The following is a 115,343-nucleotide window of genomic DNA, read 5'->3' as shown; positions in this document are numbered from 1 at the left end:
CGCGACGGCCAGCGGCGTGACCTTGAGCGTGCCCAGTGTCTGGCGCAGCAGGTCCAGCACTTCCTCGGCGCGCTTGGCATTCGAGGCGTTGACGGCGATCAGGCCGCGCCGGCTGTCCCACCACAGGTCGGTGCGCGAGGAGCGCGTGAAGGCGCGCGGCAGCAGCTCCTCGTAGATCTGCTCCTTGAGGGTCAGCTTCTCGCGGCGACGCAGCGGGCGGCCTTCGGCGGTCTCGCGCTCGGCCACGCGCTCCTCGAGTTCTTCCTTGACCACGGCGGAGGGCAGTACGCGCTCCTGGCGCAGGGCGCTGATCAGGAAATGGCCCTGAATCTCGTGCACCAGCAGGTCGCTGTTGCGACCGCCAGGTGCGACCCAGCCGATGCGCTTGGCTTCGACGCCGGTGACCGGGCGGAAGACATGCTCCGGCAGGGCGTCGGCGAGACGACCCTCTTCCAGCGGTGCGCTATCGTGTAGGCGATACAGTTGCAGGTTCTTGAACCACATGCGACCAGTCCTTGAGTCCGGTGAACGGGGGCTGCCCGTCTGAATGGCGCATATTATGGCGAAACTCATGCGGCGGGTCATCCGCCGTGGACGTGACCCTGCGTCACACTGCGGTTGCCGACCATCTCGCGCGAGCACAAAGACATACTGTGTGCACGCTGTGGCGCTAGTCTTGAGTCGACCTGGCGGTGCGCGGTCTGGCGGTTTGCGGTATCGACCGACAGATATCGATCAGCAGGCATCGACCAGTAGATATCGAACAGCAGGCATCGACCTATAGGCATAGACCATCAGACTTGAGACGCGGAGGGCGGCAGAGTGATCGACGACGTTGTTGTGGAGACTGCTGTGGGGACTGCTGAGGAGACGGTTGTGGAGGCTTTTGTGAAGAGCAGAGCTTCGGGCGCGAGCGCGCTGAAACGGACACGACCACTGACGCTGGCGGCGCTGACCCTGCTGCTGTTCGGCTGCAGTGGGGAGCATGACGCCCACGACAAGACGGCCAGCGCGGCCGAGACCAGTGCAACGGTCACGAAAGAGGCAGCCGCTGACGGCGAATCCGGGCCGGCGGCGCTCGGGCTGGATCCTGAGATGTTTGCAGAGGGCGCGATCGTCGGTGAGGTCGAGACCGTCGACTGCACCCTGAGCGGCGGCACGCAGACGACCTGCTATCAGTTCCGCGTGGCCGGTGCGCCTGCGGACCCGCAAACCTCGCCGGAGGGGCCTTTCTGCCCGCCCAATATCCATTCCGGTGAGGAGGAAGGTGGTACCTGGATGGATGGTGAGGGCACCCTGTATCAAGTGGACGGCGAGTTCATCAAGAATCTGGCCACTCTCTACAAGGACAAGGCGTGGCAGATGTACGACGTCAACACGGGCGAGATCACCGTGATCGATGGCGCGCGTGGCTGCGAGGTGGCGGGGAACCCGAACCCCATCGAAGGCTTCGACAACTTCTGTCTCGAGTGTCCGCTGGATGAGCTGGGCGGTGGCATCGAGAAGACTGTCGTGATTCCCAAGGTACCGGTGCCGGCCGCCGAGCCGACCTCGCTTGCCGGCCGCTCCAACACCGGCGTGGCGCTCAATGGCGTGCTGTTCGGCCCGCCGGCGCCGCTGGAGCTGATCCTGAGCTCTCACACCCTGGGGGTGCTCGATGATTGTGGCGCGCATGCCAATCCGCATGAGGGCTATCACTATCACACCGCCACTGGCTGCTCCGAGATCGGCATTCAGGAAGATGGTCATTCGCCGATGATCGGCTATGCGCTGGATGGCTATGCCATCTATGCCAGAGAGGACAAGGACGGCAATGTTCCCGCTGACCTGGATGAGTGTGGCGGCGAGACGGACCCGGTGCGTGGCTATCACTATCACGCCTCCGCGCCGGGGGTTAACCAGATCTTCGGCTGCTTCATGGGCGAGAAGGGGCACTTCCTCGACGAGGAGGGCGGCGAGAGGCCACCGCAGGGTCCGCCCGGCGAGTAGCCGCCTTGTAGGGATGGCGAGCAGGGCCGGTGCCATCATTCAGCCAAGCGTTTGTTTTTCTGTCCGTCACCGGCATAAGATCAGCTGACGATGGCCATACGGCGCGATCGTTTCACGGACGGGAGGCAGGGATGCAACACGACAGCAATCCACCGCAGGCAGCGGACGGCACTTACACAGATGTCGGCACTCGCACAGACGTCGGCACTCTCACAGACGTCGGCAATCACGCAGGCGTCGTCAGTCGCACGACTCTGACGGTGCGTGGCTACCATCTGGATGGCTATGGGCACGTCAACAATGCCCGCTATCTGGAGTTCTATGAGGAAGGGCGCTGGGAGTTCATGCTCGCGCATCTCGATCTGGCCGCGCTCAAGCGAGAAGGCATCGCGATGGTGGCGGTCAACCTCAACCTGGATTGGCACTATCCCGCTACCGTGCATGATGAGCTGGTCATCACCACGCGGCTGGCCGAGCTCGGGCGCCGCAAGATGATCATGCGCCAGGAGATCCACCTGGGCGAGCGGCGCATGGGCGAGGTGCATCCGCGTTCCGGGGCGCTGGTCTCCAGGGCGGATTTCACCTTCGTGCTGATGAATACCGACACCGGTCGCGCCATGCCGCTGGACGGCGAGATCGGCGCGCTGCTGGGCGCGTTGGTCAGTGAAGAAACGGCCTGATCGCCGTCAGCGGCGAGGCATGAGCCAGCAGGCCGCGCACATTGACGGCCGTACTACCGTACTGAGGTGTCCTTGCGGCGTCGTGTGAGCTGCTAGGCGCGCTCGCAAGTGATATAATGCCGCCACTTCGGTGCCGCGGAGCTGGCACCCCGTGTCTGCTTCACGCCACTGCCGCGCTGCAGTACCGACGGAGCATGCGTCGTTGCTGCAGTGGCGCCAACAGTTGAGTTCAAGGATTTGACGAATCATGGGTGAGATCGCCAGAGAGATACTGCCAGTCAACATCGAGGACGAGCTCAAGCAGTCGTATCTCGATTACGCGATGAGCGTCATCATCGGGCGTGCCTTGCCGGATGTTCGCGATGGCCTCAAACCGGTTCACCGTCGCGTACTGTTCGCGATGCACGAGCTGAACAATGACTGGAACAAGGCCTACAAGAAATCTGCCCGTGTCGTCGGCGATGTGATCGGTAAATACCACCCGCACGGTGACAGTGCGGTCTACGACACCATCGTCCGCATGGCCCAGCACTTCTCTATGCGTTATGTGCTGGTGGATGGTCAGGGCAACTTCGGTTCCATCGATGGCGACAGCGCCGCGGCGATGCGTTACACCGAGGTGCGCATGGCGCGCCTGGCGCACGAGCTGCTGGCTGACCTCGAGAAGGACACCGTCGATTGGGTCGACAACTATGACGGCACCGAGCGCATTCCTGCCGTGTTGCCGACCAAGACCCCGAACCTGCTGGTCAATGGCTCTTCCGGTATCGCCGTGGGCATGGCCACCAACATCCCGCCCCACAACATGGGCGAGGTCATCGACGGCTGTCTGGCGCTGATCGACAATGGCGATCTGACCATCGATGAGCTGATGGAATTCATTCCGGGGCCGGACTTCCCGACCGCCGGTATCATCAACGGCCGTGCCGGCATCCTCGATGCCTACCGCACCGGTCGTGGTCGTATCTACGTGCGTGCCGTGCATACCATCGAGCACAACGACAAGAACGGCCGTGATCACATCATCATCACCGAGCTTCCCTACCAGGTGAACAAGGCGCGTCTGATCGAGAAGATCGCCGAACTGGTCAAGGACAAGAAGATCGAGGGTATCGCCGAGCTGCGTGACGAGTCCGACAAGGACGGTCTGCGCGTGGTCATCGAGACCAAGCGTGGCGAGTCCGGTGAAGTGGTCGTCAACAACCTCTTCTCCCAGACCCAGCTCGAGACCGTGTTCGGCATCAACATGGTCGCGCTGCACGAAGGTCAGCCGAAGATCCTGAATCTCAAGCAGATTCTGGAATCCTTCGTGCGTCACCGTCGTGAAGTCGTCACCCGTCGTACCCTGTTCGAACTCAAGAAGGCGCGTGAACGTGGCCACATTCTTGAAGGTCTGGCGGTGGCGATCTCGAACATCGATGAGGTGATCGAGCTGATCAAGGGCTCGCCGAGCGCGGCGGAAGCCAAGGAAAAGCTGATCGATCGTGAATGGCAGCCGGGTCAGGTGGTCGAGATGCTCGAGCGCGCCGGTGCCACTTCCTGCCGTCCGGAAGATCTGCCGGAAGGTCTGGGACTGTCTGAAGACGCCAGGCACTACCGTCTGTCGCCGGCCCAGGCTCAGGCCATCCTCGAGCTGCGCCTGCATCGCCTGACCGGTCTCGAGACCGAGAAGCTGCTGGCCGAGTACTCCTCCATCCTCGAGCGCATCGCCGAGCTGATGGAGATCCTGTCCTCTGCCGACCGCCTGATGGAAGTCATCCGCGAAGAGCTGCGCGAAGTGCGCGCCCAGTACGCCGATGAACGCCGCACCGAGATCATGACCAGCCGTCGTGACCTGACCATCGAAGACCTCATCAACGAGGAAGACATGGTGGTGACGGTCTCGCGCAGTGGTTATGCCAAGACCCAGCCGCTGTCTGACTACCAGGCCCAGAAGCGTGGTGGCCGCGGCAAGTCCGCCACCTCGATGAAGGACGAGGATGTCATCGAGCACCTGCTGGTCGCCTCGACCCACGACACCGTGCTGCTGTTCTCCAACAAGGGCAAGGTGTACTGGCTCAAGGTCTACGAGATGCCGCAGGCATCACGTGGCTCGCGCGGCAAGCCGCTGGTCAACCTGATTCCGCTGGACGACGGCGAGTGGGTCACCACCATCCTGCCGGTGCGCGATTACGCCGCCGACAGCTACATCTTCTTCGCCACCGCCAACGGCACGGTCAAGCGCACCGCGCTGAGCCAGTTCTCGCGTCCGCGCAGTGTCGGTCTGATCGCGCTGGACATCGAGGAAGGTGACCGCCTGATCGGTGCCGACATCACGTCCGGTTCCGACCACGTCATGCTGGTGTCCTCCAACGGCAAGGCGATCCGCTTCGAAGAGCAGAACGTGCGCGTGATGGGCCGTACCGCCCGTGGTGTGCGCGGCATGCGTCTGCTCGACGATGCACAGGTCATCAGCCTGATCATTCCGCGCACCACCGCGATCGATGACAACGAGATCGAGGTCGATGACGCCGCGGACGCGACGGCGGAAGGCGTCGAGAGCGCTGATGTGGCAACCACCGATAGCGCGACGGAAGACAGCGTCGCCAGCGGTGAGGTGCCGCAGTGCTACATCCTGACCGCGTCCGCCAATGGCTTCGGCAAGCGCACGCGCCTGGAAGAGTTCCCGCTGCGTGGCCGTGGTGGCCAGGGCGTGATCGCGATGCAGACCAGCGAGCGCAACGGCGACCTGGTCAGCGCGGTGCAGGTCAGCGACAACGACGAACTGATGCTGATCACCGACCGCGGCACCCTGGTACGTACCCGCGTCGCCGAGGTGTCCACCACCTCGCGCAACACCCAGGGCGTGACCTTGATCCGCACCGCGGAAGAGGAGCGTCTGGTGACGACGGTGCGTGTCGACGAGCCGGAAGAGGTCGTCGTGGTGCAGGATGAGCTGGACGAAGAGGCGCTGAGCACCGACGAACAGGTGCAGGCGGGAGATGACGCCGAGTCGACGGATACCCCGCCGACAGGCGCGGAATAAGACGCTGGATTGCGACCGCCTTCGGGGCGGTCGCTTCACTTTCGGGAAATAAGACGACATGACACGCAAGTTCAACTTCTGCGCCGGTCCTGCTGCACTGCCGACCGCTGTCCTGGAGCGCGCCCGCGCCGAGATGCTGGATTATCAGGGCCGCGGACTGTCCGTCATGGAGATGAGTCATCGCTCCGACGAATTCGTGGCCATCGCCGAGAAGGCCGAGGCGGACCTGCGCGAACTGCTCGAGATTCCGTCCAACTATCGCGTGTTGTTCATGCAGGGTGGCGCCTCGACCCAGTTTGCGGGTGTGCCGCTGAACCTGCTGGGTGCGGGTGGCAGTGCCAACTATCTGTATACCGGTATCTGGGGCAAGAAGGCGATCAAGGAAGCCGAGCATCTGGCGGTGGGCAGCCACGTGGCGGCCTCCAGCGAGAGCAATGGCCTGATCGCCGTGCCGCGCCAGAACGCGATCCAGCTCTCCGGTGATGTGGGCTATCTGCACTACACCGCCAACGAGACCATCGGCGGCCTCGAGTTCGACTATATCCCCGAGGTGGCAGCGGATGGCGTGCCGCTGGTGTGTGACATGTCGTCTTCCATCCTGTCTGGCCCGCTGGATGTCAGCCGTTTCGGCGTCATCTATGCCGGCGCCCAGAAGAACATCGGTCCGGCGGGTCTGACGCTGGTCATCGTGCGCGAAGACCTGCTCGATCGTGCCCGCAAGGACTGCCCAACCATGCTGAACTGGAAGACGGCCGCCGAGGCCAATTCCATGTTCAACACGCCGCCGACCTACGCCTGGTATCTCTCCGGGCTGGTGTTCGAGTGGCTCAAGGACGAGGTCGGTGGCCTCGCCGCCATGAACGCGATCAATGATCGCAAGGCCCAGGCACTCTACGCGGCCATCGATGGCAGCGACTTCTATTCCAACCCGATCGTCACCGAGAACCGCTCACGCATGAACGTGCCGTTCGTGCTGGCCGATGACCGTCTCGACAAGACCTTCCTCGCCGAGTCCGAAGCGGCGGGTCTCTTGAATCTGGCCGGTCACCGCAGCGTCGGTGGCATGCGTGCCAGCCTCTACAACGCCGTGCCGGAAGCTGCCGTCACTGCGCTGGTGGACTTCATGGGCGACTTCGCGCGCCGTCACGGCTAAGGGGGGAGGTGAGATGTCGGATTCCAAGGAAAGCCCTGCGCCGCAGGCGGCGGGCAAGGCGGTGACACTGGACGACCTGCGTCAGCGCATCGACGCCATCGACAACGAGCTGCTGAACCTGATCAGCGAGCGTGCGGGCTGCGCGCAGCAGGTCGCCGAGGTCAAGCTGGCGGCCGGTGACGTGGGCGAGGACGGCCAGGTGCAGTTCTACCGCCCGGAGCGCGAAGCCCAGGTGTTGCGCCGCATCATGGCCAACAACCCCGGCCCGCTGAAAGGCGAGGAGATGGCGCGTCTGTTCCGCGAGATCATGTCCGCCTGTCTGGCGCTGGAACAGCCGATCCGCCTGGCCTATCTCGGCCCGGAAGGCACCTTCACCCAGCAGGCCGCGCTCAAGCACTTCGGTGACAGCGCCGTGACCAAGCCGATGGCCGCCATCGACGAGGTGTTTCGCGAGGTGGAAGCGGGTGCGGTGCAGTACGGTGTGGTGCCGGTGGAGAACTCCACCGAGGGCGTCATCAACCACACGCTGGATTCGTTCATGGGCTCGCAGCTCAAGATCTCCGGCGAAGTGGTGCTGCGCATTCACCACCACCTGCTGGTGGGCCCGAATACGCGTCGCGAGAAGATCTCGCGCATCTATTCCCACGCCCAGTCGCTGGCCCAGTGCCGCAAGTGGCTGGATGCCCACTTCCCGCACGCCGAGCGCATCGCGGTGTCCTCGAATGCCGAGGCCGCGCGTCAGGTGCGCACCGAGTGGCACAGCGCGGCGATTGCCGGTGACATGGCGGCCAAACTCTATGAGCTGGAGAAGGTCGAGGAGAAGATCGAGGACAGCCCCGACAACTCCACGCGCTTCCTGATCATCGGTGACAGCTCGGTGCCGGCGTCCGGCGATGACAAGACCTCCATCGTGGTGGCGATGCGCAACCAGCCGGGGGCACTGCACGACCTGCTGGCGCCGTTCCACCGCCACCAGATCGACCTGACCCGCGTCGAGACGCGCCCGTCACGCTCCGGTGCCTGGAACTACGTCTTCTTCATCGACTTCCGTGGCCACCGCGATGACCCGCTCATCACGGCGACGCTGGAAGAGCTGCGTCAGTGCGCAGCGGACGTCAAGGTACTCGGGTCCTACCCGGTCGGTGTGCTGTGAGCGAGGTTGACCACACGCGCCATGCTGCGCCGTCAGACCTGCTGTCCTCGCTGCCGTCAGCGGAGCGCCTGGCCGGTGAGCGGCGTATCCTGCTGGTCGGGCTGGGCTTGATCGGTGGCTCGCTGGCCGCGGCATTGCGCGCGGCGGGCCATCGTGGCGAGATTCTCGCCTGTGATCGTGACTCCAACGAGATCTGCCTCGGTCAGCGCATGGGGCTGATCGACGGTGGCAGCACGCAACTGGCGGCGCTGGTGCCGGGTGCCTCGCTGATCGTGCTGTGCGTGCCGGTGATGGCGATGCAGAGCGTGATGGCCGACCTGGCGCCGTTGCTGGATGATGACGCCGTCATCACCGATGTCGGCAGCACCAAGGGCGCGATCCGCGATGCGGCGCTCAGCGTCTTCGGTCGCATGCCGCCGAATCTGGTGCTCGGTCACCCGATCGCCGGGTCCGAGAAGAGCGGCGTCGCGGCGTCCAATCCCGAGCTCTATCGCGATCACAAGGTGATCCTGACGCCGGAGCCGGACAGCGATGCCGAGGCCGTGGCACGCGTGGCGGCCATGTGGTCGGTATGTGGCGCTCAGCTTCTGAGCATGAGCGTGGCGCGCCACGACGAAGTGCTGGCGCGCACCAGCCACCTGCCGCACCTGCTGGCGTTCTCGCTGGTCGACAGCCTGGCGCGCCAGGATGAGCGGTTGGAGATCTTCCGCTACGCGGCGGGCGGTTTCCGTGATTTTACGCGCATCGCGGGCAGTGACCCGGTGATGTGGCGCGACGTCTATCTGGCCAACCGCGATGCGGTGCTGGAGGCGTTGGATGAATTCGAGGCCGGGGTAGCGCGGGTGCGCGCTGCCGTGACCGCGGGCGATGGTGAGGCGATGCTGGGGATATTCACCCGCGCAAGCCACGCCCGACACTACTTCAATACCCTCTTGAAACAGACGAGTTATCAGACCATGGAACAGCAGAACGTGCGGTACCGTGCACTGCCGGGTGGGCAGGTTCAGGGGCGCATTCGTGTGCCGGGCGACAAGTCCATGTCGCATCGCTCCATCATGCTGGGCGCATTGGCGACCGGCGTGACCGAAGTCGAAGGCTTCCTGGAAGGGGAAGACAGCCTGGCCACGCTGCAGGCCTTCCGCGACATGGGTGTGGTCATCGAAGGCCCGCATCAGGGGCGTGTCACCATTCACGGTGTGGGTCTCAACGGCCTGAAGCAGCCGCCGGGCCCGCTGTATGTCGGCAACTCCGGCACCGCGATGCGCCTGTTCGCCGGTCTGCTGGCCGGTCAGGCCTTCGACACCGAGCTGACTGGTGATGCCTCGCTGACCAAGCGTCCGATGGACCGCGTCGCCAATCCGCTGCGCGAGATGGGCGCGGTGATCGATACCGCAGACAACGGCCGTCCGCCGCTGCGTATCCACGGTGGTCAGCCGCTCAAGGGCATCCGTTACGAGATGCCGATGGCGTCCGCTCAGGTCAAGTCGTGCCTGCTGCTGGCCGGTCTCTACGCCGAAGGCGAGACGCGTGCCATCGAGCCGGCGCCGACGCGTGACCACACCGAACGCATGCTCAATGGCTTCGGCTACAAGGTCGAGCGTCAGGGCGCCGAGGCGTGGCTGAACGGTGGTGGCAGCCTCGAAGCCTGCCCGATCGACGTGCCGGCCGACATCTCCTCCGCGACCTTCTTCCTGGTCGCCGCGGCCATCACGCCGGGCTCCGACCTGGTGCTGGAGCACGTCGGCATCAACCCGACGCGCATCGGCGTGATCAACATCCTCAAGGCCATGGGTGCCGACCTGAGCGTCTCCAATGAGCGCGAAGTCGGCGGCGAGCCGGTGGCAGACCTGCACATCCGTTATGCGCCGCTCAAGGGCATCGACATCCCGGAAGACCAGGTGCCGCTGGCCATCGACGAATTCCCGGCACTGTTCATCGCCGCCGCCAACGCCGAGGGCATGACCCGTCTGCGTGGCGCCGAGGAACTGCGCGTCAAGGAATCCGACCGCATCCAGGTGATGGCGGATGGTCTGGCGCAGATCGGCGTCGAGCACGAAGTGGTCGCGGACGGCATCGATATCCGTGGTGGCGCCTACGGTGGCGGTCTGGTCGACAGCCACGGCGATCACCGCATCGCGATGGCCTTCAGTGTCGCGGCGCTGCGCGCCCAGGGCGAGATCCTGATCGACGACTGCGCCAATGTCGCGACCTCCTTCCCGAACTTCGTGGCGCTGGCCGCTGAAGTCGGCATGCAGGTCGAGAATCTCGGTGCCGTGGCACCGGGACAGGAGGCTTCATGAGCGGGGAAGCGACACCTCATCACAGCCAGATCTGTGACGCGCCGGTACTGACCCTTGATGGCCCCGGCGGGGCCGGCAAGGGCACCATCAGTCGTCTGGTCGCGGCGAGCCTGGGCTGGCATCTGCTGGATTCCGGTGCGCTGTATCGCCTGACGGCACTGGCCGCCGAGCGTCATGGCGTGGCGCTGGAAGACGAGGATGCCGTGGCGACCATCGCCGAGCACCTCGATGTGCAGTTCGATGCCGAAGGCGACGCCACCAGCGTGATTCTGGAAGGCGAGGACGTCACCCGTGACATCCGTCTCGAGTCGGTCGGCAACAATGCCTCCATCATCGCGGCCCAGCCGCGCGTGCGGACTGCACTGCTGGCGCGCCAGCGTGCCTTTGCGCGTGCGCCGGGCCTGGTGGCCGATGGTCGCGACATGGGCACGGTGGTCTTCACCGGTGCGCCGCTCAAGATCTTCCTGACGGCGAGCGCCGAGGAACGTGCGCGTCGTCGTCATGCCCAGTTGCAGGAAGCGGGTGTCGATGCTAATATTTCGAGCCTTTTGACAGAAATACAGGCGCGCGATGCGCGTGACATGGGCCGGGCAGTTGCCCCGCTCAAGCCTGCAGACGACGGCGTGATCCTCGATACGACGGATCTCGACATCGACCAGGTGATCGAACGCATACAGCAGCTGCTGGTCGAATACGGCCTGGTAGCAGCGCGCTGAGACTCAAGTCTCAGCCTGTAAGTCGTCAGAACAACGGATTGATCGCCTGCTGTTGCAATACGGCCTCCGGGTCGGGCAGCAGCGGGTTTCGCTCGCTTCGCGAGTGATGATGCAGAACCCAGATGACACCGAGGTGTCATCAACCCCCCGGCAAGGTGTCATGGGGTGCATCGGCGGCAAGCGGAAAGCCGGTGTATCTCGAACCAGCGTCAACGCCCCCGGGGATATGTAGATATGGCCCGTGCTTGCTGGTGGTACGGAGACTGCGGTGCAAGCCGCCCCAAACGTTGATCATGTAGGAATACCATGAGCGAGAGCTTTGCTGATTTATTTGAACAGTCACTCCAGGACATCAACATGGAGCCGGGCGCAATCGTGTCCGCTACCATCGTGGATATCGATGGCGACTGGATCACTGTCAATGCCGGTCTGAAGTCTGAAGGTCAGATTCCGTCTGAACAGTTCCGTGACGAAAGTGGCCAGCTGTCCATCAGCATCGGCGACGAAGTCATGGTTGCACTGGAAGCCGTGGAAGATGGCTTCGGTGAGACCCGCCTGTCCCGCGAGAAGGCCAAGCGTGCCGAAGCGTGGAAAGAGCTGGAAGCCGCCTTCGAGAAAGACGAGATCGTCAAGGGCGTGATCAACGGCAAGGTCAAAGGTGGCTTTACCGTCGACATCAACACCATCCGTGCCTTCCTGCCGGGTTCTCTGGTCGATGTCCGCCCTGTGCGCGACACCGCCCACCTCGAGAACAAGGAACTGGACTTCAAGGTCATCAAGCTCGACGCCAAGCGCAACAACGTTGTCGTGTCCCGTCGTGCCGTCCTCGAAGCCGAGAACAGCGCTGAGCGTGAAGCCCTCCTGGCCACTCTGCAGGAAGGTCAGCAGATTCAGGGTATCGTCAAGAACCTGACCGACTACGGCGCCTTCGTCGACCTCGGCGGCGTTGACGGCCTGCTGCACATCACCGACATGGCATGGAAGCGCATCAAGCATCCGTCCGAGATCGTTGCTGTCGGCGACGAGATCAATGTCAAGGTGCTGAAGTTCGACCGCGAGCGCAACCGTGTGTCTCTGGGTCTCAAGCAGCTGGGCGAAGATCCGTGGGTCAACATCAAGGCTCGCTACCCGGAAGGCGCCAAGATCAACGCACGCGTCACCAACCTCACCGACTACGGCTGCTTCGCCGAGCTGGAAGAGGGCGTCGAAGGTCTGGTCCACGTGTCCGAAATGGATTGGACCAACAAGAACATCCACCCGTCCAAGGTCGTCAATGTCGGCGATGACGTGGAAGTGATGATTCTGGACATCGACGAAGAGCGTCGTCGTATCTCCCTGGGTATCAAGCAGTGCACCACCAACCCGTGGGAAGACTTCAGCGGCAAGCACAACAAGGGCGACCGTGTCTCCGGTACCATCAAGTCAATCACTGACTTCGGTATCTTCATCGGTCTGGAAGGCGGCATCGACGGCCTGGTTCACCTCTCCGACATTTCCTGGAACGAAGCTGGCGAAGAAGCCGTGCGTCGTTACAAGAAGGGCGAAGAAGCTGAAGCGGTCATCCTGTCCATCGATCCGGAACGTGAGCGCATCTCTCTGGGCGTCAAGCAGCTCGAGAGCGATCCGGTCTCCGAGTACCTGGCCGTCAACGACAAGGGCGCTATCGTGTCCGGTCGTGTTGTCGACATCGATGCCAAGGAAGTTCAGGTAGAGCTGGCGACTGACGTCATCGCTATCCTGAAGGCGTCTGAAATCAGCGCTGACCGTGTCGAAGACGCACGCAACGTCCTGAGCGTCGGCGATGCTGTCGAAGCCAAGATCGTCGGTGTGGATCGCAAGAGCCGCCTGATCAACCTGTCCGTCAAGTCCAAGGACCAGGTTGAAGCACCGCGTCGCGATGCTGCCAAGCCGCGTACCCAGGAAGTCGAGAGCAACGGCCCGACTACCATCGGTGATCTGATCAAGCAGCAGCTGGGTCAGGAGTGATCCCGAGACACTCCGCCTCCTCGTGAGGTGGGGTGTCCGGATCCACGCTGAGGTGACATGCCTCTGGTTGTCACCTCGGCGTCTCCGAATCGGTATCCTGCATGAGACGCATGTCATATGCGGGAACGAAAAAAACCGCCACCCTTCGGGGTGGCGGTTTTTTCATGCCTGGTCGTTACGGGTGGCTGCTGGTCATTGTTGGTCGTTGCTGGTCATTACCAGTCGCCACCTGCGCACCACCTCATCTGGCGTCGTTCAGTGCGCCTGCGAGGCCGCGGGCTGACTGACCTTGGCCAACAGTTGCATCTGACGTAGCGAGATCGTGCAGTACAGGCTGCGGTAGAGCGTCGGTTCTTGCGTCGGGTCGGTCTTGAGCAGGCGAGCTTCCAGCTGGTGGATGTCGCTGGCCAGCTGTTCCGCGTCCGGTGTCTGAGTCTGTCGTGCGGCTGTCTGAGTCATGTAAAGGCGCTCCGTGAGTCCATGGTCGTGGATGGGATCAGGGTCGGCTCTTCTTGTGGGTGTCTCGAGGTGCGTCGCCACGCTGGCCTGTCATGGCCCTTCGTGTGTTGGCGTGGCGGCGTCTCTGCCTGCTCTTGCGGCAGTTCTCGACCTGCGTGGCAGGTCTCAAGGTCGCAAAGGAGCCTTTGCCTGACACTGCAGCCTTCGCGCGTGACTTCCTTGCTGGGCTGCAGCTACTGCATGGGTCTGTGCCGTATCTCTATACCGGTATTTTTATACCCGTATTTCTATACCTAGGCTGTGTGACGGGTTCTGCGGTGCCTGACGTCTTGCCTATCAAGCATAGCGGAAGGTCTACAGTGCACCTTGATCCATGTCAGAAGGATGACGTTGCGCTGACAGGCTGTTGCGAAGTGGCGAGAGCCAAGTAGCAACAGTCCGAGCCTCAGTAGATGACGGGGCGGCCGTGCGCGACTCAGGACGCCTCGTGATCGCTCTGCTCGCTGTCTGCGCCAGCGTTCGCCGCTGCCGTCTGGCGCTCAAGATTGGACAGCATGCCACGCAGGATGGAGAGTTCGCGGCGTGTCGGCTCGGCACGCGCGAACAGGGCACGCAGCCGCTCTTCGGTCTGGGAGTGGGGCTGGTTGAGGAAGCCGGAGCCCTGCAGGGCGCGACCGAGATGCTCATGAAAGTAGCCGAGCTGTTCGCGGGTCGGCAGCTGATCATCCTCACGGCGCGCGACAGGCGCCTCCTGAGGCTTGTCTAGCGTCAGGCGCCATGCACTGCGGCACTCGTGCGCCAGCACCTGGACGGCCTGTGAGACGTTGAGGATGCCGTAGTCCGGGTTGGTGGGGATCGACACCTGATGCGTGCAGCAGGCGATTTCCTCGTTGGTCAGCCCGAAGCGCTCGCGGCCGAATACCAGCGCCACCTTGCCATCGCGCGCGATATCCATGGCGTGCGCCGCCATCTCGCGTGGCTCATCGAAGTGGGGCAGCGGGACGCTGCGCAGGCGAGCGCTGGCCCCGATGACCAGCTGGCAGTCATTGACGGCGTCTTCCAGGCGCTCGACCACGTGCGCATTTTCCAGCAGCTCCGCGGCACCGCTGGCCATGCGCGTCGCTTCCTCATCGGGGAAGCAGCGCGGATTGACCAGCACCAAGTCCTTGATGCCCATGGTCAGAATGGCGCGAGCGGTGGCGCCGATGTTGCCGGGATGGAAGGTCTGCACCAGTACGACACGCACATTGTCGAGGGCGCTAGTGGTCGGGGAAGCGGCGGGGGTATCAGTCATGAGAAGGTCCTGGGCAAGCGAGGCGCGCGGCCTGAGCGGTTGGCGTCATCGGTCGTGACCGTAGGCATTTCAGCCTCAATACATCGTCAGCCTTGATGCACTGTCATCACCAGGCGCCATGTCTCGGGTCGCGGCAAAAAGTGGCGCCTAGTGTAGCGTGGTGAGCGGGAGGCGTCAGGTGCCGAGAGCCGCGGCGCTTACCGTATGAGAGCTGCAGCGCCTTGAATGTCAGGCATGAAAAAACCGCCCCTGCTTGCGCAGGAGCGGTTCGGGTCACGACGGGTGAGTCGTGGGGTGAGGCTGGCTTACATCATGCCGCCCATGCCACCCATGCCGCCCATTCCACCCATGTCGCCGCCGCCGGCAGCGGCCTTGTCTTCCGGATCTTCAGCGATCATGCATTCGGTGGTGATCATCAGACCGCCGATGGAGGCCGCGGACTGCAGTGCAGAACGGGTCACCTTGGCCGGGTCCAGCACGCCCATCTCGAACATGTCGCCGTAGACGCCGGTAGAGGCGTTGTAACCGTAGTTGCCTTCGCCAGCCTTGACGTTGTTGAGCACGACAGAGGCTTCTTCACCGGCGTTGGTGACGATCTGACGCAGCGGCGCTTCCATGGCACGCAGTGCGATGGCGATACCGTGAGTCTGATCTTCGTTGTCGCCTTTCAGGTCGACCAGCTGACCCAGCACGCGAACCAGGGCAGTACCACCGCCAGGCACGACGCCTTCTTCGACGGCTGCACGAGTGGAGTGCAGGGCGTCTTCGACGCGAGCCTTCTTCTCTTTCATCTCGACTTCGGTGGCAGCACCGACGCGGATGACGGCAACGCCGCCGGCCAGCTTGGCGACACGTTCCTGCAGCTTCTCGCGGTCGTAATCAGAGGAGGTTTCCTCGATCTGAGCGCGGATCTGGGCAACGCGTGCTTCGATATCGCCTTCGTTGCCGGCGCCATCGATGATGGTGGTGTTTTCCTTGGACATGGTCACGCGCTTGGCGGTGCCCAGGTGGTCCAGGTTGGCCTGTTCGAGGTTGAGGCCGACTTCTTCGGAAATCACGGTGCCACCGGTCAGGACAGCGATGTCCTGCAGCATGGCCTTGCGACGGTCACCGAAGCCCGGTGCCTTGACGGCAGCGACCTTGACGATACCGCGCATGGTGTTGACGACCAGAGTCGCCAGCGCTTCGCCTTCGATGTCTTCGGCGATGATCGCCAGCGGCTTGCCGGACTTGGCAACGCCTTCCAGCACCGGCAGCAGTTCGCGGATGTTGGAGATCTTCTTGTCGACCAGCAGGATGTACGGGTCTTCGAGCTCGACCGCCATGGTGTCCTGGTTGGTGACGAAGTACGGAGACAGGTAACCGCGATCGAACTGCATGCCTTCGACCACTTCCAGCTCGTCTTCGAAGCCGCGACCTTCATCGACGGTAATGACGCCTTCCTTGCCGACCTTCTCCATCGCTTCCGCGATGATCTCGCCGATGCGAGAGTCGCCATTGGCGGAGATGGTGCCGACCTGGGCGATGGCCTTGGTGTCGGTGCACGGCACGGACAGCTCACGCACGGCCTTGACGGCTTCGATGACGGCCTTGTCGATGCCGCGCTTCAGGTCCATCGGGTTCATGCCCGCGGTCACGCCTTTCAGGCCTTCGTTGACGATGGACTGAGCCAGCACGGTGGCGGTGGTGGTGCCGTCGCCAGCCACGTCAGAAGTCTTGGAAGCGACTTCCTTGACCATCTGGGCGCCCATGTTCTCGAAGCGATCCTTCAGCTCGATTTCCTTGGCGACGGAAACGCCGTCCTTGGTGACGGTCGGAGCGCCGAAGGATTTTTCCAGTACCACGTTACGGCCTTTCGGACCGAGGGTAGTCTTGACCGCGTCGGCCAGGACATTGACACCACGCGCCATGCGCTTGCGTGCATCATCGGAGAAACGAACGTCTTTTGCAGCCATGTTTATCTCTACCTTTAATCAGTAAGTCGAAGCGTTGGAACCCGAAAAAGCTGAAACTCAGCCTTCCACCACGGCGAGGATGTCGCTCTCGCTCATGATCAGCACCTCTTCGCCGTCGATTTTCTGCTTCTCGACGCCGTAGCCATCCTTGAAGATCACGGTATCGCCGACTTTCACGTCCAGCGGGCGAACTTCACCGTTTTCGAGGATGCGACCGTTACCGGCAGCGAGAATCTCGCCACGGGTCGGCTTTTCCTGGGCGCTGCCGGGCAGAACGATGCCACCTGCAGTTTTCTGTTCTTCTTCCACGCGACGAACCACGACGCGATCGTGCAAGGGACGAATGTTCATTGCTCACGTTCTCCTGATGGTAAATCCCGCCAGCTCCCGTTCTTTGTCGGTGAGTCTGGCGTTCAATGGGGTTGCCTACCGAGTGTTGGGCCCCGCCGCTGGGGGCGTGGCCGTTATCCATTGCACCGCTTTTATGGTGGCGGGGGGACAGCTTTCAAGTAGGCGATCATAAAAAAATTTCAAATCGGCGCATCTTGTGCGTCGTATGAAAGCTACGCACTCTGGCTGCAGCCTGTCTTCCGCAAGGTTCCGCTAGATGAATCAACGGCTTGAGTGTATCCGAGCCGTTCACCGTTGGCATATAGCTGGCAGCCTCCAGACGGTGTCCATTGGTACAAGACGCCAGAGGATGGTCAGCGGCCAGGGTGAGTCTTGTTGCAAGGCGCAAGGGTTAGGTCGGGCAGCTCACAGAGCGCGAACTCTGCCAGTGACAGGTGGGCGGGTAGGGAAGGGGGGGGGCAGGCCAAGGCTGGACAGGGCAGCGTGATGGGGCCTGTGAGGCGAGATATCGCGAATGAAAAAGGCCCGGGACTGGTGTTCCAGTGCCGGGCCCATCGCTCTTGAGCATGCCTCTCAAGCATGACTTTCAAGCATGATTCTCAAGCAGACGATTGCGCGTGGTGCTTGTGCGTGAGAAGGCGCTAGAGGCGCGGCTCGTCACGGCTGATGTAATCGCCTTCCAGCGGCTCGCCGGTCTGCTGGCTGCTGCCTTGCTGTCCTGCGTGGTTATCGCTTGCGTGCTGCTGATCGCCACTGTTGCGTGATGCGCTGTCAGCACGGGCGTCGGCTTGCCAGTCACCCGTGCGGGTGCTGCGCGAGGTTCCCGCAGCCGAGAAGCGGCCCTTGAAGAAGCGCGCGATCGCGCCATTGCCACTCAGGCCGCGCGTCAACAGTCCCCGTGAGGCGGGGAGCAGGCACAGCAGGCCGAAGGCGTCAGACAGAAAGCCCGGCGCCATCAACAGGGCGCCACCGAAGATGAGTGCTGCGCCTTCCATCAGCTCGCCGGAAGGCATCTCGCCACGTTGCAGGCGTTCCTGGGCGCGCATCAGTGTCGCGCGACCTTCGCGGCGAATCAGATGCAGGCCGACGGCGCCGGTGATCAGCACCAGCGCCAGGGTCGGCAGCAGGCCGATCTGGCTGCCGAGGCTGAACAGCACCACGAAATCCAATAACCCGAACAGGGTAATCACTAACAGTATGGGCATCGTCTCTCCCGAAGCAGGTAAATGGCAGGTTGCGCCAATGCGTCAAGGGTAAACCAGCCGCCGGATGGGGAACAGTCGAATCGGGCTCATGAACGGGCCATGATCTGCTGATGAGCTGCTGATGAGCCGCTGATGGTCGGCGGCGTGGATGGCTGGCGCTGTAGGAGTAGCGGTGCCATGCTGAACGATGTTGCATGTTGCAGTGCACAATAGAGGGGCTGGACAGGGAGAGTTGGATAGAGAGAGCCGGCCAGAGAGAGTGGACAGGCAGAGCCCAGGCGTCCGCAGGGGCCGGGCCGAGGCTCACTCATCAGCATTCCCTGCTTTCGCGCCCGCTGTTGACGGCGTGCGTTGACGCCGTCAGTGCGTTGCGTTGGCGGATCTCGCCTGCGTTGAGGCAGGACACGCCGTGATCTGTTGCACTGCATCATGAGAATTCACCGCGAGCTGGCAGCGGGCGTCATCGCGAGGCATTCTCTGTCACGATGACGCTCAACACTGAAGGACGCGGTGCGGGACACTCGACACATAGATCGTGACGCTCGTACGGCATGCGGGCCTCGCATCCGGCAGACGTTCCTCACTGCCGGCAGACAACCTGGGAGACGGGACATGAAGCTTGACGACAAGGTCATCGCGATTACGGGCGGCGCTCGTGGGCTGGGGTTGGCCATGGCGCGCCATCTGGGCGAGAAGGGAGCGGTGCTGGCGCTGCTGGACATCGAACAGGACGGCCTGGATGACGCCGTCGCGAGTCTGGAGGCTGCAGGCATCAAGGCGCAGGGTTTCGTGACCAATGTCGCGGAAGAGGATTCCGTCACGGCGGCCTTCTCGGCCATCAAGGGCGCATTGGGGCCGGTGAGCGGTCTGGTCAACAATGCCGGCATCACCCGCGATGGGCTGCTGATCAAGGCGCGTGATGGCGTGGTGGAGAAGACCATGTCGCTGTCCAGCTGGCAGCAGGTCATCGATGTCAATCTGACCGGTGTCTTCCTGTGCACCCGTGAAGCGGCCAGCCAGATGATCGAAGCCGGCCAGCCGGGAGTGATCGTCAATATCTCCAGCATCTCGCGCGCCGGCAACATGGGGCAGAGCAACTACACCGCCGCCAAGTCCGGTGTCGCGGCGCTGAGCGTGACCTGGGCCAAGGAGCTGGCACGCTACAGGATTCGCGTCGGTGCCGTGGCGCCGGGCTTCATCGCCACCGAGATGACCGCCGGCATGAAGCCGGAGATGCTCGACAAGATCAAGAGTGGCATCCCGATGCGCGACCTGGGCCGCCCGGAAGATATCGCCAGCAGCGTGGCTTTCATCTTCGACAATGACTACTTCACCGGGCGGGTGATCGAATGTGATGGTGGTCTGCGTATCTGACCCGATGACTGACGTCAGCCGATGACACTGAAGCCCCCGCGATGGCAGCATCGTGGGGGCTTTCTCTTGAGGCGATGCATCCAGCACAGGCCGCTGCGCGTAGAAGTCAGTATTGCCGTTCAATGCTACAAGGAGACACGTCATGCAACGTCGCCAATTCATGGGGCTGGTGCTGGGGGCGGGAGCGATGCTGGCGCTGCCCAGGCTGTCTGCCGCGCGTCCGGAGCTTGAGCTCGAGCGTGGCGCGGACATCACGCCGCTGACCCTCGAGGAAGACGAATGGCGTGCCCGCCTGAGCCCGGAGCAGTATCGCGTGCTGCGCGAGGAGGGCACCGAGCGTGCGGGCTCCAGCGAGCTCAACAAGGAGCATCGCGACGGCGAGTATCGCTGTGCCGGTTGTGATCTGGCGCTGTTCTCTTCTGCCACCAAGTTCGAGTCCGGCACCGGCTGGCCCAGCTTCTTCGATCATATCGAAGGACGCCTTCTGACCAAGACCGACTACGGGCTCATCTGGCCGCGTACCGAATATCACTGCGCGCGCTGCGGCGGGCATCAGGGGCATGTCTTCGAGGATGGCCCCGAACCCACCGGCCTGCGCTGGTGCAACAACGGTGTCGCGCTGCGCTTCGTGCCCGCGTGAGGCGCTTGGGGGGCATCTCGGCTGGCGCAGTGAGCGGCTAAAGCAATCTTGCCGCTTTGTGGTAACGTGACGACATCGTGATACAGACGGCCCGGTCGATTCCACGACCGGGCCGTCTGTATATTGCCGCATGAATTCTGCTGTAAGGGACTGACGTTTCATGGACGCTACTGCAACTGACGCTACCACCTCCCGTCCTGCACCGACGCTGTCGCCCGCTGCCACCACTCGCCGCATCCAACAGGCGCTGGCCGGTGAGCTTGGGGTGCGCGAAGAACAGATCACCGCCACCGTCGAGCTGCTGGATGGCGGCGCGACCGTACCGTTCATCTCGCGCTACCGCAAGGAAGCCACCGGCGGGCTCGATGATACCCAGATGCGTCAGCTCGAAGAGCGCCTGCGCTATCTGCGTGAGCTGGAGGAGCGGCGTCAGGTCGTGCTCGAGTCGATCGCCGAGCAGAACAAGCTGAGCGCCACGCTTGAGCGGGATGTGCTGGCCGCCGACAGCAAGCAGCGTCTGGAAGATCTCTACCTGCCGTATCGCAAGAAGCGCCGTACCAAGGCCCAGATCGCGCGTGAAGCGGGGCTTGAGCCTCTGGCCGTTGCGCTGCTCGCGGACCCGACGCTGGAGCCGGAGGCTCAGGCGGCCGGCTTCGTCTCTGCCGACAAGGACGTGGCCGATACCAAGGCGGCGCTGGATGGCGCCAAGCAGATTCTGATGGAGCGCTTCGCGGAGGACGCCGCGCTGGTCGGTCGCCTGCGTCAACGTCTGTGGGACGACGGCATCCTCAGCGCGCGCGTCATGAAGGGCAAGGAGCAGGAGGGCGCCAAGTTCTCCGATTACTTCGAGCATGACGAGCCGCTGCACAAGGCGCCCTCGCACCGTGCGCTGGCCATGCTGCGTGGCCGCAACGAAGGCGTGCTGAGCCTCGCGCTCAAGCTCGAAGGCGAAGATGACCTGCCGCGTCACCCGATGGAAGGCGCCATCGCGGCGCATTTCTCCATCGAGGATCAGGGGCGCGCCGCGGACCGCTGGTTGAAGGAAGTGGTGCGCTGGACCTGGCGCGTCAAGCTCTATACCCATCTGGAAAGCGAGCTGATCGGCCGCCTGCGCGAGCGCGCCGAGCAGGAGGCCATCCAGGTCTTCGCCGACAACCTGAAGGACTTGCTGCTGGCGGCGCCGGCGGGCCCCAAGGCCACGCTGGGACTGGACCCGGGCCTGCGTACCGGCGTCAAGGTCGCGGTGGTGGATGCCACCGGCAAGTATGTCGATCAGGCCACCATCTATCCGCATGCGCCACACAATCGCTGGGACGCCTCGGTGGCCGAGCTGGTCAAGCTGGTCGAGCGGCATGACGTCGAGCTGATCGCCATCGGCAACGGCACCGCCTCGCGCGAGACCGACAAGCTGGCCGCCGACGTGCTGACGCGCCTGTCCGGCCGTCGCCTGCAGAAGGTGATGGTCAACGAGGCCGGGGCGTCCATCTACTCGGCTTCGGAATATGCGGCGCGCGAATTCCCGGACCTGGACGTGACCATCCGGGGCGCGGTCTCCATCGCCCGCCGTCTGCAGGACCCGCTGGGCGAGCTGGTCAAGATCGAGCCCAAGTCCATCGGCGTCGGCCAGTATCAGCACGATGTCAGTCAGGTGCAGCTGGGGCGCAGTCTGGAAGCCGTCGTCGAGGATTGCGTCAACGGTGTCGGCGTCGACCTCAACATGGCCTCAAGCGCGCTGCTGTCACGTGTCGCGGGTCTCAACACCACGCTTGCCGAGAATATCGTCGCGCACCGGGATGCCAATGGCCGTTTCGCCTCGCGCCAGGAATTGCTCAAGGTCAGCCGCCTGGGTCCGCGCACCTTCGAGCAGTGTGCCGGCTTTTTGCGCATCGCCTCCGGCAAGAATCCGCTGGATGCCAGTGCCGTCCACCCGGAGGCCTATCCGCTGGTCGAGCGTATCGCCAGGGCGCACGGGCGTGATCTGCCGAGTCTGCTGGGTGACAGCGCCTTCCTGCGCACCGTGAAGCCGACGGAATTCACCGATGAGCACTTCGGCCTGCCGACGGTGACCGACATCCTGCGCGAGCTGGACAAGCCGGGACGCGACCCGCGCCCCGAATTCCGCTTCGCCGAATTCAAGGAAGGCGTCGAGACCCTCAAGGACCTCGAGCCGGGCATGAAGCTTGAGGGCGTCGTCACCAACGTGACTCATTTCGGAGCCTTCGTGGACATCGGCGTGCATCAGGACGGCCTGGTACACATCTCTGCCCTGTCGCAAAAGTATGTTGCCGACCCGCGCGAGGTGGTCAAGGCGGGCGACATCGTCAGCGTCAAGGTGATGGAAGTCGACATCCCGCGCGCGCGCATCGCGCTGAGCATGCGCATGAGCGATACTCCCGCCGAGAAAGGTGCGGCAGGCGAGGCGCGACGCGGCGCAGAGGGCGGTCGCGGTGGGCGCTCGCAAGGCGGCGGTGGCCGTCAGGAGCGCGGTGGTCGCGGCAGCAATTCTGGCGCGAGCGGCGGCGCGGCACCGGCCAACAATGCGATGGCAGCAGCACTGCTCAATGCGCGCAAGTCGAAATCATAAGCCTTGAAAGCATTTTTTACGCGCCCATAATGTGGGCATACTGACCTGACGCGAACGGTAGCTGCCGTTCGCGTCTTGCATGGCATCCGGTGCAGCACGCGGGCCATGGTCATCCAATTCGACCGGAGAGGCTGGGCTTCTCCCCATGCGAAAGGGTTCATACCTTGTCCGAGCAACTCGCGTTCGCCATTGCGCGACTCACGCCCCAGGCCCGTCAGGGTCTCTTCGGGCGCCTGCGCCGTGGTATCGAGAAGGAAGGCCTGCGGGTTACCGCTGGCGGTGACATCAGCCAGACGCCGCATCCGCGTTCTCTGGGGTCGAAGCTGACCCACCCGTACATCACCACGGACTATTCCGAGTCTCTGCTCGAGTACATCACCCCGGTGTTCACTCGTCCCAAGGAGTCACTGGAGTTTCTGGCTGACCTGCATCGTTTCAGCTATCGCAACCTGGGCGATGAGCTGATCTGGCCGGCCAGCATGCCGTCGCGTCTGCACGGCAACGACAGCGTGCCGATCGCCGATTACGGCACCTCCAACAGCGGCACCATGAAGCATATCTATCGCAAGGGGCTGGACGTCCGCTACGGACGCATCATGCAGTCGATTGCCGGTATCCATTACAACTTCTCGCTGCCGGATGACTTCTGGAGCCTGCTGCAGGGGCTGGAAGGGGCAGAGGCGGAAGATGCGCGCGACTTCCGCTCGCGTCGCTATTTCGAGCTGATCCGCAACTTCCGTCGTCACAGCTGGATCCTGCTCTATCTGTTCGGCGCCTCGCCGGGCATCGATGAGAGCTTCCTTGACGGCGGCAATGATGATCGCCTCAAGCGTCAGGCGGACCGCAGCCTGGTCTCGGCCTACGCCACCAGCCTGCGCATGTCGGACCTGGGCTATCAGAACAAGGTGCAGGCGCAGCTCAAGATCTGTTTCAACTCGCTGGACAACTTCGTCGGCACCCTGCGTCACGCCATCGTCACGCCGTGGAAGGACTACGAGAAGCTGGGCGTCAAGCAGGCCGATGGCAGCTGGTCGCAGCTCTCCAGCAACATCCTGCAGATCGAGAACGAGTACTACTCCGACATCCGTCCCAAGCGTGTCACCCGGCAGAACGAGACGCCCAGCCAGGCACTGGAAGGGCGTGGTGTCGAGTACATCGAAGTGCGTTGTCTGGACCTCAACCCCTTCCTGCCGGTCGGGATCGACGAGACGCAGATCCGCTTCCTCGATACCTTCCTGATCTGGTGTCTGCTGACCGAGAGCCCGTGGATCGACGACGAGGAATGCGCCACGCTCGACAACAGCAAGCGTCGCGTGGTCGAGGCCGGGCGTGATCCGGAACTGACCCTGAGTGTCAATGGTGAAGAGCGTCGCCTGCGCGATCTGGCGGCCAACATCATGGATGAGCTGGGGGAAGTCGCGGGCCTGCTCGACAGTGGTGACAAGACGGGCAGCGCGCACCGTGATGCGCTGGCGGCGCTCGCGCCGCGCTTCGACGATGCCCAGACCACACCGTCGGGCCGTCTGCTGACCAGCATGCTCGACAACGGCAGCAACTTCGTCGACGAAGTGCTGGCACTGGCCAAGGGTCAGGCCGAGCAGTTCAAGTCAGAGCCGACGGAGCGTGCGCGCGGCTATCTGCTCGATCAGCTGGTCGAGACCTCGCAGCAGCAGCAGGGCGATATCGAGAAGGGTGATCATCAGGATTTCGACACCTTCATGGCCGAGTACTTCGCGTCCGCCCATGGTACGCAACCGGCGTGATCTCGTGACGCAACGCCAATTCATGTTCAGGTCATCGCGACACGGCATGATAGGCATCAGTCGCTGATAGTGACGGATTCGGCTATCGCTTCATCATCGGCGCCTCAGGCTTGAGGCGCCGATGATGTATGTGGCCTGTGCAGCCAGACTGAGCGCGGCTGCGGGGCACGACGCGGTGCAAGCCTCAATGCAGTCGCAGGGTCTTGATGGTCTTGCGGCTGCGTCATTTCTCACCCATGACTCCACTGGAGTTCCACCGGCAAGGACGGCAAATGACACAAGCGGACAAACAATCGGGGCAGCAGCCGGTAGCGCGCAAGGGCGGGCTTGCCCGCCTGGCGAGCTGGAGCGGGCGTCAATGGTGTCTGTTGGGAGCGCTGGGGTGCGCCTTTTTGCTGGGCGTGGCCTTCGTGCTGCAGTTCGCCTTCGATCTGGCGCCGTGTTCGCTGTGCATCTTCCAGCGCGTGGCGGTGGCCGTGGCCGGCGTCTTCTTCCTGCTGGGAGCCTTGCATGGCCCCGGACGCATCGGCACGCGTATCTACGCGCTGGGCGCACTGGCCGGCAGCATTGGCGCGGTCGTGCTGGCGGGTCGCCATATCTGGCTGCAGTCACTGCCGCCGGATCAGGTGCCGGCCTGTGGCCCGGGCCTCAACTACATGCTGGAAGTGCTGCCGGTTTGGGACGTGATCACCCAGGTGCTCAACGCCTCCGGTGAGTGCGCCCAGATCAGCGCACAATGGCTGGGTCTCTCGATCCCGCAGTGGTCGTTGATCGGCTTCTGTGGGCTGGCGCTGGTACCGCTGGCGATGCTGTGGAGCAGCTTCCGCCGTTGAGGCAATATGCCCTGCCACCATGGTGGGGGGTTGGCAGCGTGCACGGCATGGAGGATAGTGGGTTGGCAGCGGGGCGAGCACCGGATGTCAGCCCCTATCGTTCGGGTCATGCCAGAGGAGGCGCCCATGCTGGAGGAATGCACCACTGCGGCGGAACGCTTTCGTGGCGTTCATCAGTTGGTTGATCGCTGGCTGGACCAGCGACGCGAGATGCTGGTCTGCTTCATGGATCTGCACGAGGCCTGCGTCAATGACCTCGAGCAGCTCGAGATGACACGCGTCAATCGCTTCATCGAGCTTTTGATGGACTACATCTCGGCGGGGCATTTCGAGGTCTATCCTCAGCTCAAGGAAGAAGGCCGTGTCTTCGAGGACACCGCGGCGCTGGCGGTCTGCGAGCAGCTGATGCAGCGTCTGGAGCCCTCCACCGAGCTGGTGCTGTCCTTCGATGAGGATTTCTCCAGTCCTACCCGCTGCCAGCACTATCGCGCACGACTGCCGGAATGGCTGGCCCGCCTGCAGCAGGGGCTGACCGAGCGTTTCGCGCTGGAGGATCAGCTGATCCAGCGTCTGCATGCGGTGCACGAGCCCATGGCCCAGTCGGCCCAGTCGGCCCCGTCGGGCCAGTCGGTGTCCTGAGGCCGCCTCCCGCCAGGCACCCATCAACAGGCGCCCATCAAAAAGCCCCGCCAGCATTCGCTGGCGGGGCTTTTTGATGCTCATCCCGATGCGTGTCTCGAAAGAGGCTTACATCAGTGAGGAGGCTTCCGGACGCTCGATCTCGGTCAGTTCGATCTCGCCGGTCAGCAGATCACGCTCGAAGGTTTCCTTGTCGATGTTGAAGCCAAGGAATTCCTGGGCGAGATACATGTCCTTCTCGGCGTTGCCCAGACAGCTGGTGCCACCCGGTGACGGCGTCATGTTGAAGACGATGCCGGTGCCCGGATTGATCTTGGCTTCGCCCATCACGAGCTTCTGCTTGCTCTTGTCGATCAACTGCGGACGAACGCCACCGAAGCCCTTGGCGAAGCTGACGTCCTTGACGTCCAGGCTCGGGACGATCTTCTTGATGTCGCCGTGGAACAGGCGCTCACGCAGCACCGGTACCTCGAACATGAAGTTCTTGAAGATGTAGTTGCGGATGTCGCGCACCTTCATCAGGTCCCACAGGGCCTTGACGACGTTGCGGTCCATGCGCAGTACCTTCAGGAACTCCCAGAAGGTCTTGCCGTTGTAGCGCTCCAGCAGCGGCAGCATCAGGGCGGTCGGGCCGAAGCGAGTCTTGCCTTCCACCAGTACGTCCGGATCACCGTGGACGGCAGCGAACGGCAGGTTCTCGTTCTGGATGGTGTAGACCTTGCCGTTGAGCACCTTCGGGGTGAAGTAGAAGGAGCCGGCCATCGGCAGGCAGGACTTGTCCAGGCCGTAACCCATCTTGTGGGCGAACAGCAGCGAGTGACCGCCGGCGCTGACCACGACATAGCGTGCGCTGAGCTCGCCCTTGTCGGTCTTGACCTTGTAGACGTCACCTTCCTTGCGGATGTCTTCCACGGCGGTCGAGAGGCGAACGTCGAAGTTCATGCCTTTCTCGGCCGCTGCCTTCTCGCCTTCGCTGACGAAGGCTTCCGACAGGGTGGTGTAGTTGACGGCGGTATATTCGTCGGTGGAACCTAACGCGACGATTTCCTCGTCAGGACGACGACCTTCCACCACCTTCGGCTCCAGTTCGGCGATGTCATCACGCTCGAGCAGCTTCAGGTTGGGGAACAGCTGCTTGAAGGTGTCGAAACGCTTGCGCAGGAACTGGCATTCCTTGGCACCGACCGCCAGCACCATCTTCGGATACTTGTAGACGATGTGATCGCGCTCACTCTCGCTGAGCTTGGTGGCGAAGTTGACCACCATGCCCGCGGTGCGCTTGGTCACACGCGCCTTCTCGACCGTGTAGTTGGTCTCGATGTCGCCGCAGTGAATGGTCTGGGAGTTGTTGCGACCGTGCGAGTTGACGATCGCGACGTGGTCGTACTTTTCCACCAGGCCGACCGACTTGAGGTCGGTGTAGCGGGCGAGTTCATAGAGAAGGGCGGTGCCGGACACGCCGCCACCCACAATCAGGACATCGTATGTCGTTGAGGACATGGCTGCTCACGCTCAAGGTTGGTGAGGGACATCCCCCGGACCCGACCGGGATTCCGGAGGCCGTCCTGCCGTGACGGGGCAAAAGTTGCCGCACCAGGCTCGACGGTTCGATGGACACACATTATAGACACATCTTGTGCGAAATGATTCAGCAAATAAGGTCGACTTTATGGTGAATGCTTGTAGCCACATGAAAACCTTATGGCTGAGGCTGCTCGACCTTATGGATCGATAAAATCCATGTAAATCAGTCTTTTATCAGTCGCGAAGCGAAATGATCCGCCAATCGCGCGCGTCAGCGGCGGCGCGCAGTTGCTCATCCGGGTCCACTGCGATGGCAGTATCGACACGCTCCAGCAGCGGCAGGTCATTGATGGAGTCGCTGTAGAAGGTGCTGCCATCCAGGGTGTGGTCACGTTCGGCCAGCCAGGCCTCGAGGCGAGTCACCTTGCCGGCCTGGAAGCTTGGGACGCCGCTGACGCGTCCGGTGTAGCGGCCGTTGACGATCTCGGGCTCGATGGCGATCAGCTCATCGACGCCCAGGCGGTCCGCGATGGGAGCAGTGATGAAGCGATTGGTGGCGGTGATGATCAGCAGGGTGTCGCCGCGTGCCCGGTGACGTGCCAGCAGCTCTTCCGCCCGCGGCAGGATGATGGGCTCGATCTTGGCGGCCATGAACTGCTGGTGCCAGGCCGCCAGCTGCTCCGGACTGTTCTCGGACAACGGCTTGAGTGAGAAGGCCAGGTATTCGTGAATGTCCAGCTCGCCACTCTGGTAGAGCTGGTAGTAGCGCTCGTTGGCTTCACGGTAGACGTTGGCGTCGACAGCGCCCTGTTCGACCAGAAATTCGCCCCAGGCGTGATCACTGTCCCCGGCGATCAGGGTATTGTCGAGATCAAAGATGGCCAGACTCACGGAAAACTCCTTGCTCTGCCCAGCCACACTCGGCTGGGCGACAGACACGGACAACAGAGCACGATAGGGTGCCGGCCCAGTGTTTGCGCGGGTGTACGGTGGCCGACGAGCAGTCTCGCACGGCCGTGTTGCACTGCAATAGCGTGAAGGCAGCGATTATTGCAGAGGTGCTCGGGCTTTCACACCGCCAAACCGCGTATTGAAGCGCTTTCAGCCTTTGTGGAAGAATGGTTTCAATTAACGAATCAAAGGTGACATCCGTGATCGACGCTGACGGCTTTCGCCCCAACGTTGGCATCATCATTGCCAACTGTGAGGGCCAGCTGCTCTGGGCGCGCCGGGTAGGACAGAATGCGTGGCAGTTTCCGCAAGGGGGCATCAAGCCAAACGAGACACCGCAACAGGCGCTGTTTCGTGAACTCGAAGAAGAGATCGGCCTGAAAGCTGAGGACGTCGAGATACTGGCCTGCACCCGTGGATGGCTGCGCTACCGGTTACCCAGACGCATGGTAAGAACGCACTCCCGACCGATCTGCATCGGTCAGAAGCAGAAGTGGTTCCTGTTGCAGATTCGCTGTCAGGACAACCGCGTAAGTGTGGATACCACGCCCAACCCTGAATTCGATGGCTGGCGTTGGGTAAGCTACTGGTATCCGCTGGGGCAGGTCGTGGCCTTCAAGCGTGAGGTCTATCGGCGCGCCCTGCGTGAGTTGGCGCCGCGTCTGCAGCGTCTGGTGGACACCGAGCGGCTCAAGGCGCTCGCCGAGGGGCCATCGCTGCATGAGGCGCGGGGCGCCTGCGGGACGCCTGGCGCCAGTGGCTCACCGGTCGGTACTGCCAACGCGGCGGCCAAGGGGCTCGATGGTGCCGGTGCCGCTGATTCCGGAGCCGGTGACGCCAGCTCCGAGGGTCACGGGCGTCATTCGTCCGGCTGATGGCGTTGATGGGCGCGGGTGGCTGAGCGTGGGTCACGCCGCCTTGGCTGAGCAATCACCTTCTCGACGTCTTCGATGCGCGAGATACACCATGCTTGAGGTACTCCATGCTTGAGGTGCTACGTCGTATCGTTCAGGAGGTCAATGGCGCACGTTCTCTGGACGCGGCACTGGCGACCATGGTGTTGCGCATACGCAAGGCCATGAAGACGGACGTCTGCTCCGTCTATCTGCTGGCACCGGAAAGCGATCGCTTCGTGCTAAAGGACACCATCGGTCTGCGCTCGTCGTCGGTGGGGCAGGTCAGTCTGGCACGTGGCGAGGGCCTGGTCGGGATGGTGGCGCTCAGAGAAGAGCCGCTCAACCTCGAGGATGCGCCCGCACACCCCCAATTCCGTTATTTCGAGGAGACCGGAGAGGAACGTTTCTCCAGCTTCCTCGGTGTCCCCATCATCCATCAGCGTCGCGTGCTCGGGGTACTGGTCATCCAGCAGCACGAGAAGCGCCGTTTCGATGAAGGGGAGGAAGCCTTCCTTGTCACCCTCGGCGCGCAGCTGGCGGGAGTGCTGGCTCACGCCCTGGCCACCGGGGCGCTGGGCAAGCTGGCCGGCACCAGCGGCCAGGCGACCTTCTCCGGCGTGGCCGGCTCGCCCGGTATCGCCATCGGCAAGGCCTTCGTGCTGTCTCCGCCTGCCGACCTGGACGCCGTCCCCGACCTGATCCCCACCGATATCGAATTCGAGATCGCACGCCTCAAGGAGGCGATCAACGCCGTGCGCGAAGAGATTCGCGTCGCGGCGGAGCGTCTCGCCAGTCGTATCTCCACCCAGGAACATGCGCTGTTCGAGGTCTATCAGCAGATGCTGGGTGACGCAGCGCTGGGCCAGGAAGTCGAGAAGCGCATCCGTGAAGGACAGTGGGCGCCGGCGGCGCTGGCGGATATCGTGCGCCGCCATGTGCAGTATCTCGAGCGTGTCGATGATGACTATCTGCGCGAAAGAGCCGCCGACATACGGGATCTTGGGCGCCGCGTGTTGTCACACTTGCAGGAAGAGGGTGACAGCGGTCCGATCGAATACCCGGAAAACACCATCCTCATCGGTCACGAGATCAGTCCCGCCACGCTGGGGGAAGTCCCGCGTGAACGCCTCAAGGGGCTGGTCGCGGTCAGTGGCTCGAGTACCTCGCATGTCGCCATCCTGGCGCGTGCGATGGGGATTCCCACCGTGCTGGGCATGGTGGATCTTCCGTTGTCGCGACTGGGCGGTGCACCGGTCATTCTCGATGGTCACCGTGGTCGACTGGTAGTGCGTCCCGAGCTTGAGCTTGGCGCCTACTATTCACGGTTGATCGAGGAGGAGCAGGCGTTGAGTGCGCTGCTGGAACAGGAGCAGGATCTGCCAAGCGTGACCCCGGATGGTCATGTTCTGCCGCTGATGGTGAATACCGGCCTGGCGCTGGATTCCGTCGCGTCGCTCAAGTCGCGGGTCGGCGGGGTCGGGCTCTACCGCACCGAAGTGCCGTTCATGATGAGTGACCGCTTCCCCAGCGAGCAGGAGCAGGCGCGTCTGTATCGTGAACAGCTGCTGGGCTTTGCGCCGCTGCCGGTCACCATGCGCACGCTGGATATCGGCGGCGACAAGGACCTGCCCTATTTCCCGATCAACGAGGCCAATCCTTTCCTGGGCTGGCGGGGCATCCGGGTGACGCTCGATCACCCCGAGGTGCTGATGGTGCAGCTGCGGGCCATGCTGCGTGCCGCGGAAGGGCTGGACAATCTGCGCATCATGCTGCCGATGATCTCGGGAATCGAGGAAGTCGATGCGGCGCTGGCGCTGGTCAATCGGGCGCTGGTCGAGCTGGCCGAAGAGGGCATCAACGTCTCGCGACCGAGTGTCGGCGTGATGATCGAGGTGCCGGCGGCGCTCTACCAGCTGGAAGCGCTCGCCACCCGAGTCGACTTCTTCTCGGTGGGCTCCAATGATCTCACCCAGTATCTGCTGGCGGTGGACCGCAACAACCCGCGCGTGGCGAGTCTCTACGATGCCTGCCATCCGGCGGTGTTGCGCGCCCTGGCGCGTCTGGCGGAAGAGTCGCGTGCGCTCAAGATGCCGGTGAGCGTCTGCGGTGAGCTGGCGGGCGACCCCGCCGGGGCCTTGCTGCTGCTGGGCATGGGCTTTGACAGCCTGTCTATGAATGCCCCGAGCCTGCCGCGCGTGCGTGCGGCCATTCGGCGGGTGTCACTGAGTGCGGCGCAGGGGCTGGTGGACGAGGTGCTGTGTCAGCCCACCGCCGATGAGGTTCATGACCTGTTGCTCCACCGCCTGCAGGCCTGGGATCTGGCCCATCTGCTGCCGCCGCGCGACAACGCGCCTGTGGCACACAAGGCCGGCGAGACGACTAGCTGAGTCGCCAGCTGCCGATATCTCCTTCCTCGTCGCTCCCCGTGGCGAGCAAGCGGGTCATGGCCCTGCGGCTGGCGATGGTATGGCCCTCAGGGCTGAAACGGCGCTCCAGCAGGGTCAGGGTCTGCACCACACCAGACGGATCAGCCGTATCCCTTGTCGGGTGGCGTTGCCAGCGCACCAGGGTCGAGGCCCGCGTGCCATATTCGGCGCTGACGATGAACGGGCTGGACAGCAGGGCTTCGCGTTCGGGCGAGAGTCCGGTGGCCGGTAGCTGAGTCGGCGCGGGCCGCCAGTCATCCTTGAGCAGGTCGAGCAGCGCGTCGTCGCTCAATGGCCGTGCGGTTGTCTGACCAGCACGGGCTGACGGGTCGAGGAGGGCTGCCAGGCGGCCACTCAGGCGTCGTTGCTTGGGCCAGCCGGTCTCGGGATGGCCATTGCTCAGGCTATGGATGCCCGCGCCGAGGCGGCTCACCTCGGCCCCTTGCGGGCCATGATGCAGGCGCCACAACGCCTTGCCATCGCAGACCAGCAGGTTGCACCAGTCCACGGCCTCAAGCGTCAGCGCAGACAGCTTCTGTGCGTCCGCTCCCTCCAGTGCTGCGGGCACGCTCTCACCCGCGACCAGTGCGCGCAACCAGTCTTCAAGGCGCCAGCGCGAGCATCGGCCCAGCGCCTGACGCGCCGCGGCCGCGACCAGCTGGCCACGGCTGATGCTGGCCGTCGGGGCAGGGTGGTCCAGCTGGCGCACATTGGTCAGCGTGGCGAGGCTGCCGGCGGGGTGCATGACCAGCCAGCCGCCGCCGGCCACCAGGTCGCGTCCGCCGCACAGGACACCATCCGGCCACACGCAGAGCCCGGCGGTGGCGCGTGCGTGAAACTCATCCCGGTTGCCGATCAGTAGCAGGCATTCGCCCTGCGGCGAGTCCGGTTGCCAGTCAAATGCCATCAGGCACATGTCGCCACTCCATCAGGGGGTCGGGAGAAAATAGCGCCTCTGTCACGCTGGCACTGCATGACGCCTGACGGCGGCTTGCGTATGCTGCTGCTTTGTCTCGACAGCTTGCGCTGGTCAGCGGTCGGGCTTGCCGACGCCTCACCTACAGGATGCTTTCAGATCATGTTCTCGCGCCGTGCTTCCTCTGTCGAGTCACCGCCTTCGGCGGCGATGGCTTCGAATGCCCAGAATTCCGCCAGTGGCCTGGAGAAGGTCTGGGCGCGCATGATTCGGCTGACGGCTGGCCCGCTGCTGCTGGCGGAGCTGGCGGTGGCGTTGAGCTTTCTGGTCGGGGCCGCCGTGGTTTGGGACAGCACGCAGCATGCCGCCGTCGATAGCGCGCTGGGGGAGCTCAGGCAGGAGCATGCGCTGGCCACGGCGCTGGTCAGCGAGCGTCTGGAAACCCAACAGCGTCGCCTGCAGATTCTGGCGCGCTATGCACGGCGCCATCTCGACTTCGGCGCCAACGGGAGCAGCGCCTATGACGCTGGCCTGGACCAGTTCTCGCTCACCGAGCAGGGCCAGCTGTTCAGACCGGTATCGCGTGGGGGAGCCGCACTCTACGGCGAATTCGCAGGACCGTTGAGCGATGAGGATCGCGACGCCGGGCGGCGACTGATGCATATGCAGTGGCTGCTGTCGGACCTCTACTCGTCGGACCCCCTGATCTCACGCCTGTTCGTGAGTCTCGATAACAGCATGGTCATGCTCTATCCCTGGTTCAACGTGCTGGATGCCTTCGCGCCGGGCAGCGATTTCATGCCCTATACCGGGGTGCTGCCGGACACCGTGCGTCAGCTTGCCGAGAACACCGACAATGGTGCGGCGCGCGTGGTCTGGCTGCCGCCGCATCCGGGGCCTGCCGGTCTGCCGCAGATCACGGCGCTGGCGGAGGTCTCACTCAGCAATGGCCAGAAGGCGCGTGTCGGACTGGATCTCGCGCTGCCGCAGATGGAGGCGCGCCTGCTGCTGCCGGGGCATGCCCCCTCGGACGCCTTCTGGCTGGTCGATGACCACCTGAACGTCTGGGCGGCCAGCAGCAATGTCGGCGACGGCCATTCCCAGAAGCTGCCCGCGGATATCGCCCGCGCGATGGATACCAGCCTGCGTGGCGCCACGCTGGACGACCCGTACGGGACTCAGGTGGTGGTGTGGGACAGCTTGCCGGTCACTGGTTGGCGCCTGGTGTCCAGCACGCGACTCGAGTTGCCCGGCCAGGTGCCGCTGCTGACCCTATTGCTGGGCAGTGGTGGCGCGCTGCTGCTGGTGTTTGCCGTCGTCATGCTCATCTTGCAATGGCGGCTCAGGCGCATGGACCAGCGCCTGGGGCAGCCCTTGGAGTGGTTGGCGCGCCAGAGCGAGCGTATCGAGAACGGTGAGGTGATGGAGGAGTACCCGCCGGTGGGGCGGCAGGCCTATCCGGCGGATGACATCCTGCGGCGCCATCGTGGGGCCGTGGCCTTGCTGCGTCGTGGTCGCGGCCATGAGCTGGATGCCTTGCCGCTGCCGGCCTTCGTGATGCGCCATGGACTGTTGGCGATGGCCAACCCGGCCTTCGAGAAGCTGTTCGGGCTGGTATTGCATGAGGCGCTGGGGCGGTCGGTGGGCAGCTTGCTGATGCTGGAGCCCAACCCCAGCGTGCCCAGCAGTCGTGAACTCCGGGTGCATGACGCCGAGGGCCGCATGCGGCGCATGCGCCTGGAGCTGTGTCGCTTCAACAATGACCCGGCGCAGGTGCTCGGCGTGATGATCGATGAGTCAGAGCACGATCAGGCCAGCCAGCAGTTGCTGGTCGCGCGTGACCGTGCCCGCGAAGAGGCGCGTCTGAAGAGTGATTATCTGGACATGCTGCACGCTGAGCTGACGCCGCCGCTGCAAGGCCTGGTGCGCAAGCTTGGTCAGCTCAGGCGTGAGCGTCATATCGAGGATGCCGAGCTCAGCCTGCTGCAGGGCCGTCTCGACAGCGTGGCGCAACTGCTGGATGCCCTGACCGAGCGCGAGGAAGTGGTCCGGACGCCGCTGGAAGAGAATGACTTCTCGCCGTCCGAGACGCTGGGGGCGCTGCTCGAGGACATGCAGCAGCGCCATCATGATGTCGGTTGCCCCTTCGAGTGGCAGCTGGGGCCGATGCCGGAGGCATTGCGCGGTGATGTGCGCCGCCTTGCGCAGCTGTTCGAGCATCTGGCGGAAGGCTGCATGCGCCACGAAAGCGCCAGTCATCAATCTCTGCTGCTTGAGCTGCAGCAAGCCTGTGAGCTGCCGGCCTGTCGCGATGCAGCGTTCTCTGCAGAGGGCTCAGAGGACGAGGGCGCTGGCTGTTGCTGTCTGCGACTCGAGCTGCGTGGGCATATCGGGCTCGATATCGGTCATCAATCGCCCTCGAGTCTTGTCATGGCGCGGCGCTTGATCGACGAGCTGGGCGGCAGCTATCGACAGGTCAACCTGGACGACGAGCAGGCGCTGGAAATCCTGCTGCCGATGACATGGCCGGGCAAGCCGACCGAAACCCGCATTCTGGTGGTGGATGACGGGCCGGTGAATGCGATGCTGGCACGCACGGTGCTCGGGCGTCAGGGGTTGTTGGTCGATACCGCCAGCAGCGGCGAAGAGGCACTGGCCGCTCGTGGCCAGCATTTCTACGCGCTGGTGTTCATGGATATCTTCATGCCCGGCATGGATGGCGTCAGTGTCAGCCAGCGCTGGCGCGAGCAGGAAGCCGCCGCCGGCAGTGAGCGGCGCAGTGTCATCATCGCGCTGACCGCCAATGCCAGTGAAGCCGATCGCGAGCGCTTCTTCGCCGCCGGGCTGGATGATTATCTGGGCAAGCCCTACCGCCCTCAGGCGCTGATCGACAAGGTCAGCATGTGGCTGCCTGACGTGACGCTGACGCCACGCGCGTCCGGCAGCGGCGAGGGTCCGCTATCAACAGACGGCTGACGGTCATGGCGCTGAGAGGCCCGGGCCATTCTCGGCGGACAGTCACCACAATGCAGCATGAAAGGAGTCGGGTATGTGGTGGTGGTATCCCTTGTTGGGCGCAGTCGCCGGCATGATTGCGGGGTTGTTCGGGATCGGCGGAGGGCTTGTCATCGTGCCGGTGCTGGCCGCGGCCTTCGTGCTGCAAGGTGTCGCGCCGGAGGTATTGATGCACCTGGCGATCGGCACCTCGCTGGCAACCATCGTGGTGACCTCGCTGTCGTCGGCGCGGGCACATCATGAGCGCGGTGCGGTGCGCCTCGATTGGCTCAAGCGCCTGTTGCCGGGGCTGGTGGTCGGCACCGGGCTGGGCGTGGTGCTGGCCAGTGAGTTGAGCGGCGAGACGCTCAAGCTGGCGTTCGGCGTCTTCGTGCTGCTGGTGGCGGCCAAGCTCGGGCTGGATCTCAAGGTGGGCCAGATGGCCCAGGCGCCCGGACGGGTCGGCCAGTTCGTGGGCGGCAGTACCGTCGGCGTGATTTCCTCGTTGTTCGGCATCGGTGGCGGCACGGTGATGGTGCCGATGCTTTCCAGCTGGCAGGCGCGCATGACCGAAGCGGTGGGGACCGCCGCCGCGGCAGGCTTTCCCATCGCGCTGACCGCCGCACTGACCAACATCGTGGTCGGCTGGCATGCCCCCAATCTGCCGGAGCACGCCATCGGCTATGTCCATTGGGTGGCGTGGCTGGGCATCGTGTTGGTGTCCGTGCCGTTTGCGCGCCTCGGGGCGCGGCTGGCGCATGCCTTGCCGGCTCTGCTGCTCAAGCGCCTGTTCGCGCTGATTCTGGTCATCGTCGGACTGCGGTTTCTGCTGGCGTGAGCGGGAATACGCTGCCTCAGGCAGGTCGTGTTCATGCTTTGACTGTTATGCTCTGCCCGCCTGAGAGGCGATGACTGCATCGCCCAGTACGTTGGTAGAGCCCGACTTCCTCATTCAAGGTTTTCACATGTTGCAATATCCTGAGATCGACCCCGTGGCGCTGGCGCTGGGGCCCTTCAAGATTCATTGGTACGGGTTGATGTACGTGATCGGTTTCGCGGCGGCCTGGGGGCTGGCGCGAGCACGTCGCACACGTGTCGGCCTGAGTCAGGACGCGGTAGGCGACCTGATCTTCTTCGGCGCCCTGGGTGTGGTGCTGGGTGGCCGCCTGGGGTATGCGCTCTTCTATGGCTTCGACAAGCTGCTGGCGGACCCGGTGTGGATCTTCAAGGTCTGGGATGGCGGCATGAGCTTCCATGGCGGCCTGCTGGGCGTGTTGATCGCGATGCTGATGTTCGCGCGTCGCCATCAGCTGGCCTTCTTCCAGCTGACCGATTTCATCGCGCCGATGGTGCCGATCGGCCTCGGCGCAGGGCGGCTGGGCAACTTCATCAATCAGGAGCTGCCGGGGCGCATCACCGATGTCTCCTGGGGCATGGTCTACCCGCTCTACGGGCCGGAGCCGCGTCATCCCTCGCAGCTCTATCAGTTTGCACTGGAGGGCGTCGCGCTGTTCACCATCCTGTGGTTCGTCTCGCGTGAACCGCGCCAGAAAGGCTTGATCTCCGGCCTGTTCCTGCTCTGCTACGGCTGCTTCCGGTTCATCACCGAATTCTTCCGTCAGCCGGACTCCCAGCTCGGCTTCATCGCCTTCGACTGGCTGACCATGGGCCAGTTGCTGTCGCTGCCGATGGTGCTGTTCGGGCTGCTGTTGATGGCCTGGTCGCGCGGTCAGGAAGTGGCGAAGCCGCCGGTGCATCGCGCCTCCTGAGGGGCAATGCAGGCGTGAATACAGGGGGCATTCGGTGTAAACTGGCCCCCTGCCAGATACGCAAGAACGCGGCCATCGGGCCGCGTTCTTGCGTATCTGGCAGCGTCAAATATCGTCAAGTGAACGATTCGAATTCATGAAGAGGCTGGCGCAGGGCGATCCACGGCTCCGCTCGCCGCGCCAGCCTCTGACACGCCGTACGGACTCGCCACCATGCAACCCTATCTAGATCTGATGCGCCATGTGCTGGAAAACGGCACACAAAAGGGCGATCGCACCGGCACCGGCACCCTGAGTGTCTTCGGCCACCAGATGCGCTTTGATCTGGCCGAAGGCTTTCCGCTGGTCACGACCAAGAAGCTGCACCTGCGCTCGATCATCCACGAGCTGCTGTGGTTCCTGAAGGGCGATACCAACATCGCCTACCTGAAGGAAAACGGCGTGCGTATCTGGGACGAGTGGGCCGATGAGAATGGCGACCTCGGGCCGGTATACGGTTACCAGTGGCGCAGCTGGCCGAACCCGCAAGGCGGTTCCGTCGACCAGATCAGCCAGCTGATCGAGCAGATCAAGACCAACCCGGATTCGCGCCGCCTGATGGTCTCGGCCTGGAACCCGGCGCTGGTGGACGAGATGGCGCTGCCGCCTTGTCATGCGCTGTTCCAGTTCTACGTCGCCGATGGTCGCCTGTCCTGCCAGCTCTATCAGCGCAGCGCGGACATCTTCCTCGGCGTGCCGTTCAACATCGCAAGCTATGCGCTGCTGACCCAGATGGTCGCGCAGGTGTGTGGCCTCAAGCCGGGCGAGTTCATCCACACCCTCGGCGATGCCCACCTTTACAGCAATCATCTCGAGCAGGCGCGTGAGCAGTTGACGCGTGAGCCGCTGGCGCTGCCGCAGCTGGTGTTGAATCCGGAAGTCACGGATCTGTTCGACTTCACCTTCGATGACATTGCCATCGAAGGCTATGAATCCCATCCGCATATCAAGGCGCAGGTGGCTGTATGAGCGATAATGAATTCTCTCCGCTGACGGCGGCGGCTGATACCGTCGTGCCCGTCGCGATGATTGCCGCCATGTCGGTCAACCGCGTGATCGGCGTCGACAACCAGTTGCCGTGGTATCTGCCGGAAGACCTGAAGTTCTTCAAGCATGTCACCCAGGGCAAGCCGGTGATCATGGGACGCAAGACCTTCGCCTCCATCGGCAGGCCGTTGCCCAACCGCCTCAACATCGTGGTCACGCGTGACAGCGAGTTCAGCCACGATGGTGTGCGGGTCTGCAGTGACCTGGCCGCCGCGCTGAGCATGGCGGACCACCACGCGATGATCGACGGCGTGGATGAGATCATGGTGATCGGTGGCGGTCAGATCTACGCCCAGGCACTGCCGGTGGCGACGCGCCTCTACCTCACCGAGGTTGCGGTCGAGATCGAGGGCGATGCCCATTTCCCGGCGCTGGATGCGAGCTGGCAGGAAGCGCAGCGCGTCCCGGGGGAGAGTGGTGAGGGCCTGCCGGCCTATGACTTCGTGCGCTTCGAGCGCCGCGACGTCTGAGCCACTGGCTGGTCGGCGTGACCTTTACAGTCAGCAGGTACTGACACAGACTGGTGCCAAACGGAACTGCCCATAGCGTGCAAGGGAGGCTCAGGCCTTGACGATGGATCGCCTCGAAGCGCTGTATTCTGCGCTTGAACATGAAGCCGACACACAGCGACAGCAGCGTGACACAGAGCGCCAGGCCCGTGCGGCCCTGGAGTCGGAAAATGCCCGCCTGCGCGATGCGCTGGAGCAGCAGACAGCGTCTGCAGCCACGGCAGATGCCGATGCGCATCAGCGTGCGCTGGCAGAAGCCGAGCGTGCACTGGTCGCAGAGCGTCATGAGCGTGAGCAGCTCGCTGAGCAACTCGCGGCGGCGCGCCAGACACTGCAGGAGCAGCAGGCGCAGTTAAGCGCGGTGAATGAGGCGTTGCTGGCGCGAGATGCGCAATTGCGCGAACTGGCTGAGCAGACTTCTGCGCCGCAATCCTCCCCGAATGCGGAGTCGGGTCTGGCAGCGCAGCAGGAGGCGCAGGCAGAACGCCTGGCCTCAGAGCGCCTGAACGTGAGCCAGCCGGCAGCTGCCGCGCAGTCAGCGACGGCTGCTGATTCGTCCGAGGCTCAGGTGTCGCAAGATCAAGCGCTGCAAGCCCAGATGTCGCGAGCTCAGGTACCGCAGGAGCAGGAAGCGCAGCAGCAGAACGAGGTCGAGCAGGGCGAGGCGCAGCAGGCTTCTCAGCCTGAGACGGCGCCTTCTCCCCATGCGCTGCTCAAGCAGTGGTACAAGCGCTATCCGGATACCTTCTTCAAGGGCCACACTCGGCCGCTGAAGATCGGCATCCATATCGAGCTGCTGGACAACGAGCCCTGGGATGACAAACTGGTGCGGCGCGCGCTGGCGGGTTATGTCCATCTGCCGCGGTATCTGAAGGCGGTACGGGCGGGCACGCAGCGCGTGGACCTCTCGGGTCAGTCGGTGGGTGCCGTGACGGAAGATGAAGCACGCCATGCCCGTCAACAGCTCGATGAGCTGACGCGCCAGCAGAAGGCGCGGGAAGAGCAGGCGACCGATCAGCGTATCAGCCACAAGCTCAGCGAGCTGATGACCAAGCACCGTCCCTGAACACAGTCCTTGAACACAGTCCCTGAGAACCGTTCCTGAGAGTGTGTTGGCAGGTGATGTGACAGCTGGTGAAGACGCTCGGTCGACAATGATCGGTGGTAACAGACAAGGCCCCTGTGCGGATTCCCGCACAGGGGCCTTGTCGTTGGTGGGCGGAAATCCGCACAACTCCTCACAGATCGCCAGCGGCCCGCGGAATTCGGCTCACTTGTGCGCGAGTTATGTGCGAACTGTGTGTCTTCAACTCATTGAATTGTCTGGATTGTCTCGTCTATCTGGCGGCTGTGGCGCAATGCTCGCAGTGTCTCGGCTATCCCTGCTCGCGCCGCACCTCTGCGCGGCTTCGTGCCGGAGCCGCGCAGACGGGATATCGAATGCCCTACAAGACCAACAATATCCGCAATTCAAGAGGATTCGCCATGCGCCTTATCAAGCCAGCCCTGACCGCCCTGAGTGCTGCCATCCTGTTTGCCTCAGCGACGGCCATGGCCGACCCGATCACCATCAAGTTCTCCCATGTGGTGGCGGAAAATACCCCCAAGGGCCAGATGGGCAAGAAATTCCAGCAACTGGTAGAGGAGCGTCTGGGCGACAAGGTGGAAGTCGAGCTCTACCCCAGTTCGCAGCTGTACGGGGACGACAAGGTACTGGAAGCCATGCTGCTGGGCGATGTGCAGCTGGCGGCACCGTCACTGTCCAAGTTCCAGAAATATACCGATCAGCTGCAGGTCTTCGATCTGCCCTTCCTGTTCAAGGACATGGGCGCTGTCGAGCGCTTCCAGAGCAGCGAGACGGGCCAGTCATTGCTGACGTCGCTGGAATCCAAGGGGCTGGTGGGGCTCGGTTATCTGCATAACGGCATGAAGCAGCTGTCCGCGTCATCGCCGCTCAAGACACCGGAGGATGCCGACGGCAAGAAATTCCGCATCATGACCTCCGATGTGCTCGAGGCCCAGTTTGACGCGGTGGACGCCGTCTCGCTGAAGAAGCCGTTCTCCGAGGTCTTCATCCTGCTGCAGACCAAGGCCATCGACGGCCAGGAGAATACCTACTCCAATATCTACTCCCAGAAGTTCTTCGAGGTGCAGCCGTACATCACCGAATCCAACCACGGCGTGCTGGATTACATGGTGGTGTCCTCGGCGCGCTTCTGGAATGGCCTGCCGGATGATGTGCGTGGTGAGGTCAAGTCGGCGCTCGATGAGGCCATCGTCTACGGCAACCAGCTCTCCGAAGCCAAGAACATGGAGGCCAAGCAGGCCATCCTCGATTCAGGCCAGAGCGAGATCATCACGCTCGACGATGCCCAGCGTCAGCAGTGGGTCGACGCCATGAAGCCGGTATGGGGCGAGTTTGCCGACGACATCGGTCAGGACATCGTCGACGCCGCGGAAGCTGCCAACCAGTAAGCCATCAGGCCATCCATCACTTGCCCCATCTTGAGCGCCAGGACATCGGCGATCTCGCATGGGGCAAGTGTCCTTGAGCGACATGAGGATTTTTGCCATGGCACTACGATGGCTTCACAAGGCGGAAGAGACGCTGTTCTCGCTGCTGCTGGTAGCGATGGTGCTGCTGGTCTTCGTCGAGGTGGTGTTGCGCTTCGTCTTCAATACCGGCATCAGCTGGTCACAGGAAGCCACGCTGTATCTGGCGGGCTGGTTCGTGCTGGTCGGCGTGTCCTGGGGCGTCAAGCAGGGCGCGCACATCGGCGTGGATGTCGTGGTCAAGATGCTGCCGATGCTCTGGCAGCGCGTGGCGACCTTGCTGGCGCTGGCGATCTGCATGGCGTACTGCGTGATGCTGCTGGTCGGCAGCTATGAATATCTCTCGCTGATGAAGATGATCGGCATCGAGCTTGAGGACATCGCGATTCCCAAGTGGTACGCCCTCACCATTCTGCCCATTGCCATGTTGCTGCTGATGCTGCGCTTTGCAGTACTGGGCTGGAAGGTGATTCGTGGCGATGCCAGTGGCTTCGGCTTTCATGACGAAGGCGAGGACAGCATGCATCTGGTGCAGTCGGATGAGCCGGATGGCCAAGACAACGGCGATGCTGGCCGTGACAGTGATCAGGGAACACCACGATGACCATAGCCACTCTGTTTGCGCTGTTGTTCGGCGGCATCTTTCTCGGCATGCCGATCGCCTTTGCGCTGGGCTTCTCGAGCGTCACCACGATCCTGCTGTTTTCCAGTGACTCACTGGGGTCGGTGGCGATCAAGCTGTTCGAAGCCCTGTCGCATCACTACACCCTGCTGGCGATCCCGTTCTTCATTCTCTCCAGCACCTTTCTCTCGACCGGTGGCGTGGCACGTCGCCTGATTACCTTCGCCACCGATGCCATCGGCCACGTGCGCGGTGGGCTGGCGATGGCCTCCGTATTGGCATGCATGCTGTTTGCCGCCGTGTCCGGCTCCTCTCCGGCCACGGTGGCGGCGATCGGCTCCATCGTGATCGCGGGCATGGTGCGCCAGGGCTATACCGAGTCCTTCGCGGCGGGCGTGATCACCAATGCCGGGACACTGGGCATCCTGATCCCGCCGTCCATCGTGATGCTGGTGTATTCCGCCGCCACGGAAGTCTCGGCGGCCAAGATGTTCATGGCCGGCCTGATTCCGGGGCTTTTGATGGGCGGTATCCTGATGGTCGCCATCTATATCGCGGCGCGGATCAAGAAGTTGCCAGCACAGCCTTTCCCCGGCGTACGGGTGCTTGCGCGCTCCGGCCTGATCGCCATGGGCGGTCTGATGTTGATCTTCATCGTGCTGGGGTCGATCTATGGCGGCGTGGCCAGCCCCACCGAAGCCGCGGCCGTGGCCACGGTGTATGCCTGGTTCATCGCCGTGGTGGGCTATCGCGACATGGGGCCGTTGAAGAACGTGCCGTGGCGCAAGGGCAACGAAGCCTGGGGGAGTGCGGGGTTGCGCGCGCTATGGCAGGTACCTGCCGGGCTTCTGGGGTCCTTCACCGATCAGGAGGTCAAGAAGGTGGTACTGGATGGCGCGCGCGTCTCGATGATGCTGCTGTTCATCATCGCCAACGCGATGCTGTTCGCGCATGTACTGACCACGGAGCGCATTCCACACACCATCGCCGAAACCATCATCGGCTGGGGACTGCCGGCGTGGGGCTTCCTGATCGTGATGAATCTGCTGCTGCTGGCGGCGGGCAACTTCATGGAGCCCTCGGCCATCCTGCTGATCATGGCGCCGATCCTGTTCCCCATCGCGACGCAGCTGGGGATCGACCCGATCCATCTCGGCATCATCATGGTGGTCAACATGGAGATCGGCATGCTGACACCCCCCGTGGGGCTGAATCTCTTCGTGACGGCGGGGATCACCGGCAAGCCGATGACCTGGGTCATTCGGGCAGCATTGCCGTGGCTGTCGCTGTTGCTGCTGTTCCTGGTGTTGATCACCTATGTGCCGGCTATCTCGCTGTTCCTGCCCAACTGGTTGAGCAGTTGAGGATCACTGCCTGCTGACAAGGTGCAATGGAAAGATTGATTGATGACAGAGTTTGTGACGGAGCTTGATGACAGGGAGGGCGACTGGGCTTGTTGACTGGGTTTTATGACCCAGCTTGATGATCGATATTGATAGCAGACTCATGAATGAATCATTGGCACAGGGACGGTGCCTTTCATGAAGATAAAGCTGAGAGGAAACCACAACTTGGCATCAGACAAGCACAGCAGTTGACGGGTATTTGTTCTGCGACTTTTGTCGCAAACGAGGTTTTTCCACAATGAATCCGAGATTAACGCTCAGCGATGCGCTCGGTGATGCAGGAATCCGCGTCAAGACGCATGGTTGTCATGAATCCTTCATTCTTGAGCCCTAGAGTATGCTCACGCCAGACAACCGACCGATGGATAGGTTCAGGAGTGGTGATCGAAAACAGTGTTTTTTTCTGTTGCACATCCTGAAAGCCCGGTATATGGTTTCCCTGCGAGCATTGGATAATAACTAGGCCACAGAGTTTTAGAGGCGTCATCAAGCGCCCGGAACCTTGGTCACTGCCACCGGCAGACACGATCGAACAGTTAACGCTAGTTAAGGAACTATCGCGATGAAAAAGACACTTCTGGCTACTGCCATCGCCGGCGCTGCTGCCCTGGCTGCTACTTCTGCTTCCGCTGCTACTGTCTACAACCAGGACGGTACCAAGCTGGACATCTACGGTAACGTTCAGCTGGCATACTCTTATGTCGACCAGCTCGGCGGCGACGCTGAAAGCGACCTGGGTGACAACGGCTCTACCTTCGGCGCCAAGGGCGAGCACAAGATCACTGACGACATCGTCGGTTACTTCAAGGCCGAGTGGGAATTTGACGCTGACGAATCCAAGGGTGGCGGCAATGGCCTGAACGACGGCGACCAAACTTATGTCGGTGCCAAGGGCTCCTTCGGTGACGCGCGCATCGGTTCCTGGGATCAGCTGATGGATGACTGGATCCAGGATCCGATCTCCAACAACGAATACTTCGACCTGACTGACTCCAGCAGCAATATCACTGGTGACGTTTCTGGCACCAGCTCCGTCAAGGAAGGCAACAAGCTGCAGTACATGTCTCCGATCATGGGCGGCATGCAGTTCGCAGTCGGTTCCAACTTTGAAGGCGACGGCGAAGACGAGAACGTCACCGATTCCAACCAGGCGTCCTTCTACGCCGGTGGTAAGTACACCGTCGGTGGTTTCTCCATCGCTGCCGTGTATGACGACTTGGGTCAGTTCGATGGTGTTTCCAGCACTGTCACAAATACTGTAGGTGGTGTTTCCACGACTACAAATACTGGCAATGCACAGGGTGATATCGGCGAGCAGTATGGTTTGACCGCTCAGTACACTGTCGATGCCCTGCGCGTTGCCCTGAAGGCCGAGCGCTTCGCTGCCGACGCTGACAATGCTGATGTCGATTACTATGGTGTCGGTGCGCGTTACGGCTACGGCATGGGTGACGTCTACGGTGGTTACCAGTATGTCGACGCTGAAGATGGTTCCTCTCTGGCTGCCGACAATGGCGGCGACGACAGCTTCAACGAATTCAACCTGGGTGTGACTTACAACATCTCTTCCGCGATGTACACCTACATTGAATACGCCCAGTACGACCGTTCTGGCGATGATGGTGACGGCGCTGCAGTCGGCATCTACTACGGCTTCTAAGACGTCTTCAATCGTCTAGCAAGCTAACGAAAGCCGGTCCCTCGGGGCCGGCTTTTTTACGTCTGTCACTTCCGTGATGACTGACTCCCTGTCCGATGAAGGGAGGGTAGCCAATGCGCAAGCATGAGCGTCATGGTCACGAAAAAAGCCCCTTTGGTCTGATGATCAAAGGGGCTTTTATCATGCGCCTCTCAGGGAAATGATGGCGCTGGCCGATAACCGGTCAGCGCAATTATCCGGCCATCATTTCATAGCGTCGAGGTCTTCACGCTTGGGCAGTGCGGCATAGGCTCCCGGGCGAGTCACGGCGAAGGCGCCGCAGGCCGCTGCACGCTCCAGTGCGGCGTTGAGATGGCTCTCGTCTTCGCACCAGTCGCTCAGGTTGTCGGCATTGATGCCGGCTTCGCTGAGGGCTGACAGGAAGCCTCCGATGAAGGCATCACCACCGGCGGTGGTATCGACCGCCTTGACGGTGGGCGGCGTGATGCTGACGGTCTCGATGTCGCCGCTCTGCTTGCGCACCAGGGCACGGATCACGCCCGGGCCATCGGTGAGCACGATCAGGCGCACACCGGCCTTCAGGCGCGCTTCGAGCCAGTCGGTCTGCGGCTGACTGCCGGTCAGGGCCTCGACCTCTTCCTGGGACAGCTTGAGGATGTCGGCGTTGTCCAGCAGGCGCGTGACCAGGGTCACATCGACCTGCTGGTTCGGCCACAGGTTGTGACGCAGATTGGCATCCACGCTGACCAGAGAGCCTGCAGCACGCGCGCGTGATGCGAGCACGAAGCTGGTGTCCGCGATGCCGGCGTCAGTCAGGCTGTTGCTGCACAGGTGGAAGATGGCGGGAGTCGCGAACAGCTCAGGTCCGGCGTGCTCCGGACGGAACAGCAGGTCAGCGGCCGGCGGACGATAGAAGTCGAAGCGGCGTTCACCCTCTTCATCGCGAGACACGAAGGCGAGCGCGGTGCGCGCATGGCTGGTGCGCTTGACGTGATCCATCTGCACGCCATGAGCACTCAGTTCGTCGTGCAGGAAGTCACCGAAGCTGTCCTGACCCAGCATGCCGACGAAGTGGCTCGGCAGGCCGAGGCGGGCACAGGCAACCGCGACGTTGGCCGGTGCGCCGCCCGCGTAGGGCGTGAAGGTTTCCTGCTCGACGGCCTGGCCGCCGAGCTTGTTGGAGAGCATGTCGACGAGCGCTTCGCCGAACGCGATTACCGGAGTCATCAGGAGGAGGTTTCCTTGCGAGTGGTCGTCGTGGAGCCTTTGGCTTTCTTGCCCGGCTTGTCGTTGCTGTCATCCGTCTGGGTGGCGCCACCGGCAGGGAAGTGCTCGCGGACCAGCGCCAGCAGGCCCTGGGTGGACGGATCGAAGGCCTTCACGTCGGTATCGATACGCGCGCTGATTTCCCCGGCGATGCGCTTGCCGAGCTGCACGCCCCACTGGTCGAAGGAGTTGATGTTCCAGATCACGCCTTGCACGAAGACCTTGTGCTCGTAGAGGGCGATCAGTGCGCCGAGATTGCGCGGGGTCATCTCATCCAGCAGCAGGGTGCTCGACGGGCGGTTGCCCGGGCAATTGTAGTGCGGATCGAGGTTGCTGCCATCCTGGCTGCCTTCCATGAAGGCGTTGGCCTGCGCCAGCATGTTGGTGATCAGCGCGAAGTGGTGCTCTTCGGTGCCCGGCTCCGGCTTCAGCGAGGCGATGAAGTCGATGGGTACGTAGCGCGTGCCCTGGTGCAGCAGCTGGAAGAAGGCATGCTGGCCGTTGGAGCCGGTCTCGCCCCACACGATCGGGCCGGTCTTGTAGTCCACCGGACGGCCGAAGATGTCGACTGACTTGCCGTTGGATTCCATGTCCAGCTGTTGCAGGAAGGCGGGCAGCTGATGCAGGGCCTGGTCGTAAGGCACGATGGCCTGGGTCTCGGCGCCCATGAAGTTGATGTACCAGATGCCGATCAGCGCCATCAGGACCGGCATGTTCTCGGCCATCGGCGCATTGATGAAGTGCTGGTCCATCTCGTGGGCGCCTTCCAGCAGCTCCATGAAACCTTGATAGCCGATGGACAGGGCGATGGGCAGGCCGATGGAAGACCACATGGAGTAGCGACCGCCAACCCAGGCCCAGAATTCGAAGACGTTCTCTTCGCGAATGCCGAATTCCTTGGCCGCCTTGCGGTTGGTGGAAGCCGCGACGAAGTGGGCACCGACGTCGGCATCCTGACCGGCGTGCTCCAGGAACCAGCGGCGCGCCGTCTTGGCGTTGAGCAGGGTTTCCTGGGTGGAGAAGGTCTTGGTGGAGACGATGAACAGCGTGGTGGCCGGATCCAGGCGCTTGAGCACCTTCTGGATGTGGTTGCCATCGACGTTGGAGACGAAGTGGAAGTTGATTTCCGGGTGGCGATGCTTGAGCAGCGCACGGCAGGCCATGTTGGGGCCCAGATCGGAGCCGCCGATGCCGATGTTGACCACGTCGCGAATCCGCTGGCCGTCGAAGCCTTTCCACTCACCGCTGCGCACGGCTTCCGAGAAGGCGCGGATCTGCTCGCGCGTCTTGTGGATTTCCGGCATCACGTCCTTGCCATCGACGATGACCGGCGTGTTGGTCTGGCTGCGCAGTGCGGTGTGCAGCACCGGGCGATTCTCGGTGACGTTGATGATGTCGCCGGAGAACATCTGCGCGCGACGTTGAACGAGTGCAGAGTGCTCAGCCAGCTCGACCAGCGCCTCCATCACCTCATCGGAGATGTGGTGCTTGGAGTAGTCGAGAAACAGGCCGCCGACGCGCAGGCTCATCTTCTCGAAGCGCTTGGGATCCGCCGCGAAGTAATCGCGGATGCGGTCGTTGCGGGTCACCTCGCCCAGCCGGGTCAGCGCCTGCCAGGAAACACTACGGGTCAATTGCAGCATGGAAGTGTCCATCGTATGGGTTGTTGAAGTTCATCGGGGCGGGTCGCATTCTGTGGCGGCCCGACGCACGCTTGCAGGCGAGACGAGAGTCACTGTCAGCCGGGAGTCGTGTCGATGACACGATTCAGGCGCTTGGTGCTCTCGGTTGGTCGACAAGGTGCGCAAGGTGCCGGCCACGCCGTGAGCCGCGTGGCCGGCTGTCATTCATTCGCCGCTTGCCTCATCACCGCTCAGCGGTGAGATGTGCTGAGCCAGCAGATGCTGAGCGCCCGGCGGCAGCCAGACCGGGTCGAGGCGCGTGCAGGCGGTCTCGACACACAGGAAGCTGCGCGCATTCTCGACGCTGGTGTCGGCCGGCGGCGCGTCACCGGGATGCCAAACCACCGTGGAGTCAGAGCCCTGCTTGGCGATGCGCAGCTGACGCTTGCCGTCCTCGAGCACCTGAACCTGGCTGGTCTGGTAGATGCGGTCCAGCGGGCCGCGCACGCCCAGTTCGCCCTGTTGGTCGAAGCGCGAGAAGTCCTGGCGCTTGTCCAGGTAGCTGGCGCCGGCCAGGCCGGTGACGCGACACTCGAAGGCATTTGGCACTGCGAAGTAGGTATGCAGTGCGCCGGTCATCTTGATCGGGGCCTCGCCACGGTTTTCCGTGATCAGCTCGACCTTGAGGAAGCGGCGGCTGGCAAAGATCACCACGCGCGGAGAGAGGGCGGCATGCAGCGCTGAGACCGGTGAGGCATGGATCTCGACGCCTTCCTCTTCCTCGTCCACCGCATCGATGCGCCAGTCGGCCTTGCGAGCGGGGCCGTGCAGTTCGCTTTCGCCCTCGGGGAATTCATCCGCGAACCAGGGCCAGCACAGCGGAATGCCGCCGCGAATGCTGCCCGGCAGGGCGGCGGGCGTTTCCGTCACCCACAGCCAGGGAGAATCGCCCGTCGGCTGATAGTGCAGCACCTGAGCCCCCTGGTGGCAGACCACCAGCTCGCCCCACTCCTGGTTGAGGATCAACAGCGAGCGGCCCTGCCATTCGACAGTGCGTTGGCCAGCGGTGTCGGCGATCAGTGCGCGCAGACTTTCGGGGATCATCTCGAGCTACCTCGATGGTTCAGGAGGTGGCGGTGCATCATGCCACCTCTTCATTGTGCAGAGCCTCGGCGGCGCCCAGCAGGCCGGTCCACGGCGCGGTCACCACCCAGGTGGGTATCGCGGCATTGTAACGGCTCAGACGATTCTTGTCGGTGAAGGCGTGACGGAAATCGCTGCGCATCAGCAGATCCAGGTTGCGCGGCAGCACGCCACCACACAGATAGACCCCGCCACGCGCCCCCAGCGTGAGTGCTGCATCGCCGGCGACCGCGCCAAGAATCTTCATGAAGCGCATCACGGCATCAAAGGCGAGAGCATTCTGCGGTTCATCGTGATCCAGGTGCTCATGTGCTGCCTGGCTGACGTCAGCGGCGCTTGCCAGCGGTGATTCCTGCTGACGCAGCTCGCCCAGGGCCTGATAGATCTCGAGCATGCCCTGGCCACACAGCAGGCGCTCCACCGAGACGCGACCATGGTGACGGCGGAAGATGCCAAGCAGGCCATCCTCGATCTCGTCGGTGGGGGCGAAGCTTGCATGCCCCCCTTCGGTCGCGAGAGGAATCCAGTTGTGCGTGCCGCGCACCAGACCCGCGACACCCAGGCCGGTGCCGGGGCCGATCACCAGGCGTGGCGAGGCCGCGTCACCACTACCTTCGGTGAGCTCCTCACCGATGGCCAGGCGTTCGCTGGCCTCGATGTGTGGCACGCCCAGCGCCATGGCGGTGAAATCATTGAGGCACTTGAAGCGCTCAAGCCTCAATGATTCGCGCACCTCGCGCTTGAGAAACGTCCAGTGATTGTTGGTCATGCTGACGCGTTCATCATGCACGGGGCAGGCGAAGGCCAGGCAGGCCTCGACGGGTTGCTCGGCCTCTGACAGGCCCAGCATTCGATAGTAGGCCTGGATGGCCTCCTCGAGTCCGGCATGCTCGGCGCAGGCGAGCGTCTGGATGTGCTGCAGGGTGTGGCTGCCCGGCTGGACAAGTGCCAGCCGGGCATTGGTGCCACCGATATCGCCTACCAGAGCAAGGCGATGGGAGGTGTCGCGGGTCATCGTCCGGCATCCTTCCTTTGCGTCAGTGCCTCAGGAGAGTGACAGGGTGCGCCCATCACATCAGGTCGTGGCCACTGCCCGGCAGGTCGCCGTAGCCTGCAAAGCTGGAAGCGCCTTCCTCGGCACCGCCGACCAGTGAGCGCATGCCGGAGAACAGCTCGCGGCCCAGGCCGTGATGATAGCTGTCGCGAGTGATGGTCTCGGCCTCGCGCTCGGCCCATTCGGCTTCATCGACCAGCGCCGTGAGGGTGCCGGCATTGGCGTCCAGGCGGACTACGTCACCTTCGCGCAGGCGTGCCAGCGGGCCGCCGTCGAGCGCTTCCGGCGTCATGTGAATGGCGGCCGGGACCTTGCCCGAGGCGCCAGACATGCGGCCATCCGTCACCAGTGCGACCTTGAAGCCGCGGTCCTGCAGGATGCCGAGGTAGGGCGTCAGCTTGTGCAGTTCCGGCATGCCGTTGGCACGCGGGCCCTGGTAGCGCACCACGGCGACCATGTCCTGCTCCAACTCACCGGCTTCGAAGGCGGCCTTCATCTCATCCTGGTCGCTGAACAGCTTCACCGGCGCTTCGACGAGACGATGCTCTTCCTTGACGGCGGAGACCTTGATCACGCCGCGACCGAGGTTGCCGTCCAGTACGGTCAGGCCGCCTGTCGGGGCGAACGGGTTGGCCACCGGGCGCAGCACATCTTCGTCGAGGCTGTCGGTGGGGCCGTCCTTCCAGACCAGCTTGCCGTTCTCGAGGAAGGGCTCGCGGACATAGCCGGCCAGGGTGCCACCGTCCTGGGTGGGGATGTCGTGGAGCAGACCCGCCTTGAGCAGTTCACGGATCAGGAAGCTCATGCCGCCGGCCGCCTGGAAGTGATTGATGTCGGCCTGGCCGTTCGGGTAGATGCGCGTCAGGCTCGGCACCACCGCGGAAAGCTCGGTGAAGTCATCCCAGGTGATGGTCACGCCCGCAGCGCCGGCCATCGCGACCAGGTGCAGGGTGTGGTTGGTGGAGCCGCCGGAAGCCAGCAGGCCGACCATGGCATTGACGATGGCGCGGGCATCGATCTGGCGATAGAAGGGACGGTAGTCGCCGCCGACTTCACTGTTGCGGATGGTCTGCTCGGCGGCGTGACGCGTCAGGGCTTCGCGCAGCGGGGTACCCGGATTGACGAAGGACGCGCCCGGCAGGTGCAGGCCCATCAGCTCGACCATCAGCTGGTTGGAGTTGGCGGTGCCATAGAAGGTGCAGGTGCCCGGGCTGTGGTAGGACGCGGACTCGGCTTCCAGCAGCGCATCGCGGCCGACCTTGCCTTCGGCGAACAGCTGACGGACACGCGCCTTCTCGTTGTTGGGCAGGCCGGAGGGCATCGGGCCGGCCGGCACGAACAGCGTCGGCAGGTGGCCGAAGCGTGCGGCGGCGATGAACAGGCCCGGGACGATCTTGTCGCACACGCCGAGGAACAGGGCGCCATCGAACATGTTGTGCGACAGGCCGACAGCGGCGGCCATGGCGATCAGGTCGCGCGAGAACAGCGACAGCTCCATGCCGGGCTGACCCTGGGTCACGCCATCGCACATCGCGGGCACGCCGCCGGCGAACTGGGCGGTGGAGCCCATTGCCTGGACGGCTTCCTTGATGATGCGCGGATAGTCCTCGAACGGCTGGTGGGCGGACAACATGTCGTTATATGACGAAATAATGCCCAGGTTGGCCGAGTTCATCAGCTTGAGACGATTCTTGTCGGTCTCGCCACAGGCGGCAAAGCCGTGCGCCAGGTTGCCACAGGAGAGCTCGGAGCGGTGTACACCGCGGCGCTGCTGGCTTTCCATCAACTGCTCATAGGCGGCGCGGCGTTCGCGGGAGCGGTCGATGATGCGCTGGGTCACGTGCTCTACGGTCTGGTTGACTGACATGCTCTTACCTCATGTATCAGGCGGCGCAGGGCGCCGAGGCTGGCGAAAGAAAGCGTTTCCCGCTGTGTGGGCGTGCTGCTATCCGGCGACGCTATCCAGTGGTGATGGCGGTGTAAAGCCTCTGGCCTCACTCGTGTCGCGTCGTTCGGTTACCGGGGTAGCCTACAGTAGCGCGTCATGGCGCTCGAGAAACGGTTTTGTTCGGAATATTCGGTAAATTTAACAAAAAAACTGCTTGAAGACTGGACGACTTTCGGCCAAATTATGGGAAAAGCGTGTAGGATAATTTCACGGAACGCATTGCAGGCTTTCGTTCCTGGATCAGGTCTGGTCCTGCACCCGCCATACGCCACAGGAGTTGAGTCATGACATTACGCGTCGCCATCAATGGTTTTGGTCGCATCGGTCGCAACGTGCTGCGTGCGCTGTATGAAGGTCAGTACAACGATCGTATCCAGGTCGTCGCCATCAATGATCTGGGTGATCCGAAGCTCAACGCTCACCTGCTGAGCCGCGATACCGTCCACGGCCGTTTCGCCGAGACCGTCTCGCACGACGAAGAGAACCTGTTCGTCGGTGACGACAAGATCCGCATTCTGGCCGAGCGTGACCCGGCCCAGCTGCCGTGGTCCAGCCTGGACATCGACCTGGTGATGGAATGCACCGGTCTGTTCACCAAGCGTGCTGCCGCTGCCAAGCACATCGAAGCCGGCGCCAAGCGTGTGCTGATCTCCGCGCCGAGCGGCGATGCCGATGCGACCGTCGTATTCGGCGTCAATGAAGATGTGCTGAAGGCCGAGCACCAGGTCGTCTCCAACGCGTCCTGCACCACCAACTGCCTGGCGCCGGTCGCCAAGGCGCTGAATGATGAAGTCGGCATCGAGAACGGTCTGATGACGACCATTCACGCCTACACCAACGATCAGAACCTGTCGGATGTCTACCACTCCGACCCGTACCGTGCCCGCAGCGCGACCCATTCCATGATCCCGACCAAGACCGGTGCTGCCGCGGCGGTGGGTCTGGTGCTGCCGGAACTGAACGGCAAGCTGGATGGTCTGGCGATCCGCGTGCCGGTCATCAACGTGTCGCTGGTCGATCTGACCTTCACCGCGTCACGTGATACCTCCATCGAAGAGATCAACGCCATCGTGGCCAAGGCTGCCGAAGGCTCCAGCGTGCTGGCTGTCAACGAGCTGCCGCTGGTGTCCATCGATTTCAATCACGATGCACACTCTTCTACCTTCGACAGCAATCACACTCGCGTCAGCGAAGATCGCCTGGTCAAGGTCATGGCGTGGTACGACAACGAGTGGGGCTTCTCCAACCGTATGCTCGACACTGCGCTGGCAATGCAAGCCGCCAAGTAAGCACTTGGTGAGTCCCGCGCGGCCTTTGATCCCTCATTGATCAACCGACAAGGCCGCGCGGGACAGCAAGAATTCGGGAGTCTGTCAGTCTGTCGGCAAGACAGGAGGGCAGGCTCCCAACAGGTGAGGACGAGTGGCCCGAGGATTCTCGCGTCGCGCTCAGGCTCCACGGACAAGGCAATGCCATTCGTCCCCTTTGAATCGGTGGTCGGTCAGGGTTGGCGCCAAGACCGGCTTCGATGCTGCTCGGAATGACATCGCGTCATCCATTTTTGAACCTCTCCCAATGGGAGAGGTTTTTTTTGCGCACCACGAAAGTGCGGGAGGTGCTCCAGGGCGCAAAGTGTCGTTGTCTTGCGTCAATGGCGTGACCTTATGGCAACTTTTCTGAGCACGATCGCGACAGAGTTGGGTCAGGTGGTGTGAAACGTGCACTGATACGTCGAGAAAGGTGGTCAACATGTCGTCATCGTAATTCACGGTCGAGTGAAATTAGCGAAACTGTGGCGGTGTGTTACACTTCGCATCTGTTGGCCTTGCGTCTATCGGTGAGCCAGGTCATGACAACGTCAAATCATGCAGGCGGCCATATGGCCTGCGAGTGATCCATTGTTGTGCGCAATTCAGGGAAGGTATTGCCACACTGCCGCACACTTTCCGGCAGTTATCTCGACTTCCACAGCAGGCTGTCTCAGATGCACGATGCCATCCGCGAAGCTCATGAATTGATCGGTGCTACCTTGCGCGACCCGCGTACCCAGCGCGAGGGCAAGGTCGTGGGTATGGACCTGGGGCGTGAGCAGCCGGCGATCTATGTGCTATGGCAGGAAAGTGCCGCAGCGGAGCGCATCGGCATGGAGCCGGATGATTTTCGCGCGTTGCTCGAGCACCTGCGGGCGCGCCTGCCGGTCAAGGCGCCTTCCGTCCAGCAGGACAAGGACAGCAGGCAGGCGCGGCGTCACAAGCGCAATGCCCCGCGCACTAGTGCCCAGCCGGCTGGCGAGAGCAACGACGGCCGCAGCGGCGCACCTGACGCCCCGTCCTCCGCGCTCATCGACGATGCCATGCCGCGTTCCGCTCAAGGCTAGATCTTTCCAGGCCAGCTCTGATCAAGGCCAGCTCTGTTCAAGGTGAGCTCTCAAAAAAGCCCGAAGCTTATGCTTCGGGCTTTTTGCATCCATGAGGTTTTCCCTTCGGCGCCGCTTGCGTGATATTCGCCCACAACATTGCGCGTCCGCTGCCGATAAGGGAGATAGTCAGACGCAAAGGCAAAGGTCGCAATCGTTCATATGCCGTCATCTGCCCGGATCTTCGCGCAACCAAGCGTTGGGGGTACTGCTGGCTGCCAGCGCCATGGATAGGGCATTCTTGAGCAAACCGCATGACAGAGAAGGGGTTTCACGTTGCCTGAATCATTCGCGGATAGTCGTTTGCTGCAGCATCATTATGCTGTCGTGGCAGATGTGTTGTTCACGCTCAGTGCTGATGGTCAGCGCCTGATTGCCATGAATGCAGCGGCGGAACGCCTGCTGGGATATACGGTGCGGGATTTTCTCAAGCAGCCGGAGCTCTGGCTTTCGCTGGTGATCACCGCCGACCGGCAGCGGTTGAGTGACTTTCGCGCCTCGCTGGGGCGGGTAGAGCGCACGACGTATCGCATGCGCGACCGCAGCGGGCAGCTGTTGTTGCTCGAGGAATGTCTGTGGAGTTCCGGTGTGGGGCATCCGCTGTGTGGACGAGTGACGGATATCACGCAGCGTGACAAGGCCAATGAACAGGAGCAGCAGCTGGCGCGTGCCTATCGTCTGATGATGGTGCGCAGCCGTGACCCGATGGCGATCCTGCTGCTCAAGGATGAAAGCCTGGTGATCAGTCATGCCAACCCGGCCTGGCACCTCTATCACGATGCGGCCTGTGCGCATTCCCGCCTCACGCTTGAGCACCTCTACCTCCCTCATGTCCTGCGTAGCCTGGAGAGAGCCGAGCCCTGGCAATGCGATATCAGCCTGTCGCTGCCGCGGGGGGAATCCAGATTGTCCGTACAGATGGTCAGTCTGGGGCGCTCGCTCGCCGACGAGGGGCGTCAGGTGGCCGTGATGGCGCGCGACATCACCCAGGTACATCAACGCCTCGAGCATGTGATCGATCAACAGCAGCGTCTGGCGCGGCGGGTGGATGAGACACCCGGCGCGCACTACGCGACCGCTGGTGAATGGCCGCCAGAGGAATTGGAGTATCTGTCGGCAGGCAGCGAGGCGCTCACCGGGCTTTCACATGACCTGCTGATGGCAAGCCCGGGTCTCTGGCAGGCCCGATTGGCGCCGGATGAGCTGACCATCTGTCAGCAGCGCTTTGATGAGGCCGTGCGGGAGCGCCATAGCCGTCTGAGCCTGTGTTACGCCTTCGTGCATGTGGATGGGCGCAAGCGCTATCTCCAGGATGACATGCAGCTGAGTTACTCCCCTGAGGGAGAGGTCACCGCCGTGCTCGGCAAGCTCAGTGACGTCACCCAACGCGAGGCGCATCGGCGCCAATTGGACAACCTTGTCCAGCAGATGCGTGGCGTCGTCTTCCAGTGTCGCCTGAGCCAGGAGGGTGAGCTGCGTTATACCTACCTCTCGCCGGTCGCCTCGCAAGTACTGGGGCTCGACCCGCAGGCCGTCATCGACGACCCCATGCTGCTGCTGGCACGCATTGCGGGTCGCGAGCGTGAGCAGCTGCTCATGTCACTGCAGACCAGTGCCCGGCAGCAATCGCCCTGGGAGGCGGAGATACGCTATCAGCATCCGGATGGTCAGGAGCGCAGGCTGGCGTGTGTCGGCTTGCCGCAGGTGATCGACTCCCCCGAGGGCGGCGTGATCTGGAATGGCTATTGTGATGATGCCACCGCCCGATACCGTATCGAGGATGAACTGCGCCAGAGCGAAGAGCGCTATCGCTTCATCCTCAACTCCGTCAGCGATCTGGTCAGCATCGAGGACTCCCACGGCATCTGTCAGTACATCAGCCCCTCGGTGGAAAAGCTCTGCGGTTATCGCCCGCAGGAGATCATCGGCCAGGAGATCAAGCAGCTGATCCATCCCGATGACATGCTGCGCATCGCGCAGGAGGTGCATCGTGCCGCCTGTCTCGGCGAGGTGTTTCGAGTCGACTTCAGGATTCAACACAAGGCCGGGCATACGCTGTGGTTCGAGTCGATCTCGACGCCCTCGATGGACCCCGTCACCGGGCGTTATCAGCGCGTGCTGTCGGTGTCGCGCAACATTCATGAGCGCAAGCTGGTCGAACAGCGTCGCGAGCATGAAGCGATGACGGACGCCATGACCGGCGCCATGACCCGGGCCAGCTTCCTCGACACGCTCGACACCCTGCTGAGCTCGTCATCGCGGGAGCAGATGGCGTTGATCCTGTTTGATATCGACCACTTCAAGCGCGTCAATGACACTCACGGCCATGCGGCGGGCGATCAGGTGCTGATCAGTCTTGGCGAGGCGTGTCGTGCCCAGCTGCGGCGCGATGACTGCTTTGCGCGTCTTGGCGGCGAGGAGTTTGCCGTCCTGCTCACCGATGCCGGTACCGCCACCGGTGTCGGCATGGCCGAGCGCCTGCGACAGCAGATCGCGGCGCTGGAGGTGCGCTTCAAGTCGCTGACCCTGCGCTGCACCATCAGCATGGGAGTGGCGACACCGCTGCCGGGGGAGACCCGGGATGGCTACCTGCACCGTGCCGATATGGCGCTCTACAGTGCCAAGCGCAGCGGTCGCGATCGGGTGGTGCTGGCATCGCAGTCCTTGAGCGAGGACAATTGAGCCAATACCGGTGATCAATCGGGCACACCTGCAGCCGGTGTCTCGGGTTGTGGATCGCGTCATGCAAGTGGATCACGTCATACAAGGAGTAGGCGATGCGAATGTTACGTGGCTGGTGCGCTGGCACCCTGTTGTTTGCACAGTCGGTATTTTCCGCCGGACAGGCCATGGCCGCCGAGGATGCACCGCTGGTCAATCGTCTCGAGGGGCCGCAGGTGGTGACGGAGACGGTGACCTATCGGGCCAATGGTGAGGAGCACGTAGGCCTGATCGCACGCGATGCCAAGGCGCAGGGGCGCCGCCCCGGTATCCTGCTGGTACATGAGTGGTGGGGCTTGAACAGCTACGCCCGCAAGCGCGCCGAACAATTGGCGGGACTTGGCTACGTGGTCATGGCCGTCGACATGTATGGCGGTGGGCGCACGGCCGAGCACCCCAAGGAGGCCGGTGCCTTCTCCTCTGCGGTGATGAGTGACTGGCCGAAGGCCGAATCCAGCTTCAATTCGGCGCTGGCGGTGCTGCGCTCACGCCCGGAAGTCGATGGCGAGCGCATGGCGGCGATCGGCTACTGCTTCGGCGGTGCCGTGGTGCTCAACATGGCGCTGACCGGAGCACCGCTCAAGGCGGTCGTCAGCTTCCATGGCAGCCCGTCGATTGCCGTGACGGAGCCCGAGCCGTTTGCCGGCCGGGTCGTGATCCAGAATGGCGCGGCCGATACGCTGGTGCCGCAGGAGGATCTCGACAAGCTGGTCGCGACCTTCCAGTCACTCGAGACGCGCACCACGCTGATCCAGTATCCGGGCGCCAAGCATGCCTTCACCAATCCGGAATCGGATGCCAAGGCGGCCAAGTACGATCTGCCGCTGGGCTATGACGCGGCCGCGGATTCGGCTTCCTGGCAGGTCATGCTCAACCTGTTCAATGAGGTCTTCAAGACACCGAAGAAGTCCGTCAAGACCTGAGTCGTCAAGATCTGAGCTGCAAGACCTGAGACGTCGAGACCTGGTCCGTCGGCACCGGTGCTGAAGGTGATCGACATGAAAAAGCCCGCCCGGGAAGTTTCCGGGCGGGCTTTTTCATGGGGCTTTTTCTAGCAGCTATTTCATGAGCCTGTTTCAAGGTCTCTGGCAGGAGGCCATGGCAAGGCGTTCAGCGATCGCTGTGTGCGCTTCAATCCAGCTCCTTGAGCGACAGCACCTGGTGCGCCAGACGAATCATGTCGGGGTCGCCGGTGTGTTTGCTCGAGACGTCCGACAGCTTGATCACCGGCACCCATTCCTGACCCTCGGGGCGGGCTTCGGTCATCTTGATCACCATGTTCATCGGCTGCGGGCCGACATCATTGGTGAAGTTGGTGCCGATGCCGAATGACATGCCGATACGCCCGGCGCAGTAGCGCACGATGCGATCGACCTTGTCGGTGTCCAGACCATCGGAGAACACGATGGTCTTGGTCTTGGGGTCGATGCCCAGCGACTCATAGTGACGGATGGTGGTCTCGGCGAAGTCGATGGGGTCACCACTGTCGTGGCGCACGCCGTCAAACAGCTTGGCGAACTTCTTGTCGAAGCTCTTGAAGAAGGCCTGGCTGGTGAAGGTGTCAGACAGGGCGATCCCCAGGTCGCCGCGATAGACCTTGACCCAGTTCTCCAGCGCCAGAATGTTGGCCATCTTGAAGCCGAAGCGCGCGGCATGAAACATGAACCACTCATGGGCGTGCGTGCCGATCGGCTTGATGCCGTGGCGCTGCGCCATGTGCACGTTGCTGGTGCCGATGAAACAGCCGCGGCCGTGGTCCTTGAGTCCCGCGACCACCTTGTCGTGCACATCGTAGGAGTGCCGACGACGAGTGCCGAATTCCGCCACGCGGATGCCGAGACGCTTGTAGTGCTCGATCTTGGCCAGGGTGCTGTCGCGCAGGGCCTGATCGCTGTCGCGTTGATCTCCGCCCAGCTGATACCAGAGCTCGCTGATCATCGCCATCAGCGGGACTTCCCACAGGATGGTGCGATACCAGTAGCCTTCGATATGCACTTCCAGCTCATCACCGGTCTGGGTGATGGTGATTTCGGAGGGATCGAAGCGGAAGCCCGCCAGGAAGTCGCGGTAGGTCGGGTCCAGGAAGGGGCAGTGAAGCTCGAGGAAGGATTTCTCTTCCACGCTCAATGCCAGTTCGGCCATGTTGTCTACCGCGATGCGCAAGGCCTCGCCGAACCCCGGCGGGAACGAATGCTCGCCACGGTTGATGAAGGCATAGCGAGCGCGCGCATACGGAAACAGTTTCACCACGGCGTTCTGCATGGTGAACTTGTAGAAATCATTATCGAGAATCGAGTACAACATCGAGGCTCGCTCAGTATCAAGGCGGCTCGGGGGAACCGGAATCGCTGGCAGGGCAGGCGCTGCGAGAGGCAGGCATGCCCCGCTGGCACGGGGAAGCAATGTCGACGCATTATCCGTGCAGGCGCGCTGCACGTTCAAGCCGGAGTGCCCAGGCGCTGGTCAGGTGCTGAAGGCCATGATGCCGAACATGGTCAACATCATGCCGCCGAACATCAGCAGGCCGGCCAGCGACAGGGCGATCAGCAGGTAGCCGAGAATCAGTCCGGCCAGGGCCCAGCTGTCACCGGCTTCGCCACTGCGGCGGATCTGGCTGCGCGCAATGTGGCCACACACGACGCCGCCGAGTGCCGCAGGCGCGAGCAGGCAGCCGAGCACGCTCAGGGCAAAGGCGGCCACTGCCATGAGATTCGTGCTGGCATGGGTGTCCTGCGCGGGCGGGGTCGGCGCATAAGGCCCTTGAGAGGGTCCTTGCGAGGACTCTTGAGCGCGCCCCTGGGGCTGTGAGCCGCTCGTGGACGTGTCGTCCGGCGGCGTGGGAGTCTCTGTCATGTGGGTCTCGTTGTCCTGCATCATGACGACACACTAGCATGTCCTGGGATGTGCGGCATGTCTGCACCAGCGGTGGGCATGGCAAGACTATGAGGAGAGTACGGTGACAGGGCAATGGCAGGCAGAGGATGAGGCTGCGACAGGGTCGGCGGCTCAGGCGGCGACAGGGTCGGTAACAGGCCAGCAGCAGGCTGTGAGCGTCGCGGATGCCGCAGAGAAGCAGGGCTGGCGCCTGGAGGTGCTGGATTCCCTCGACGCCCTCACCGCCAGTGAATGGAATGCGCTGGCAGGCGATGACTATCCCTTCCTGCAACATGCCTATCTGAGCGCGCTGGAAAGCTGCGGTGCGGCCAGCGCCGCCAGTGGTTGGCATCCTGCCCATCTGGTAGTGCGAGACGCCGACGGCCGCTTGCTGGCGGGGCTGCTGCGCTATCTCAAGCTGCACTCGCGTGGCGAATATGTCTTCGACCAGCAGTGGGCGGAGGCCCTGGAGCAGGCCGGTGGGCGCTATTATCCCAAGCAGTTGACTGCCGTGCCGTTCACTCCCAGCGATGGCCCACGCCTTGTCACCTCGTCGCAGTTGACGTCGCCCGCAGCCCGGCGTGCCTTGCTTGAGTGGTTGTGGCCGCATCTCAAGGCCGGCATCGCGCCCGCGGCTGAGCCGGGTAGCGCGCTGCGTCGTTATGAGCACAGCGGGTTTCATCTGCTGTTTGTCTCGGCACAGGAGCGGCAGGACTGGCAGGCGGCGATTCCGGAGCTGATTTCGCGTCCCGGGATGCAATATCACTGGCAGTCACGCGGTGAGCCGGACTTTGCCACCTGGCTTGAGAGTCTGCGCTCCAAACGGCGCAAGGAGATCCGTCGCGAGCGGCGCAAGGTCGCCGAGCAAGGCTTCACGCTGGCCAGGCTCGAGGGAGCGCAGATTGGCCCTGATGACATCGAGGCCTTCTACCGCTGTTACTGCATGACCTATCTCGAGCGCGGCCAGCGCCCTTATCTGCCGCTCGATTTCTTCCAGCAGCTCAGGCGCAACATGCCCGAGCGATTGCTGCTGGTGCAGGCGCGTGATGAGCAGGGCGCGCCGGTGGCGGCAGCCTTGTGTCTGATCGGCAGTGATTGCCTGTATGGTCGTTGGTGGGGCAGCGAAGTCCACGCCGATTGCCTGCATTTCGAGGTCTGCTATTACCAGGGGCTTGAATTCTGCCTGCAGCGAGGGCTCAAGCGCTTCGATCCCGGCACCCAGGGTGAGCACAAGATCAGCCGCGGTTTCGCGGCGTATGCCACCGGGTCGCTGCATTGGCTGATGCATCCCGGGCTTCAGGAGGCGGTGGCAGAGGCAGTCGAGGAGGAGGCGCGCTGGATCAGCAAGGCGCGTCAGCAGGTGACGGCAATGCTGCCTTACCGGGAGCCCGCGGCCCAGACAGCGCAGGAGCGATGACCCTCAGACTTCGTCACTGCAATACGCTATCCGCTGGCGGATTCTCCCGCGGAGTCAGAGGCAAGAAAGATTGCGAATAGGGCACTACACTGAGTTATATATGAATGCTCTAATCCAGAGGCGCCCATGCTGATCAAGGACTGCGATTCACGGGAATACGACCTGCTGGTGCTCGAGGTGCTGGCGCAGGATGCTGCGCTTGCCGCGCCCGAGCGCCACAAGGTGCTGGAGGCCCTGCGTGCGATACGTGCCCGTCAGGTGCGTCGCCGTGCACTGGCAAGCCAGCTGGATGCCTTGTTGGGGACGCGGGATGATTGGGTGGTGCTGCATGATGTGCGCCTGGCGCAGGCAGAGGGAGTGATCGAGATCGATCACCTGCTGATCAACAGCCTCATGCAGGTCTGGGTGCTGGATGCCTCCTGTTTTGATCTGACGCTCTCGATCACCCCCTTCGGTGAGCTGTTGGCCCATAGCGGACGAGTCTCTGAGGGTGGCGAGACACCCTCAGGCGAAGATGGCGTCATGGCACATGCCGTGACGCCGTGCCCCTTGCAGACGATCCCTGAGCGTAGCCGCGCTATCGTGCAATGGCTGGAGGCCTCCTCGTTGTTGCCTGTGCGCCTTGGGATGACCCTGCAGCCGCAATTGCGCTATCGCATCGTGGTGGCCGATGCGGCTCAGGTCAGTCGGCCGCCGGAAGACATCGTCGACAGTCGTGCGCTGCTGTCCTTCGCGCGCCTCAAGCGTCAGTGCCTGCAGGTGAGCGGCAAGACCGCTTACGTGACACGGCTGCGCAGTTTTACCCACCGCCTCGATCAGCGCCGCCTGCGCCAGCTGGGGCGCGCCATCGCGACCCAGCATGTGGCCCCCAATACGGATTGGGTGGCGGAGCTGGGTCTGGCTGCTGGCACGCGCGCGACGGAGGGCGACGCTGCCACTCAGGTATCCCCGCTGGCCTATCTATGGCAACCGCCGCTATCGCCTGAAGAACTGGCGCGGGCCTCAGGCGAAAGCGCTGCCATGGCGGCAGAGTCCGATGACATGGAAGGGGCGTCGGATGACACGACGCTGGCGGTCCAGCGTGGCGTGACATCTACGGCTGCCCTGAAACGGCAGTGCGGTTTTGGGGGCCGAGGGCTTCAGGCCGCGCATTGGCAGCCCGGGCACCAGGCCCTGGATCAGGATGGCCGAGAAGACCCCACGAGCCCGCAGGCGGCAGGCGAGCAGCAGGGGGCTGCGGCCGACAATCAGCAGGGCGCGTCTTCCGTCCAGTCGCAGGATGAGGAAGGCTTGCCGCGCTGTCAGGGCTGTCGGCGATGGCTTTCCACCCAGAGTGTCGACTTCTGTCGCCAGGCAGATCAGGCACGTGCGCTGGGCGGGCGTCTGCTCTGCAAACGCTGTCGCGACGCCTCATGCCAGTGACGCAGCAGCATGGCGCTCTCCTCAAGCTCAGCCTTTCAGCTTCAGGCTTCTGTTCCAGCACTTTGGCCCAGTCTGGCGTTCCAGGGCGTGGTGAAGGGCGTGTCGGGAGCCCAGGGCGTCAATTTTCTTTTCGACTTCTGATTGTTTTTCTCCAGTGTAATCAGGCAACTGCATCAATCAGGGCGTACAGATCAGTCGTTGCGATGTTTTTGATGTTGCAGTGCAACAAAGACTGTCTTATGCTGCGTTGCAGCGAGGATGGAACCTGGTCGATAGCACTATCTGACCGCGACGGCTTGATAGTGACGGCTTGATAATGATGGCTCGGTCACTACGGTGCACCAGCCCGGTTCAGTCCTGATAACCGAACGGAGCAACGCTCCGGTTCATTTCAGCGTGATGCCAATACCCTGGAGGGTGCCTACATGTTCAATGCCAACTTCGAGAAGTCCGCTCAGCAGTTCGACGATATGTTCCTGTCTCCGCTGCGTGCGTTCAGCGCCCTGAGCATCGATTACAGCGAGAAGCTGATCGGCGCACAGATGGAACTGACCAAGTCCTATGCTGATGCTTCCCTGACCCAGGCGCGTTCCATGCTCGAGATCAAGGACAGCGAAGGTCTGAAGAACTTCGTCAAGGAGCAGCAGGAAACCGTCAAGACTCTGGGCGAGAAGCTGCAGAACGACACCCAGAAAGTGGTCGAGCTGAACCAGGAATACGCCAAGAAAGGGCAGGAACTGGCAGAAAGCAACGCCAAGTCCGCCTCCGAGGCCATGCAGAAAGTCGCCAAGTAAGCGACTGCTGCCGACGCTCTCAGGCGAGCGTCCCCAACGCCCATCCGGTCTTCCGGGTGGGCGTTCGCGTGTCTGGGGTACTGAATCTGATTACTCGTTGCTGGAGAGGGAAGCGTTGGCATCATCCCCTTGAGCGTTAAGGCAATGATGCCGGTGTACGGGTAATGTCGCAGGGAGTGCGCCGGCGCTGTCAGTCGGCGTTATCAGTCTCGACATGAGGCGGCGCTATCAGGTCATGTCACCGCAAGTGACGGTCATGGATGATCGAGCAAGGCTCCCCGGCGGCGTATGCCGGGAGGCATCAACACAAGGAGTGTGTGATGAATTCTGTCAGTGCGGCATTGGCAGCGTTAATGGATGCGGTCTCGGGCTTGAGTGGGCAATTCGGTGAGGGTGTCGCCTCGCATCTGACGACGACAGCAGGGCTTCAGCGCGAGCATGTCGAGACCCGCTATCAAGGGCAGATGATCGATTTCGATACCCTGCATTGGCGTGTTCTCAATGACTCGGTGTGTGCCAACACGCGCCAGAATGCCATGGCCCATACCCGTTGCAGTCAGGCAGCCAGCGAGATGTTTGCCTCGACGTGCCGGGAAATGACCAGCAACCCTCCGACTCTGCCTTCGCAGCGTTACCACAGTACGCGGCGCATGGCATGCAATGCCGCGGTCAGTTACCGGCCCAGTGTCGGCAACATCCAGTGGGCGGAAACCTCCGCTGCCGATGACTTGGCCGAGGCGGAATGCAACGCTGCCACGGCGGCACTGCTCGGCAGCAATGATCTCGATGCCATCCAGTATCAGCGCCGGGTCTGTGCAGGACGCTAGCGGCGAGCGCTGCCTTGGGCCACAATGACCTGCCACGCCGCCGGTGATTGCCGACGGCATTTATTCGATCAGTGACAGGTGATAGACATGGCACAGGCCACAGCGCGTCATATTCTCGTTTCCAGCGAAGAACAGTGTGCAGCTCTCAAGACCGAAATCGAGAACGGCCGCGATTTCGCTGATGCCGCTCGCGAGCACTCCTCCTGCCCGTCCGGCCGCAGTGGCGGCGACCTGGGCGCCTTCGGCCCGGGCATGATGGTCAAGGAATTCGACGAAGTCGTGTTCAGCGCCCCGATCAACACGGTTCAGGGCCCGGTGAAGACCCAGTTCGGTTATCACCTGCTGGAAGTCACCAGCCGCACGTGAGCCTTCTGTCACGCTCATGAGGTGTCATGAGCGTTTGGCAGGATGTGACGAAAACGCCCCGACCATCACTGGTCGGGGCGTTTTTTGTGGCTTAGAAAGTCAGCCTTCCTGTGCGTCAGGCGATTGCCTAGACCTCCTGATAGAGCTGGCTGCCTTCACGCTTGAACTTGTCGGCCTGCTCCTGCATGCCGGCCATCACGCTGTCGGCATCGCCGGTCAGACCATGCTCATTGGCGTAATCGCGCACTTCCTGGGTGATCTTCATCGAGCAGAACTTCGGCCCGCACATGGAGCAGAAGTGGGCGACCTTGGCCGAGTCCTTGGGCAGCGTCTCGTCGTGGAAGCTGCGCGCGGTGTCCGGGTCCAGGCCCAGATTGAACTGGTCTTCCCAGCGGAACTCGAAGCGCGCCTTGGAGAGCGCATTGTCACGGCGTTGCGCGCCCGGGTGGCCCTTGGCCAGATCGGCGGCATGCGCGGCGATCTTGTAGGTGATGATGCCGGTCTTGACGTCGTCCTTGTTGGGCAGGCCCAGGTGCTCCTTGGGGGTCACGTAGCAGAGCATGGCGCAGCCGAACCAGCCGATCATCGCGGCACCGATGCCGGAGGTGATGTGATCGTAGCCCGGGGCGATGTCGGTGGTCAGCGGGCCAAGGGTGTAGAAGGGCGCCTCGTCACACTCGCTGAGCTGCTTGTCCATGTTCTCCTTGATCAGGTGCATCGGCACGTGACCCGGGCCTTCGATCATGACCTGGACATCGTGCTGCCAGGCGATTTTGGTCAGCTCGCCGAGCGTCTCGAGCTCACCGAACTGGGCGGCGTCATTGGCATCGGCCACCGAGCCCGGGCGCAGGCCATCGCCCAGTGACAGGCTGATGTCGTAGGCCTTGCAGATCTCGCAGATGTCCTCGAAGTGACGATATAGGAAGCTTTCCTCGTGATGCGCCAGACACCACTTGGCCATGATCGAGCCGCCGCGCGAGACGATGCCGGTCACGCGGCTGGCGGTCAGCGGCACATAGCGCAGCAGGACGCCGGCGTGGATGGTGAAATAGTCGACGCCTTGCTCGGCCTGCTCGATCAGCGTGTCGCGGAAGATCTCCCAATCGAGGTTCTCGGCCACGCCATCGACCTTCTCCAGCGCCTGATAGATCGGCACCGTGCCGATGGGCACGGGAGAGTTGCGCAGAATCCATTCACGGGTCTCGTGGATGTTGGCGCCGGTCGAGAGATCCATCACGGTGTCGGAACCCCAGCGGATCGCCCAGGTCATCTTGTCGACCTCTTCCTCGATGGAGGAGGTGACCGCCGAGTTGCCCAGGTTGCCGTTGACCTTCACCAGGAAGTTGCGGCCGATGATCATCGGCTCGCTTTCCGGGTGATTGATGTTGGCGGGAATGATGGCGCGGCCGCGTGCGACTTCCTCACGCACGAATTCGGCGGTGATCTCGTCGGGCAGGTTGGCGCCGAAGCTGTGGCCCGGGTGCTGATGGCCCAGAATGCTCTCGACGGATTCGCTGCCCTGATATTCCTCACGCAGCGCGATACGACGCTGATTCTCGCGAATCGCGATGTATTCCATCTCCGGCGTGATGATGCCCTGGCGCGCATAGTGCAGCTGGGTGACATTCTTGCCCGGCAGGGCACGACGCGGGCGGTGGTCCAGCTCGAAGCGCAGGGACGACAGGCGCAGGTCGGCCTGGCGCACGCGGCCATATTCACTGCTCAGCTGATTGAGCTGTTCGGTATCACCGCGCTCCTCGATCCACTGCTCGCGCAGCGGCGCCAGACCCCGGCGGATGTCGATCTCGACCGCCGGATCGGTGTAGGGGCCGGAGGTATCGTAGACGACGATCGGCGGGTTCTCTTCCAGACCGCTGGAGGTCTGGGTCGGCGAGCAGCCGATCTCGCGCATGGGCACGCGGATGTCCGGGCGGGAGCCTTCGATATAGATCTTGCGCGAGCCGCTCAGCGGCGCGATGGCGGCAGCGTCGACCTGTGCTTCGCTGGCGAGATGGCGGCTGCCATCCTTGCGACCGGCACGCGCGCGTGCCTTGGGGGCAGCCTCAGGCTGCGAGGCGAGCGGTGACTCGGCGGCGTTGGTGGCTTGCGGGTCTTGTGTCGTCGGGGCAGTGCTCATGCAGGTCTCCTCAAAGGGCGACGTCACGGCTGACGTCATCATGGGAAGACCGTGCGCAGGGAGAGGATGGTCGTCGCCGACTCCTTGCCAGCAGGTGGCCCGGGAGCGAGGCGGCCGCGCGCAGCGGCTGGCCATCAGCTTGATTCCTACGCCGGTCCTAACCGGTTCAGGTTCCACGGGACCCCTTGCTGGCAAGCTCGCGCGTCAGGGCGGCGAAGCATGCATGCAGGATCTCAGCCGGTTCCACCGGCACCCCGTCAAGCGTGTTCAGATTTCAATGCGAGAGGGTGTTGCCCGAAGCGTCAGGCTTGCCCCGGGGAGCGTTCTCGCATCCAGGCTCTGTTGGCCTGTCAGTCGTGCCATCCATGGGGATGGCGTCATCCCGAGCGGCTCATGGCGAGCGCCGGGACGTCAGTCTGTGATGCCTCAAGCGCGATCGAGGCCCATCTGCCAGAAGTCGATCTCGAGTCGCGTGGCGTCCCGGAAGACATCGACCAGTTCACCCAGTCGGCGCTCCGAGACCTCCGAGAGTCGCGCATCCAGCCATTCACGTTCGGCTTCGACGGCTTCCTTGAAGTCATCGCTTGAGTACATCGCGATCCAGTCCGCGTACGGGTTGTTCTCGATCTCGGTGGTGTCCTGATCGAGCAGCCACTCGGCGATCTCGCCGTAGCCGATCAGGCAGGGCGCGAGCGCCACGTGCAGATCGAGCAGGTCGCCGCGCTGGCCGCAATCGAGCACGTAACGGGTATAGGCCAGGGTGGCGCGGGATTCCGGCAGCTCGCTCAGGTCATCCTCGCTGATGCCCCACTCGCTGCAGTAGCCGATATGTAGATCGAGCTCGGTATTGAGGATGGTGTCCAGACTGGCGGTGGCCTGACGCAGCTCCGCGAGGGTGCGGCTCTTGTAGGCGGCCAGCGCCCAGGCGCGCGCGAAGTGGATCAGGAACAGGTAGTCCTGCTGCAGGTAATGGCGGAAGGACTCCTCCGGCAGACGACCTTCGCCCAGCTGGCGAACGAAGTCGTGCTCGAGATAGTCACGCCATTCCTCGGCGCAGGCACTGGTCAGGTCGTTGAAACTAGGCATGACGCATCCCTCGGTGAGCGTGCTGACGACCCGTGATGGGGCGACAGGTCTCTGGCGCAAGCGTGGCCAGTACCGGAACAGGAGCAGGGGAAAAGCAGGGGAGGTGCCGACAGTCACCTTGAGAAAGTGGTGACGATATCGAGTGGCATCGCTTCGCGCTTGATCCCTACGCCGGTACTAGCCGGATCAGGTTCGGCGGGATCGTCATTCACGCAAGGACATCGCTTGCGCATGACATCTCAGCCGGTCTTACCGGCACCCCGTCAAGCTGTGACATATGAGTCACGATGCAGCGAGTGTAACAGCCCTGCGGCGCAGAAGAAGGGCAGTGTGAGCAAAAATGCATACGACTTTGGGAGGCATGCCGAACGTGTGAAGAGCCTCAAGCGGGTTTGTAGAAAGCCATGAGCGGGTTCATGGACAGCCTCAAGCGGCAAGGTCGGCCATGAGTGCCGGCAGGTGGCGCGACAGTCGCGCAAGGTCACGCGGCTCATCGACATCCCAGCTGGTCGGCAGGCAAGCGGCCGTTCTCCCGGCCCGGGCCAGCAGCTCCAGAGTGTCCCGGCAGACATGGGCATGACTCCAGCGGGGCAGCAGAAAGGCTTGCGGGCAGGGCGCCTTGAGGCCGATCAAGCCATAGCCGCCATCGTCGGTGGGCTGCAGCACCGCGTCGTGAGTGCGCAGTCTGTGGGCTGCCTCGCGCAGCCGCTGGCTGTCCAGCGCCGGCAGGTCGGAGCCCATCAGCAACACCGGCCCCTCGGGCAGGTGTCGGGCCATGGCCCGGGACATTCGCTCACCGAGCTCCCCCTGTGGCTGTGCCTCGAAGGTGAGGTCGGCAGAGGCATCGACAACGCTTCGCAGCCGGGCTTCCAGCGCTGCTCTTAGAGCCGCCTGTTCAGGTGCCTGACTCGTCGACTCGGCAGAGGGCGTCAGCATCACCACGACCTTGCCGAGGCGAGCGGCGCAGGCGTGGTCAACGATATGGCTCAGCATCCGCGCATAGAGTCGAGCTGCGCCCTCGGGGCCGAGTGCGGGGATCAGGCGTGTCTTGCAGTGGCCGGCGATGGGCAGGCGACCGAAGATGATGAGAGTCGGGCGCATCCCTGACGCGGCATCAGCTGTGGGCAAGGTAGGCAACGCCGTATCACGCATGGGGCATGCCGCGCTGCTCACAGGCCTGCGCCGCGGCGCGATAGCCGTAGAGGCGTGCCAGACGTGCAGGGGAGACGCCACACCAGGCCGCCAGCCGCAGCCCCCACATCTTGACGATGGTGCGCCAGACGCCGTGGGTCTCCCAGCGCCGACCGCTGGTGGTAACGCGCGCAGTCAGGTTCATTGGCGGGGTCAGATGCTTGAGCTGGGCACTCAGCCAGACATCTTCCATCAGTGGCATGTCGGCAAAGCCGCCGATGGCCTCGAAGGTCGAGCGCTGCACGAACTGGGTCTGGTCGCCCGTGCTGATGCTGGTCAGCCGCGAGCGCAGATTCATCATGGCGGCGATCATCGGTAACCACGGCGACTCGCCCTTGATGCTGACATCGAAGCGGCCCCAGTCGCTGCGGCGATGTGTCGTGACGGCCTCTTTCAGCAATGCCAGCGCATTGTCGGGCAAGTCGGTATCGGCATGCAGAAACAGCAGCCATTCTCCGCGTGCACGTGCGGCTCCGGCATTCATCTGGCGTGCCCGGCCCGGCTCACTGTTCAGCACGACATCACACAGCGGTCGGGCCAGTGAGGGGGTGCCATCCGTCGAGCCACCATCCACCACGATCACTTCACAGTCCCCGCCCGCGCGCAGGCGACTCAGGGCAATCAGGGTTTGCACGATGCCGGCTGCCTCGTCATGCACCGGCATCACGATGCTCAGCCAGGGAGCGCGCGTCAGGTCCGTGCATGTGCTCGACAGGGAGTCCCGGCTGGCGGGCGTCCGTGATGCTGGGGGTGGCGGCTGGTTCATGGCGGCAGGCTCCGACGATGGCGTATTCGTTGGATCATACGCAGGAGTTCGTAGGCTGGATGCACGGGCGAGAGACGCTCTCTCAACGCGTCATCGTTCATTAAACGCTTGGCGTTGACCCAGTGTCGCTCCATGGCCACACAATGCCTAGCTGGCCATTGGGTGCATGCGAGGGCACAGGACTACATTTCTGTAATTCGAAGGCGGGGCATGCAAGGCAGGTTTTCTGAGTCTGCAGCAGGCAAGCGCGCACTCATTGGCCCTATTTATAGGCACTGTCCATAGGCCCTATTCACAGGCCCTCTGCCAGGCAGCTCCTGGAAAGAGAGCCTGAAGAGAGTGCTTGGAGAAGAGGGCTTGGGGAGAGGGCCCGGACAGAGGGCTTGGAGAGCGCACGTGACCAAGGGCCAGGGCCTCGCTTCTCAAAAGCCCGTTCTGCTGGAGGTCAGGCCATCAATCGAAGGTGAGGCGATAGAGGCCAGCCGCGCCGCTATCCGAGGTGAAGTACAGGCTGCCATCAGGGCCGAACAGGACATCGAGCGGGCGAATCCAGCGCTGACCGCTGCTGCTGTCCTGCAGACCGGTCAGCACTGGCACCAGGCGTGCTTCAGTGTCTGGCGTCGCCAGCTTGAGGCCCAGCAGGCGAGGCTCACGGCGGCTGGCCGGGGCACCCGCGGCGTTGCCGGAGGGCGCCGTGCCCCAGCTGCCGTGGACTGCCACCACGACATCAATGTCAGAAGACAATGGGTGCTCTGGTGGTACCACCGCGATTCCCATCGGTGCACTGCGAGCGGGGATCTCGGCCAGCGGCGCTGCAATCTCGTCACGCTCACGCGGTGAATCGCTCGTGATGCAGTCATCCGCCTGCCAGCGGCCATCGACCCACTGATACCAGGGCATGCCATGGAAGCTGCCTTCGCGGGCAGCAACCACCAGCTCGCGAGGTTGCTCATAGCCCCAGTGGTCGGGCCCGTTGTTGGTGGCCAGCAGACGCGGCTCATCTTCCATGCCCAGCTGCCAGGCGAGGCCTACCGGGTTGCGCAGTCCGCTGGCCCAGGGCTGCCAGTGCGGCGCATCGCCGGATTCCTCAAGGCGCAGCACGCCGCCGCGGCGTTCACTGAAGGAGTAGCCCTGCTCGCTGCCGGCAAGGTATTGATTCGAGCAATTGCCCTGGATGCCCAGCGCCAGATAGAGGCCACCATCCGGCCCGAGACTCAAGGTGCGCGAGTTATGGCCGCCGCCGCCGGGCAGCGCGATCAGCTCACGAAAGTCATCGCGGGTGAGAGATTCGCCGGGTGAATAGTCGGCGACCAGCAAGGCCGCAGTGGTCGCGACGTAGAGCTTGTCGCCGCGCACCACCAGCGAGTGAGGGTAGCCCGACAGTTCGACCAGCGTCTTCACGGCAGAGAGGTTGCCGTCCGGCGTCAGCTGAGCGCGATAGACACGCTCGGCCCGCGAGCCGATCAGCAGCTCGCCAGCATCAGTGAGATGCAGCATGCGTGGACTGTCGAGCGAGGCCAGCCGCTCGAGCGCGGCGCCCTCAGGCAGCTTGAGCGCAGGGGCATCGCTGGGCACTTGCTGAGCGCTCACCAGCGACAGTGAGGAAGCGGCATCTGTCTCTGCCTGGGCTGGCAGAGACAATGCGAGACAGGCCGCCGCGGCGCCTGTGACCAGGCGTGTCGCCACACTTGTTGCCAACCTTGTCGCCAAGCCTGTCACCAGACTTGCCGGCAGGCGTGTCGATACCGCCCGGGATAGTGAGGGGCGACGGGGCGGTGCGCTTGTGAGGTGAGCGGCGTGAGTCTCGATCGGCATCCTTGCCTCCTGTCATTGAGCCATGCGCATTCAGTCTGGGAGCTGATGGCCTGATCCGCCAGTGCTGCCCTCAGCCGCGCTTGCTGGCCTTGCGGCGATGCTTGAAGTAGCGGCGCCAGCCCTTGAGCGAGAAGAAGGAGTAGGTGCGCGCATAGAAGCGGGCTTTCTGCCAGCCCGGTTGTTGCTCCATTTCCTGCGGGCTCTTGCGCCAGCGCTTGTATTCCCACTGATACTGGGCCGGCGCCAAGGCGATCGCCGCTTCCACCGAGGCATTCACCCCGCGTGCCGAGGCGACTTCCTCTTCGCAATAGACACCCTCATCCGCAGCGAGGAAGTGGATGGCGAAGCCATGGCCATCTTCCAGCCGCTGGGCGACACCGGTGACGACGCGCGCATCGGTTCTCGCCACCAGCTTGGGCAGCAGGGTAGCGGTATAGGCGGGGCGGCCATAGAAGTCGGCGAAGACGCCGCTGCCACGGCCCGGCTCCTGATCCGGCAGTATGCCGATCGCTTCGGCGCGCTTGAGTGCCTTGAGCAAGGCAGCGACGCCACGCGAGTTGGTGGGCACCAGGCTCGCGCCCATGCGCTCACGACCATTGCGGATGATCGGATCGAGGCGCTCGAACTTGGGCGGCTCGTACATGGCGGTGAACGGGAAGTGGCTGGAGAGCCAGAAATTGAGCACTTCCCAGTTGCCGAAGTGTGGCGCCAGCACGATGACGCCGCGCCCCTCGGCGCGCGCCTCGTCGAGCAGGTTGCGGCCGTGGACCTCGAGAATCGAATCGCGCACGGCGTCTTCATCGCCCAGCCACACCTTGCCAAGTTCCAGCATGGTGGCGGTGGAATGCGCGAGGCTGTCGCTTGCCAGACGCGCGCGCGCCTGGCTGTCGAGCTGCGGGAAGGCCTGGCCAAGATTCTGGCGCGTGACCCGGCGCTCGCGGGGATTGCACAGCTGCACCACACGCGCCAACGGGCGCGCCAGCCACCAGAGCTGGCGGGTGCTGAGCCCGGACAGTCGTTGCCACAGACAGGCCACGGAGTTGGCCTTGAGAGGAGTCAGGCGCTGTTCCATGGCCTGTTCGAACCGCTTGAGAGTCTTGTCCATCGTCACACGTGAAGTTCCGGTGGTCTGGCGTGAAAGATCGCGCCTGTCTGACGCGAAGGCAGGCGCCGTGACATCGTCATGTGTCGCGGTGCCGCACTCGAATGATGCTCATTGTGCCAGAGGGGGGCGGTGCCTGCAGGCTCCATCGTGGCAGGCGCAAGACACTGGCGCGGGGTATCATTCAGCACTCAGACAGTCGCCACCTTCGATACGTTCACCTGCTGCGGAATTGCCCGTGCCGCCGCGGTGTCGCGCGTGGCGCCGAGTTGTCACCGCCAGCCGTGTGGTGACGTCGACCCTCATCGCCAGTGTCCCTTGCCGCGGAGCCCTGATGTCAGCCCCTGATTCCCCCGTTCCCTATCCGCCTTCAGATACTGTCTGCCCGCTGTGTGAGGCGTCCCAGAGCCAGCATGTACTGCACCTGGTACAGCGGCGCAGGCCATGCCCCGACACCGGTCAGCGCCCGCCCGCCGACGAGCGCGATTACCTGCGCTGCCCGGAATGTCATCTGCTGTATCTGGCGCCGTCCCAGCGCCTGGATGCCAGGGCAGAGCAGGACATCTACGACCAGCACGAGAATGACCCGGCAGACCCGCGCTATCGAAGCTTCCTGGCCAAGCTCTTCACGCCGATGTGCGAGCGGCTCGCGGCCGGTGCCAGCGGGCTCGATTTCGGCTGTGGGCCGGGGCCTGCCCTGGCGCAGATGTTCGAGGAGGCGGGCCATCCGATGGCGCTGCACGACCTCTATTATCATCCGAACCCGGCAGCGCTCACCCGCCAGCATGACTTCATCGTCAGCACCGAGGTGATCGAGCATCTCTACGCGCCGGGCGAGGTCTTCCGCCAGTGGTTGCGCTGCCTCAAGCCCGGCGGCCTGCTGGGGGTGATGACGCAGCCCGCCTCGGATGACCCGGAGGCGCTCAGGCGCTGGCACTACCTGCGTGATCCGACGCATGTGTGCCTGTTCAGCCCGGCGACCTTTGCCTGGCTTGCGCGCACGTACGGACTCGAGCTTGAGCAGGTCGCCAACGACAGCGTCATCTTCCGCGTGCCCCAACCCGCCTGACAAGGGCGTGGGACAGGGCATGGATAGGGCGCGGGGCAAGGCGCAGCGACACGCAAGACGATATTGTCGCCAAATGACGCAAAAAGGCTTGGATTTGGCGTGGACTGTCACTATATTGCCCGCGCCTTGACGTATTCTCGCAGGGCAAATTCCCCCTCCCGACGATATCCGCACCTTGCGGCATTGGCTGATCGCTGACTGGCGGCCGGCCGAGGATCTGGTCATGCCCCGTCATCTGCTGTTGATGTCCCTTGCGCCCCTGCTCGGCCTTGCCTTGCTGGGGATCGGTAACGCCATGCTGACCTCGCTGGTCCCGTTGCGGCTGTCTGCCGCCGGCGTCTCGAGCGAGGCGATCGGCCTGATCAGCTCGGCCTACTATCTGGGCCTCGGGCTCGGCGCGCTGGTCAACGACCGCCTGCTACTGCGCATCGGCCATATCCGCGCCTATGCCGGCTTCGCCTCGCTGGTGGCGGTCGCGGCTCTGGCCATGGGGCTGGGCGACCACCCGGTGGTGTGGTTCCTGCTGCGCATGATGATCGGCTGGTCGCTGGTCGGGGTGTATCTGGTCATCGAAAGCTGGCTGCTGAGCGCCGCCGACCCCGCCGTGCGTGGGCGTCTGCTGGCGCTTTACATGATCGTGCTCTATGGCGCTGGGGTGCTCGGTCAGCTGCTGCTGGGCGTGACCGCCATGCTGAGTCTCGAAGCGGCCTTCATGCTGGTGGCGATGCTGGCGGCGGCCTCGGTATTGCCGCTGGTGCTGCTGCCGCGCGTCTCGCCGCTGATCGAACAGTCCGAACCCCTGAGCCCGTGGCGCCTGATTCGCATCACGCCGACGGGCGTGTTCGGCTGTCTGGCCTCGGGACTGGTGGTGGCGGTCATCTATAGCCTGCTGCCTCTGGCACTGGGCGATGGCGGCACCCTGAGCACCGCGGAGATCGGTCAGCGCATGGCGCTGGTGATTCTCGGCGGCATGCTGCTGCAGTACCCCATCGGCCGCTGGTCTGACAGCCACGATCGCCAGCAGGTGCTGATCATCCTGTCGATCGCCATCGTCGGCTTCGCTGCCTTGCTGATGGGGCCGGCGCGCGAGGGTATCGCCCAGCTGACGGTGCTGTTCCTGCTCGGCGGCGTCGCCTTCACCCTCTATCCGGTGGCGGTCAGCCATGCCGCCGACCGTGCGCCCGCCGGTGCCCTGGTGCGCATGAGCCAGGGCCTGTTGTTGATCAACGCGGTGGGGTCGACCCTGTCACCGCCGGCGGTATCGCTGCCGATGGCCGAGATGGGCGCGATGCCCGGCATGGCGCTGAGTCTGGCGGTGATGGGTGGCGGCATGCTGCTCTTCTTCGTCTGGCGACGTGTGATGCGTCCGGCGCCGCAGCCGTTGGCACCCTTCGAGACCCATGCCCCGCAGACACCGCTGGGCACCGAGCTTGCGGTCGGGCCTGAACTGGTCGAGGCCGCCGAGGAGCACCTGCGTGACGCCGAGGCCGATGACCCGCTGGTCGAGGTCACGCGTGAGCTGGTCGCCGACATGCCGGAGCTGATCACGGATGCCTCGCTGGACAGCCTCGAGGAGATCGAGGTCAAGGAGGAACAGGCGCTGCACGACGAGCAGGCCTTGAATGACGAGCAAGCATTGCACGACGCGCAGCGCCAAGTGCCGCCACGCGATGACACGCCGCTGGCGCGCGACTGAGGGCCGCTGGTGCGGCGCTGTCCAGACCTGTCTGGCCGGGCCTTCCCGCCCGGGAATCAGCGTGCGGGATCGACCAGATTGCCCTGTGAGCTGTTGCGCCGGAACCAGCCGGTGACACTGGCGCGCGCCTGATGCGTCGGCAGCACCTCATGGGGGATCTGCTCGGAGAGAAAGCACACGAAGGTGCCGGCCTCGGGGGTAACGCGCGCGATTTCGCGGCTGTCATCCTCGGGGTCGTAGAGCACGATCTCGCCGCCGCCATCGTGCGGCCAGTCCTCATTGAGATAGAGCACGCTGGAGATCAGGCGATTGCCGCGGCCGCGAAAGCTGTCGAGATGCTTCTTGTAGAAGCTGCCGACCGGATAGTGGGCAAAGTGGGCCTCATACTCGAACAGCCCCAGATAGAGGGCACGGTTGAGCTCATCCTTGAGCACGTTCATCGCTTCCAGATAGGCGCGCTGGGCACGCGAATTGCGGTCCAGCCAGCGAATCGCGTCGCCGCGGATGTCCGGGCGCAGATCATGCTCGCGTCCGCGCCCGATACCCGCCGCCGTCAATTGCTGCCGCGTCTCAAGCTCGGTCAATTCGTCATTGAGCTGACCGATGACCTGGCGCGGCAGGAAGTCGGGGCGCACGCTGTAGCCATGCTCGACCAGTTCATCGATCAGCAGGTTGAGTGCGACAGGGTCCAGCAGTGGGGCGGGTGCAGGTGCAGCGGGCATCAGGCGCTCCGAACGGGAAGTGGCATGGCATCGTGGGCGAGGAGTTATAGTCCAGTGCCATTGTCGGTGCAATATCGTCGGGGCAATGGCAACGGGGCGATGCCATCAGGACGCTGCCATCCGGGCCATGGCGAGCCGCTCGGCGGGAACGCACCTTGTCTGGTGCAGGAGCTCAGTAACTCAGGAGTTCAGGATCTTGAGCTTCAGGGCCGAGGCGGCACGGGGCGCGGCGGCAGATGGCGCAGCGGGGCACCAGGCGGTGGCGCTGCCTTTAAGCTCACGGCATGGCCGAAGCCGATGGCCATCAGTTCGACCAGCATCATCGAGGACAGCCCCCACAGCACCTGGTCGGCCACGCGATAGCTGGGCACGTACCAGGTCTCGTCACCGACGGTGATCACATCGGTATGCTCGCGCTCGTCCTTGAGCAACATGCTCAGCGGCATCTCGAAGATCTGCTCGATCTCGCCGGGGTCTGCGCGCAGCGGCAGGTCGGCGGGAATGCGTCCGACAAAGGGCGTGACGCGCATGCCGTGCAGGGAAATCACGTCGCTCAGCTGGCCGAAGACCTCCACGGCGCTGGGCGGCAGCGCGACCTCTTCCTCGGCTTCGCGCAGCGCGGTGGCCAACAGATTGCTATCATCGGGTTCGGCCTTGCCGCCGGGGAAGGCCACCTGGCCGGGGTGCTGGCTGAGATGGCTGGCACGCCGCGTCAGCAGCAGCGTCGGTTCGGGCCGATCGATCAGCGCGATCAGGACGGCGGCGCGTGGTAGCTGGTGGTCAGTCGCAAGGGGTTGATGTGCTTGCAGGCGTTGGCGCAGGGCTTCTAGCATGTCGTTTCCTCGTAGGCATTCATCATGTGGCGCGAGGGTCCTGGCGGTCAAGGCGACTGCCATGCCGCTGGCCCCACCGCGCAACGAGGAAGCGGAGACGGGATGTCACTGAAGGGCGCCTTGAGATTTCATGGGAGAGCGAATGAATTATTGCAGTCACTGTGGTGAAACGGTGCGTCTGGCAGTGCCGCAGGGCGATGATCGTCTGCGCTACCTGTGTGATAGCTGCGGCACCATCCATTATCAGAATCCGCGCATCATCGCGGGCACCCTGCCGGTGCGGGACGGCAAGGTGTTGCTCTGTCGGCGTGCCATCGAGCCACGGCTGGGGTATTGGACCCTGCCGGCCGGCTTCATGGAGAACGCCGAGACCACCAGCGATGCCGCTGCCCGCGAGACGCGGGAAGAAGCCGGCGCTGAGGTCAAGCTGCAGGGGCTTTATACGTTGATCGACCTGCCGCACATCAATCAGGTCTACATGCTGTTTCGGGCCGAGCTGATCAGTGACTACTCGGCCGGCGTCGAGAGCCTCGAGGTGGCGCTGTTCGCCGAGGAGGAGGTCCCCTGGCAGTCACTGGCCTTCCCGACCATGGAAGTGACGCTGCGCCGCTACTTCGAGGACCGCCGCCACGGCGAGGGTGACGAGCATTTCCCGCTGCATCTCGAGCAGATCGACCTGGAAACCCGCGAGCACTTCTTCAACACCACCTTCCTGCCCGCGAGCTAGATCGTCTGGCCATTGCTGACCTCGTGTGCCTCGTTCTTCGGCGCGCGCGGGGTCAGAACGTTTCCAGTCGCCAGCAATCGAAGGCGACTTCTTCATAGGGATGGGCCTCGCGCAGCGCCGCCACGGCAGCGGCGATTAGCGAATCGTCACATACCAGCTCTATCTTCAGTTCGGCGACGCGCTCCAGCGTGCCGCAGGCCCCGATATGCGGATTGGCGCTGGCCAGTGGCCGAAACTGGCCGGTGCCGCGTGTCTCGAAGCAGCAGGCCTCGTAGTCGCCGATGCGCCCTGCACCGGTGGCGAAGACGGCTTCCTTGACGTGTTCGGCGTCATTCTCCGGGACGAAGAACGCAAGCTTGTACATCGGATGACTCCTGGCAGAAGGGTGAGAGGGCGCTGTCATCAGGAGGCCCTGATCGACAGGGGTGCGTCAAGCGTGGCAACGGATGCTGGCAGTGCCTGCGTCACGCTCCCGGATGATGGCATAATGCGCGCTGCAACGGCCAAGGACATCGCCATGCTCAAATGGATCAATATCTCACTGCTGCTGCTGCTGGCACTGCTCCAGTATCGGCTGTGGTGGGGCGAAAATGGCATCACCGAATTATTCGATATTCGCGCACGCGTGCAGCAGCTTTCCAAGGAAGATGCGGTGCTGGACAACCGCAATCAGCGGCTCGGTGCGGAAGTGGTCGACCTCAAGAATGGCCTGGCGGCCATCGAGGAGCGTGCACGCAATGATCTCGGCATGGTGCGCAAGGACGAGCAGTTCCTGTGGGTGCCCAATGTCGCGGTGCCGGAACGCAAGGCGCCATCACCTGATGAAGTGGCGGACGGTGCGCTGGAGGGCAAGGGCCTGGAAGGCGGGCTGCCCAAGGTGATCACGCCATGATGCCGACAGACGCCTCGCGCGAGCCCCGTCTGTGGTATCTGGTGCCGGCCGCCGGCGTGGGCAGTCGCATGCAGGCCGACCGCCCCAAGCAGTATCTGGAGCTGTCGCCCGGGGGCTGCGTGCTGGAGGCGACGCTGGCGACACTCAAGCGCGCGCTGCCCGAGGCAGGACTCTGTCTGGTGCTGGGCGCCGATGATGGCTATTTCTCGCCGTCGATGGTGCCGTGGCAGGACTGGCTGCGCGCCGATGGCGGCAGCGAGCGTGCCGACAGCGTGCTGGCGGGCCTGGATTGCCTGAGCCGCCACGCCCATGACGATGACCTCGTGCTGGTGCACGATGTCGCGCGTCCCTGCGTTCGCGAAGCCGATATCCATGCGCTGGTCGCGACCGCTCGCCGCAGTGCCGATGGCGCCATCCTCGCGGCCCCCGCCAGTGACACCATGAAACGCGCCGCGCCGGCCGGCGACTCCCGCCCGCATGGCGGTGGCGATGGCGATGAAGAGCGTGCGCCGAGCATCGCGCACACCGAATCCCGCGTCGGCCTGTGGCATGCCTTCACGCCGCAGGCCTTCCCGCTGGGCCTGTTGCGACGGGCGCTGCGTGAAGCGCTGGGGGAGAACCCCGCGCTCATCACGGATGAGGCCTCGGCACTGGAGGCCTGTGGCCGTGCCCCCGTGCTGGTCGCCGCCGCCCGCGACAATCTCAAGATCACCCATCCGGAAGACCTCGCCATGGCGCGTCTGTTGCTGGCCGCGCGCGAGGCGCTTCCCGATAGCCCCCGGACGTCTGCCTGACATGACTGAGCAATCTGCAACACCCGCTGCTGCCACTTCCTCTGCGCAATCCGCGGCCTCTCCTCAGCCGGCTGGCCATGTGCCGATGGCCCTGCGCATCGGCCACGGCTTCGATGTGCATCGCTTCGGCGATGGCGATCACCTGATGATCGGTGGCGTGAAGATCGCCTACGAGCATGGCTTCGTGGCGCACTCCGACGGTGACGTGCTGCTGCATGCGCTGTGCGATGCGCTGCTCGGTGCCTGTGGCATGGGCGATATCGGCAAGCATTTCCCGGACACCGACAGCGAGTGGTCCGGCGCCGATAGCCGTGGCCTGCTGCGCCACGTGATCGGGCTGGTCAATGCTGCCGGTTTCGGGGTCGGCAATGTCGATCTCACCGTGATGGCGCAGGCGCCGAAGATGGCGCCGCACATCCAGGCGATGCGGGAAGTGATCGCCGAAGACCTGCGCGTGCCGCTGGCGGTCGTCAACGTCAAGGCCACCACCACCGAGCGGCTCGGCTTCACCGGTCGCAAGGAAGGCATCGCCGCCGAGGCCGTGGTGCTGCTGGGCGCGCTGCCGACCGCGGTCGGAGCCGAGCATGTCTGAAGTGAATGACATGTCTGAGTCGCCCGAGGCGGATGCGCTGTTTGCCGAGGCGCTGGCGGCACTGGACGCCGCGGGCAGCGAGGCGTGGGTCAAGGAAGCCGAATTGATGCAGCGCTGGCCGCATGCACATGGCGGCCCGCTGGGAGCAGGCGATTTCCGTCACACGCCGGAGGACTTCCGGGTCACCGAGCTGATGGACTTCGTGCCCGAAGGCCACGGCGAGCATCAGTGGCTGTGGGTCGAGAAGCGCGGCCTGACCACCGATGACCTGTGCCGTGAACTGGCCAGCCTGTGCGAGGTCGCGCCACGTGATATCGGCGTGGCCGGTCTCAAGGACAAGCAGGCGATCACCCAGCAGTGGGTCTCCGTGTGGTTGCCGGGGCGTGAAGCGCCGCAGGATCTCAGCGATGCGCTGGCCGAGAAGGGCGTCCGCGTGCTGGCCAGCGTGCGTCATCCGCGCAAGCTCAAACGTGGCGTGCATCGCGGCAACCGCTTCGCGCTGCGTGTCAGCGGTGAGGCCGTCGCGCATCCCGAGTTCGAGGCGCGCTGGCAGACGCTGATACGTGATGGTGTGCCCAACTATTTCGGGCCGCAGCGCTTCGGTCATCAAGGACATAATCTCGGCCGGGCACGTGCCGTGCTGGTGCGTGGCTGGCGCAAGCGCGATGACCGCAGCGGCATGCTGCTGTCGACCGCGCGCAGCTTCCTGTTCAACGAGGTGCTGGCCGCGCGTCTCAAGGCGCATTGCTGGGCGACGGCGTTGAGCGGTGAGGTGTTTGCGCTCAACGGGACGGGCTCGCGCTTCGTCACCGATGGCAGCGAGTCGGCCGAGACGCTGGCGCAGCGCCTGGCGAGTGGCGATATTCATCCCACTGGCCCGCTGTGGGGCACCGGGCGTGCGGAGGCTCATGCTCAGGTCGCCCAGCTCGAGCAGGTCCTGGCCACGCGTTGGCCGCAGCTGTGCGAGGGGCTCGAGAAGGCAGGCGTCAAGGCGGAGCGTCGTCCGCTGCGCCTGATGCCCGGCAAACCGCGTCTGGAGTGGGATATCACGCCAGAGCAGACAAAAACCGAAGGCAGCGAGGCCAGTGTCTGGCTGCACTTCGATCTGCCGCGCGGCAGCTTCGCGACGGGCCTGTTGCGTGAGCTGATCGCCCACCCGCTGCTGTAGTGCCGCCAGGCGACATGACGACTATCCGATGATTCGCAAAGGAGTGAGATGATGCGCAGGATTCTGCTTTCCAATGATGATGGCGTGCACGCTCCGGGGCTCAAGGCGCTGCATGACGCGCTGGCCGGACAGGCACGCATTCGTGTGGTCGCGCCGGACCGTGATCGCTCAGGGGCCAGCAACTCGCTGACGCTGAGTCGGCCGTTGTTGCTGTCCGCGATGGAGAACGGCTTCTACAGCGTCGACGGCACACCCGCGGATTGTGTCTATCTGGGCGTCAATGGGGTCTGGGACGAGAAGCCTGACATCGTGATTTCCGGCATCAACCATGGTGCCAACCTGGGCGATGACGTGCTGTATTCCGGCACCGTGGCGGCGGCGATGGAAGGGCGCTCGCTGGGCATGTCGGCGATCGCGATGTCACTGTGCGGCAAGACCCACTTCGAGACCGCCGGACGCGTGGCGGCGAGCCTCGTCGGCGCGGCCGAGACCCTGGCATTGCCGCCGCGCTCATTGCTCAACGTCAATGTGCCGGATGTGCCGTGGAGCGAGATTCGCGGCTTTCGCGTCACGCGTCAGGGCCACCGTGGCCCGGCGGGCGCCCCGATCGAGGTCAAGGACCCGCGTGGCCGTACCCGCTACTGGATCGCGCTGGCCGGCGATGGCATCGATGATGGCGATGACACCGACTTCGCCGCCATCGCGGCCGGCTATGTGTCGATCACGCCGTTGATGACGGATCTCACCTCCCACGGGGCGCGTCACGATGTGGCGCAGTGGCTCGAGGCGCTGACCTGAGCGACGTAGCGCCAGCCAAGGCTCAAGATTTCGCTGTGAAGTCCTCGTTCGAAGGATGTGAATCAAGACCATGAAGGACGTGTATCAGAACGCTTTCCCGCTTGCGCAGTCAGACAGCGCAGCGGGAATCGCCGGGCCCTTGCATCTCAGGCGACCGGACACGGCGCAGCTGAGCGGTATCGGCATGACGTCCCAGCGCACGCGAGACCGCATGGTGGCGCGCCTGGAGGATGCCGGCATTCGCGATGAGCGGGTGCTGGAGCTGATGGCCAGTGAGCCGCGTCATCTGTTTCTCGATGAGGCGCTGGCGCACCGTGCCTATGAAGATACTGCGCTGCCGCTGGGGCAGGGGCAGACCCTGTCCCAGCCTTACATGCACGCCCGCATGACGGAGCTTGCCCTGGCGCAAGCGCCGCGCCCGCGCGAGGAGTGTCGGGTGCTGGAGGTCGGCACCGGTTCGGGCTATCAGACATTGCTGCTGGCGCGTCTGTTCGCTCGGGTGTCTTCGCTCGAGCGCATCGCCGTGCTCCATGCCAGGGCCGTTCAACGCCTTGGCTGGTTCGGGCTCGACAATGTCGAGTTGCGCCATGCCGATGGTGGGCATGGCTGGCAGGACGATGACTCGGCATTTGATCTGATCGTGGTGACCGCCTGCGCACCGCATCTGCCGCAGGCGTTGTTGAAACAGTTGGCCCCGCAGGGGGTGATGATCGTGCCATTGGCCGAGGACGACAGTGATCGTCAGTGGCTGACACGAGTGCGCCACGTCGGCGACACTCAGGATATTCAGCGGTTCGAGGCCGTGCGCTTCGTGCCGTTGCTCGAGGGAGTGATCAGGTGAAACGAGCTTTGAGCGTGTTCTTCAAGGGCGCTGGCATGGGGGCGGCGGATGCCGTGCCCGGGGTATCAGGCGGCACGATTGCCTTCGTGACCGGCATCTATGAAGAATTGATCGAGTCCATCAAGCGCTTCGGCCCCTCCGCCATCGGCGTATGGCGTGAGCAGGGCTTCAAGGCGCTGTGGCAGCATTTGAATCTGGCCTTTCTGCTGCCGCTGGTCGCTGGCATCTTCGCCAGCCTGATCAGCGTGGCGCATCTGGTGACCTGGTTGATGGAGGCGCAGCCGCTGCTGCTCAACGCCTTCTTCTTCGGCCTGGTGGTGTGCTCCGGGGTGGTGGTCGCGCGGCGTATCACCACCTTCCGGATGGGCTATCTGGTGTGGTTGGCGCTGGGGCTGGTGCTGGCCAGCAAGTTGCCCAGCCTGTTGCCTGCCGCCACCGATGCCTCCTGGGTGCTGGTGGTCGGCGGTGCCATCGCCATCAGTGCCATGCTGCTGCCGGGCGTTTCCGGCAGCTTCCTGTTGCTGACCATGGGCCTCTACGGCACGGTGATGACTGGCATCAAGAGCTTCGATCTGCAGCTGATCATGCTGTTCGGCAGCGGCTGCGCCATCGGGCTGTTCACCTTCTCGCGTTTGTTGTCGTGGTTGTTTCGTCATCATCACACCGCGACACTGATGCTGCTGACGGGCTTCATTCTCGGCTCGCTGCCGGTATTGTGGCCGTGGCGCACCATCACCGATTATCGTCTGGGACCCAAGGGTGAACAGGTTCCGCTGGATTACCACTTCATGATGCCGGATACCTATACCAGTGTGACCGGTGAGCCTGCCCAGCTGTGGGCGGCACTCGCCCTGATGCTGGCCGGCGTATTGCTTGTCTGGTTTGCCGGAGAGCGCTCCGGCCCGGATGACGACTCCAGCAATTCCCGCAAGGAGCAGGAACATGCGTGACAGGATGGACAAGGGAATCAAACTGACGTTGGCAGGTCTGGCGCTGGGTGCGCTGACAGCCTGCAGCACGGCGACCACTCGCCCGCAGGTGCAGGACCTCAACGCCGGCAATGCGCGTATCACCTCCGACACCTATACCGTTCAGCGCGGTGACACCCTGTATGGCATCTCCTGGCAGAGTGGCCAGGATTTTCGGGATGTGGCGCGCATGAACGGCTTGAATCCGCCCTACACCCTGCAGCCGGGCCAGACGCTGCGACTGGACCCCAACACCCAGCTGCCGGCCAGTGCGGCGGGAACCTCCGGCACGAGCGTCGCCTCGAGCGGTGGCGTCGTTGCCACGCCGATGGGCGGGGGCAGCGACAGCTCGATCGCCGGCGGCAGCGAACTGCCTGACTGGCTGGCACCGGATGAATCCGCCATGGCTCAGCAGCAACAGCGCACCAGCCAGGCCCAGTCGCTGACGACCGGCTCGGGTGGCGTGTCATCGGCCGCCACCGGCGCCGCGGCGGCTGCCGGACTGGGGCCTGTCTACCAGGAGGGCAGTGAAGAGGCACTCGCCGAGACGGCGCGCAACGCCACTAATGACAGCGCAGAGCAGGCCAGCAGCAGTGCTGCGCAGGCCAGTAGCTCTGCTACACAGACAGCCAGTCAGACGGCCAGCGAGGCAGCTGCCAGTGCGGCCGCCGCCCAGGCCGAGGCGCGCAAGGCCGCCAAGGAAAAGGCCGAGCAAGCCGCCGCTGCTGCCGCAGCAGAGCGTGAGAAAGCGGCCGCTAGCGTGAAAAATGAGGCTGCCAAGGTTGAAAAGGGCACCAACGTCGCTGGCGAAACCGCCAAGGCTGCACCGGCCAAGAAGACCTATGTTCCGGTAAAAAACGTTGACTGGCAGTGGCCTACGCAAGGCGAGATCATCGGCAAGTTCGGCGAGTCCGAGAGTGTCACCGGCGGCATTGATATCGCTGGTCAAAAGGGGCAACCTGTCAAGGCAGCAGGGCCGGGAATCGTGGTCTACGCCGGAAGCGGAGTACGTGGTTACGGTAACCTCATCATTCTCAAGCACAACGACCGCTATCTGAGCGCCTACGCCCACAACGACACTCTGCGTGTATCAGAGAACGATGTGATCGACGCCGGACAGGTCATCGCCACTCTGGGAGCCACTGACGCTGAACGTGCGCAGCTGCACTTCGAGATTCGCGAGGATGGGCAGCCCAAGGACCCACTGAAATTCCTGCCTAAACGCTGATTCCCACCGCTGCCACAACAACAAGTTCCTGGCACCAGACCAGAGACAACGGGGTATCGACATGAGCATGCTGGAAAAGGATATCGATCAGGCTGAGGTTGAGTTGTCCCTTGAGGATGTCGAGGAGGACGACGATACGCTTGAGGCAGAAGCGGAAGAGGCGGCATTCGAACGCGCCTTGAATCGTGAAGAGCGCAAGCACTACCAAAGCCTGGATGCGACCCAGATCTACCTCAACGAGATTGGTTTTTCCCCGTTGCTCAAGCCCGAGGAGGAAGTCTACTTCGGGCGTCTGGCACAGGCGGGCGACCCCGCCGGTCGCCAGCGCATGATCGAGTCCAACCTGCGTCTGGTGGTCAAGATCGCGCGGCGTTATCTGAATCGTGGTCTGTCGCTGCTCGACCTGATCGAGGAGGGCAATCTGGGGCTGATCCGCGCGGTGGAGAAATTCGACCCCGAGCGCGGCTTCCGTTTCTCGACCTACGCCACCTGGTGGATTCGCCAGACCATCGAGCGGGCACTGATGAATCAGACGCGCACCATTCGTCTGCCGATTCACGTCGTCAAGGAACTCAACATCTACCTGCGTGCCGCGCGCCAGCTGACCCAGAAACTGGATCACGAGGCCACCGCGGAGGAGATCGCCGACTTCCTCGACAAGCCGGTCGATACCGTCAAGAAGATGCTGGGGCTCAATGAGCGCGTGTCATCCGTCGACTACCCGATGGGCGGCGAGAGCGACAAGCCGTTGATCGAGACCATCGCCGACGAGAATGACACCAGCCCGGAGTCCAGCCTGGTGGATGTCGACGTCAAGGCGCATGTCGATGAGTGGCTGGCGGAACTGACCGAGAAGCAGATGGAAGTGGTGGTGCGCCGCTTCGGGCTGCGCGGTCATGAAGCTGCGACGCTGGAGGAAGTGGGCGAGGAGATCGGCCTGACGCGTGAGCGGGTGCGTCAGATTCAGGTCGAGGCGCTCAAGAAGCTGCGGCGCATGCTCGAGAAGCAGGGGCTGACGCTCGAATCCATCTTTGAATGATGCGCGGGCACAGTCGTCATGGCTGTCGATACCCTGATGCAGGTTGCCAGTGAAAACGGCCCGCTCGTGATTCGAGCGGGCCGTTTTCATATTGTGTCATCATTATTCTGGCAGAGTGGGGGCATTCTGACGCACTGCGCTCGAGTGCAGGGTGCCCCATGGCACTGTTGTCAATTTGGAAACGCTGTATCGTGCAACAAAGTTAGCCAACTAACTGGACGCCCAAAAGAGCGACGATTAGACTAAGGCCACTTTTTCCACGACCCGCTTGAGCAGGGCTGAGGCAGTAGTCCAGCCGATGTGTGAGCTACCTTTTACCTTGTCCTGGTGCTTTCGAGGCGCCATGCAGGTCACGACTGTCACTGATCAGGAACAACGCATACATGGCCAACATTCGCATACTGCCACTGGTGCTGGCGATGGGTTTTGCGACCCAGGCTCAGGCTGCCAATCTGCTCGACATCACGCGTGATGCATTGACCCACAACGCCAGCCTGTCCTCCTCTCGCTCGCTCTATCAGAGTGTCGAGGACAATGAGCGTATCGAGCTTGCTGACCTGCTGCCCCAGATCACTGCCACGGGGACCGTGTCGCGTACCGATGTCACCGGCAATTCCCAGAGCGGCACCGAAGGTGATTACACTGACAGCAATATCGTGGTCAACGTCAACCAGCAGCTGTTCGATGCCGCCGACTGGTATGAGCTCGCGACCAGCAAGGACACCACCCGTCAGCAGAAACTGCTGCTGGATTCCGATCAGCAGCAGCTGCTCTATGACGTGGCGTCTGCCTATTTCACCATCCTGAACAATCGTGATGTGCTCGATGCGCGCATTGCTCAGGAAAAGGCCTTCTCCCGCCAGCTGGACCAGGCCAATCAGCAGTTCGAGGTCGGTCTGATCGCGATCACGGATGTGCAGGAAGCCAAGGCATCCTTCGATGACGCGCGTGCCCAGCGCATCGCGGCCGAAGCTGATCTTCAGGTCAGCTTCGAGGCCCTGCAGCAGCTGACGGGCCAGCAGTACGATTCCATCGATGGTCTGGAAGAAGATCTGGCGATCGAAGCGCCGGTGCCGGCCAGCCGCGGCAAGTGGGTCGAGATGGCATTGTCCAACAACCCGCTGATCGGTGCTGCCCAGAAGGGTGTCGATGTCGCCAGAGGCGATGTGAAGACCTCCCGCGCAGGCCACCTGCCGGAAGTCGGCGCCTTCGCGACCTACTCCTACGATGAAACCGACATCGATACTGCCGGGGGGTATCAGGAATACAACCAGATCGGTATCCAGGCCTCCCTGCCGATCTATACCGGTGGCCGCACCTCCGCCCAGGTACGTCAGAGCACCCATCTGCTCGAGCAGAGCCAGTACGACCTGCTCGATCAGCAGCGCTCCACCACCCAGAGCGTGCGCTCGCTCTACAGCCAGGTGCGCAGCGACGTCCTGACCGTCAAGGCGCGCAAGCAGGCGATCGTCTCCAGCCGCAGCGCACTGGAAGCGACTCGCTCCGGTTATGAAGTCGGCACCCGTAACATCGTCGACGTGCTGGACGCCGAGCAGGCCCTGTATCAGGCGCTGGCGGACTACGCCTCTTCGCGTTACACCTATGTGCTCGACCTGCTCAACCTGCGTCAGGCGGCAGGTATCATCGATATCAACAGCGTGCGTGACCTCAACGAGAGCCTCAAGGCAGATCGTCAGGTGTCCCTGGTGCTGAATGATGAGAGCTCCGACGAGCTGGAAAACGCGACGCCCTGATCGTCCTGCGCTGGCTATCGCCACGTGCTGCATGCGCCCCCACAGGCCCTGCCTGCGGGGGTGCATGCGTTTTGGGGCATGCGTTTGAGGGCATCAGTTGGTCAGGTCACTGATCGTCAGGCATATGTTCACCAGGCAAGTGTTCACCAGGCAAGTGATGGTCAGACAGCAAGGCGCCAAAAAGCAGCGCGCAAGGGCAGCGCGGCCTCGAGGCGGGCAGTTTCGTGATGGTATTGGACGAAAATCCTGCATGTGTTTTAACAGGCAGTGGTTTTTATCGGTGATTTGGGGAAAGTTTGGTGTTTTTCAGCGTGACCTGACGGCGATGATGGAAAATAATTGAGGGGCTTGCTCTGCTGTCTGTCATTTTCACCGATCACCCTGGAGTCCCCTCATGTCCCGCCCACTGCGCGCTGATATTGATCTCGATGCACTGCGTCACAACTATCAGCTGGCCTGCGAGCTGGCACCGCATTCGCGCGCCCTGGCCGTGATCAAGGCGGACGCCTACGGGCATGGTGCGGTGGCGTGCGCGCAGGCACTGGCGGATCTCGCCCCTGCCTTTGCGGTGGCCACGATAGAGGAGGCGCTGGCGCTGCGGGCGGGCGGCATCTCTCATCCGGTCGTGTTGCTTGAGGGGGTGTTCGAGGCCGCGGAGTACGCCTTGGCGGCCGAGCATGACTTCTGGTGCGCCATCCACAGCGAATGGCAGTTGGCGGCCCTCGAACAGAGTGAGCTTGCGCAGCCGCTGTCCTGCTGGATCAAGTTTGACTCGGGGATGCATCGCCTCGGTTTCACGGCCGAGCAGGTGCTGGACGCCAAGGCGCGCCTCGAGGCGAGTGGCAAGGCGCATGATCTGCACCTGATGACGCACTTCGCGAGTGCTGACAGCCTGACGCCGGACTACTTCCAGCAGCAGATGGCGGCGGTGACGGCCCTGGCGGCCGAGGCAGAGCTGCCGCTGTGTCTGGCCAACTCTCCGGCGACGCTTGCCTGGCCAGAGACGCATGCGGCCTGGAACCGCCCGGGAATCATGCTCTACGGAGCAGACCCGCTGGAAGGCGCCAATGATTCCAGTCGGCGCCTGAAGCCGGTGATGACGCTGTCTTCGGCCATCATCGCCGTGCGTGAGATCGCCATCGGCGAGCCGGTAGGGTACTCGGGGCGCTTCGTGGCCACGCGTCCGACGCGTATCGGTGTCGTCGCCTGCGGCTATGGTGATGGCTATGATCGCCACGCCGTGGATGGTACGCCAGTGCTGGTGGATGATCAGCAAACGGTGCTGGCCGGCAAGGTGTCGATGGACATGCTGACGGTGGATATCACGGACCTGCCCGAGGCGGGTGTCGGTTCACGTGTGGTGCTGTGGGGCGAGGGGCTTGAGGTCAATCGCGTCGCCGCCAGCTGCGACACCATCAGCTATACACTGCTGACGGGGCTGCTGCCGCGCGTGCCCAGACACTATCATGGCGGCGTTGGCAGTGTGGCGGACGACAAGGGTGTCGCGCAGTTGACCAGCGCTCAGCCGCTGGATACGCACGCCTGACCTGACGGCAAGGCTCGCGCGGTCTACAATGGCCGCCGTTGCCCGTCGAACGAGAGAGTCATGGCCAAGAAGAGCTATCCCGAGAGTTTTACACACCCCCGCTACTGGCTGACCTGGCTGGGCATCGGTGCCATGAAGGCTTCGGCCTATCTGCCCTGGTGCGCCAAGTTGTGGCTGGGGCGTGGCCTTGGTGAGCTGGCATGGCGCTTCGGCAAGCGTCGTCGTCATATCACCGACACCAATCTCAAGCTGTGCTTTCCCGAGTGGAGCGAGGCGGAGCGCGCGCGTCAGGTGCGCAAGACCTTCCACGCCAACGGCATCGGTATCTTCGAGACGGCCACCGGCTGGTGTCGTGATCCGGAGCACATGCGTGATCGCGTGACCTTCAAGGGGCAGGAGCACATGGAGCGCGCCATGGCCCAGGGCAAGGGGGCGCTCATCGTGGGCATCCACTTCTCGACCCTGGATCTGGGCGGCGCACTGCACTCGCTGTTCTTCCCGGCCGATGTCGTCTATCGCCCCCACGACAACCCGCTGTTCGAGCGCTTCATGACCCGTGCGCGCAATCGCATCTTCGGGATCGCCATCGATCGTCACGACCTGCGGGGCGTGGTGCGTCGCATCAAGAGCGGCCATGGCGTGTGGTATTCACCGGATCAGGACTTCGGCCGCGAGGTCAGCGTGTTCGCGCCGTTCTTCGGCATCGATGCCGCCTCCATCAAGCTGACGGCCAAGATCGCCCGCATGACGGGCGCGCCGGTGATGCCCTTGATGTTCCACCGCAATCCGGACAATCGTACCTATACGCTGGAGTATCTGCCGGCGCTGGACAACTTCCCGAGTGGCGATGACGTCGCCGATGCCACGCGCATCAACGCCTTCATCGAAGGGGCGATCCGCAAGCATCCCGAGCAGTATCTGTGGCTGCACCGTCGCTTCAAGACACGTCCCGAGAAAACCGATCCGTCCCTGTACTGAGGTGAACCATGAGCAACGACATCTCTTCTCACGTCACTCTGGCCGAGGTGGAAGCGCGGTTGGCCGCTGGCGATACCTTCGTGCTCAATCAGGTCGCGGAATGGTGCCCGGATTGCACCGAGCGTCAGCGTCCGGCATTGCCTGCCTTCGAGGCGGCGCTTGCCCGTGGCGGTCTGCCACTGGTGACCCTGTGCGTGCAGCAGACCCGTGGGGTCTATCTCAGCGATGCTCATGCACAGCTGAGTGAGCGCATCGGTGGTGCGGGCTATCCACGTACCTTGCTGGTTCGCCACGGTCAGCCGGCGAGTCTCGACAGTGGATTGAACCGCGTCGAGGTGATGAGCGAGCCCGATCTCGTCGCCTACGCTGAGGCCTTGATCGCCGCGCTGTAGCGACCGATACCCCTGGCATCGATCATTCGCCGCTGTCAGGGGGATGACGCGAGTGATGCACACAGCAAAGGCCCCCGTTCGGCATCTCGCCGAACGGGGCCTTTGCTGTGTAAAGCGGCACCCGACAAGCAACATCACCTGCCCGAGCTGCATGCGTGCGGTCAACCGAGTGCCGCCTATCGTGTGCCTATGACAAGACGTGCGGATGACGGAGCAGGCTTTCAACCCATCAGAAGGGCTGAGGCAAATTCTTTTACTGAAGTGCGACATCATGTTGACAAAGCTTTAGTTTATTACCATCTTGGCAATAACGAGTCAGGTGGCTGACACGCCTCCTGATCGCCGCTTTCAGCACTCTGGAGTGCGCCTGAGGCGTCATCCATCAGGGGCTGACTCCGCCGCGACAATTCTCACATGACATAAGGAATTGACATGCTCAACTACGCCATCATCTTTCTGATCGTCGCTGTCATTGCCGCCGTACTGGGCTTCGGCGGCATCGCCGGCACCGCAGCGACCATCGCCAAGGTCCTGTTCGTGATCTTCCTGGTGCTGTTCCTGGTGTCCTTCTTCAAGAGCCGCCGCAAGCCGTGAGGCTTTGATTTCCTGTCGCTGGTCAGGCTGACGGCAACAGGCCGCAAGCCGTCATGTGATCGGATAGTACGGCTCAGAAATAGTACGGCTCAGAGACAGCAACGCCCGCGACGGTGATCGACCGTCGCGGGCGTTGCTCGTTCAGGCGCTGGCCTTTTTTACCACTGAGGGCTGGGCAGGTTCAGACGATGGTGACCGGCCTGCAGGCCGTGTTCGATGAAACGACGATCCACCTCGAATTCGGCCTGGGCGAGAATCGCCTCCACCACCTTGTCGGCATGCTGTTGCAGCAGCACCAGATGGCCGTATTGCGCGCCCATCAGCGACAGGGTCTTCAACAGCTCCAGCAGGGCCAGACAGATCGAGAGGTCATCACGGCCATAATGCAGAATCGGCGTGATGGAGCGGTAGAGGAGGCTTGCGAAGGACTCCATCTGCCAGCTGACGCGAACGGCCTTGTGATCATCCACGCAACAATTGCACAGCGGCACTGACATGCGCTCGCTGAGCAGCTCCGTCAGCTGGTGCATGCACAGCCGTGCCGTGCCGGGGTCATTGATGCCGGGCGACAGCGCCTTGATGGCGACTTCCATCAGCTGGGTCAAGCCGTGCTCGTGCAGGTCCTCGACGGACTCCCCATCCAGATAGCCAAGCGCGGCACGCAGGTTCTTGATCAACTCGGCCTGCTGCTCTTCATCGAGTTCTTCCCCCGCCGTCGCGCTCTCTGGCAGGCCGTTGGGCCACTCGATGCGCATCAAGGGCATGCCGCTGACGATGAAGGCGCCCAGCGCGAAATCCAGATGCACCACCATGTCATGCTTGATGGCCAGCTGGCGCAGCGCCGAGAAGTCGACCTGCTGGATGTAGCCGCGCCGGCGTGCCCGCAGCAGCTGGCACTGGTCGTCGTCTCGGTTGACCTCGCGCTCGCAGAAGCCATCGTCACGATTGCGCTGACGCAGGCGCTCCAGCGAGAGGCGGGTGCGGCCGGAGAGTCGCCGCGCGACGGCATTGATCTGCACCGACTGCGAGACCTGATGGATGAAGTAGACGAACATCCCCAGGCAATTGACCATCATCAGCACGCCCAGATAGACCGCCAGCGAGCGCCACAGGGTCGGGGAGTCGCCCGTATTGGGCACCATCAGATTGACCAGCAGGAACAGCAGACTGCCCAGGTAGTGACCGAGCACCAGCTGGTGATGACGTTCGGTCACCAGGCCCAGCAGCAGCTTGTGGGAGAACTGCGCGCCGGCCTGGGTGAGCACGCTCATCACCATGGTGAAACTGAAGACCATCAGCGAGATCAGGCCGCCGACCAGCGCCGCCAGCAAGGTGCGCGGGGTGTCATGTTCCTTGAAGGTCAGTGCTTCGAAAAAGTCGCTATTCGTCAGCGAGGAAGGGTCCGGCAGCCCGGAGGGCATCACCGAGATCAGTCCCAGCAGGGTATAGACCATGGCCAGCATGCTGGGGAGATAGGCGATGCTGGTGGTCCAGGTTCGCAGCCACATGAGGGGTTGCTGTAGCCAGCGATTCATAGACGGTTCCCGAACGGATGGATTGGCAAGCTCCTGTTATGACGGCTCGCGCCGAGCACTGCAAGTCAGCATGACGTGCTGGCAGGAGGGTTCAGGGGGTGAGGAGGGGAGAAAAGAAGCAGAACAGGGCAGAGCAACGCGGGCAGAGCGGGCAGAACCGAGCAGGGCAGACAGACTGGAACGAACAGCAGGGCCCGATGGCAAGACGCCCCCACCGGATGACCGGTGAGGGCGTCTAGCGGCTTGCGTCGATCAGCGTGGCTGACCTTGCAGGCTCATCAGGCGTCGATACGCTTGTACTTCATGCGCTTGGGAGCATCGTTGCCGACACGCGCGTGATAGTCCGCTTCGTACTCGGTATAGCTGCCTTCGAAGAACACCACGTTGGAGTCACCCTCGTAGGCGAGGATGTGGGTCGCGATGCGATCCAGGAACCAGCGGTCGTGCGAGATGACCATCGCGCAGCCCGGGAAGGCCAGCAGGGCCTCTTCCAGTGCACGCAGGGTCTCGATGTCCAGGTCGTTGGACGGCTCATCCAGCAGCAGCACGTTGGCAGCCTGCTTCAGGGTCTGGGCCAGCTGCAGACGGCCACGCTCACCACCGGACAGATCAGACAGACGCTTCTGCTGGTCAGTGCCCTTGAAGTTGAAGCGGCCGACATAGGCGCGCGACGAGACTTCATGGCCATTGATGTTGAGCATGTCCTGACCGCCGGAGACGGCTTCCCAGACGGTCTGATTGTCTTCCAGGCCATCACGCAGCTGCTCGACGTAGGCGACCTTGACGGTCTCGCCCAGCACGACTTCGCCGCTGTCCGGAGTGTCCTTGCCGGTCACCAGCTTGAACAGCGTGGACTTGCCCGCACCGTTGCCGCCGACGATACCCACGATGGCACCCTGGGGGATGGTGAAGGACAGATCATCGAACAGCAGCTTGTCGTCGAAACGCTTGGTGACGTTGTGCAGCTCGATGACCTTGTCGCCCAGGCGCGGTCCCGGCGGAATGTAGATCTCGTTGGTCTCGTTGCGCTTCTGGAAATCACCGGACTGCATTTCCTCGAAGCGGTTGAGACGCGCCTTGCTCTTGGCCTGACGGCCCTTGGGATTCTGACGAACCCACTCGAGCTCCTGCTGGATGGCCTTGTTGCGCGAGGCTTCCTGCTTGGCTTCCTGCTGCAGGCGAGCGTCCTTCTGCTCGAGCCACGAGGAATAGTTGCCTTCGAAGGGAATGCCCTGGCCACGGTCCAGCTCGAGAATCCAGCCGGCGACGTTGTCGAGGAAGTAGCGGTCGTGGGTGATGGCGACCACGGTACCGGAGTAGTCGTGCAGGAAGCGTTCCAGCCAGGCGACGGATTCGGCGTCCAGGTGGTTGGTCGGCTCGTCCAGCAGCAGCATGTCCGGGCTCGAGAGCAGCAGGCGGCACAGTGCGACACGGCGGCGCTCACCACCGGACAGCACGCCGACATTGGCATCCCACGGCGGCAGGCGCAGTGCTTCGGCGGCCACTTCCAGCTTGCGCTCGAGGTTGTGGGCGTCAGAGGCCTGGATCAGGTCTTCCAGCTTGGCCTGACGCGCGGCGAGGGCGTCGAAATCGGCGTCCGGCTCGGCGTAGGCGGCATAGACTTCATCAAGTTCGGTCTGGGCGTTCTTGATGTGGGCCAGGGATTCTTCCACGCACTCGCGCACGTTCTTGGAATCATCCAGTTCCGGCTCCTGGGGAAGGTAGCCGACATTCAGACCCGGCATGGGACGTGCTTCGCCGTTGTAGTCCTGATCGACGCCGGCCATGATGCGCAGCAGCGAGGACTTGCCCGAGCCGTTGAGACCGAGCACACCGATCTTGGCACCCGGGAAGAAGGACAGCGAGATGTCCTTGAGAATCTCGCGCTTCGGGGGAACGACCTTGCCCACCCGGTTCATGGTATAGACGTATTGCGCCATGGAATCCCAATTTGGTTGGAGAATGGAATGACGCGCAGATGATAGTGCCCGGCGTCACGCTTGGCCAGCCGGGCAGCCTGTGCCAGGCGAGCGCGGCGACTCACTGCATGACATTCCCTGTCCTGACGTCGACCCCTTCCATGGCCTGTCCGTTCCCTGGTATCCCTTCCCCTGCACGCCGCTGGTGGCGAGCTTACTCCTCTTCGCCCCAGTCGCTGGCGTCGATCAGATCATCGTCGTCGGCTTCATCGTCCCAGCCTTCGCGGATGGAGCGAGCCAGGGCGCGCTCCTCGAGCAGGGCTTCAAGACGTTGGCGGGAGTCATTGCGTTGTGGCTTGGCAGGTGCGCTGGAGGACGACAGCTCGAAGTCCACATCGGTGGGGCTGTCTTCGGCGAGTGCCGTGGCATCGATATCATCGAGGAATTGTTCACGGGCCATGGGCGGACCTCACGATCTTGGAACGACCTACCCGATATCCAGCGCCTGGACTGGCCTGTGATACCGGGCACCGCCAGCGGCGATGCGCCGAAGGCTCTCTGGCTATATACCGCCCGTTGACGAGGATGACAAGCCTTTCGCTCAGCCTGTCAGAGCTTTCGCCAATTGCCAAAGGCGAGAGGCCCACAACGACAACGCCCACCGGTGGGGTGGGCGTTGATGGTGCCATGCGGCACCTGATCTTCAGTGACTGCTCTTCAGTGACCGTTCTTCACTCAGCGGCCTTGAGCGTCCGGCGCTCAGTTGGACTCGCTGGGGTGCTCCGCGCGCAGGCGTTCCAGCTCTTCCTTGGCGGTCATCAGGCCGGTGACATCCTTCTGGACGCCAACGAAATACTGCAGGTTGTCATGCTCATCGAAGACCGGTGTCATGGAAAGTTCATTCCAGAACAGGCTGCCATCCTTGCGATAGTTGCGCAGTATCTCGCGGCACGGGCGCTTGTCGCGCAGCGCGGCACGAATGTTGTCCAGCTGCGGCTGATCGCGGTCATCATTTTGCAGGAAGCGGCAATCGCGGTAGAGAATCTCGTCGGCGCTGTAACCGGTGAGGCGCTCGAAGCCCTGATTCACGTAGATCAGGATGTTCTCATCGCCTTCCTGTTCCGCCACCACGATGCCATCGTCCGAGGCATTCACGACTCTCTCGAGCAGCTCGGGGCTGATCATGTGGGGTCTTTTCATCTGACTCTGATCCTTGCGGCTTAAGAACCCGGCCCTGAAGACCGAGCCCGAGAGTACGGGTATAGGGTGCCTGTCCGTGTGCCCGGACATTCCAGCACCATGATCGGTTTCACTATGGCGGGGAGACGCGGCTTATGCAATCGCAGCCGCTAATGTGACAGGGCCCGACATCGTTGTCAGGCCCTGTCAGCGTGAGAGTCGATCAGATAGATAAGGGGGAGAGAGGGGTACAGGGGTAAAAGGGGAGCCGTCACGCCCGCCCCGGATGTTCAGTCGTCCTCCACCTCCGGCAGGCGCTGTGCGCAGAGCGCGGCACAGGCCGCGACGACCGCCAGGATCATCAGCAACCATTCACTGCCCAGCCACTGGGCGAGCCCGCCGATCAACAACCCCAGTACCAGCATCAGCACGCCGGTCAGGGTGTTGGAGAGTGCGACGTAGAGGGCGCGGTTGTCAGAGGTGGCGAGATCGACCACGTAGGTCTTGCGTCCCAGGCGGATACCGGCGTGGGCGATCACCAGCAGCCCGTAGACCAGCGCGTAGCTCCAGATGTTGTCGGCCAGCGCCTGTGGCCACCAGGCCATGCTGCCGGCCAGGGCGCAGCAGACGGCAGCGCCGGCCCCTGCGTTGCGCATCACGCGGCGACTGGAGGTGTCGGCCAGCCTGCCCCAGATGGGGCTGGCCAGCATGCCGGCCAGTCCTGATACCACCACCAGCACGCCCAGTCCGCCCAGGCTTTCACCGCTCTGCTGCTGGCCGAGCAAGGCGATATACGGCAGTGCCAGCGCGCTTGAGAGCAGCAGGGCGCGTGCCAGATTGAAGTTGCGGAAGGCGGCGTCATGCTTGAGCTGGATGACCCCGTCGCGCACCGTTTCCCAGGCATTGGCGCCGCCGCTGGTGGCACCGCTGTCCTCGTGGATCATGGCGGCGCACAGGGCATTGAGTGTCCAGCCCAGCGCCGCGATGGCCATCAGTATCGCCAGCACCTGCTGACCGGGCTGCTCGCCCAGCAGCATCAAGGCGACGCCGGCCAGCAGGGTCATCGCCCCCGCCACACTGCCACTCCAGCCCATCAGGCGCCCACGGCGCTTCTTGGCGATGGTCTTGCCCAGCACATCCTTGGTGGCGATGGAGGCCACCCCGCGCCCGAGCGACAGCAGGATCAACAGGATCAGTACCAGGCTGCCCGCGAGGGTGCCATCGAGTCCGTGACGCGTGGCGAAGTTGCCCTCGGCAAGCAGGCTGATCATCACCAGCCCCAGTGCCATCAGTGCCTGGATGGAGGCCCCGGCGACCCACACCCACTTGCGTTGCGGCAGTGGACGAATGAAGCCTGCCACCAGCAGCTGAGGCAGCAGGGCGCCCGCCTCGCGAATCGGCACCAGCAGCCCCACCATCCACACCGGCGCCCCGATCAACCCCAATAGCCACGGCAGCACCAGCCGCGCACTGGCCATCTCGTCGGCCAGCTTGGTGCCCAGCGAGGCCAGCAGGTGACGCCAGAAATTGCCGGGTTGCTGGTGGCAGGCATCCTCGGAGATGTCCTTGCACATGCGCGAATCTTCATCGCCGGTCATGCGCTCGAAGAAGCGACTCTGACCGCTGCCCGACGGCCTCTCGTGGGCTTTGTCTGCAGACTCCCGCTCAGTCTCGCGGTCTTGAGCGTCTGACGGTGAGGAGGCCTCGGTAGAGGAAGACAGGGGTGACATGTGGCCAGGGCTCCGCTATCGGCGTCATATACGGGAAGTCGTGATGCAGATCACGCCCGTGCCGCCGGTTGAAGAAGGATCGATCGCAGTGCGACGTCACTGAAGGAATGACTGCGCCGAGTATAGTTTATGTACAGTTTGTGTGTAGGTTTTTGGTGTTGACCATTGTGCGACAGTGCAGTGAAGTGATCATTACATCATTGATTGGAGTAGGCACCACCATGGATCAGGCATCCACGCTGAAAGTCCGGATTCACTACTGCACCGGCTGCAACTGGCTGTTGCGAGCGGCCTGGTATGCACAGGAACTGCTGTCCACCTTCGGAGAAGACCTCGGTGAGGTGGCCTTGGCGCCGAGTCACGGCGGCCATTTCGAGGTGCTGTGCCAGGCCACTCCAGATTCTGAGTGGCTGGTACTGTGGGAGCGCAAGCGCGACGGCGGCTTCCCCGACAGTCGTGACCTCAAGCAGCGCGTGCGTGATGTGCTCGATCCTGAGCGCGATCTGGGCCATATCGACCGCGCCAGTCGTGAGCAGGGCTCGTAAGCAGCGCTTGCAAGCAGCTCCGCTACGCCATGGGTTCGTTCACCACCACTTCTTGCGCTTGAGCAGCCACATCTGCATCGCCACCACGCCCAGCGTGATGCCGACGAAGGCAGCGAAGCCCCACTGGCTGTCGCTGCCCGGTATGCCGCCGACGTTGACCCCCAGCAGGCCGGTGAGAAAGCCCAGCGGCAGGAAGACGGCGGTGATGACCGACAGCAGATACATGCGCTGGTTGAGCTGCTCGTTGTGCTCGCTCATGCGCTGTTCATGGATGATCAGCGCGCGCTCCTGCATGGCCTGGAAATCCTCCACGTAGCGCGACAGCTGGTTGGCGATCTCGCGCAGGTCCAGACGCGCCTGTTCATCGATCCACAACGGCCCCTGGGAGAGTTGTGCCAGACAGTCGCGCTGCGGCCCCATGAAGCGTCGCAGGGTGATCAGGGGGCGCCGCAGGCGGGTAATGTCATCGGGGTCGATCTCGACATCATTGAGCTGGTCTTCCTCGATGATGGCGAGCTGCTCATCGAGGCGATGGCTGAGCTCCGCCACGCGATCGACCAGCGCATCGCTGAGCATCGCCAGCAGCCAGGAGATGTTTTCCGCGCCCTGGCCGGCTTCCAGTTGCTCTCGCACCTGAGTGATCGACTGGAACGGCCGGCGGCGCAGGGTGATCAGGCGCGTCGGGCTCATCCACAGGCGCAGTGACAGCAGGTCCTCCGGCGCGGCGCCGGGATTGAGGTTGATGCCGCGCAGCGTGGTGACCATGCCGCCGCCGAAGCGCGCCACGCGCGGGCGGGTGTCCAGCTCGGTCAGGGCCTCGATGCTCGGCTCATCCAGCTGGGCAAGGTCGTCCAGGTAATCATTGACGTCGCCGCGGGTGTAATCGAGGTGCATCCAGATCAGCGCTTCGGGGTCCTGCCATTGCTCGCGCAGGCTGTCGTCATCGAGCAGGCTGGCGCCGCCCTTGCCATCCAGGCGATAGGCGCTGACCAGTGCCGTGGTCGGGGCATCTCCCGCAGGGGGCACAGGTGTCGGCGCGGCTTGCGGATCGGTGGCATCAGTCATTCACGAAATTCCTTTTTGGTGGCGCGGCTTGCAGCAGCGGGCAGGGCACGCGATGCTCGAATGTCAGGCCGTGGGCATTGTCGCTGCCATCGCCATGACACTCATCGCCAGGAAGGCGATACCCGAAATGCGAGGAAGGATGCCATGAGTCAGGATAGGGAAGCCATGCTCTACGGTCTGGGCGCCGTGGCCCTGTGGTCGACGGTGGCGACCGCCTTCAAGCTGGCGCTTGAGCAGATGTCGCCGCTGGAGCTGGTATGGCTGGCGGCACTGGTGTCGTGGCTGTTGATCGGCGTGCTGATGTGGCGTCAGGGCAAGCTGCGCGAAGCGCTCACCACCGGCTGGCGGGGCGGCTGGCGTACGGCACTCTGGGCCGGACTGATGAATCCGGTCGGCTACTATCTGGTGCTGTTCGGCGCCTACGCGCGGCTGCCGGGCCAGGAGGCGATGGCGCTCAATTACACCTGGGCGCTGGCGATGGCCTTTCTCGCCGTGCCGATCCTCGCGCAGCGTCTGACGCGCATCGATGTCGCGGCGGGGCTGATCGCCTACGCCGGTGTGTGGACCATCGCCACGCGTGGCGAGATATTCAATGTCGCCTTCGCCGACCCGCTGGGCGTCGGGCTGGCGCTGGGCTCGACCCTGCTGTGGGCGCTCTACTGGTTGCTGAATGCACGTGACCCGCGCGCGCCGCTGGTCGCCCAGTGGCAGAATTTCAGCATCGCCTTGCCGGTGCTGACGCTGCTGGTGGCCTTCGGGCCGGGCTTTGGCAACTTCATCGGCGCCAGCGCCAACCCCCAGGCGCTGACGGCGGGCATCTATGTCGGCCTGTGCGAGATGGGTATCGCCTTCGTGCTCTGGCAGCTGGCGGTGCACAAGGTGTCGCGCACCGCCAAGGTCTCCAACCTGATCTTCCTGTCGCCGCCCATCTCATTGACGCTGCTGCACTTCATCGTCGGCGAGCCGATATTGACCTCGACGCTGGCGGGGCTGGTGCTGATTCTGGCCGGACTCGGCCTGCAGCAGCTGCAGAAGGCACCGGCGGAGCTGTCACAATCGACCTGAGCGAGCCGCGCCGTCGGCGCACAGCCCGCGACTCGATCGTCAGTCGTCGGGCAGGATGAGGCGATCGGCATCCACCACGATCAGCGGGTCCGGGGTGCCGATCATCTTCTTGTCCTTGCCGGGGTAGTCGAGCTGACTGAGCACATGGCGCAGCGCGCCGATACGGGCCCGGCGCTTGTCGTCGGAGCGGATCAGCGTCCAGGGCGCATGATCGCTGTGCGTGCGCGCGAACATCGCCTCGGCGGCATCGGTGTACTCATCCCATTTCTTCTGCGCCACGGCGTCCATCGGTGACAGCTTCCAGTGGGTCAGCGGGTCGGCGGCGCGCTTGGCGAAGCGGATCGATTGCTCCTCGCGGGACACCGAGAAGTACAGCTTGACCAGGTGCAGGCCATCCTCGACCCACAGGCGCTCCTGCTGGGGCACCTGCACCAGAAAGCGTTCGACTTCCTCCGGGGTGGCGAAGCCCATCACCGCCTCGACCCCCGCGCGGTTGTACCAGCTGCGATCGAACAGCACGATTTCGCCACTGGTGGGAAAGCGCGAGACATAGCGCTGGAAATACCACTGACCCTTTTCCGTCTCGTTGGGCTTGTCGAGAGCGACGATGCGCGCGAAACGCGGATTGAGATACTCCATGAAGCGCTTGATGGTGCCGCCCTTGCCGGCGGCGTCACGCCCCTCGAACACGATGGCCAGGCGTCCGCCACTGTCGCGCAGCCAATGCTGCACCTTGAGCAGCTCGATCTGCAGCGCGCGCTTCTCGGCCTCATAGACCTTGCGCTTGAGGCGCTCGTCGTAGGGGTAGGCGTCACTGGAAACCGGCCCCAGCGTCATGCGCGGGGCATCGCCAGTGGCGTGCTTCTTGCTGGCCTTGCCCTTGGCGTCCTTGCCCTTGGCATCCCTGGCCTTCGAATGCGCCTTGCCGGCATCCGCCTTCCTGTTGTTGGATTTACTCATGGCAGTACTCCCTGTGAGGATGGGGCCTGGCCCCGACGACCGACGACCCGGGCTGATGACGTCAGCGCTGCAAGGCCTCATGGCCCAGATGGCCTGCCTGACAGGCACTGATCAGGCAGGCGCGGATTGTCATCTCGCGGCAAGGTAGGCGCATGCAAGCTGTCGTGATATGCGCCGCGCCTGATATTGATCACTCCGCTGATGCCGTGTGTTGCGCCAGCGGCGCGAGTGTCGGCCAGATGGTGTCGAGCAGCTGCGGTTGCGCCTTGGCGGTGGGGTGAATGCGGTCCTGCTGCATCAGCTTCTCGCTGGCCGGGGCCGTGGCGATGCCCTCGAGGATGAAGGGTACCAGCGGCACGGAATATTCGTCGGCCAGGTCCCGGTAGACCTGCCGGAAGGCATCGGTGTAGGCCGGGCCGTAATTGGGCGGAATCTCGATGCCGAGCAGCACGGGCTGGGCATCGGCGTCCTCCACGGCCTCGATCATGCTGGCCAGATTGGCCTGCATGCGGGCGGGGGGCAGGCCACGCAGGCCGTCGTTGCCGCCCAGTTCGATCATCACCAGTGAAGGGTCGTGTCGCGCGAGCAGGGCCGGCAGACGGTTGAGGCCGCCTTCAGTCGTGTCGCCGCTGATGCTGGCATTGATGACCTCCGGCGCATCGCTGCCCAGGCTGTCCTCGAGGCGCTCGTCGAGCAGCGTGACCCAGCCCTGGCTGCTGTCGATGCCGTAACCGGCCGAGATGGAGTCACCGACCACCAGCCACGGGGCCGGCGCATCGGCCAGCGCCACCTGAGGCGTCAGCACGGCCACGAGGCTCAGTGCCGTACTGGCGAGGGCATTGCGCAGCCGCTTGAGTCCCTGCGTGCCGGGGGCTTTGCCACCGCTCGCCAGGCACTGGGTGTCACGGCGATTCACTAGCCATTTCTGCATTCATCATCTCCATCATCTGCACACTATTCATACCCGTTTCGGGGTCTGGAGTTCGTGCCCACCCCGTTCTCTACCATAAGCGAGCAGACACGATGTCACATAACGCCTCCATTAACGACGTGACCCCTGCGTCGGATCAAACCTCGTCAGACGCGCAGGCCAGCGCAACGCCTGCGCCGGTGCTGGAAGTGAGCGGGCTGGCGCAGCGGGTGACCAGTGGCGAAGGGCGCCTGACCATCCTCGAAGACCTGGAGCTTGCCGTGCAGGCCGGTGAGAGCGTCGCCATCATTGGGGCCAGCGGTTCCGGCAAGTCGACGCTGCTGGGCCTGCTGGCGGGGCTGGACAGCCCGAGCGAGGGCGATATTCGCCTGTTCGGAAGCTCGCTTGCAGGGCTTGATGAGGATGGCCGTGCGGCGCTGCGCGCGGGACAGGTCGGCTTCGTGTTCCAGAACTTCCAGCTGCTGCCGACGCTGACGGCGCTGGAGAACGTGCTGATGCCGCTGGAGCTGGCCCCGCAGGGCGATATCGAGGCGCAGGCACGTGACTGGCTGGCGCGGGTCGGACTGGGAGAGCGACTCGATCACCTGCCGCGTCACCTGTCCGGCGGCGAGCAGCAGCGCGTGGCCATCGCGCGCGCCTTCGTCGCGGGGCCGGGGCTGGTGTTCGCCGATGAGCCGACCGGCAATCTGGATACCGCCACCGGCGAGCGCATCGCGGAGCTGCTGTTCACCCTCAACCGCGAGCGGGGCACCACGCTGATTCTGGTCACCCATGATCTGACGCTGGCCAGGCGCTGTGATCGCTGCCTGAATCTCGAGGCCGGCAAGCTGGTGGAGTGGAAGGATGAGGCGAGTGCGCCGGCCGTGGCGACGCCACAAGGAGGCGACGATGTCTGAGTCCCGGGTGTCTGACCGCGCGGCGACATCTTCCGCCAACGCGCAGCGCCCGCGTGGGGCGCGCCTGCCGCTGGCGCTGCGTGGCCTGCTGCGTGACCTGCGCGCCAGTGATGTGCGTGCGCTCTTTCTGGCGTTGATGCTGGCGGTCGCCGCGACCACCATGATCGGCTTCTTCCTGGATCGTCTCGACCGTGGCCTCAATCGCCAGGCGAGCCAGCTGCTCGGCGGGGACCTGGTGCTGGAGTCCAGCAACCCGCTCGACCCGCGCTTCGCCGAGGCCTTCCGCGCGGCGGGGCTTGAGATGTCGCCGCAGCTGGGCATGGTCTCGATGGCCTCGCACGGCGACAGCTTCGTGCTCTCGAGTCTCAAGGCGGTGTCACCGGGCTATCCGCTCGCCGGGCGGGTGGAACTGGAGTCGGATGCCTCGGGCGAGGATGCTCAGGCGCCAGGCGCCAGTTCACGCGCGGAGATTCCGCCACCGGGCGAGGCCTGGATCGTGCCACGTCTGGCCATGGCGCTGTCGGCCGAGGTCGGCGATACCCTGACGGTCGGGCGCAAGCAGCTGACCATCAGTGGCCTGATCACGCGTGAGCCTGATCAGCAGGGCGGCTTTTCCGAGTTCAGTCCGCGCCTGATGTTCAACATACAGGATCTCGACGCCACCGGTCTGATCCAGCCCGGCTCGCGGATGGAATATCGCCTGCTGGCGGCGGGCGATCCGGCGGCGGTGCAGCAGGCACGTGATGCCATCGCGCCGCTGCTGGCGAGTGCCGACAACGCCGAGGTGCGGCTCAAGGACGTGCGCGAAGACCGCCCGCGCCTGGGGCGCTCACTGGAGCGTGCCGACAAGTACCTGAGTCTGGCCGGGCTGGTGGCGGTGCTGCTGGCCGGGGTCGCGGTGGCGATGTCGACGCGCCGCTATGTGGAGCGTCATCTGGATAGCGCCGCGCTGTGGCGCTGCTTCGGTGCCTCTCAGCGTCAACTGTCACGGTTGTTCGCGGCCCAGCTTGGCTGGTTGGCCCTGTTGGCGAGTACCGGGGGTGCAGTGCTGGGCCTGTTGGGGCAGATGGGGCTGGTGGCGCTGCTGGAGCGCTTCCTGCCGCTGGAGCTGCCCGCACCGGGGCCGCTGCCGCTGGCGTTGGGGATTCTGACGGCGCTGGCGGTGCTGGTCGGCTTTGCCGGCCCGATGCTGCTGCGTCTGCGTCAGGTCAGTGCGCTCAAGGTGCTGCGGCGTGAGCTGGCCCCGCTGCCTGCCTCGGCGTGGGTGGTGGTGGCGATCGCCAGTCTGGTGTTCGGCGCCCTGATGTGGCTCTACTCGGGCGATCTCATGCTGGCGGCCGGCCTGCTGGTCGGTGGCATCATCGCGCTGGGGCTGCTGATGGTGGCGGGGCAGCTGCTGCTGTCGCTGATGCTCAAGGTGGTGGCGCGCATGCGCGGTCAGGGCGGCTGGAGCCGGCCGATTCGCCTCGCCGGCGGCATGCTGGCCAGGCGGCGCGGTGCCAGCCTCGGTCAGCTGGTCGCCTTTGCCGTGACCTTCGCGGCGATGGCGTTGATCGCGCTGGTACGCGGTGATCTCATCACCCGCTGGCAGGCGCAGATTCCGACCAATGCGCCCAATCACTTCGCGATCAATATCCAGCCCGGAGAGCAGCAGGCCTTCGGCGAGCAGCTGACCGCGATGGTGGATGAGCAGGCCGGCGACAGCCAGAGCGAGCTCTACCCGATGGTGCGTGGACGTATCACGGCGCTCAAGGGTGAGTCCCTGCTGGGACGCACCCAGCAGCGTCTGCAGGCAGCCCAGTCGGATCAGCCGGCGGCAGGCGGCATGCAGGAAGGGCGTAGTGACGAGGGGGATGGCGAGCAGCAGGGCGTCCCGCAGCGTGAGCTTAACCTGACCTGGCATCGTGACCTGCCGGACCACAACCGCCTGTCGGCGGGCGAGTGGGCGCCGATCAGTGACTTCGCCGATGCAGACAGCGAGACGCGCAGTCGCCTCGCCGCCACGCAGGGCGTGCCGGTGTCGATGGAGGAGGAGCTTGCCGAGCGCATGGGGCTGGTCATCGGTGACAGCCTGTCGTTCACCATCGGCAGCGAGACCGTCAAGGCGCAGGTGGTCAATCTGCGCCATGTCGACTGGGACAGCTTCCTGCCCAACTTCTACGTCATCTTCCCGCCCGGTGCGCTCGAGAGCTTCGCCCACAGCTACATGACGGCGTTTCATCTCGAAGACGAGCGCAAGCTGGCGCCGCTGGTGCGCGACTACCCCAGCGTATCGTTGATCAATATCGACGCCATCCTGACCCGCGTGCAGGAGCTGATCGCCCAGGTGTCGCGCGCGGTGGAGCTGATTCTGGGGCTGGTGCTGCTGGCGGGCGCCAGCGTGCTCTACGCGGCGCTGGTAGCCAGTCGTCCGGCACGTGAGCACGAAGGCGCGCTGTACAAGGTGTTCGGCGCCGGTCAGGGGCTGCTGGCACGCCTGCAGGCCGCTGAGTTCGTGCTGCTCGGCCTGCTCAGTGGGCTGCTGGCGGCGATGCTCGCCGAAGGCGCGGCGGTCGGACTCTATTCCGGCTGGCTGGGACTGCCGGTGGTGCTGCATCCGTGGCTGTGGGTGCTGCTGCCGCTGGCGGGCGGCGTGTTGATCGGCGGGCTGGGCTTCTGGCTGTCACGAGAAGTAAGGCGTCAGCCGCCGATGGCGGGGCTGCGCGCCCTGCAGTGAGCGCCATCAGGCCTCGTCATCGCAGCGCCGGATGATGGCACCTTACGATCTCAACCTGCGGCCTCATGATCGTTGTCTCGGTCATGGGGCCGTCTTGCGTTAACAATGATGCTGATTCATGTGAATCGGACCGCTGGCTGAGGTATCATGCTGGTCCTGATCTTACCCCCAGATGGCGAGCCGGCCGCGCCGGAATTCGCTGTCGTCATCACCCTTCAGGCGAGGACACCCGATGTTCACCCGTGACATGCAGATTGCCGGTTTTGATGATGCGCTCCTGAGCGCCATGGACGACGAAGTCGTTCGCCAGGAAGCTCACATCGAGCTGATCGCCTCCGAGAACTACGCCAGCCCCCGCGTCATCCAGGCGCAAGGCTCCCAGCTGACCAACAAGTACGCGGAAGGCTACCCGGGCAAGCGTTACTACGGCGGTTGCGAGTTCGTCGACAAGGTCGAGCAGCTGGCCATCGATCGTGCCTGCGAACTGTTCGGTGCTACCTACGCCAACGTTCAGCCGCACGCCGGTTCCCAGGCCAACAGTGCCGTCTTCCAGGCGCTGGTCTCGCCGGGCGACACCATTCTGGGCATGAGCCTGGACGCGGGTGGCCACCTGACTCACGGTGCACGTCCGAACTTCTCCGGCAAGCACTACAACGCCGTGCAGTACGGTCTGGGCGAGAACGGCCTGATCGACTACGCCGAAGTCGCGCGTCTGGCGCGTGAGCACAAGCCGAAGATGATCATCGCCGGCTTCTCCGCCTACTCCCAGATCATCGACTGGGCCGAGTTCCGCAAGATCGCCGACGAAGTGGGTGCCTACCTGCTGGTCGACATGGCCCACGTGGCCGGTCTGGTCGCCGCTGGCGTCTACCCGAGCCCGCTGCCCCATGCCCACGTCGTCACCACCACCACGCACAAGACCCTGCGCGGTCCGCGTGGCGGCCTGATCCTGTCCGCCGAAGGCAATGCCGACATCGAGAAGAAGCTGAACTCCGCTGTCTTCCCGGGCGGCCAGGGCGGCCCGCTGATGCACGTCATCGCGGCCAAGGCAGTGTGCTTCAAGGAAGCGATGGACCCGGCCTTCACCACTTACCAGAAGCAAGTGGTCAAGAACGCCAAGGCGATGGCGTCCGTGTTCCTGGAGCGCGGCTTCGAAGTCGTCTCCGGCGGCACCGAAGACCACCTGTTCCTGCTGTCTCTGGTCAAGCAGGGTCTGACCGGCAAGGACGCTGACGCTGCGCTGGGCCGTGCCCACATCACCGTCAACAAGAACGCCGTACCGGGTGACCCGCAATCGCCGTTCGTCACCTCCGGTCTGCGTATCGGTACCCCGGCCGTCACCACGCGTGGCTTCCAGGAGCAGGAGTGTCTGGAACTGGCCGGCTGGATCTGCGATATCCTCGATGCGATGGTCGCTGGCGATTCCGCCGCTGCCGAAGCCGAGGTGCAGGCCAAGGTCTCCGCCGTCTGTGCACGTCTGCCGGTCTACGCCTGAGGCGTGACGAGGTGCCAGCCCGGCTGGCCCTCACCGTAGCAGTGCTGACAGTGCGTAACGCTGTCATGCACCAGACAAGAAACGCCTGTCGCGCAAGCGGCAGGCGTTTTTTTGTGCCCGCACCACGGCCAGACGAGGCCGAGTGGCGTGATGCACAGCGGGGTGGGAGAGTGGTCAACCAGCGCTCAGAAAGATCAGCCTGTGCCTGGGAGCGGACGCGCTACGCTATTCTCGATGCCGGACACACTCTGCTCATCTTCGTGCAAGGAGGCTCTCATGGCCGTCATGCAGCACCATGCCTTTCTGATCCTGGTCGAGAACAGCGGCAATACCTCACTGAGCAGTCAGGGCAGCGGCGAGGTCCGCATTTCCGTCGCCACGCTGGGGACGCTGAGGGCCGCCGAGCGGCTTGTCAGTGAGCTGGTCGCCCAGGGCGTCAGCCAGATCGAGCTGTCGGCCAGTTTCGGCGCGGCAGGCGAGGCAGCGCTGAGAACGGTGGTCGCGGACAGCGGTGCCGAGCGTACGGTGTCGATCGGCCGCGTGCGATTCACGGCCTGACGCCAGCACACGGGGAAATTGCCAGTACCTGAATAGCCCTTTCGCAACAGGGAGTTGCGTAAAGGTGTGACCAAAGTCGGGTCTCACCCTTGGTCTAGGGTGTCTTGTTGGCATGTCTGACATGGGCTATTCCTTGACGGACAAGAGCGCGCCGCGATGCATCCCATGAAGGATGTGCGCGAGCAACAAATGACGCGCCACGCCATCAAGGAACGTTCGATCATGACCACGCCTCCCACGAGTGCCGCTGGCGGCAGCCCGCGCACCAATGCCTCTTCTGGAACGTCTGCCTCAGCTGGAGACACCTCGACCGCGCGTGTCGATGTCGCCGAATGGCTGGCGCAGGCCATCTTCGAGAATCGCTACCCGCCGGGCAGCCTGATTCCTCGTGAGCTGGACCTGTGCGATCAGCACGCCCAGAGCCGCGCCACCGTGCGCACCGCGATCCAGAGCCTGGTCAATGCCGGGATTCTCACCCGTACCACCGGCCAGGGCACCCGCGTCAATCCGCTCAGCGAGTGGCATCTGCTCGATCCGCGCGTGACCGGCTGGATGACGCGCTACGCGATGCCGCATCCGCAGCTGGCACGGGACATCTACGCCTTCCGTATCTCCATCGAACCCTTCGTCGCCGCCCTGGCGGCCACCGAGGCCACCGCCCAGGACCTGTCCGCCATCGAGCAGGCCTACGACGGCATGGCCGCGGCGGTGCATGGCGGCAGCGCCATGGAGGAGTTTGACCGCGCCGATATCGCCTTCCACGACGCCATCTTCGCCGCGACCCACAACGTCATCTGGGCGCAGCTTGGCCATGTGCTCAAGCCGTCGATCAGCCTGCTGGTGGCGACTTCCAATCACAATGCCTCGGAGCTGGGTGACAGCCTCGGCCGCCATCGCGCGGTGATGGAGGCGATTCGTCTGCGCCAGCCCGATGCCGCCCACGCCGCGACCCTGCATGTGCTGGACCGCACCGGCCAGGACCTCGGGCTTGCCATGCCTGCGGCCTCTGAAGGCAGCCATCCCGCCGGGCGCGCCCAGGAACCGCTGGAGCTGCTGCGCCGCTTCGGCCAGCTGCCCAGTCTGTCTGCACCGCTATCAAGCGAGTGAACGGCACCTTGCGGCGTTTCGCCACGCCGGAAAGTGTCTGCACGTCTTCCACTGACCATAGAACGTCATAACAACAAGCCAGGAGTTTCACCATGCCGCGTTCCACTATCTCGTCGCTCACCACTACCTCGCCGCTCACCACTGCCGCTCCCGCCCGTGTCACGCTCAAGGCGCTGGCCCTGTCCACCGCCGTGGCCGCCACGCTGATCGCCACACCGAGCTGGGCCGCCGAGTACGAATGGACCTTCCAGACCTCCGAGACGGCCGGGGAGCCGCAGTTCGAGGTCAAGAAGGCCTGGGCCGACAGCATCAAGACCATGTCGGATGGCCGCATCGCCATCGAGATCCTGCCGGTCAATGCCGTGGTGCAGGCCAACCAGACGCTGGACGCCGTCAGCGCCGGCATCCTGCAGGGCCATCTGACCGATCCTTCCTACTTCTCGGGCCAGAATCCGGCCTTCGGCATGCTGGGCAACCTGGTGGGCGCCTGGGGTGACCCGCTGGAATATCTCGAGTACATGCAGCACGGCGGCGGTGAGGAGCTCTACAACGAGCTGGTCGAGCCCTACGGCGTGCACCTGATCGGCGCGGGCGCCACCGGGCTTGAGTCCTTCGTCTCCAAGAAGCCGGTACGCACCGTCGATGACCTCAAGGGCCTCAAGGTGCGTGCCCCGGAAGGCATGGTCTACAACATCTTCCAGAAGGCCGGCGCGGCGCCCGTCAACCTGCCGGGCTCCGAGGTCTACACCGGTCTGGAGAAGGGCGTGATCGACGCGGCGGATTACACCGTCTTCGCCACCAATGATGACCAGGGCCTGCACAGTTTCGCCAAGTACCCGTCCTACCCGGGCTTCCACTCCTTGCCGATGGTGGCGGTATCGATGAACAAGGGCATCTGGGACGGCCTGCCGGCGGATCTCAAGGCGATCATGGAGACCGCTACCGACGCGATGGCCTACGACATGGTCTTCACCCTCAAGGCGCGTGACATCAAGGCGGTGAGCGCGGCGCGTGCCAATCCGGATATCGAGGTGATCGACATGGCACCGGAAGAGCGCGCCAAGTTCCGTCGCATCGCGCAGCAGGAGTGGAAGGTGTGGGCCGAGAAGAATGAGCTGACCGGCAAGGTCTACGAGTCCGTGGTCAGCTTCCTGACCGACCGCAACCTGATGTGAGCCCGCTGGCGCGCGGGATGGGCGCCAGTCGCCGTGTGGCAAGAGGCATCAGCTAACCACGCTTTTGGCGACACGATCGCAGAACGATAACGACGCAGGAGATCAAGGTCGGCGTGCTCACTGGGCGCGCCGATTCTCCTTGAGGCAGCGAGTCAGCAAGGAATTCGATATGGCAGAACATGATGTGGCGTCGCCGGGGCTACCCGAGGCGTCGGATGACCACGACCCGAATCTGGGCACGCGGACGCCGCTGGACCGCCTGGTGGGCAAGGGCACGCGCGCCGCGGCGTGGCTGGTATTGCTGGCGATGGCGATCAGCGTATTCGAAGTGGTGATGCGCTACGGCCTCGATTCGCCGACCTCCTGGGTGCACGAGACGGTGATCTTCCTGGTCGCGACCAGCTTCGCGCTGGGCGGCCCGGCGGCCCTGGCCAACAATCGCCATATTCGCGTGCGTGTGCTCTACGACCTGGTCGGCACGCGCTTTCGCTACGTGCTGGACTGCTTCAATGACGTGATGACGTTCGTCTTCTGTCTGGCGATGAGCTATGCGGGCTGGGTGATGTTCTGGCGTGCCTCGCACAGTCCGCTGGGCGAGTGGCAGCTGGAGCGATCCGGCACCTCATGGAATCCGCCGTTTCCGGCGCTGACCAAGGGCGTGATCCTGTTCGCGCTGGCGGTGATGACCCTGCAGGCGCTGTGGCATCTCTACCAGACCTTCTTCTCGCCCCGTCCACCCGAGGGCGGCAGTGAAGGAAGTGGCGCATCCGACGCCGCAGTTGACCACAAGGAGTCGCGCTGATGGATATCGCAACGGCTACGATGCTGCTGGTCGGCGGCATCTTCGCGCTGCTGGTCACCGGCCTGCCGCTGGCCTTCGTCACCGGCCTGGTCGCGCTGGCCTACACCTTCGGCTGGTTCGGCCCGATGGCGCTGCCGCTGGTCACCAGTCGTGTCTATGGCTTCGTCACCGAGTATTCGCTGGTGGCGGTGCCGATGTTCGTGTTGATGGCTTCGCTGCTCGATCGCTCGGGGATCGCCAAGGATCTGTTCAATGCCATGCGCGTGATGGCAGGGCGACTGCCCGGCGGCGTGGCGATCCAGACCATCGTGGTGGCGTTCTTCCTCGCCGCGATGTCCGGCATCATCGGCGGCGAGATCGTGCTGCTGGGGATTCTGGCGCTGCCGCAGATGCTCAGGCTCGGCTATGACAAGCACATCGCCATCGGTGTGGTGTGTGCCGGTGGCTCGCTGGGCACCATGATGCCGCCCTCCATCGTGCTGATCATCTATGGCCTGATCGCCAACCAGTCGATCGCGGACCTGTTCACCGCGGCGATCACCCCGGCCATCGTGCTGATGGCAAGCTACATCATCTACGTGCTGATCCGCTGTCTGCGCAACCCTTCGCTGGGGCCGGTGATGCCCGAGGAGGAGCGCCGTGCCAGCTTCCAGAGCAAGCGTGAGCTGCTCAAGGCCATCGGCGTGCCGGCGGTCATCGCGGGGCTGGTGCTGGGCTCCATCTACGGTGGCGTGGCCTCGGTGACCGAAGCCGCGGCGATGGGCAGCTTCGGCGTCCTGGTGGCGGTGATGCTGCGCGGCGAGTTCTCCATCACCCTGATGCAGCGTGCGCTGTCCCAGACCATGAACACCTGCGGCATGATCATCTGGATCGGTATCGGCGCGGCGGCGCTGGTCGGGGTCTACAACCTGATGGGCGGCAACCGCTTCGTGTCGAGCATGATTCTCGGCCTGGATATCCCGCCGCTGGCGATCATCATGGTGATGATGGCGATCCTGCTGTTGCTGGGGCTGTTCCTCGACTGGATCGGCATCGCGATGCTGACCCTGCCGATCTTCGTGCCGATCATCGTTCAGCTCGGCTACGACCCGGTATGGTTCGGTGTGCTGTTCGCGGTCAACATGCAGGTGTCCTTCCTGTCGCCACCCTTCGGGCCTGCCGCCTTCTATCTGAAAGGCGTGGCACCGGAAGGCATCAGCCTCAAGGATATCTTCGTCTCGCTGCTGCCGTTCATCGCCATCCAGCTGTGCGTGCTGGCGATGTTGCTGCTGTGGCCGCAACTGTCGCTGTGGCTGGTCTAGGCTCTACAGACGTTGCCCGCTTGCCCAAGACTCGACGCCCTCGCAGATGCGAGGGCGTCGTCGTTGGTGATGACAGATTTGCGCCGCCATGTGGCGTCGCATCATGCAAGGCAAGCTTTGTGCTCTTTTATGGTGCAAATAGGCGGACGCACAAACACGGTCACGGTGAGAGGGGGCAGGCTGTCATGGCAGCTGCACCATCTTGGCACATTCCCTGCAATGCTCTTGCAATGCCTGTCCGGTGCCACGAGATCCTGTCGAGGTGACCCCCGACACGCTGCAGCACTTCACGAGGAGAGTTCACATGTCAGAGACTCAAGCACCGCTGTTGTTGCTGACCGATCTGGATGGCTCGCTGCTGGATCACCACGATTACTCGCCGGGCCCGGCGCGCAGCTGGCTGACCCGCCTGCGCGCGCGCGGTGCCTGGATCGTCCCCAACACCTCCAAGACGGCGGCCGAACTGGCGCCGCTGATGGACTCGCTGGGCTTGGCGGGCCAGCCGTGGATCGCCGAGAACGGCGGCGTGGTGGCGTTGCCGGCCGATTGGCTGAGCGCCTACCCGCTGGAAGAGGCCAGCGCCCCGGATGCACACGGCCTGTGTCGTATCGCGGTGGCGATGCCCCGCGACAGGATTCTCGCGGTGCTGGAGGAGCTGACCGGGGAATTCGCCTTCGAGGGCTTCGTCTCGATGTCGGTGGCGAGAATCAGCGAGCTGACGGGGCTGGGGGAGGGCGACGCGGCCCTGGCGGGACAGCGTGATGCCAGTGAACCGCTGGTGTGGCGCGACGCGCCGGAGCGTCTCGAGGACTTTCGTGCGCGTCTGGCCAGTCATGGCCTCAAGCTGACACGTGGTGGGCGCTTCCACCATGTGACCGGGGACAGCGACAAGGGCGTGGCAGCGCGCTATCTGATCGCCCGCTACCGGCTCTGCGAGCGGGTGCGCCCCTGGACGCTGGGCTTCGGCGATGGCGCCAATGACCTGCCGCTGCTGGCCGCCGTCGACAACGCTGTGCTGATCCCCGGCGTCGGTGATACCTCACAGCGTGATCGGGAGCTTGCCGACTATCCGCAACTGGCGGATGAACGCCGCTGTTTTCGCGCCAATCTCCCCGGACCGCAGGGATGGGTCGAGGGATTGCGTCACTGGCTGGCCAATGGCCAGCCGGAAGAATGGACATCCAGAGGTCTGGGCGCCTGACGCCTGCCTGATGCGTGTCTTCGGCATGACAAGGAGCTGACATGAGCGATTTTTACCAGAATGGCATCATCACCAACTTCCATAACCTGACCGATCGTCCGGTGGAAGATCTCGAAGCGGACCTGATGCGCTTCTCCCGCAAGCGACCGATGAGCCTGATTCTGCCGTCGCTGTATTCCGAGCTGGAAGGCCCGGCGCTCAAGCACATCGTCGAGGAGCTGGCCCAGGTGCCGTACCTCAGCGAGATCGTGATCGGGCTGGACCGCGCCGACCGTGACCAGTTCGAGCATGCCAAGGAGTTCTTCTCACATCTGCCGCAGCATCACCGCATCCTGTGGAACGACGGCCCGCGCCTGCGGGCACTGGATGAGGAGCTGACCGAGCATGGTCTGGCGCCGATGGAGGCCGGCAAGGGGCGCAATGTCTGGTACTGCTCAGGCTACGTGCAGGCCTCGGGCATCGCCGAGGCGGTGGCACTGCATGACTGCGATATCGTCACCTATGACCGCGGCCTGCTGGCGCGCCTGATCTACCCGGTGGCCCATCCGCAGTTCAACTACGAGTTCTGCAAGGGCTACTACTCGCGCATCGCGCAGGGCAAGCTGAACGGCCGCGTGGCGCGCCTGATGGTCACGCCGCTGATCCGTGCGCTCAAGAAGGTCTATGGCCCGCTGCCGTACCTGGATTATCTCGACAGCTATCGCTATCCGCTGTCCGGCGAATTCTCGATGCGCACCGACGTGCTGGCGGACATCCGCATTCCCAGTGACTGGGGGCTGGAGATCGGCGTGCTGTCCGAGGTCCATCGCAACTATTCCACCAAGCGCCTGTGTCAGGTGGACATCGCCGATGCCTACGATCACAAGCACCAGCCACTGTCCGAGGAAGATGCGCTGGGCGGCTTGAATCGCATGAGTCTGGACATCGCCAAGGCCATGTATCGCAAGCTGGCCACGCTGGGCGTCGAGATGCACGGTGAGACCTTCCGCACCATCAAGGCCACCTACTACCGCATCGCGCTGGACCTGATCGAGACCTACTACAACGATGCCGTCATGAATGGCCTGACGGTGGACCGCCACAGCGAGGAAGCGGCGGTGGAGCTGTTCGCCGCCAACATCATGGATGCCGGCAGCGCCTTCCTCGACAATCCG

Annotated in this window: 96 protein-coding genes, 1 pseudogene and 2 riboswitches (2 of these 99 running past the window's edge); of the genes and pseudogenes, 64 read left to right on the top strand and 33 right to left on the bottom strand. The window is 63.6% G+C overall.

All coding sequences use genetic code 11. The features are described from left to right. Positions 1-504: the 5' portion of a recombination-associated protein RdgC gene (locus H2O77_RS13775; protein ID WP_043331446.1), read on the bottom strand. Its footprint begins 417 nt before the window's first position; 504 of the gene's 921 nt are visible here — the first part of the coding sequence; its start codon is at positions 502-504; the stop codon falls past the left edge of the window. A gap of 384 nt (positions 505-888) precedes the next feature. On the opposite strand from H2O77_RS13775, the gene H2O77_RS13770 reads away from it, so the two are divergent. From H2O77_RS13770 to rpsA, 8 genes are all read left to right on the top strand, one after another. Next, positions 889-1,989 carry a YHYH protein gene (locus H2O77_RS13770; protein WP_215823327.1) on the top strand — a complete coding sequence of 367 codons (1,101 nt, stop codon included), beginning with the start codon at positions 889-891 and terminating at the stop codon, positions 1,987-1,989. A gap of 131 nt (positions 1,990-2,120) precedes the next feature. Beyond that, entirely contained in the window at positions 2,121-2,669 is a 549-nt protein-coding gene (locus H2O77_RS13765; RefSeq protein WP_215823326.1) for a thioesterase family protein, read from the top strand. Between the two features lie 247 nt (positions 2,670-2,916). Further along, positions 2,917-5,694 carry a DNA gyrase subunit A gene (gene gyrA, locus H2O77_RS13760; protein WP_215823325.1) on the top strand — a complete coding sequence of 926 codons (2,778 nt, stop codon included), beginning with the start codon at positions 2,917-2,919 and terminating at the stop codon, positions 5,692-5,694. 58 nt (positions 5,695-5,752) lie between these two features. Next, complete coding sequence (gene serC / locus H2O77_RS13755; protein ID WP_054555590.1) at positions 5,753-6,847, top strand: 3-phosphoserine/phosphohydroxythreonine transaminase; 1,095 nt, start codon at positions 5,753-5,755, stop codon at positions 6,845-6,847. A 13-nt stretch (positions 6,848-6,860) separates the two neighbouring features. Further along, positions 6,861-8,000 (top strand): prephenate dehydratase, encoded by a 1,140-nt coding sequence (gene pheA / locus H2O77_RS13750; RefSeq protein ID WP_052384256.1) that lies wholly within the window; start codon positions 6,861-6,863, stop codon positions 7,998-8,000. A gap of 68 nt (positions 8,001-8,068) precedes the next feature. Next, positions 8,069-10,300, top strand: a complete 2,232-nt coding sequence (locus H2O77_RS13745; protein ID WP_215824612.1) for a bifunctional prephenate dehydrogenase/3-phosphoshikimate 1-carboxyvinyltransferase — start codon at positions 8,069-8,071, stop codon at positions 10,298-10,300. Continuing rightward, positions 10,297-11,016 (top strand): (d)CMP kinase, encoded by a 720-nt coding sequence (gene cmk, locus H2O77_RS13740; protein ID WP_043331443.1) that lies wholly within the window; start codon positions 10,297-10,299, stop codon positions 11,014-11,016. Before H2O77_RS13745 ends, cmk begins: the two co-directional genes overlap by 4 nt. Before the next feature lie 306 nt (positions 11,017-11,322). After that, the gene (gene rpsA / locus H2O77_RS13735; RefSeq protein ID WP_043331442.1) at positions 11,323-13,002 is read left to right on the top strand and encodes a 30S ribosomal protein S1; all 1,680 of its coding nucleotides are present in this window, start codon (positions 11,323-11,325) and stop codon (positions 13,000-13,002) included. Positions 13,003-13,257: 255 nt separating this feature from the next. Here rpsA and H2O77_RS13730 read toward each other — a convergent pair whose 3' ends face one another. The 5 genes from H2O77_RS13730 to H2O77_RS13710 form a co-directional block, all read right to left on the bottom strand. Then, a complete protein-coding gene (locus H2O77_RS13730; protein WP_043331440.1) occupies positions 13,258-13,461 on the bottom strand; it encodes a hypothetical protein in 204 nt (67 codons plus the stop codon). A 475-nt stretch (positions 13,462-13,936) separates the two neighbouring features. Further along, positions 13,937-14,755 carry an RNA methyltransferase gene (locus tag H2O77_RS13725; protein WP_215823324.1) on the bottom strand — a complete coding sequence of 273 codons (819 nt, stop codon included), beginning with the start codon at positions 14,753-14,755 and terminating at the stop codon, positions 13,937-13,939. Positions 14,756-15,060: 305 nt separating this feature from the next. Beyond that, on the bottom strand, positions 15,061-16,710 hold the full coding sequence (gene groL, locus H2O77_RS13720) for a chaperonin GroEL (protein WP_043331439.1): 1,650 nt from the start codon (positions 16,708-16,710) through the stop codon (positions 15,061-15,063). 57 nt (positions 16,711-16,767) lie between these two features. Then, positions 16,768-17,061, bottom strand: coding sequence for a co-chaperone GroES (locus tag H2O77_RS13715; protein WP_043331438.1), 294 nt, complete (start codon positions 17,059-17,061; stop codon positions 16,768-16,770). Between the two features lie 641 nt (positions 17,062-17,702). Further along, positions 17,703-18,266, bottom strand: a complete 564-nt coding sequence (locus tag H2O77_RS13710) for an FxsA family protein (protein ID WP_215823323.1) — start codon at positions 18,264-18,266, stop codon at positions 17,703-17,705. 612 nt (positions 18,267-18,878) lie between these two features. Here H2O77_RS13710 and H2O77_RS13705 point away from each other — a divergent pair. The 6 genes from H2O77_RS13705 to rsd all read left to right on the top strand — a co-directional run bounded on the left by H2O77_RS13705 (position 18,879) and on the right by rsd (position 26,099). Beyond that, positions 18,879-19,640, top strand: a complete 762-nt coding sequence (locus H2O77_RS13705; protein WP_215823322.1) for an SDR family oxidoreductase — start codon at positions 18,879-18,881, stop codon at positions 19,638-19,640. Between the two features lie 142 nt (positions 19,641-19,782). Then, positions 19,783-20,280 (top strand): peptide-methionine (R)-S-oxide reductase MsrB, encoded by a 498-nt coding sequence (msrB, locus tag H2O77_RS13700; RefSeq protein WP_054555585.1) that lies wholly within the window; start codon positions 19,783-19,785, stop codon positions 20,278-20,280. A gap of 160 nt (positions 20,281-20,440) precedes the next feature. Then, positions 20,441-22,864, top strand: coding sequence for a Tex family protein (locus tag H2O77_RS13695; RefSeq protein WP_215823321.1), 2,424 nt, complete (start codon positions 20,441-20,443; stop codon positions 22,862-22,864). A gap of 164 nt (positions 22,865-23,028) precedes the next feature. Then, positions 23,029-24,627, top strand: coding sequence for a glutamate--cysteine ligase (gene gshA / locus H2O77_RS13690; protein ID WP_215823320.1), 1,599 nt, complete (start codon positions 23,029-23,031; stop codon positions 24,625-24,627). Positions 24,628-24,899: 272 nt separating this feature from the next. Next, positions 24,900-25,460: a disulfide bond formation protein B gene (locus H2O77_RS13685; protein ID WP_082388316.1), complete on the top strand. Its 561-nt coding sequence runs from the start codon at positions 24,900-24,902 to the stop codon at positions 25,458-25,460. Positions 25,461-25,586: 126 nt separating this feature from the next. Continuing rightward, positions 25,587-26,099, top strand: a complete 513-nt coding sequence (gene rsd / locus H2O77_RS13680; RefSeq protein ID WP_215823319.1) for a sigma D regulator — start codon at positions 25,587-25,589, stop codon at positions 26,097-26,099. A gap of 108 nt (positions 26,100-26,207) precedes the next feature. Here the strand turns inward: rsd and H2O77_RS13675 are convergent, their stop codons facing one another. Together H2O77_RS13675 and H2O77_RS13670 are read right to left on the bottom strand one after the other, a co-directional pair. Then, entirely contained in the window at positions 26,208-27,599 is a 1,392-nt protein-coding gene (locus H2O77_RS13675; RefSeq protein ID WP_043331433.1) for an FAD-dependent oxidoreductase, read from the bottom strand. 258 nt (positions 27,600-27,857) lie between these two features. Further along, complete coding sequence (locus H2O77_RS13670; protein ID WP_054555583.1) at positions 27,858-28,514, bottom strand: HAD family hydrolase; 657 nt, start codon at positions 28,512-28,514, stop codon at positions 27,858-27,860. Positions 28,515-28,774: 260 nt separating this feature from the next. On the opposite strand from H2O77_RS13670, the pseudogene H2O77_RS13665 reads away from it, so the two are divergent. Further along, positions 28,775-29,248 (top strand): annotated as a pseudogene (locus H2O77_RS13665) (RNA pyrophosphohydrolase); the annotation flags it as partial. Positions 29,249-29,556: 308 nt separating this feature from the next. Then, on the top strand, positions 29,557-31,857 hold the full coding sequence (gene ptsP / locus H2O77_RS13660) for a phosphoenolpyruvate--protein phosphotransferase (RefSeq protein ID WP_215823318.1): 2,301 nt from the start codon (positions 29,557-29,559) through the stop codon (positions 31,855-31,857). On the opposite strand, the gene H2O77_RS13655 is transcribed toward ptsP, so the two are convergent. Then, positions 31,850-32,812, bottom strand: coding sequence for an NRDE family protein (locus H2O77_RS13655; protein WP_215823317.1), 963 nt, complete (start codon positions 32,810-32,812; stop codon positions 31,850-31,852). The two genes, ptsP and H2O77_RS13655, sit on opposite strands and share 8 nt — an antisense overlap. A gap of 162 nt (positions 32,813-32,974) precedes the next feature. Between H2O77_RS13655 and H2O77_RS13650 the strand changes: the two genes are divergently transcribed. The 10 genes from H2O77_RS13650 to H2O77_RS13605 all read left to right on the top strand — a co-directional run bounded on the left by H2O77_RS13650 (position 32,975) and on the right by H2O77_RS13605 (position 45,411). Next, positions 32,975-35,788, top strand: coding sequence for a response regulator (locus H2O77_RS13650; protein ID WP_215823316.1), 2,814 nt, complete (start codon positions 32,975-32,977; stop codon positions 35,786-35,788). Positions 35,789-35,861: 73 nt separating this feature from the next. Continuing rightward, positions 35,862-36,644 (top strand): sulfite exporter TauE/SafE family protein, encoded by a 783-nt coding sequence (locus tag H2O77_RS13645; protein WP_043331430.1) that lies wholly within the window; start codon positions 35,862-35,864, stop codon positions 36,642-36,644. Positions 36,645-36,771: 127 nt separating this feature from the next. After that, positions 36,772-37,575 (top strand): prolipoprotein diacylglyceryl transferase, encoded by an 804-nt coding sequence (gene lgt / locus H2O77_RS13640; protein WP_215823315.1) that lies wholly within the window; start codon positions 36,772-36,774, stop codon positions 37,573-37,575. 213 nt (positions 37,576-37,788) lie between these two features. Next, the gene (locus H2O77_RS13635) at positions 37,789-38,583 is read left to right on the top strand and encodes a thymidylate synthase (RefSeq protein ID WP_043331428.1); all 795 of its coding nucleotides are present in this window, start codon (positions 37,789-37,791) and stop codon (positions 38,581-38,583) included. Then, entirely contained in the window at positions 38,580-39,131 is a 552-nt protein-coding gene (locus tag H2O77_RS13630) for a dihydrofolate reductase (RefSeq protein ID WP_215823314.1), read from the top strand. The genes H2O77_RS13635 and H2O77_RS13630 overlap by 4 nt, the downstream gene beginning before the upstream one ends. A gap of 103 nt (positions 39,132-39,234) precedes the next feature. Then, positions 39,235-40,236: a ProQ/FINO family protein gene (locus H2O77_RS17960; RefSeq protein ID WP_240548814.1), complete on the top strand. Its 1,002-nt coding sequence runs from the start codon at positions 39,235-39,237 to the stop codon at positions 40,234-40,236. Between the two features lie 419 nt (positions 40,237-40,655). After that, on the top strand, positions 40,656-41,645 hold the full coding sequence (locus H2O77_RS13620; protein ID WP_192837504.1) for a TRAP transporter substrate-binding protein: 990 nt from the start codon (positions 40,656-40,658) through the stop codon (positions 41,643-41,645). 97 nt (positions 41,646-41,742) lie between these two features. Continuing rightward, a complete protein-coding gene (locus H2O77_RS13615; RefSeq protein ID WP_215823313.1) occupies positions 41,743-42,327 on the top strand; it encodes a TRAP transporter small permease in 585 nt (194 codons plus the stop codon). Then, positions 42,324-43,709: a TRAP transporter large permease subunit gene (locus H2O77_RS13610; protein ID WP_043331424.1), complete on the top strand. Its 1,386-nt coding sequence runs from the start codon at positions 42,324-42,326 to the stop codon at positions 43,707-43,709. Before H2O77_RS13615 ends, H2O77_RS13610 begins: the two co-directional genes overlap by 4 nt. Before the next feature lie 604 nt (positions 43,710-44,313). After that, entirely contained in the window at positions 44,314-45,411 is a 1,098-nt protein-coding gene (locus tag H2O77_RS13605; RefSeq protein WP_215823312.1) for a porin, read from the top strand. Between the two features lie 243 nt (positions 45,412-45,654). Here H2O77_RS13605 and H2O77_RS13600 read toward each other — a convergent pair whose 3' ends face one another. The 5 genes from H2O77_RS13600 to edd all read right to left on the bottom strand — a co-directional run bounded on the left by H2O77_RS13600 (position 45,655) and on the right by edd (position 52,363). After that, positions 45,655-46,638: a carbohydrate kinase gene (locus H2O77_RS13600; protein ID WP_054555573.1), complete on the bottom strand. Its 984-nt coding sequence runs from the start codon at positions 46,636-46,638 to the stop codon at positions 45,655-45,657. Beyond that, positions 46,638-48,320 carry a glucose-6-phosphate isomerase gene (gene pgi, locus H2O77_RS13595; protein WP_215823311.1) on the bottom strand — a complete coding sequence of 561 codons (1,683 nt, stop codon included), beginning with the start codon at positions 48,318-48,320 and terminating at the stop codon, positions 46,638-46,640. Before pgi ends, H2O77_RS13600 begins: the two co-directional genes overlap by 1 nt. Before the next feature lie 204 nt (positions 48,321-48,524). Continuing rightward, positions 48,525-49,403 carry a D-hexose-6-phosphate mutarotase gene (locus H2O77_RS13590; protein WP_215823310.1) on the bottom strand — a complete coding sequence of 293 codons (879 nt, stop codon included), beginning with the start codon at positions 49,401-49,403 and terminating at the stop codon, positions 48,525-48,527. 37 nt (positions 49,404-49,440) lie between these two features. Further along, positions 49,441-50,457: a glucokinase gene (glk, locus tag H2O77_RS13585; RefSeq protein WP_215823309.1), complete on the bottom strand. Its 1,017-nt coding sequence runs from the start codon at positions 50,455-50,457 to the stop codon at positions 49,441-49,443. Positions 50,458-50,512: 55 nt separating this feature from the next. After that, positions 50,513-52,363: a phosphogluconate dehydratase gene (edd, locus tag H2O77_RS13580; protein WP_054555569.1), complete on the bottom strand. Its 1,851-nt coding sequence runs from the start codon at positions 52,361-52,363 to the stop codon at positions 50,513-50,515. A gap of 365 nt (positions 52,364-52,728) precedes the next feature. Here edd and gap point away from each other — a divergent pair, with 365 nt between their 5' ends. From gap to H2O77_RS13560, 4 genes are all read left to right on the top strand, one after another. Beyond that, complete coding sequence (gene gap, locus H2O77_RS13575) at positions 52,729-53,733, top strand: type I glyceraldehyde-3-phosphate dehydrogenase (RefSeq protein WP_043331416.1); 1,005 nt, start codon at positions 52,729-52,731, stop codon at positions 53,731-53,733. A gap of 695 nt (positions 53,734-54,428) precedes the next feature. Further along, the gene (locus H2O77_RS13570) at positions 54,429-54,821 is read left to right on the top strand and encodes a hypothetical protein (RefSeq protein WP_192837511.1); all 393 of its coding nucleotides are present in this window, start codon (positions 54,429-54,431) and stop codon (positions 54,819-54,821) included. Positions 54,822-55,136: 315 nt separating this feature from the next. Further along, positions 55,137-57,542 carry a PAS domain-containing protein gene (locus H2O77_RS13565; RefSeq protein ID WP_215823308.1) on the top strand — a complete coding sequence of 802 codons (2,406 nt, stop codon included), beginning with the start codon at positions 55,137-55,139 and terminating at the stop codon, positions 57,540-57,542. A gap of 95 nt (positions 57,543-57,637) precedes the next feature. After that, positions 57,638-58,504 carry a dienelactone hydrolase family protein gene (locus H2O77_RS13560; RefSeq protein ID WP_064503214.1) on the top strand — a complete coding sequence of 289 codons (867 nt, stop codon included), beginning with the start codon at positions 57,638-57,640 and terminating at the stop codon, positions 58,502-58,504. A 208-nt stretch (positions 58,505-58,712) separates the two neighbouring features. Here H2O77_RS13560 and pncB read toward each other — a convergent pair whose 3' ends face one another. Both pncB and H2O77_RS17955 read right to left on the bottom strand, forming a co-directional pair. Continuing rightward, positions 58,713-59,885 (bottom strand): nicotinate phosphoribosyltransferase, encoded by a 1,173-nt coding sequence (pncB, locus tag H2O77_RS13555; protein WP_043331412.1) that lies wholly within the window; start codon positions 59,883-59,885, stop codon positions 58,713-58,715. Positions 59,886-60,044: 159 nt separating this feature from the next. Then, positions 60,045-60,434, bottom strand: coding sequence for a DUF4190 domain-containing protein (locus H2O77_RS17955; protein WP_225347126.1), 390 nt, complete (start codon positions 60,432-60,434; stop codon positions 60,045-60,047). Between the two features lie 103 nt (positions 60,435-60,537). On the opposite strand from H2O77_RS17955, the gene H2O77_RS13545 reads away from it, so the two are divergent. From H2O77_RS13545 to H2O77_RS13525, 5 genes are all read left to right on the top strand, one after another. Beyond that, the gene (locus H2O77_RS13545) at positions 60,538-61,872 is read left to right on the top strand and encodes a GNAT family N-acetyltransferase (RefSeq protein ID WP_240548613.1); all 1,335 of its coding nucleotides are present in this window, start codon (positions 60,538-60,540) and stop codon (positions 61,870-61,872) included. A 126-nt stretch (positions 61,873-61,998) separates the two neighbouring features. Further along, entirely contained in the window at positions 61,999-63,294 is a 1,296-nt protein-coding gene (locus H2O77_RS13540; RefSeq protein ID WP_215823307.1) for a nuclease-related domain-containing protein, read from the top strand. A gap of 425 nt (positions 63,295-63,719) precedes the next feature. Beyond that, positions 63,720-64,088 (top strand): phasin family protein, encoded by a 369-nt coding sequence (locus H2O77_RS13535; protein WP_043331409.1) that lies wholly within the window; start codon positions 63,720-63,722, stop codon positions 64,086-64,088. A gap of 320 nt (positions 64,089-64,408) precedes the next feature. Next, a complete protein-coding gene (locus H2O77_RS13530) occupies positions 64,409-64,915 on the top strand; it encodes a hypothetical protein (protein WP_215823306.1) in 507 nt (168 codons plus the stop codon). An 87-nt stretch (positions 64,916-65,002) separates the two neighbouring features. Next, on the top strand, positions 65,003-65,281 hold the full coding sequence (locus H2O77_RS13525) for a peptidylprolyl isomerase (protein WP_043331408.1): 279 nt from the start codon (positions 65,003-65,005) through the stop codon (positions 65,279-65,281). A gap of 127 nt (positions 65,282-65,408) precedes the next feature. Here the strand turns inward: H2O77_RS13525 and thiC are convergent, their stop codons facing one another. From thiC to H2O77_RS13495, 6 genes are all read right to left on the bottom strand, one after another. After that, positions 65,409-67,418, bottom strand: a complete 2,010-nt coding sequence (thiC, locus tag H2O77_RS13520) for a phosphomethylpyrimidine synthase ThiC (RefSeq protein WP_215823305.1) — start codon at positions 67,416-67,418, stop codon at positions 65,409-65,411. A 126-nt stretch (positions 67,419-67,544) separates the two neighbouring features. Beyond that, positions 67,545-67,685, bottom strand: a riboswitch (TPP riboswitch). A 159-nt stretch (positions 67,686-67,844) separates the two neighbouring features. Next, positions 67,845-68,504 (bottom strand): thiaminase II, encoded by a 660-nt coding sequence (gene tenA / locus H2O77_RS13515; RefSeq protein WP_043331406.1) that lies wholly within the window; start codon positions 68,502-68,504, stop codon positions 67,845-67,847. Between the two features lie 146 nt (positions 68,505-68,650). Further along, a riboswitch (TPP riboswitch) is annotated at positions 68,651-68,777 on the bottom strand. A 153-nt stretch (positions 68,778-68,930) separates the two neighbouring features. After that, a complete protein-coding gene (locus H2O77_RS13510; protein ID WP_215823304.1) occupies positions 68,931-69,605 on the bottom strand; it encodes a TIGR04282 family arsenosugar biosynthesis glycosyltransferase in 675 nt (224 codons plus the stop codon). 43 nt (positions 69,606-69,648) lie between these two features. Then, entirely contained in the window at positions 69,649-70,359 is a 711-nt protein-coding gene (locus tag H2O77_RS13505; RefSeq protein WP_240548612.1) for a TIGR04283 family arsenosugar biosynthesis glycosyltransferase, read from the bottom strand. Positions 70,360-70,914: 555 nt separating this feature from the next. Further along, positions 70,915-72,276 (bottom strand): sugar dehydrogenase, encoded by a 1,362-nt coding sequence (locus H2O77_RS13500; protein ID WP_215823302.1) that lies wholly within the window; start codon positions 72,274-72,276, stop codon positions 70,915-70,917. A 70-nt stretch (positions 72,277-72,346) separates the two neighbouring features. Further along, a complete protein-coding gene (locus H2O77_RS13495) occupies positions 72,347-73,381 on the bottom strand; it encodes a lysophospholipid acyltransferase family protein (protein ID WP_240548611.1) in 1,035 nt (344 codons plus the stop codon). Positions 73,382-73,712: 331 nt separating this feature from the next. On the opposite strand from H2O77_RS13495, the gene H2O77_RS13490 reads away from it, so the two are divergent. Further along, complete coding sequence (locus tag H2O77_RS13490) at positions 73,713-74,447, top strand: class I SAM-dependent methyltransferase (RefSeq protein ID WP_215823301.1); 735 nt, start codon at positions 73,713-73,715, stop codon at positions 74,445-74,447. Positions 74,448-74,670: 223 nt separating this feature from the next. Then, positions 74,671-76,143, top strand: a complete 1,473-nt coding sequence (locus tag H2O77_RS13485) for an MFS transporter (RefSeq protein WP_215823300.1) — start codon at positions 74,671-74,673, stop codon at positions 76,141-76,143. 56 nt (positions 76,144-76,199) lie between these two features. Here the strand turns inward: H2O77_RS13485 and H2O77_RS13480 are convergent, their stop codons facing one another. Continuing rightward, positions 76,200-76,865, bottom strand: coding sequence for a 2OG-Fe(II) oxygenase (locus H2O77_RS13480; RefSeq protein WP_215823299.1), 666 nt, complete (start codon positions 76,863-76,865; stop codon positions 76,200-76,202). A gap of 203 nt (positions 76,866-77,068) precedes the next feature. Next, positions 77,069-77,698 carry a CoA pyrophosphatase gene (locus H2O77_RS13475; protein ID WP_054555561.1) on the bottom strand — a complete coding sequence of 210 codons (630 nt, stop codon included), beginning with the start codon at positions 77,696-77,698 and terminating at the stop codon, positions 77,069-77,071. Between the two features lie 142 nt (positions 77,699-77,840). Between H2O77_RS13475 and H2O77_RS13470 the strand changes: the two genes are divergently transcribed. Beyond that, positions 77,841-78,425: an NUDIX hydrolase gene (locus tag H2O77_RS13470; RefSeq protein WP_054555560.1), complete on the top strand. Its 585-nt coding sequence runs from the start codon at positions 77,841-77,843 to the stop codon at positions 78,423-78,425. A 52-nt stretch (positions 78,426-78,477) separates the two neighbouring features. Here H2O77_RS13470 and H2O77_RS13465 read toward each other — a convergent pair whose 3' ends face one another. Continuing rightward, a complete protein-coding gene (locus tag H2O77_RS13465) occupies positions 78,478-78,789 on the bottom strand; it encodes an NGG1p interacting factor NIF3 (RefSeq protein ID WP_215823298.1) in 312 nt (103 codons plus the stop codon). Between the two features lie 123 nt (positions 78,790-78,912). Between H2O77_RS13465 and ftsB the strand changes: the two genes are divergently transcribed. From ftsB to H2O77_RS13395, 14 genes are all read left to right on the top strand, one after another. Next, positions 78,913-79,317, top strand: coding sequence for a cell division protein FtsB (gene ftsB / locus H2O77_RS13460; RefSeq protein WP_225347115.1), 405 nt, complete (start codon positions 78,913-78,915; stop codon positions 79,315-79,317). Continuing rightward, entirely contained in the window at positions 79,314-80,111 is a 798-nt protein-coding gene (locus H2O77_RS13455) for a 2-C-methyl-D-erythritol 4-phosphate cytidylyltransferase (RefSeq protein WP_240548610.1), read from the top strand. Before ftsB ends, H2O77_RS13455 begins: the two co-directional genes overlap by 4 nt. A 91-nt stretch (positions 80,112-80,202) precedes the next feature. Further along, positions 80,203-80,703, top strand: a complete 501-nt coding sequence (gene ispF / locus H2O77_RS13450; RefSeq protein WP_276315245.1) for a 2-C-methyl-D-erythritol 2,4-cyclodiphosphate synthase — start codon at positions 80,203-80,205, stop codon at positions 80,701-80,703. Then, positions 80,696-81,871, top strand: coding sequence for a tRNA pseudouridine(13) synthase TruD (locus H2O77_RS13445; protein ID WP_346428187.1), 1,176 nt, complete (start codon positions 80,696-80,698; stop codon positions 81,869-81,871). Before ispF ends, H2O77_RS13445 begins: the two co-directional genes overlap by 8 nt. 51 nt (positions 81,872-81,922) lie before the next feature. Next, on the top strand, positions 81,923-82,669 hold the full coding sequence (surE, locus tag H2O77_RS13440; protein ID WP_043331401.1) for a 5'/3'-nucleotidase SurE: 747 nt from the start codon (positions 81,923-81,925) through the stop codon (positions 82,667-82,669). A 184-nt stretch (positions 82,670-82,853) separates the two neighbouring features. After that, positions 82,854-83,510 carry a protein-L-isoaspartate(D-aspartate) O-methyltransferase gene (locus H2O77_RS13435; RefSeq protein ID WP_234368298.1) on the top strand — a complete coding sequence of 219 codons (657 nt, stop codon included), beginning with the start codon at positions 82,854-82,856 and terminating at the stop codon, positions 83,508-83,510. Then, on the top strand, positions 83,507-84,460 hold the full coding sequence (locus H2O77_RS13430) for a DUF368 domain-containing protein (RefSeq protein ID WP_240548609.1): 954 nt from the start codon (positions 83,507-83,509) through the stop codon (positions 84,458-84,460). The genes H2O77_RS13435 and H2O77_RS13430 overlap by 4 nt, the downstream gene beginning before the upstream one ends. Continuing rightward, positions 84,453-85,706: a peptidoglycan DD-metalloendopeptidase family protein gene (locus H2O77_RS13425; protein ID WP_240548608.1), complete on the top strand. Its 1,254-nt coding sequence runs from the start codon at positions 84,453-84,455 to the stop codon at positions 85,704-85,706. Before H2O77_RS13430 ends, H2O77_RS13425 begins: the two co-directional genes overlap by 8 nt. Before the next feature lie 61 nt (positions 85,707-85,767). Then, positions 85,768-86,745 (top strand): RNA polymerase sigma factor RpoS, encoded by a 978-nt coding sequence (rpoS, locus tag H2O77_RS13420; RefSeq protein ID WP_043331399.1) that lies wholly within the window; start codon positions 85,768-85,770, stop codon positions 86,743-86,745. 383 nt (positions 86,746-87,128) lie between these two features. Then, the gene (locus tag H2O77_RS13415; protein WP_107336201.1) at positions 87,129-88,499 is read left to right on the top strand and encodes a TolC family outer membrane protein; all 1,371 of its coding nucleotides are present in this window, start codon (positions 87,129-87,131) and stop codon (positions 88,497-88,499) included. 394 nt (positions 88,500-88,893) lie between these two features. Beyond that, positions 88,894-90,045 carry an alanine racemase gene (gene alr, locus H2O77_RS13410; RefSeq protein ID WP_215823297.1) on the top strand — a complete coding sequence of 384 codons (1,152 nt, stop codon included), beginning with the start codon at positions 88,894-88,896 and terminating at the stop codon, positions 90,043-90,045. Positions 90,046-90,105: 60 nt separating this feature from the next. Further along, entirely contained in the window at positions 90,106-91,023 is a 918-nt protein-coding gene (lpxL, locus tag H2O77_RS13405) for an LpxL/LpxP family Kdo(2)-lipid IV(A) lauroyl/palmitoleoyl acyltransferase (protein ID WP_215823296.1), read from the top strand. An 8-nt stretch (positions 91,024-91,031) separates the two neighbouring features. Next, positions 91,032-91,415: a hypothetical protein gene (locus tag H2O77_RS13400; RefSeq protein ID WP_043331395.1), complete on the top strand. Its 384-nt coding sequence runs from the start codon at positions 91,032-91,034 to the stop codon at positions 91,413-91,415. A gap of 432 nt (positions 91,416-91,847) precedes the next feature. Next, positions 91,848-92,009: a DUF1328 domain-containing protein gene (locus H2O77_RS13395; protein ID WP_043331394.1), complete on the top strand. Its 162-nt coding sequence runs from the start codon at positions 91,848-91,850 to the stop codon at positions 92,007-92,009. Positions 92,010-92,167: 158 nt separating this feature from the next. Here H2O77_RS13395 and H2O77_RS13390 read toward each other — a convergent pair whose 3' ends face one another. The 5 genes from H2O77_RS13390 to H2O77_RS13370 all read right to left on the bottom strand — a co-directional run bounded on the left by H2O77_RS13390 (position 92,168) and on the right by H2O77_RS13370 (position 98,240). Continuing rightward, positions 92,168-93,517 carry a DUF2254 domain-containing protein gene (locus tag H2O77_RS13390; protein WP_215823295.1) on the bottom strand — a complete coding sequence of 450 codons (1,350 nt, stop codon included), beginning with the start codon at positions 93,515-93,517 and terminating at the stop codon, positions 92,168-92,170. A gap of 305 nt (positions 93,518-93,822) precedes the next feature. Then, complete coding sequence (ettA, locus tag H2O77_RS13385) at positions 93,823-95,484, bottom strand: energy-dependent translational throttle protein EttA (protein ID WP_043331392.1); 1,662 nt, start codon at positions 95,482-95,484, stop codon at positions 93,823-93,825. 193 nt (positions 95,485-95,677) lie between these two features. Beyond that, a complete protein-coding gene (locus tag H2O77_RS13380; protein WP_054555553.1) occupies positions 95,678-95,923 on the bottom strand; it encodes a hypothetical protein in 246 nt (81 codons plus the stop codon). Positions 95,924-96,222: 299 nt separating this feature from the next. Then, on the bottom strand, positions 96,223-96,663 hold the full coding sequence (locus H2O77_RS13375; RefSeq protein ID WP_043331389.1) for a PAS sensor domain-containing protein: 441 nt from the start codon (positions 96,661-96,663) through the stop codon (positions 96,223-96,225). A 269-nt stretch (positions 96,664-96,932) separates the two neighbouring features. Then, a complete protein-coding gene (locus tag H2O77_RS13370; protein ID WP_240548813.1) occupies positions 96,933-98,240 on the bottom strand; it encodes an MFS transporter in 1,308 nt (435 codons plus the stop codon). A gap of 353 nt (positions 98,241-98,593) precedes the next feature. Here H2O77_RS13370 and H2O77_RS13365 point away from each other — a divergent pair, with 353 nt between their 5' ends. Continuing rightward, positions 98,594-98,917, top strand: a complete 324-nt coding sequence (locus H2O77_RS13365; protein WP_054555551.1) for a SelT/SelW/SelH family protein — start codon at positions 98,594-98,596, stop codon at positions 98,915-98,917. Positions 98,918-98,956: 39 nt separating this feature from the next. Here the strand turns inward: H2O77_RS13365 and H2O77_RS13360 are convergent, their stop codons facing one another. Next, a complete protein-coding gene (locus H2O77_RS13360) occupies positions 98,957-99,982 on the bottom strand; it encodes a zinc transporter ZntB (protein ID WP_215823293.1) in 1,026 nt (341 codons plus the stop codon). Positions 99,983-100,126: 144 nt separating this feature from the next. Here H2O77_RS13360 and H2O77_RS13355 point away from each other — a divergent pair, with 144 nt between their 5' ends. Then, a complete protein-coding gene (locus H2O77_RS13355) occupies positions 100,127-101,047 on the top strand; it encodes a DMT family transporter (RefSeq protein WP_043331386.1) in 921 nt (306 codons plus the stop codon). A gap of 39 nt (positions 101,048-101,086) precedes the next feature. Here the strand turns inward: H2O77_RS13355 and ppk2 are convergent, their stop codons facing one another. Together ppk2 and H2O77_RS13345 are read right to left on the bottom strand one after the other, a co-directional pair. Next, the gene (ppk2, locus tag H2O77_RS13350; RefSeq protein ID WP_240548607.1) at positions 101,087-102,007 is read right to left on the bottom strand and encodes a polyphosphate kinase 2; all 921 of its coding nucleotides are present in this window, start codon (positions 102,005-102,007) and stop codon (positions 101,087-101,089) included. Positions 102,008-102,197: 190 nt separating this feature from the next. Continuing rightward, positions 102,198-102,938, bottom strand: coding sequence for an arylesterase (locus H2O77_RS13345; protein WP_215823292.1), 741 nt, complete (start codon positions 102,936-102,938; stop codon positions 102,198-102,200). A 92-nt stretch (positions 102,939-103,030) separates the two neighbouring features. On the opposite strand from H2O77_RS13345, the gene H2O77_RS13340 reads away from it, so the two are divergent. The 10 genes from H2O77_RS13340 to H2O77_RS13295 form a co-directional block, all read left to right on the top strand. Further along, the gene (locus H2O77_RS13340; protein WP_215823291.1) at positions 103,031-103,834 is read left to right on the top strand and encodes an ABC transporter ATP-binding protein; all 804 of its coding nucleotides are present in this window, start codon (positions 103,031-103,033) and stop codon (positions 103,832-103,834) included. Then, complete coding sequence (locus tag H2O77_RS13335; RefSeq protein ID WP_215823290.1) at positions 103,827-106,550, top strand: FtsX-like permease family protein; 2,724 nt, start codon at positions 103,827-103,829, stop codon at positions 106,548-106,550. Before H2O77_RS13340 ends, H2O77_RS13335 begins: the two co-directional genes overlap by 8 nt. Positions 106,551-106,782: 232 nt before the next feature. Continuing rightward, the gene (gene glyA, locus H2O77_RS13330; RefSeq protein WP_054555546.1) at positions 106,783-108,045 is read left to right on the top strand and encodes a serine hydroxymethyltransferase; all 1,263 of its coding nucleotides are present in this window, start codon (positions 106,783-106,785) and stop codon (positions 108,043-108,045) included. Between the two features lie 276 nt (positions 108,046-108,321). Next, the gene (locus H2O77_RS13325; RefSeq protein ID WP_153636358.1) at positions 108,322-108,603 is read left to right on the top strand and encodes a DUF6506 family protein; all 282 of its coding nucleotides are present in this window, start codon (positions 108,322-108,324) and stop codon (positions 108,601-108,603) included. Between the two features lie 156 nt (positions 108,604-108,759). After that, positions 108,760-109,710, top strand: a complete 951-nt coding sequence (locus H2O77_RS13320; RefSeq protein ID WP_240548606.1) for an FCD domain-containing protein — start codon at positions 108,760-108,762, stop codon at positions 109,708-109,710. Positions 109,711-109,802: 92 nt separating this feature from the next. Continuing rightward, on the top strand, positions 109,803-110,885 hold the full coding sequence (locus tag H2O77_RS13315) for a TRAP transporter substrate-binding protein (protein ID WP_215823289.1): 1,083 nt from the start codon (positions 109,803-109,805) through the stop codon (positions 110,883-110,885). A gap of 169 nt (positions 110,886-111,054) precedes the next feature. Continuing rightward, positions 111,055-111,687: a TRAP transporter small permease gene (locus H2O77_RS13310; protein WP_215823288.1), complete on the top strand. Its 633-nt coding sequence runs from the start codon at positions 111,055-111,057 to the stop codon at positions 111,685-111,687. Next, positions 111,687-112,988 (top strand): TRAP transporter large permease subunit, encoded by a 1,302-nt coding sequence (locus H2O77_RS13305; RefSeq protein WP_043331381.1) that lies wholly within the window; start codon positions 111,687-111,689, stop codon positions 112,986-112,988. Before H2O77_RS13310 ends, H2O77_RS13305 begins: the two co-directional genes overlap by 1 nt. 304 nt (positions 112,989-113,292) lie before the next feature. Then, the gene (locus tag H2O77_RS13300) at positions 113,293-114,189 is read left to right on the top strand and encodes an HAD-IIB family hydrolase (protein WP_215823287.1); all 897 of its coding nucleotides are present in this window, start codon (positions 113,293-113,295) and stop codon (positions 114,187-114,189) included. Positions 114,190-114,230: 41 nt separating this feature from the next. Next, positions 114,231-115,343, top strand: the 5' portion of a protein-coding gene (locus H2O77_RS13295; RefSeq protein ID WP_054555542.1) for a hypothetical protein. Its footprint extends 99 nt past the window's final position; the window shows 1,113 of its 1,212 coding nt (coding positions 1-1,113); its start codon is at positions 114,231-114,233; the stop codon falls past the right edge of the window.

Origin of the sequence: Cobetia sp. 4B (assembly GCF_018831605.1) — a bacterium.
Lineage (GTDB): Bacteria > Pseudomonadota > Gammaproteobacteria > Pseudomonadales > Halomonadaceae > Cobetia > Cobetia amphilecti.
This window is presented reverse-complemented; position numbering and strand designations above follow the sequence as displayed.

Bases quoted from the DNA above. Each gene is read 5' to 3' on its own strand.
- H2O77_RS13445 (WP_346428187.1), top strand. From the start codon at position 80,696: ATGTCTGAAGTGAATGACATGTCTGAGTCGCCCGAGGCGGATGCGCTG.
- tenA (WP_043331406.1), bottom strand. From the start codon at position 68,504: ATGCCTAGTTTCAACGACCTGACCAGTGCCTGCGCCGAGGAATGGCGT.
- H2O77_RS13365 (WP_054555551.1), top strand. From the start codon at position 98,594: ATGGATCAGGCATCCACGCTGAAAGTCCGGATTCACTACTGCACCGGC.
- H2O77_RS13615 (WP_215823313.1), top strand. From the start codon at position 41,743: ATGGCACTACGATGGCTTCACAAGGCGGAAGAGACGCTGTTCTCGCTG.
- H2O77_RS13730 (WP_043331440.1), bottom strand. From the start codon at position 13,461: ATGACTCAGACAGCCGCACGACAGACTCAGACACCGGACGCGGAACAG.
- H2O77_RS13705 (WP_215823322.1), top strand. From the start codon at position 18,879: ATGAAGCTTGACGACAAGGTCATCGCGATTACGGGCGGCGCTCGTGGG.
- H2O77_RS13370 (WP_240548813.1), bottom strand. From the start codon at position 98,240: ATGACCGGCGATGAAGATTCGCGCATGTGCAAGGACATCTCCGAGGAT.
- H2O77_RS13610 (WP_043331424.1), top strand. From the start codon at position 42,324: ATGACCATAGCCACTCTGTTTGCGCTGTTGTTCGGCGGCATCTTTCTC.
- serC (WP_054555590.1), top strand. From the start codon at position 5,753: ATGACACGCAAGTTCAACTTCTGCGCCGGTCCTGCTGCACTGCCGACC.
- pgi (WP_215823311.1), bottom strand. From the start codon at position 48,320: ATGCTGCAATTGACCCGTAGTGTTTCCTGGCAGGCGCTGACCCGGCTG.
- H2O77_RS13500 (WP_215823302.1), bottom strand. From the start codon at position 72,276: ATGCCGATCGAGACTCACGCCGCTCACCTCACAAGCGCACCGCCCCGT.
- rpsA (WP_043331442.1), top strand. From the start codon at position 11,323: ATGAGCGAGAGCTTTGCTGATTTATTTGAACAGTCACTCCAGGACATC.
- H2O77_RS13685 (WP_082388316.1), top strand. From the start codon at position 24,900: ATGACACAAGCGGACAAACAATCGGGGCAGCAGCCGGTAGCGCGCAAG.
- gap (WP_043331416.1), top strand. From the start codon at position 52,729: ATGACATTACGCGTCGCCATCAATGGTTTTGGTCGCATCGGTCGCAAC.
- H2O77_RS13315 (WP_215823289.1), top strand. From the start codon at position 109,803: ATGCCGCGTTCCACTATCTCGTCGCTCACCACTACCTCGCCGCTCACC.
- H2O77_RS13335 (WP_215823290.1), top strand. From the start codon at position 103,827: ATGTCTGAGTCCCGGGTGTCTGACCGCGCGGCGACATCTTCCGCCAAC.
- H2O77_RS13360 (WP_215823293.1), bottom strand. From the start codon at position 99,982: ATGACTGATGCCACCGATCCGCAAGCCGCGCCGACACCTGTGCCCCCT.
- H2O77_RS13425 (WP_240548608.1), top strand. From the start codon at position 84,453: ATGCGTGACAGGATGGACAAGGGAATCAAACTGACGTTGGCAGGTCTG.
- H2O77_RS13605 (WP_215823312.1), top strand. From the start codon at position 44,314: ATGAAAAAGACACTTCTGGCTACTGCCATCGCCGGCGCTGCTGCCCTG.
- H2O77_RS13475 (WP_054555561.1), bottom strand. From the start codon at position 77,698: ATGCTAGAAGCCCTGCGCCAACGCCTGCAAGCACATCAACCCCTTGCG.
- H2O77_RS13305 (WP_043331381.1), top strand. From the start codon at position 111,687: ATGGATATCGCAACGGCTACGATGCTGCTGGTCGGCGGCATCTTCGCG.
- rsd (WP_215823319.1), top strand. From the start codon at position 25,587: ATGCTGGAGGAATGCACCACTGCGGCGGAACGCTTTCGTGGCGTTCAT.
- H2O77_RS13465 (WP_215823298.1), bottom strand. From the start codon at position 78,789: ATGTACAAGCTTGCGTTCTTCGTCCCGGAGAATGACGCCGAACACGTC.
- H2O77_RS13510 (WP_215823304.1), bottom strand. From the start codon at position 69,605: ATGCGCCCGACTCTCATCATCTTCGGTCGCCTGCCCATCGCCGGCCAC.
- H2O77_RS13435 (WP_234368298.1), top strand. From the start codon at position 82,854: ATGACGTCCCAGCGCACGCGAGACCGCATGGTGGCGCGCCTGGAGGAT.
- pncB (WP_043331412.1), bottom strand. From the start codon at position 59,885: ATGTTGTACTCGATTCTCGATAATGATTTCTACAAGTTCACCATGCAG.
- ptsP (WP_215823318.1), top strand. From the start codon at position 29,557: ATGCTTGAGGTGCTACGTCGTATCGTTCAGGAGGTCAATGGCGCACGT.
- H2O77_RS13600 (WP_054555573.1), bottom strand. From the start codon at position 46,638: ATGACTCCGGTAATCGCGTTCGGCGAAGCGCTCGTCGACATGCTCTCC.
- H2O77_RS17955 (WP_225347126.1), bottom strand. From the start codon at position 60,434: ATGACAGAGACTCCCACGCCGCCGGACGACACGTCCACGAGCGGCTCA.
- ppk2 (WP_240548607.1), bottom strand. From the start codon at position 102,007: ATGAGTAAATCCAACAACAGGAAGGCGGATGCCGGCAAGGCGCATTCG.
- pheA (WP_052384256.1), top strand. From the start codon at position 6,861: ATGTCGGATTCCAAGGAAAGCCCTGCGCCGCAGGCGGCGGGCAAGGCG.
- H2O77_RS13765 (WP_215823326.1), top strand. From the start codon at position 2,121: ATGCAACACGACAGCAATCCACCGCAGGCAGCGGACGGCACTTACACA.
- lpxL (WP_215823296.1), top strand. From the start codon at position 90,106: ATGGCCAAGAAGAGCTATCCCGAGAGTTTTACACACCCCCGCTACTGG.
- surE (WP_043331401.1), top strand. From the start codon at position 81,923: ATGCGCAGGATTCTGCTTTCCAATGATGATGGCGTGCACGCTCCGGGG.
- groL (WP_043331439.1), bottom strand. From the start codon at position 16,710: ATGGCTGCAAAAGACGTTCGTTTCTCCGATGATGCACGCAAGCGCATG.
- H2O77_RS13380 (WP_054555553.1), bottom strand. From the start codon at position 95,923: ATGGCCCGTGAACAATTCCTCGATGATATCGATGCCACGGCACTCGCC.
- H2O77_RS13300 (WP_215823287.1), top strand. From the start codon at position 113,293: ATGTCAGAGACTCAAGCACCGCTGTTGTTGCTGACCGATCTGGATGGC.
- H2O77_RS13310 (WP_215823288.1), top strand. From the start codon at position 111,055: ATGGCAGAACATGATGTGGCGTCGCCGGGGCTACCCGAGGCGTCGGAT.
- H2O77_RS13695 (WP_215823321.1), top strand. From the start codon at position 20,441: ATGGACGCTACTGCAACTGACGCTACCACCTCCCGTCCTGCACCGACG.
- H2O77_RS13635 (WP_043331428.1), top strand. From the start codon at position 37,789: ATGCAACCCTATCTAGATCTGATGCGCCATGTGCTGGAAAACGGCACA.
- thiC (WP_215823305.1), bottom strand. From the start codon at position 67,418: ATGAGCACTGCCCCGACGACACAAGACCCGCAAGCCACCAACGCCGCC.
- H2O77_RS13340 (WP_215823291.1), top strand. From the start codon at position 103,031: ATGTCACATAACGCCTCCATTAACGACGTGACCCCTGCGTCGGATCAA.
- msrB (WP_054555585.1), top strand. From the start codon at position 19,783: ATGCAACGTCGCCAATTCATGGGGCTGGTGCTGGGGGCGGGAGCGATG.
- H2O77_RS13485 (WP_215823300.1), top strand. From the start codon at position 74,671: ATGCCCCGTCATCTGCTGTTGATGTCCCTTGCGCCCCTGCTCGGCCTT.
- H2O77_RS13525 (WP_043331408.1), top strand. From the start codon at position 65,003: ATGGCACAGGCCACAGCGCGTCATATTCTCGTTTCCAGCGAAGAACAG.
- H2O77_RS13710 (WP_215823323.1), bottom strand. From the start codon at position 18,266: ATGCCCATACTGTTAGTGATTACCCTGTTCGGGTTATTGGATTTCGTG.
- H2O77_RS13395 (WP_043331394.1), top strand. From the start codon at position 91,848: ATGCTCAACTACGCCATCATCTTTCTGATCGTCGCTGTCATTGCCGCC.
- alr (WP_215823297.1), top strand. From the start codon at position 88,894: ATGTCCCGCCCACTGCGCGCTGATATTGATCTCGATGCACTGCGTCAC.
- H2O77_RS13390 (WP_215823295.1), bottom strand. From the start codon at position 93,517: ATGTGGCTGCGAACCTGGACCACCAGCATCGCCTATCTCCCCAGCATG.
- H2O77_RS13650 (WP_215823316.1), top strand. From the start codon at position 32,975: ATGTTCTCGCGCCGTGCTTCCTCTGTCGAGTCACCGCCTTCGGCGGCG.
- glk (WP_215823309.1), bottom strand. From the start codon at position 50,457: ATGACCCGCGACACCTCCCATCGCCTTGCTCTGGTAGGCGATATCGGT.
- lgt (WP_215823315.1), top strand. From the start codon at position 36,772: ATGTTGCAATATCCTGAGATCGACCCCGTGGCGCTGGCGCTGGGGCCC.
- gyrA (WP_215823325.1), top strand. From the start codon at position 2,917: ATGGGTGAGATCGCCAGAGAGATACTGCCAGTCAACATCGAGGACGAG.
- H2O77_RS17960 (WP_240548814.1), top strand. From the start codon at position 39,235: ATGGATCGCCTCGAAGCGCTGTATTCTGCGCTTGAACATGAAGCCGAC.
- H2O77_RS13400 (WP_043331395.1), top strand. From the start codon at position 91,032: ATGAGCAACGACATCTCTTCTCACGTCACTCTGGCCGAGGTGGAAGCG.
- glyA (WP_054555546.1), top strand. From the start codon at position 106,783: ATGTTCACCCGTGACATGCAGATTGCCGGTTTTGATGATGCGCTCCTG.
- H2O77_RS13675 (WP_043331433.1), bottom strand. From the start codon at position 27,599: ATGTCCTCAACGACATACGATGTCCTGATTGTGGGTGGCGGCGTGTCC.
- H2O77_RS13320 (WP_240548606.1), top strand. From the start codon at position 108,760: ATGCATCCCATGAAGGATGTGCGCGAGCAACAAATGACGCGCCACGCC.
- H2O77_RS13375 (WP_043331389.1), bottom strand. From the start codon at position 96,663: ATGAAAAGACCCCACATGATCAGCCCCGAGCTGCTCGAGAGAGTCGTG.
- H2O77_RS13590 (WP_215823310.1), bottom strand. From the start codon at position 49,403: ATGATCCCCGAAAGTCTGCGCGCACTGATCGCCGACACCGCTGGCCAA.
- edd (WP_054555569.1), bottom strand. From the start codon at position 52,363: ATGTCAGTCAACCAGACCGTAGAGCACGTGACCCAGCGCATCATCGAC.
- H2O77_RS13645 (WP_043331430.1), top strand. From the start codon at position 35,862: ATGTGGTGGTGGTATCCCTTGTTGGGCGCAGTCGCCGGCATGATTGCG.
- H2O77_RS13560 (WP_064503214.1), top strand. From the start codon at position 57,638: ATGCGAATGTTACGTGGCTGGTGCGCTGGCACCCTGTTGTTTGCACAG.
- H2O77_RS13715 (WP_043331438.1), bottom strand. From the start codon at position 17,061: ATGAACATTCGTCCCTTGCACGATCGCGTCGTGGTTCGTCGCGTGGAA.
- H2O77_RS13505 (WP_240548612.1), bottom strand. From the start codon at position 70,359: ATGCCGGTGCATGACGAGGCAGCCGGCATCGTGCAAACCCTGATTGCC.
- rpoS (WP_043331399.1), top strand. From the start codon at position 85,768: ATGAGCATGCTGGAAAAGGATATCGATCAGGCTGAGGTTGAGTTGTCC.
- H2O77_RS13480 (WP_215823299.1), bottom strand. From the start codon at position 76,865: ATGCCCGCTGCACCTGCACCCGCCCCACTGCTGGACCCTGTCGCACTC.
- ettA (WP_043331392.1), bottom strand. From the start codon at position 95,484: ATGGCGCAATACGTCTATACCATGAACCGGGTGGGCAAGGTCGTTCCC.
- H2O77_RS13630 (WP_215823314.1), top strand. From the start codon at position 38,580: ATGAGCGATAATGAATTCTCTCCGCTGACGGCGGCGGCTGATACCGTC.
- H2O77_RS13620 (WP_192837504.1), top strand. From the start codon at position 40,656: ATGCGCCTTATCAAGCCAGCCCTGACCGCCCTGAGTGCTGCCATCCTG.
- H2O77_RS13490 (WP_215823301.1), top strand. From the start codon at position 73,713: ATGTCAGCCCCTGATTCCCCCGTTCCCTATCCGCCTTCAGATACTGTC.
- H2O77_RS13725 (WP_215823324.1), bottom strand. From the start codon at position 14,755: ATGACTGATACCCCCGCCGCTTCCCCGACCACTAGCGCCCTCGACAAT.
- H2O77_RS13455 (WP_240548610.1), top strand. From the start codon at position 79,314: ATGATGCCGACAGACGCCTCGCGCGAGCCCCGTCTGTGGTATCTGGTG.
- H2O77_RS13345 (WP_215823292.1), bottom strand. From the start codon at position 102,938: ATGCAGAAATGGCTAGTGAATCGCCGTGACACCCAGTGCCTGGCGAGC.
- H2O77_RS13415 (WP_107336201.1), top strand. From the start codon at position 87,129: ATGGCCAACATTCGCATACTGCCACTGGTGCTGGCGATGGGTTTTGCG.
- ftsB (WP_225347115.1), top strand. From the start codon at position 78,913: ATGCGCGCTGCAACGGCCAAGGACATCGCCATGCTCAAATGGATCAAT.
- H2O77_RS13495 (WP_240548611.1), bottom strand. From the start codon at position 73,381: ATGGACAAGACTCTCAAGCGGTTCGAACAGGCCATGGAACAGCGCCTG.
- H2O77_RS13530 (WP_215823306.1), top strand. From the start codon at position 64,409: ATGAATTCTGTCAGTGCGGCATTGGCAGCGTTAATGGATGCGGTCTCG.
- H2O77_RS13535 (WP_043331409.1), top strand. From the start codon at position 63,720: ATGTTCAATGCCAACTTCGAGAAGTCCGCTCAGCAGTTCGACGATATG.
- H2O77_RS13570 (WP_192837511.1), top strand. From the start codon at position 54,429: ATGCACGATGCCATCCGCGAAGCTCATGAATTGATCGGTGCTACCTTG.
- cmk (WP_043331443.1), top strand. From the start codon at position 10,297: ATGAGCGGGGAAGCGACACCTCATCACAGCCAGATCTGTGACGCGCCG.
- H2O77_RS13540 (WP_215823307.1), top strand. From the start codon at position 61,999: ATGCTGATCAAGGACTGCGATTCACGGGAATACGACCTGCTGGTGCTC.
- H2O77_RS13355 (WP_043331386.1), top strand. From the start codon at position 100,127: ATGAGTCAGGATAGGGAAGCCATGCTCTACGGTCTGGGCGCCGTGGCC.
- H2O77_RS13325 (WP_153636358.1), top strand. From the start codon at position 108,322: ATGGCCGTCATGCAGCACCATGCCTTTCTGATCCTGGTCGAGAACAGC.
- H2O77_RS13470 (WP_054555560.1), top strand. From the start codon at position 77,841: ATGAATTATTGCAGTCACTGTGGTGAAACGGTGCGTCTGGCAGTGCCG.
- H2O77_RS13655 (WP_215823317.1), bottom strand. From the start codon at position 32,812: ATGTGCCTGATGGCATTTGACTGGCAACCGGACTCGCCGCAGGGCGAA.